Here is a 115,343-nt window from a genome sequence, read left to right as displayed (position 1 = left end):
GCGCGGGCTCACCGTGCTTCGCACCTGAAGCTGCCTATGGATACCGCAACGCCACCATCTCGCACCCGTGCCTCGCTGCGTGGTGCATTGGCCTGCGCCTCGCGCTTGTTACACGCCCACAGAGCCGAGCCCGGCTCAGATGCTGCCCGCTTCATGGTGCTCCGTGCCGCTCTGAAGACGCTCGGAGATTCATACGAGTCCGATCTCTCGATCCCGCGGCATCTCACAGACCTGCCGGAATCTCTGAGCGACGAGTTGCTCTCTCTGGCAGAGGCAAGTCTGCTCGCCCAGCGCGATGCTGAAGAACCGCTCGCCTTCCGCATGGGCAGGATGTACCAGCAGCTCATGGAATGGACCGTTGGTCCCGATCTGGAGCCGCTCCGCATCGGACGGCGTGAACGCCGCGCGGTCGGCGCGTTCTACACGCCTCTGCATCTCGTCGATCGTGTGGCCGATCTCGCGCTCGGTGCCTTGTCTGATTCCAGAGGCACACCCAGTGGCATCATCCGCGTCTGCGATCCCGCGTGCGGTTCCGGCAACTTCCTCACGCGCATGAGTGCCAAGCTCTCCGCTGCCGGCTGCGAGTTCTGTGTCGAGGGGTGCGACATCGACCCGATCGCATGCTGGATCGCGCGGTCCGCGCTCATGATGGAACGCGTCTGCCCTCAGGATGCGATCAAAGTACGGTGCGGCGACTCGCTCGTCGGCGTACTCGATGGATGCGAGCACGATCCGGAACGGGCGAGCGCGGCCGCGAACACGCCGCTCCAGTGGGCCGACCGACATGATATCGTGATCGGCAATCCACCCTTCCTCGGCCAACTCGCCCGAGGGACAGCGCGATCGCGTTCCCTTGCACAATACTTGAGGCATGCATCGAGAGGGGTTATCACGGGCTACGCCGATTCCGCCGCGGCGTTCGTCTGGAGAGCCGTCATGCTCTGCCGACCCCAGGGCATCATCGCGATCATCGTGCCCCGCTCGCTGCTCGCCTCACGCGATGCCGCGCCGCTGCGACGCTTTGTCGGGGAACACGCCAAAGTACTCGGCATCGAGCCGATCGACGATGTCGCGTTCGATGCGGGTGTGCAACCCTGCGTCCTGCTTCTCCGGCGGTGCGACACAGAAGAGAAGGTCTTGGCCGATGCGAACGCGTCCGGCATCTGGTCGATGAACGATGTCGCCACGATCGACCGACGCACGCTCGATTCCGCTCCGACTCTATCCTCGATCTGCTCCGCAACAGCCGACTTCCGCGACGCCTACTACGGGCTCGCGCCGTTCATCTTGGAAGACGAGAGCGGAGCCCTCGACGATTCACGCTTCCCTCGCCTCATCACCAGCGGCATGATCGAGCCGGGGCGAACCCTCTGGGGAATCAAACAGTGCCGCATCTTCAAGCGATTCTGGCTCCGACCGCGAATCGATCTGCACGCCCTCCAGGCCGACGAGACGATGGCCGCATGGGCTCGGAAACGACTCGTTCCAAAGATCCTCGTCGCGACGCAGACCAGAAGCATCGAGTGCGTTGCCGATGAATCAGGTCGCTGGCTCCCGGTCACGCCCGTGATCTCGGTCTATCCCAGAGAGGGCGTCCCGCTCGCGCGGATCATGCACTCACTCTGTTCGCCCCAGGCGAGTCTCACAGCGTCCATCATCGCACAAGGCACGGGCATGTCGGCGAGCGTCTTCCGATTGACCGCCCGACAGATCGGGCAGATACCCCTTATCGAGTAGCAGCACATGAAAGCGCATCTCCTCCAACTTGACATGCTCTGGGAAGACAAACTGGGGAATCGCGCCAAGGCGGGTTCTCTGATTCAACAGACATCCCTCTCTCCTTCCGATCTTGCCATTCTGCCCGAGATGTTCGACACCGGCTTCTCGTTTCACGTGAAACAGACCGCCGACACCGACGGCGAGACCTCACGCTTCCTCTCAGCCACGGCTGCCCGGCATCGCATCTACCTTCACGGCTCCCGCACCGCCATCGACGGGGCCGGGCGGGCCATGAACCTCGCGAGCGTGTACGGCCCAGACGGTGAGGCGCTCTGCGAGTACGAGAAGGTCCATCCCTTCGGGCTCGGGCCGCCGGGCGAGCGTGAGGCCGACCACTTCCCGGGCGGCTCGGAGGTCAAGACCTACGACTGGTCCACACCGGGCGGCTCGACCCTTCGTGTATGCCCCGTCATCTGCTACGACCTGCGGTTTCCGGAACTGTTCAGGAAGGGTCTGCTGCTGGGGGCCGAGGTCTTCATCGTCACCACGAACTGGCCGAGCGTGAGGGCGGGCCACCTGCGTGCGTTGCTGATCGCCAGGGCCATCGAGAACCAGGCGTATGTGCTCTGCGTGAACCGGACGGGCCGCGACCCGAGCATGGTGTATGCAGGCGGGTCGGTCGTGATCGACCCGAAGGGAGAGATCGTGGCCGAGCTGCGCGATGAAGAGGCGTGCCTCTCGGTCGAGATCGATCCCGGTGCGGTGCGGGAGTGGCGGGCGAGGTTCCCGGCGTGGCGGGATCACCGGCTGCTTACTCGTTGATGACGACCAGAGTCGCTCGAGAGAGGTATGTTGCGTGACGGGCGGTGTATGCGGGGTCGGCGACCTGCGTGAAGTAGTCGCGGGCTCGCTCGACGCCCCAGCCGCGCTCACCCGCGGATTCGATGGCCTCCCAGCGAGCCCATCTGGTGCTGGGGCTCGCGTCCATGAGGATGGCCAGATCAAGCATTGGCACCACTCGCTCGTCGAGCGCGTGGATCCCCTCGACGACGATCGTCTGGTGGCTGAGAACCACGCTGCGCTGCCCCTCGCGTTTGTGAGAGTGGAACGACCAGACCGGGATGCTGGCTTGTCCCATATCGCGGAGGGAGCGGATGTCGTCTACGAGGCGTGCGAGGTCGGCATGTTCGGGGTTGTCACGCTCCGACGGCGGTACCTTGTCGTAGTCCGGCAGGTAGGCGTCGGTCGGGATGATGCATCCCGAGAGCTTTGAGGCGAGCGTCGTCTTGCCTGACCCGACCGGCCCGGAGATTCCGATCACATGCGGATTCCGGTTGAGTGCTGAGATGAGCCGCCGGATGGCACCGGGCGCCTCGTGCATGGTGATGCGAGGGGGATGCATGGTTACTCCCAACGCAGCACGATTTTGCCGAACTGCTCGCCGGCCTCGATCCGCTCGTATGCCCTGATGCCGTCGCGGGCGTCGAAGACCTGATCGATCGCCGGGCGGAGCGCCCCGCTGTTGAAGAGGGCGACGATCTCTTTGAACTCGTGGTTGCTGCCCATGGTGGAGCCGAGGATCCTGAGTTGGTTCCAGAAGATTCTTGCGAGGTCGGTGGTTGCATCGGGTCCGCTGGTGCATCCGGGCGTGACGTACGTGCCGCCTCGCGCGAGGGACTTGATGCAGTTCAGGTGCGTGGCCTTGCCCGCGGAGTCGACCGCCATGTCGACGCCTCTCTTTTCGGTCCACTTCCGCACGTCTTTCGACCAGTCTTGTCCCTGGTCGAGTATGCAGAGCGCCGCGCCGAGTTCTCTGGCTTTGTCGAGTTTCCACTGGTGGCGGCTGGTGACTGCGATGGGACAACCCAGGTGGCGAGCGATTGCGAGCGCACTGGTTGCGACGCCGCCTCCGATGCCCGTGATGAGCACGCTCTGTCCGGGCTTGAGTCCGCCCTTGGTGATGATCATTGAGTACGCGGTGAGGGCACAGAGCCCGAAGCCCGCGGCTTGGATGGGGTTCGCCTCGCCGACATCGGCCATGTTCGCTGCGGGGATGGCGAATCGCTGGGCGTGCATGCCGTTGTGATGCTCGCCGATCAGTTCGTAGAGCGGCGCGAGTGTTGTCGCGGGGGGATCGCCGGGGCGGCTCGGCTCGGGCAGCACGGTCGCGGCGTTGACGATCACTCGCTTGCCGATCCATGCGGGATCAACTCCGGGACCCACGGCCTCGACGATGCCGCACGCGTCGCAGCCGCTGACGCGCGGATAGGTGAGGTTGAGCCCTGGGACGCCTTTGCCGACCCACAGGTCCATGTGGTTGAACGCGCTGGCGAGGGTTCGGATGTTCGCCCAATCGGGGGGCGGCGGCGGGAGATCGGGCCAGTCGGTCTGATAGCGGATGCTGGGTGCGACGGGATTGCCTTGCTTCGTGATGACGAGTGCGTGCATGCGTGAGGATATGTTCGGTGGTGCCGATCGGTTGTTCATGCCGGGAACGAAAGAGGCCCCCACGCGTTGCGTGAGGGCCTCTGGGTTGCAGATGGAACGAGGTGCGATCTCGATCAGGAGCACTGGCCGAAGATGTCGAAGAATCCGAGGAAATCCTGGATGTCGACGAAGTTGTCCGGGTTGTAGCGGTCAACATCGAAGAGGGCATCAGGGCAGGGTGTGACCTGGAACTCACAGGGGCCGTAGTCGCCGAAGAAGTCGAGGAAGTCCTGGATGTCGACGATGGTGTCCCCGTTGTAGTCGGCGGGGTCGCAGGGATCGCCGCCACCGGGCTGGCTGAGGTTGACGAACTGGTTTCCGGCGATCAGCGTGAAGTCGATGGCGCGGGCCTCACCGAGGTTCGATGAGCCGTCCGGCAGACCGCCCATGACCTGATTGGAGACGAAGCCGGAGTCGCCGTTGGTCATGAAGCCGCCGATCTTGATGTCGGACGAACCGTCCCAGCCGATCTCGGTCAGGCGGATGCGGAGTTCAACGCCCGTCGTGACCGCTGCTGCACCTGCGGCAGAGGATGACGTGACGCCTGCGATGTTGGAGTTGTCGGTTGCGACGGTGATCGCGTCGGGCGTGCCGACGGGATTGAAGGGATCGAGAAGGAGGGAGTTGCCGGCGAGACGCGGGGCGAAGTTGGTCTCGATGTCTGTGTCGCCGCCATCCTGGATGTCGATGATGGGGCCATCGAAGAGCATGGTATTTGTAGCGGCATTCAGGGAACCACGGAAGGCGCGGTAGTCGTACGGCTCATCGTTGAAGCCGAGGATGGGGCCGCCGGCGCGGAGGGTCGCTGCGTCGGCGTACTGGGTGACAGGGAAGCCGCCCATGTTGATGGCCATCCAGTAGTCGGGGGCGAAGTCTGCGTCCCACACGAGTCCGGTGCCCTCGGTGCCGGGTCCGAAGCGGTTGATCTGGTTGAAGAGAGCGGGGACGTTGTCGCTGCGCATGACGTTCTGGCCATCGGTGGCGTTGGCGTCGATGAAGAGGTGCAGCTTGTTGAAGTTGCTCTCGATGTTTCCGGTGATCAGAACGTAGAGGTCACCGTTGGCGGTATCGACGTAGCCGTAGACGCCGTTGATCTCTGAACCGACTGCGGCGTCAGCAGAGGGGATCGTGATGGGTGGGCTGCCGGTCACGCCGGTGGTGTTTGAGTTGTCGATCGTGGCGAACATGGCGGGTGCGCCGCTGTCGCCACCGGAGAGTGCGCCTCCGAGGGTGGCGTATCCGCCATTGCCGACGAAGTAGCCGGTCGCGCCGTTGAGATCGGCGAAGTGGACGTTGTTCGTGGTGCCGTTGCCGTCGAAGGTGAGGTAGTAGTCGGCACTGAACGCGGCGTCGAACGTGAGGTTGTTCATGGTGTTGAGGCGGGTGCCCGCGCCACCACCGAGGCCGTTGGCGAGGACATTCTGTCCGCCGCTGACCGCGCTCGAATCGAAGAAGAGATCGAGACCGTTGCCGTTGGACTCGACGTTGCCGGTGATCATGACATAGAGGGTGCCGCCGTTGACGACGGCGTAGACGGCGTTGATCTCTGAGCCGCCGCCGCCTGCGGGAGTTGCGGTGCCGTTGTCACCGAAGCCGGTGAAGTTGTTCTGGAGCCATCCGGCCTGGGGCGCGCCGTAGATTGAGTCCTTCGTGCCGTCGAGTGTGGGGGCGGTGCCGACGGTGGCGGGGTTGAGTGTGATGTATTGATCCCCGGCGATGGAGCCGAAGTTGATGCCGCCGGTGCCGCCGAGATTGCCGAGATTCGGCAGCCCGCCGATGACCTGGTTCGACATGAAGGTGCGGTCGCCGGAGTTGATCCAGCCGGCGAGGCGGAGGTTCGCAGCCGAGCCACCGATCGCGGAGAGGGGGATAGCGAACTCGACACCAGTGACTGCTGCGGCGGCGTCGCCTGAGGGCGGCACGTTGGAAGGGTGGTTGTCGCCGAAGCCGGTGGGAACATTCTGCACCCACTTGATGGCACCGTAGAAAGATTCGTCACCCGTGAGCTTGCCATCGACGGCGGGCTGAGCGAACGCTTGACCGGCGAGTGCTGCGAGAGCGGCCGCCGAGAGCACAGTGTGAACCTTCATACTTCAGATCTCCCTCATAACGGGTCCGAAACCGCGGCGTGCGCACGCCGCGACGGGCGAAGCCCCGTCTACGCGCGAGCGCAACGGGGCGTACCCAAACTCCTCGAATATAGAAAGGTGATCGGCGGATTGCGAGAGATTTGTCGGCGTTTCGCGGGTTCTTTTGCAACGACCTGCGTCTTTGAGATCTCGTCCACGATTCACGATTCTGATCTCACTCGTTCGTGTAGAAGCGAGCGGAAAGGGGCGGCACCCGACTATCTGGCAAATCGTGTATGAAGGGATGATCAAGTGTGGCCAACGGAGCGTCGGAACCGCCTCGATTGACGGCGATGAGCACTTGCCTCCCGTTGAGCTCGCGTTCGAACACGAGCAGATCGGGGTTGTCTGATTCGAGGAACCGTATCGTCCCATAACGGAATATGGGGCCATAGTCCGGGTGCTGTCGGATTGTGAACCACTCCTGGTATGCAGCGAGCATGTTCAGATCGGGCGCATCGTCCGGGTTGTCCGGCGTGTCGAGGTCGGGCCAGGGGATCGGCTTTCGATTGTCGGGGTCGTCGGGCCCGAAGACCCCGAGTTCATCGCCGGCGTACACCATGGGCGAACCGAGCGCGGTTGCCTGAATCGCGACGGCGAGCATCGCACGGCGGTGGGCGTCGGCAGAGGGTCTTCGGCGAGCCGCATCTCTGCCGAGTTCGACGATGGTTGCACCGTCGTCATAAGGCGCGTCTGGGCGCGAGATCATGGTGAGGAGGCGGGGCGTGTCGTGCGAGCCGAGAAGATTCATCTGCACGAGTTCGGTGTGCGGCGCGTGCGAGAAGACGCGGCTGAGGCGATCGGAGAGGGACTGGCTTGACGTTCTTGGCGCTCCAGAGACCCACTCGACGGTGGCGATCGCAAACGGATAGTTCATCTGGCTGTCAAAGGCGACGCCATCGAACCAGGGCTGGGCATCGAACCAGATCTCACCGACAAGGATTGCATCGGGATTCAAAGAGCGGACGTGCGCCCGCCAGCGTGACCAGAAGGCATTGCCGATCTCGGGAGCGACATCCAGACGCCAGCCATCGATGCCGTCGGAGGGATCGCCGTCGCCGTTGGGATCCATCCAGCGGCGGGTGATCTCGAAAATGTGATCAGAGACTTCGGGGTGGAGATCGCCATCCGGTGTCTGCGTGAACTCGGGGAGGTTCCCGTTCTGGCCTTCCCACGCCGTCCACCCGACGAGATTGCCGGCATCATTGAAACGGGCTCGGAACCAATCGGCGTATGGGGAGGAGCGGCCTCGCTCGACGACATCTTTGAATGCCCAGTGGTCGGTGCCGGTGTGGTTCCAAACGCCATCGATGATCACGCGCAGGCCACGGGCTTTGGCAGCGGGAAGCAGGGTGTGCAGGAAGTACTGGTCGGCTGTTGTCCAGTCCCAAGTGTCGAGGGACTCATGTTTCGGGGCGGGCGGGCCGAAGGTCGGGTCGATGTGTCGGAAGTCGGCGGCGTCGTATTTGTGGAGGGAGGATGAGGCAAAGACAGGGCAGAAGTAGATCGCGGTGACGCCGAGGGACTTGATGTGGTCGAGTTGCTCGTAGACGCCGAGGAGGTCGCCGCCGTAGCGCCGTGCGAAGATCGTGGATCTGCGTGAGCCGCCTCTTCGGTTGAAACTTGCGAGAGAGCGTGGATCGCCGGCACGCTGTCTCGACCAGGCGAGTTCGATCTCGTCGAGTGTGACGTCGCTGAAGTCTGACTGCCACTTGGTGCGAGCCACTGATGGCCCGCTCGGGTCGTTGTCGGAGTCGCCGTTGCGGAAACGTTCGGGGAAGATCTGGTACCAGACGGCTCCCATGGCCCAGCCGGGTGCTTCGAGGTTGTTGTCCATGGCGAGCGGCAGAGGAAGGGCTGGGGCATTGCCGATCTGGAGCGTGAGGTTGTTCGGGAAGGGTTGCGGGAGCGTATCACCTATCCAGAACCGAATCGGTCTTGCAGCGTGGTCATTGCCGCTGATTTTGATCTGGATTGTGAGGAGCGGCTCGCCCCCCGCCGTGCCGATTCGGGCAAGGTGTTCCCCGATCTCGAGCTCGTGGTTCTCCAGATCGAAGAGGCCAATGGACGGGGAGAGGGTGCGGATGGCTGGTTGGGCGTGGAGGGGGCCTGCGAGCGTGATGGTGGTGAGGAGGGCGAATCCGTGAGGGGTACGGGACGTTCTTCTCGAACGATCGCTGGTGGCTGCGTTCATGTGACCTCTGGGTGACACCGTCTTGTGCGGCGATCGGTGAAGAAGGTGGAAATCGCAAGGATCTTGACGGGAACCTGACACGGACGTTACCTTGATGTATGCGGCGCGGCAACATCTGGTTGTCGCGCTTCGGTCGATTCCGTCCGCGGACGAGGAGTCATCCATGCAAGTTGGGCACGTCGGAGCATCGTGTCGTAAGGCGTTCACGCTTATCGAGCTGCTAGTCGTGATCGCGATCGTTGCGTTGCTGATCGGCATTCTGCTTCCCGCGTTGGGCGAGGCGAGGAAAGCCGCGGCACTGACGAAGTGCCTTGCAAACACGCGTTCGATGGGGATGTCGCTGACGCACTACGCGAACGAGAACAAGGACTGGTATCCGCTGTTCCTGATGAACAGCGCGCAGCGGACGGCGTGGCGCACGAGCAAGATCCTGACGAGCCAGAACTCGTACGGCGGTGTTGCGGGGCTCTTCAGTCTCTGGCAGGTCGGCGATGCCGAGGATGAGAACGGTGTGGTGACGGGGACTGATCGGTACGGCTATCGCGGGGCGAGCGGTCCTTCGGGGGATCCGAGCTCGGCCATCTACACGGGATCGAGCCCGCCGGTGAGCACGCCGCTGATGTCGGGCTATTTGGACGGTTACGGTGCGTTGCTCTGCCCGTCGGATCGTGAGGACAGGTATTACGGCAAGACGCTGACGGCGACGAACTACTCGTCTGCGGCGGCTGTTGTTCCGAAGATGCCGAACAGCGAGCGGGATGTGGTGTCGTACAACATCTCGTATATGTACATCGCCGGCTTCAAGACGTACGAGTCGGTGATTCTGAATCCTGCGCCGCTCTGGGGGGACGACACGAACGGGCCGGACTACAGCACGAACTCGTTCTACAAGTCGGAGAGCAACCATATCCCCGCGAGAGCGCAGCCCGGGCACTACGGGAAGGTTGACAATCACAGCGACCGCGGCGGGAACTGGGTGTTCACGGATGGCCATGCCGACCTGATACGGGGGCGTATCGAGGAGATCTTCTTCGAGACCGGAGATTCGACAAACGCTCAGAGCATCAACACGATCGATCGAACGCGAAGTCAGCGTGTCCAGACGATCGATTAGCAAACGGTCCGGGACCGGCGGTTGCACGCACAGACGGGACGTTCACGCTATCCTACCGGCCCCTCGCGGTGTGCGGATCGCGGGAGGCGGGCAAGCCATCGCCCCGGTTGGTGCGTGGCGGGTAATTCGAGAGCAGCGACACGGGTGAAGATCTGACTGGCACCGTGAATCAACCGAAGAAGGGATGGCTGAGGCGGCTGCTGGCGTTCCAGGAGTCGGGCTTGGTGCTGGTGATCGTGCTGATGGCGGCGGCGCTGACGCTGCTGGGCGGCACGAAGCTGGTCCCGAAGATGGATCCGGCGACGAACACCGCGATGCTCGATCCGGAGACGGGACAGCCGATCCGCGTCGAGGTCAATCGGTTTCTTGATACGCAGAACATCGTACAGAATGCGAATACTGCATCGTACATCGCCGTGATGGCGGTGGGGATGACGGCGATCATTGCGCTGGCGGGGATTGACCTCTCGATCGGTTCGATCTATGCACTGGCCGCGTTGTGTGGCGCGTTCGCGATGCGCGAGTTGGAACGCTCGACCGGGCTCGCGGTGGCGTTGCCAGTCGGGCTGGGCGTTTGTATGTGTGTGGGTGCCATCGCGGGCATGCTGAACGGGGCGATGGTCGTGGGGCTGCGCGTGCATCCATTCATCATCACACTGGGGACAATGGCGATCTATCGCGGCGTTGCATTCGTGATGAGCGGGGGGCAGACCGTGAGCGGTTTTCCGGAGTCCGTGCAGCGAGGGTTCTTCAAGTTCACGATCGGGGGCGTGCAGCCGGTGCCGTCGCTGCTGATGGTGGTGACGACTCTGGTCGGCTGGTTTGTGATGTCGCGGACGGTTCTCGGGCGGCGTGTGTACGCGATCGGCGGGAACGAGGTCGCGGCGCGGTACGCGGGGATTCCGGTCGGCAGGGTGAAGATCATTGCCTTTACGATCGCGGGGATGCTGGCGGGACTGGCGGCGTGCATGTACGCGGGGTATTTCGGTGCCGCGACATCGGATGCCGGCACGGGGTATGAACTCCGTGTGATCGCGGCGGCGGTGATCGGCGGCGCGTCGCTCTCCGGGGGGCGGGGTTCGGCTCTCGGGGCCGCGCTCGGGGCAATCGTGATCCAGTTGATCGACAACGGGATGATCATTCTGCAGATCGATCAGAGCTACAACCAGATCGTGATGGGAGCCGCGATCGTGATCGCGGTGCTGGTCGATCAGGCGAAGAGCAACCCTTCCGCGGCGTTTGCCGTGTTCGGGCGTTTGACTAGGAAGTGATGAGCCACTCTCGGCCGGTTTCCGGCCTTCGACGGAGGTACAGCCATGTCTCGAAGTGTGATGAATGTCGTGGGCGCGGCCGCCCTGATGCTCTGTGTGCTGGGCGGGTGCAAGAAGTCCGAGGGCGGGAGCGCATCCGCTCCCGCGACTGGAGGGACGAAATCGAGTGGGAAGTCGGAGTACGTCTTCGGCGTGATCGCCAAGAGCCAAGCGAATCCCGTCTTCCAGGCGGCCAGGACCGGCGCGGAGGACGCGGCGAAGGAGCTCTCCGCGAAGCATGGGGTCAAGGTGACGGTAAACTGGCGGACGCCGAACACGGAGGATGCCCAGAAGCAGGCGCAGTTCATCGAGCAGTTGGTTGCGCAGGGTGTAAACGGGATCACTGTCTCGTGCACGGATGCCGCGATCCTGACGGGCGCGATCGATGACGCCGTGAACAAGGGCGTGTACGTCGCGACGTTCGATTCCGATGCGCCGGCCAGCAAGCGGTTTGCGTACTACGGGATCAACGACGAGGAGGCGGGCAGGGCGGTTGCACGCGAGTTGATCAAGGTGATGGGCGAGACCGGTGTGGTCGCGATCCTCGCGGGCAATCAGAGCGCGCCGAACCTGCAGACGCGGGTGAGGGGCGTGCGCGATGAGATCTCGAAGCACCCCGGCGTGACGATCAAGGACGTGTACTACCACCCGGAGACCGCTCCGGACGCCGCGGCGAAGGTGAAGGACGTTCAGATCAACAACCCTGAGATCACAGGGTGGGCGATGGTGGGGGGCTGGCCGCTCTTTACCGAGAACGCGCTGGATGGGGTCGCGGGGAAAGCAAAGGTTGTCTCCGTAGATCATCTGCCCGAGCAGTTGAACTATGTCCGGGCGGGTCAGGTTCAGGCGCTCGTCGGGCAGGATTGTTACGGGTGGGGGTACCGGACGGTGGAGATGCTCTTTGAGCGTGCGCACCTCAACAAGAGCCCTGAGAACGTCATCAACACATTCGAGCTTTCCGTGGTGACAAGCGAAAATGTCGACGAGTATGCGGGCATCTGGAATCGCTGGCTCGGCAAGAAGTGATCATTCTGATTCAAGTGCCGGGCGGGAGAGATCCCGCCCGGTTTCTTTGTCGGGAGCTCTCCGGTACGTATGGAGCATTCAGAACCCCATCCTCTGGTCACCGTTGATCGCGTCTCGAAGCGATTCGGCGTGACGCAGGCGCTCGACGATGTTTCTGCGTCCTTTCTTGCCGGGGAAGTTCATGCCCTAATGGGTGAGAACGGCGCGGGGAAGAGCACGCTCGGCAAGGTGATCGCGGGGTTGCACAGGCAGGACGGCGGAACGGTGGCGGTCGGGGGGTACATGCTGCGGCCGGGCTCGATCGACGACGCATACTCGCACGGGGTGAGGATCGTCCATCAGGAGCTCGCCCAGTGCCCGAATCTGTCTGTGGCGGAGAACCTGTGCCTGCACGACATGCCGCGCGGCGCGTTCGGCCTGGTTGACCGTCGGGCCATGAACGAGCGTGCGGCGCGATTGGTCCACATGCTCGAGCCGGGAATCGATGTGACGCGTCCGCTCGGCGAGTTGTCGCCGGGGTGGCGTCAGATCTGCCAGATCGCGGCGGCGCTTGAGCGGCGCGGAGATGGGCACGCGAGCGATCCGCGGGTGATCGTGTTCGACGAGCCGACATCGTCGCTCTCCATCGCGGAAGTCGATCGTCTGCTTCGTATCGTGCGCGACCTTGCGGCTCGCGGGCTCACGATCCTGTACGTCTCTCACCGGATGGGCGAGATCTTCGCGTGCTGCGATCGGGTGACTGTGCTCCGAGACGGGAAGTACGTCGCGACATCGAGAGTCAGCGAGATCGACGAGCCGACGCTCGTTGAGCAGATGATCGGCCGGCGTGTGACAACACCGTCTTCGAGAGCCGCGACCAACGGCCGCGGCGAGCACGGAGTGGCGACCGAGACGGGCCTGCGTGTCTCTTCGCTCTCGTCACCCGGGAAGTTGGATGGTGTATCGCTGTCGGTCCGGCCAGGAGAGATCGTCGGCGTCGGCGGGCTCGTCGGTGCGGGTCGGAGCGAGCTGCTCGACGCGATCTTCGGGCTTGATGCCGCTTCTCGTGGTGCTGTCGAGGTCGCGGGCTCTCCACTGCAACCCCACAACCCGCGTGCGTCGATCAAGGCGGGGATGGGTTACGTCCCGGAGGATCGCAAGATCCAGGGATTGTTCTTCTTGCTGGGGATTGATGAGAACATCGTTGCTCCGGTGATGGGGCTCCTGGCATCCTCGGGCGGGATTCGCAGACGCCGCGAAGAGGGCCGCCTGGTGGGGGAGCGGATGCGATCCTTCCAGGTGAAGGCCGCTTCTCCTGCTGCCCTGCCCGGCTCGCTTTCCGGCGGCAATCAGCAGAAGCTGCTGCTGGCGCGATGGATGGGGGAGCAGACAAGGGTTCTGCTGCTCGATGAGCCGACGAGAGGGATCGATGTCGGTACGAAGGCCGAGATTTACAGGTTGATCCGCGATGCGGCGGCGTCCGGCGTGGCCGTGCTGCTCGTGTCGAGCGAGATGCCGGAGCTGCTGCATCTTTCGGATCGCGTCCTTGTGATGAGCGAGGGGCGCATCACGGGAGATTTGAGCGGCGATCAGATGACACAGGCCAACATCCTGCGCCTGGCGACGATGGAATCGCACAAGTCTTTATCAGCGGCACCCTGAACGTGCTGTCGGTCAGCGTGGAGGAAAGAGGAACCGGAGAGCGTCGGGGAGGCGCTCTGCCCATGCTCCCTCGTTGTGGATCGCCCCTTCGCCGATGACGAGGACTCGGTTTTCGCTGGAGATCCCCTTCGCGCCGAGAAGCGAGTAGAGGTCTCGGGCGCATTGCACGTATGCGGCGTTGCGGGTGGCATCCGATGGATCGCGCCCGACTTCGTGTGTGCCGACAGCGACGAAGGCACGCTCAGGAAAGTTGCTCCGTTCCTCGAAGTAGCGAAGCAGGAGCCGGTCCTTCGCGAGCATCGCGGGGCTCTCGAGGAGGGCCGCGCCGAAGAGATCGGGGAGTTCCGTGGCGGCGTACAGAGAGATGACGGCTCCGAGCGAAGATCCTCCGATCACACGGTTCTGTTTGCCTGGGCGAACGCGGACGACACGCTCGACACGAGGGATGACCTCGTGTGCGAGCCACTCGACGTGGGCCTTGCCTCGGGCGGGGAGTCCGTCGTACACCTCGATCGGGACATACTCCTCGATGCGGCGCATGCCGACGCTTGGGATGCCGACGATGATGAGGGGCTCGATCTTTCCTTCGGCGATCAGGCGAGTCGCGGTTTCGTCGGCCATCCACTCGCCGGGAACGTGCGGGAGCTTCTCGAAGATGTTCTGCCCGTCGTGCATGTAGAGGATGGGATAACGGCGTGCGGCGTTCTCAGGGTCGTCATAGCCCGGCGGGAGCCAGATCAGGAGGTCTCTGCGGACCGGGATCGGGCCTCCGGCGACCTCGATCCTTCGGAGCGTGCCGCCCGCGATATCGATGGCTCTGTAGGGATCGGTACGAAGCCGGACGTCGACATCCGGCGGAGGATCACGGAACTGTTCGACGGTGATCTCGATGACGGGGCGCTCGCCGGGACGTAGAGAGGCAGCGTCGATCAGCGGGAGCTCGCGGTTCGGGATGTCCTCCATCGAGCCCGTCACCTCGACGGTCTCCCACGAACCGAGCGTGACCTTGAAGGCCAGCCGCGACCCGTCCGGAGATGGAGGGAGTTCGATCTGCCACTTGCTGTCGGATCGCGGCGTGAGGCGCCGATTCGGATCGCCGGGGTTCCATCCGTTATGGTTGGAGCCGATGTGCAGCGGACGCGATTCGCTTGCCTTGCCTGATTTGTCGGTGACGACGAGCATGAAGCCCGTGGGGAGCAACTCGGGCTCCTTCATGACCTTGGGTTGTGATTGTCCGGATGGGCGGCCGGGCGCGAGCGTCGATTGCATCGCGGCTTTGAGCTGCGCGGACCATGATGGATCAAAGGGCACGCCTTCGCTCTCTGGTCGCTCGATCCCCGTCGGGACGAAGGGGACTCCGAAGGACTCGGGGTCGGATTCTGAGGCGAACGTGGCCAGGGTGCCCGCGATGCCTGCTCCGACGATCATGCCGGGTTGTGTGTTGACGCCGATGGCGCGCCGCACCCTGGGAAGGGCGTTGCGTGCGAGATCGCGGATGAGCGCGGGGCCGTATGCGTCGAGTCCGTATTCGGCATGCCGCTCTGACGGAGAGATAGGGCCGGGAACCGAGATGATGATGGGCGCAATGATCTTGCCCGAATCTGAGAGTGTGGTCGCGGACTCGTCGGCGTTCCACTCTCCGCCCAGTGCGGGCACGAACTCGAACGCGGCCTGTCCGTCGAGCATCCACACGATCGGATGGGTACGCCCGATGTTGGCCGGGTCGCTGTGACCGGGCGGGAGCCAGACAAGGAGATCGCGGTTGCGCCCGAGGATCACGGCTTCGATGCGGCGCACGTCGCCCGTGACCTCAAGCTCGCGATAGGGAGCAACTCGGTTGAGATCTGGCTCGGGCGGGCGTCGGTCTTTCCAGTTCTCGATGATGAGTTCGATGACAGGCGGCTCGCCGGGGCGGATACTCGCAGGGGAGAGGCGAGGGAGCAGGCGGTTCTCGATCTCCTGGAGCTGGGCATCGACTTCGACCGTGTCCCAAGAGCCACGTGTGAACTTGAAGTTGAGACGAGAATCCAGAGCGGGCTTGGAACGGACGATCTGCCACTTGCCGTCCGAACGGCGTGTCAAGGCCTGGGTGGGATCGTTGGGGTTCCAACCGTTGTGATTCGAAGCGAGCAGGATCGGGGACTCGGTGGAGGCGTGCCCCGTTCTGTCGGTCACCAGCAGAACGAAGCCCTGATCGAGCGATTCGGGTTGGACGAGTTCATCCTGTGCGTGCGCGTGTTGCAGCGCGGACGCGAGCAGCAGGGAGATCAGCCATGCGAGCGAGAGGTGTGTGCGTGTCATGCTGGATCCGTTCGGGCGCGGAGGATGGGAGCGATGGTGCGTGTGCTCAGAGCGGACGGCGTTCACTGACCAGGGAATCGGGCCTGTGTGAGATCGACGCTGACGGTCTGGCCGTCGGTTGAGATCGCGGCGGCTTCGCGCCCGTCGTCGAGCATGACCCGGACGACGAGGTTCCGATTCGGACGGCTCATCGAGCCACGGGTGCCTGCGATCTCTACAGAGACCTTGTCGCCGACACGTGTTGCGGTGTAGGTCGTTCGAAGGTACTCGCCGTTTCGGTACGCGTACCCCTCGCCGGCGTCTTCATACAGCGTGCCCGTGGCCTTTCCGGCCGCATCGAGCGACACATAGAGCGTGAGCGGATCGAGCGGACGCTCGTCGACGTATTGCTCGATCGGTCCGACGGGAAGGATGGCGCCCGGGCGGACGTAGAGATCGGGCAGGTCGGCATCGGTCGCGCCATCGTGGAGGTTGAGGGGACGCCAGTTGCCGCGGGGCATCACGGGCATGCGGTCGCCGAGCGGTGTGACCTTCGCGACGACGAGCAGATCGGATCCGAGCAGGAACGAGTCATCTTCTGATCGGAGCGCGGGGTCGGCAGGATCGGCGAAGAAGGTCGGCCGCGCGACAGGCATGCCGTTGCGTGATGATTCCTCGAAGACGGTGTACAGGAAGGGGATGAGGCGATACCGACGTTCAAGAGCCATGCGGCTCGATCGTTCGACGTTCTCGTCGTATGCCCATGGCTCTTTGTCGCGGTTGCCCTTGCCGGTGTGCCCTCGAGAGAAGGGGAGGAGCGAGCCGATGCCCATCCAGCGGGCAAACTGCTGGCCGTCGCCGTTGCCGATGAAGCCGCCGATGTCGGGGCCGCTGAAGGGTTGTCCCGAGAGGCCGAGGTTGAGGATCATGGGGATGGAGTTCTCGAGGTCGTACCACTCCGCGGCGTTGTCGCCGGTCCAGGTCGCCGCGTAGCGGTGCCCGCCGATGTAGTTGGCACGGGTGAGAACAAAGGGGCGTTTGTCGGGATTCGCGGCCTCGATCCCCTGCTTGGTGCCGAGCGTCATCAGCATGCCGTAGACGTTGTGGTAGCGGGCGTGGGGGCCTTCGGAGAGGGGCCCTCCACCCCTGTGGACGTTGTCTTCGGGCATTGTCTTGGTGGGTACGTTGAAAATGGCGGGCTCGTTCATGTCGTTCCAGACACCGTCGATGCCTGTTGCCATGAAGTCTTTGTAGAGCCCGGCCCACCATTGCATGGTCTCGGGGCGTGTGTAGTCGGGGAAGACGCACTGGCCGGGCCAGACCTCGCCGAGATAGACCGAGCCGTCGGCCTTCTTCACCCAGTGATCGCCCGCGGTGCCGGAGTCGTAGACGCTGTAGCCGGGTTCGGCCTTCACGCCCGGATCGATCATCCAGATCGTGCGGTAACCCATGGCGTGGAGATCGCTGTTGGTTCGTGCGGGGTCGGGGAAGTGGGAGGAGTCAAAGGTGAAGACGCGGTAGCCGTGCATGTAGTCGATATCGAACCAGATGACATCGCACGGGATCGACCGCGAGCGGAAGCCCTCAGCGATCTCTTTGACGCGGGACTCGGGGTAGTACGAATAGCGGCACTGGTGGTAGCCGAGCGCCCAGAGGGGGGGCAATTCGATGGTGCCGATATGAGCCGCGAGTTGGATCATGACCTCGTGCGGCGTGCGGCCCTCCATGACGATCAGTGGGTACTCGGGGCCGTCGGCCGCGAACGTGATGGCGTTCGTCAGATCGATCTCGCAGCGCCATGTGGTGTCGGCGAGCACGCCGAAGGCCGAGCCGTCTTCTCGGACGGCGAGGACCCACGGATGAGACTGGTAGAGTGACTTGGTCTCTTCGCGATAGCCGTACGCGTCGGTGTTCCACGCCTCAACCACGCGCCCGTTTCGGAGGAGCGGGCCCGCATTCTCGCCGGTGCCGTAGAGACTCGTGCCGGGAGAGATCGCGATGCTCGCGACTTGACGCCCTCTGGCATCCTTGCTGAACGCCGGCTTCGCGGTGCCGTGATTAGCGATCGGCTGGCGTTGCTCTCTCAGCGCGGGGTCGGTGAAGGACATGGATGGGAGAGCGTTCTTTGCGGCTGCTTCTGATGCATCCCAACGGGTCGCGCCGGTCGGCAGCATCGCTGAAACCTGAGCGAGTGCGTGCGGGGCGAGTGTTGCCAGCGCGGCAGCGGCAAGGCATGCGGGGAGAGACCTGCGATGAAGGTGGCGTGGCAGAGGCATGTGCTGGAGTCTCCGATCGTCTGCGGTTGGTGATATGGGACGTGAGTCGAACTGATGGCATGGTGGTCTTGAGACCCGGAGGGTAGCAAGAAACGTGTTGGGCGTGGGTGACGCATGCCAAACGAGCACCTTGATCGGGTATGCATGGCTACGGGCGGCTTTCTGCCAAGATTCCCGTGAAAAGTGGTGCGTGGTGGGTTCCATCACGGGAGGTGAGTCGTCATAATCCCGATAGCCCAGACCCTCCGTGCAGGTGGGGTGGCTGTATTCGTTGGAGTTGACATGATGCCAAACGCCGACCGTATCAAGTGTGTGTCAATCCGGCCTGTCTTTGCGCTGGCTGTCGCTGCGGCGTGTGGCCTCGCATGTGCCGCCGATGATCGTCCCGTGATGCTGCACTGGTTCGAGCAGCCGTGGCGGGATCTCGAGCGTCGTGTCCCCGATTTCTTCAAGGCGGGGTACGGATCGGTGTGGCTGCCCCCTCCGGGGAAGGGCGCGAGCACGAACAGCGTCGGCTATGACGTGTTCGATCGGTTTGATCTCGGCAGGCCCGGAGCGCAGACCGCTTACGGAACCGAGAGCATGTTCCAGGTGATGGTGCGCGAACTGCAGCGAGCCAATGCCGAGGTCTATGTCGATTCGATCCTGAACCACAACTCGGGGCGGCAGACGAGCGCGTCCTTCCAGGCGGCGGGGGGGTGGCCGGGGTTCTGGATGGCGCCAGCGACGCCGCCGGTGAACAAGCAGGCGAACAGCGCGTGGGGCGATTTCCACAACAACCCCGGGAGCGCGACGTTCTATCTGCAATCTGAGAATCCTGGGGGCGCGTGGTACGACACGATTCTCGGCGACCTTGTCGCGCTCGTCGACATTGCGCAGGAGTCCAATCACTCGTTCATTCGGCATCCGGTCGAGCCGGGAAACCCGCTGAACATCCCGGCCGGCACGGTGCACAACAAGCCCGATCCGAACAACGCACGGTTCTATCCGGACCAGTCGCTGACGCCGATGACGTTCACGAATCCGGCGTTCCAAGGGCAGCCCGCGCAGAACTTCACGCTCTACCCGTACAACACCTCGGAGCCGCTCGCCGGAGACCCGTACCCGGAGAACGCCACCGGGCTCTTGATGCGTTACACGCAGTGGATGCTCGACGTTCAGGGCATCGATGGTTTCCGGCTCGACGCGGCGAAGCATGCCCCGTCCTGGTTCTGGATCCAGTACTTCGATGCCGCGGTGCACAACCGGCGCACCACACCGGACGGGCGCAAGGTCACGGCGTTCTCTTTCGGCGAGAACACGGCGGGCAACAGCTTTGTGTTCGACAACTACGTGAGGAAGCCGAACGGGCGGAATCCGCCGCGTCCCGGAGACTCGTTCGGGAACCGCGACGCGCTCGATCTCTCGGGCGCGGGTTCGTTGCGCGACCTGATCAACGCTTCGGGTTTCGGCAACTGGGGGAACGTGCTCTCGGCGCACATTGACACTGCGGACGATGGCTTTAACAACGGCACGGTGGGCGTGAACCATGTCTTCAGCCACGACAACGGCACGGTCGATGGCCCCGGGTCGCTGCCCGCGCTCCCGACGCTCAGGCAGCAGGGGCTCTTCGCGCACGCGTATGTGATCAATCGGCCCGGTATCCCGATTGTGTACTACAACGCACGAGGCGTCACACGCCCCACCGGGTCGTTCTTCCCCGACGAGGGCACGCCGATCGCGCTCGGCTATGACCCATCGAGCGGCACGATGTCGGACCTGATGACAAGACTGGTGCAGGCCCGCAACTTCGCCGGCCGTGGCCAGTTCTTCCCTCTCAACGCGAACATCAGCGATGTGCTGATCTATGAGCTGAGCTCGCCCCGATTCGCCGGAGCGTCGTATCCGGGCGGGTATGCCGCGAACATGCTCGTCGGAACCAGCGACAGCTACGCGTCGGGCAGCGCGGTGGGCAACGTGACGACGACGTTCCCCGCGGGAACGCGCCTGCAGGAGATCACCGGCAACGCCGCGAGCGCGAGTGTCGATCCGAGCGGCATCATTCCCGAGACGATCGTTGTGGGTTCCGGGGGTGTGGTGAGCATCCGTGTGCCGCACAACGTGAGCAGCGCGGGGGAGCACAACCGCGGGTACGTGATCTACGTGCCGACGCTCCCTACGGGCGTGCTTGAGTTGACACCTACCGCGAGCACGATCCCGGCGGATGCGCCGAGCACGCCTGTGCAGCGTCGCCGCCTGACGTCGGTCCCCGTGATCACGGCCGACCAGTTCACGATCCGGCTGACGACAAGCAAGACGGATCCGCTCGACACGAACTTCGACGACAACGCCCTCTTCAGGATCGATGCCGGCTATTTCGACGCGAACGGCAACGGCTCTGTCGACTTCGATCACACGACGGGTGTGGTCGCGGGATTCGAGCAGTTCCTTACCGTGAATCAGCCCCTGTTCGGCTCTGCGGCTGCCAACGGCCTGTATGAGCAGTCCATCGACGCGACGGCCCTCGCAGAGGGGATGCACTATCTCGCGGTGCGAGCGTTCCGCAAGCGGAATGCCGATGAGGCACCGTTGTTCCGTGAGTTCCGCGAGGTCTTCTATGTCGATCGCGAGCCGCCGGCGATTGAGTTCATCGATCCGCCCGCGATGCTGACGACGACCAGCCACGAGTTCCGAGTGCGGGCTCTCGACCGCACGACCAACTTCGTGTACATGCTCCTGAATGTGCCGAGCGGCACGGATCCCTTGACGCTGATCGGCCTGCCGAATCTCGCGAGCCGCCACGACAGACTTGAGCACCGCAGGACGGTTGGCGTGTTCAACACGCACGGCTTCCACACGGTGACGGCTGTCGCGACGGAAGAATCCGGGAACGCGCGGGTGCTGACCCACACTTTCTTCCTTGATAGGTGTGCCGCGGACTACAACAAGGACGGCATCTCTGACATCGCCGACTTCCTCGATTTCTTTGATGACTTCGGCCAGTGCGAGGGTCAGGCCATGCCGTGCGGCAACTACGGCAATCCCGACTTCTCGGGTGATGGCTTCATCGACATCCAGGACTTCCTCGACTTCTTCGACGCCTTCGGACAGGGTTGCACCTGAGCGAGGCGATCGAGTCTCGCGGACGACGTGAGAGATGAACGCGAAGGCCATGCGCCTTCGCGTTCTTCTTTACTTTGCCGTATGCAGAGGAGGCACGCCCTCGAACGTGATCTTCACGGGCTTGATGAGACCCTCGGCATCGAACTCCATGCGATCGATGCACACTACGCGGTGGTCACGATCGGTCTCGCCCAGCGGCCGTCGGTGGTAGACGATGTAGTACTCGTTGCTGCCCGGGACATGGATCACGCTGTGGTGCCCCGCGCCGGTTGCCACTTCGGGATCCTGCTGCAGAATCTTGCCGATGCGGTGGAACGGCCCGAGGGGTGAGTCTGCGATCGCGTACGCGACCGAATAATCGGGCCCTGTCCAGCCACCCTCCGACCACATGAAGTAGTACCTGCCATCGCGGACGAACATGAAGGGACCTTCGACGTAGCCCTCGGGGGTGACTTCGCGGAATGTCGTTCCGTCATCGAAGGGGACGAGCGACTTGAAGTCCGGCGCAAGCCGCGTGACATTGCAACGCCTCCACCCACCGTAGAACATGTAGTGCTGGCCGTCGGCGTCTCTGAACACAAACTGGTCGATCGGCTGTGCACAGTTATGGAAACGATCGACCAGCGGCTTCCCGATGTGATCCTGATATGGACCTTCGGGTCGATCGGAAACAGCGACGCCGATGCCGCCCAGTTCGTTGTCGCTCTGGATGTCGTTCGCGCTGAAGAAGAGGTAGTAACGTCCCTCGTGCTCGACCGTGGCCGGAGCCCACATGGCGCGGCGTGCCCAAGACACGCTCGCCCGTTCGAGCACCCTCTCGTGCTTCCACCAGGTGCGCAGGTCGGTCGATGAGAAGGCGTCGAAGTGGAGTTGGTTGTCGTATCGTGCGGAGTACGTCGGGAAGATCCAGTAGCGGACGCTTCCATCGGGATCGCGGAAGATCGCGGCCTCCGGGTCGGCGTACCACCCGGGAAAGACCGGGTTGCCATAGCCCGCGTCCGGTGGTTCAGCGAGATTCGCGTACACGCTGTAGGCGGGGTTGACAAGCGATGCCGCGAGAATGGTTCCCGCAGCGGCCATACGGACCGATCGGAGGGCGTGTGTGTATCTCGTCATGGCACGTCTCGTGCCATGTGCGACTCTTCAGCGACGACCGCTTCTTGCTCCGTGTTCTCTCTCATGGAAGCGAGCGCGGCTTTCAGGGTGCCGCGGTTTCGCTTGACGCTGTTCGTGGCCTTCTCGGTATCGGTCTGCGCCGCGGGCATCGGCAGTTCGCCGTGGGCGCCGACCTGATCGAAACGGACCTTGACGCGTGTAGAGACGCCTCGCTCCTGCATGGTCACGCCGTATAACTGGTCCGCGGCCTGCATGGTCTTCTTGTTGTGCGTGATCACGATGAAGCGTGAGCGATCCGTAAACTGGCGGATCATCGCACAATAGCGAGCGACGTTGCCCTCGTCCAGCGCTGCATCGACCTCGTCCAGAACGCAGAAGCACGACGGCTTCGAGCGGAAGATCGACATGAGCAGGGCGACTGCGGTCAAGGTCTTCTCGCCGCCCGAGAGCTGGTCGATGGTGCGGGGCTCTTTGCCCGGCGGCTTCGCGACGACCTCGATGCCGCTCTCCAAGAGGTCGATCTCGTCGGTGACAACCTTCTCGCCGTTGATCTCCTTGATCAGCGGCATCAATCGCACCTCGGCGCGGCCTCCGCCGAAGAGACGCCGGAACATGCCGTCCTGGCTGCCGAAGTGCTCCTGGATCGCGCCGAAGATCGCGCCGAACTGCTCCTTGCTGACGAGATTGAGTCGCTCGATGAGCTCGGAGAGGCGTTGGGACGCGAGATCAAGGTCGGCCACCTGGCGGACGAGGTTCTCGTTCTGGCCTTCGAGTTGAGTCTCTTCATCGATGGCGTCGAGGTTGACGTTGCCGAGCTTCTTGATCTCCTGGCGAAGGATCTCGATCGCTGTGATCGACTCGGGCTGATCGATGCGACGAACATCGCCCTCGGACATCATCTGGCGGTACTCGGGATACTCGCGCCCGAGATCGATAGCGAGATCTTCCTGCGTGCGATCCTCGAGGTTCTCCCGTTTCACTTCGAGCTCGCGGCGGCTGATCTCCAGCGAGTTCCAGTCACGCTCAAAGACACCGAGTCTCTGGCGGGCCTCGGCCAGTTCCCCGGCGTACTCCTGAACCGTCGCGTTGACGCGAGTGATCAACTCGTTGGCTGCGTCGGCTTCCTTCCTCATGGAGATCGCGTGTGCAGCGGACTCGGCGATCTGGCGGTCGGCCTCGGCGATCGACTGCTCGTGCTCGCCGATCCTGGAACGCGCCTGCTCAAGATGCTGAACGAGATTCCTGTGCTGACGCTCGGCGTTGTCACGTTCGAGCGAGAGGCGGCTGACCTCCCGGCGGGCCGAACCCAGCTGCTCCGAGAGCCGACCGGCATCCACCTTCGCCGATGTCAGCTGTTCAGACGAGGCATCCGCGCTGAGACGCACTCGTGCGGCCTCGCGCTCGGCGGCCTCGGCGGCCTCGGTCTGTTCGGTGTGCAGACGCGCGAGTGCCTCGGCTTTCGCGCTGAGCTCGTCCATCTCCTGCCTGGCCCGGGCGTCGCGTGCTCGGATCTGGGTGATCTCTTCTTCGAGCGACTTCCGCTCACGTGCGAGGCGTTCGGCGTCTGCGTTCAGACGCTCGAACCTCGCGCGATCGGCGACGAGTTGGCGGGATTCATTGGCGTGCGAGGCCGCGAGCTCGTTCCGACGAGCGGTGTGTGCCGCGACCTCGGCGTCGAGCCCGTGCAGGGACGCGCGTTCGGCATCGAGTTCGACCGCCACTGACGCGGCTTGCGCCTCGATGGCCGCGAGCTCGGTCTGGCGTTGGAGGAGCCCCTCGGCGACGGCCGCGACAGGTCCCGCAGTGATCCGCCCGTCGGGCTCGACGATCGTTCCGTCGAGCGTGACGAATCGAACGGTCGGCACGGACGAGAAGGGGCCGGTCGCCAGCAGCATCGCGGCGTCGATCGATGGAACGAGGTACGTCGTTGCGAGCAGGCGATCGAGCAGATTCCCGATCATCGGGATCTCTCTCGATGGCGCGATCACATCACGGAGGCGTGTGACCCTGGGCTCGAGCGAAGCCAGATCGGGCAGCGCGGGCTCGGGCACCGGCAGTGCGCTCAGGGGCAGGAATGTCACCCGACCCCGCAGAGAAGCGAGTTCATCAGGGGATGGAGCCGCGACGACAGACTCGATCACAAGCCCCTGGAGGAGTTGCCCGAGGGCGGCCTCGACGGCCGCGGCATGAGCGACATCCGTTTCAATGAGTTCGGCCAGTGGAGCGATGACAGAGGCGAATCCGAGCCCGTTCGATTTGCGTTCCAGCACATCCTTCACGGCGTCCGCGAATCCCTCGCGGGAATCGACCATCTCGCGGAGTGTTGCTCTGCGGCCATCGAGGCGCAGCGATCGTTGTTCGAGCTCGGAGACGCGCGTGGCCAGATCGCGTCGATCCGCAGAGAGGGCCTGTGCCGCCTGATCCTGCGCCTTGAGTGCGGACTCGATCTCGGCGACGCGAGTCGCGCGCGACTCGGCGGCTCGTGAGACATCCAGGGAAGCCGAGGCGACCGAGGCGTGCTCCGTGTCCGCTGCCCCGGCCTTCGATTCGAGCCGATTCAACTGCTCCGCGAGCGATTCGATCCGCTTGCCCTCGGCCTGGAGGTGCGCGAGAAGGGAGGAGCGTTCACGATCGATGCTGGACGCAGCCGCCCGCTTCTGGGCGACATCACGTTGCAGATCGCCGAGCGATTCGAGCACGGCGGCCCGTGTCTCTGCGGCCCGTGCGAGAGCACGCTCGGCCTCGGCCAGACGCTCTGAGAGTGCCGCGACCGCCTCAGACTGCTCGGCGACGGCTCGCCCGAGCGATTCGAGGTGCTGGTCCACTTCCACGATTCGCTGTGCGTCCGTGTCGGCTTGGCGCCGGGCATCGTCGAGCGCACGCGCAGTCATCTGGCGACGTTGCAGCGCGGAGTTGTGGGCGTGCTCAGTCGCGAGCAGTTCTTCCTGGATCTGCTTGTGGGCGTTCATCGCCTCGTGGCGGGCGATCTCCGCCTCCTGCTTGGCGGCCTCGGCCTGCTGCACGGAATCCATCGCGGCGTTGCGCTGCACGTCGAGGTCGGCAAGCCGGGATGTCAGCCCGTCGAGACGCTGGCGAAGATCGTCGTACACGTCGAAGGCGACCGCGAGTCGCAGCGCGTTGAACTCCGCATCGAGTTCCTTGAATCGGCGTGCCTTCGTTGCCTGACCACGGACAAGGCGCAGCCGCCGCTCGGTCGATTCGAGTTGCTCGCGCGTCAGGGCGAGGTTCGCCTGGGCTCGATCGAGTTTGCGCTGCGATTCGATGCGGCGCTGCTTGTACTTGGCGATGCCCGCTGCTTCTTCGAAGATCGTTCGGCGTTCCTGGGGCGAGGCAAGCAGCATGGCATCGACCTTGCCCTGCTCGATGATCGAGTACGCGTCCGCGCCGACGCCCGTGTCGAGAAACAGGTCGCGGATGTCGCGGAGCCGGGCCCGCTTGCTGTTGATCAGGTACTCGGAGCCGCCGTCGCGATAGAGCCGCCGTTCGACCTCGACAATGTCGGAGTCGATGGGGAGGATGCGCCGACGCATCGCGATCGGGGTCGTCTGGACATGCTGGGGATCATCGTCGTCGTCGGCGTTGCCTGCAAGATCGAGTTCAACCAGCTCGGCCTCGGGATTGATGACCGGGTTGTCGAACGTGAGCGAGACGCTCGCGAGGCCCGAGGGCTTCCGCCCGGCGGAGCCGGCGAAGATGACGTCGAGCATCTCTTTGCCGCGCAGAGACTTGCTCGAACGTTCGCCGAGCACCCACTTGACGGCGTCCACGACGTTGGACTTGCCGCAGCCGTTGGGGCCGACGATGCCAGTGATGGACTGGTCGAAGGTGAACTCGGTGCGGTCCGCGAAGGACTTGAAACCGGAAACGGTGAGTTTCACAAGGCGCATCAGGCCGCAACCTCCGTGCTGCTGACGCGAGTTGGGAGGCCGTCGGCGACGCCTCGCCGCACGGCTGACAGCGGTCCGGGTTCCACCCGGCCATCCGCCCAGCCCAGATCGCGCCCGGGCGTTCACCCGGGTCTGGTTAGGATCGGTCAGAGCATACCAATTCGATCACGGATGTCGAGTCACAGGGTGAGAGAGGGGCTTACTTCGGCCTGGCAGGGGTTGTCTGGATGGGAATTGGCCTGGGCGCGGGTGCCGGGCCGGACGGGGCGCTGTCGACCGGTCTGGTCTGGGGTGCCTCGAAGAAGACGGTCTCTGAGGCGTCGGAGGCGGTCTCTGGACGTTCCTCAACCAGGGCTCTCTGGTTGGCATCCAGCAACTGAGCCATGAGTTTGTCGCGTTCAGTGGCGAAGGCCGTGTTGATGGCACCGGCGGTCTGCAGGCCGTACAACGCGCCGACGATCTCTGAGTACGTCAGATCGAGGCCGGGCCGGGGGTCCTGAGGGGAGGGGCGACGCCCGAAGAACTCGATGAGTTCGGGGAGTTCGGTCGGCACGGTCGTCTGCACCACTCGGGTCGAGCGATAGTCCTGGTAATAGATCCGGGGATCGCTCGCGGGGGAGTCCTTCACAAGCATCAGGCGATCGGACCAGATCGACGCGAACGCCCCCTCCGTCACGACCGGGCCATCGCCGAAGACAACGACACGCGGCGCACGCTGCTGCGTCACATACACAAGGGGTTCGCCCCCTCGCACGCGGTCGAGAGCGAACTTCTCGCCAATCACGCGCCGTTCGACGCCGTGGATGGTCGTGCCCGAGAGCACGCGAGAGACTGTGGGCTCGAATGTCCCGGCGTCCGTCACGACCTTCAGCGAGGGGTTCCGCTCGGTGACTCTTGCGAGCTGGACACGCTCGGCACGGGCCGCGAGCGTCTCGTACGCCGCGACACGCACCGTGAGATCACGCTCTGAGAGGAGCCCTCGCAGGGCGAGTTCAAGGGTCGGGCCGCCCTGGACGGTCTTCAGGAGGCCGATCGCCTCGATGCGGATCGGCGTGGGGCCGGTGTTCGCGAGGCGAAGCAGGGGCTCAACCACCCTCGGATCGCCGAGCCACGCGCCCACGTTCAGTGCGGCCATTCTGGGCACGATATCCGGCTCGTCGTAGAGCTCACGCACGAACGGGAGCGATCGCTCGCCTATGGCGCGCAGACACCACATCATGGCCTCGGCCATCGCCGGCTCGTTCTTCATGACGCGGACGTAGCTCTGTGCGAAGGCGTCGAGGTTCGCCTGATCGATCGGAAGGTGCGCGATCAATTCAAGGAAGTCGGCCGGGCGTTCCGCGTACTGAGGAGGGACGGAGAGCGCGATCGAACCGGCGGAGCGGCCCCGCGCGGTCTGGCCGTGCGATCCCGGGGGGAATCGAGAGTTGATCGCCGCGACGATCGATCTCGCCCGCGAGCCCGACTCATTGTCGAGCTGGAGCTCGAGCTTCAGCGGGCTGTCAACGAATCCGCCATCAAGCACACGCCCGACGGCCTGTCCCACGCCGGTGGTCGCTGAGCCGGGATCGACGAAGGGATTGACAAAGACAGGGCCTCGTGCCGAAGCGAGTTTCTGGGTTCGGTAGCCGCCGATCACCGTCGGGTCGCCGATGCGCATGTCCGTGGTCCAGAGCATGCCGCCCTCGAGCGACGTCGCGTTCAATGCCCGGAGATACACATCGAACGTCGCGCCCTTCGGAGAACCGGGCGGGATCGCGGCATACACAGTCACGACCGCCGTGTTCGGATCGGCCAGCAGTTCGCGGGGCGACATGCCCGCGACGTTCGTGCCTGCGGTCGTGTTTCCGCCCTGGCTGATCCCGCGCAATCCAAGCTCACGCTCCATCGTGGCCGCGACGCCCGAGTCGAGCGCAAGCCCTCCCGTCCCGTTCAGGCCGACGACGAGCCCAAGCCCCGAGACAACCACGGGCTGCACGCCGTTGATGGTGACCTCAGAGCCGATGGTGCCTCGCAACGAGGCCGGAACGTTGCGAACGACCGGCGCAACGGTTCTCGCACGAGGCGGCTCCTTTTTCGAGCCGCCACACCCGCCGAGCGGCAAGACGGACGCCGCGAGAAGGGCGAGGGTGGCAAACAAGAGACTGAACCGAGCAAGCTGCGGCATGCAAAGCTCCGGGCAGGGGGACATGGAAAGCGTGAACTTTACGGGAGTTGCGGGCGAGACGTTCCGCCTGCTCGCAAGATGGGGGGTATGGACCCCAAGACGAGGAATCCGGACGAATCGCAAAGCTATCCACAATCTGAGGCCCTCGGCGACCACGCAAAGATGGGTGGCTGAACCCATTCTTGATGAAATCGTAGGGTCGGACACCGAACATCCGAATCGCGTAAGTCCAAAGATGAGCGTCATTTGTGCGCAAGTGACAGGATATTCAGGAAAGTCCTACCGGATTTTGTGGTCTGACCCCATTGCCAGCACGATCTGTAGTGGTATCCTGAGCCCCCGCTGAGTTCTGGCGGGATGACCAGACCGGCAGGGAAAGCCAGGAACAACGCCCATCGGGGACGTTTGTCGGTGTCTGCATTCGGTCGTATATTCGGGTATTGAAAGGGATTTGGAAGTGGGTGTGCTGAGCGACACGCAGATTCGGGAACGGGTTCGCATTGAGCCCTTTGCCGACGCCCAGAAGCGTCCGGGCCGGATCTCCTTCGGCGTCTCCTCATATGGATACGACGTTCGGGTCGGCACGCGCTTCAAGATCTTCACGCCGACGCCCAAGTCCGGCGACATCGCAGTCGTCGATCCGAAGTTGTTCAGCGACGACATGATGGTCGAGGTCGATGTCGGGCACAAGCCCGAAGGCCAGCAGTACGTGATCATCCCGCCCAACTCCTTCGCGCTCTGCGAAACGGTGGAGTACATCGAGATCCCGCGCGATGTGCTGGTGATCTGCGTGGGGAAGAGCACGTACGCGCGCTGCGGCTTGATTGTGAACGTGACGCCCCTGGAGCCGGAGTGGCGCGGCAAGGTGACGCTGGAGATCAGCAACACGACGCCTCTGCCGGCGCGGGTGTACGCGAACGAGGGTGTGGCGCAGTTGGTCTTCCTCGTCGCGGACCAGGTCTGCCAGACCTCGTACGCGGACAAGGGTGGGAAGTATCAGGATCAGGGTGGGTTGACGTTGCCGAAGGTGGATTGAGGGGCATTTGCCATTCGCCATTCGGCATTCGCGGAAGGCAGGCCGACTGTGAGCTTTGAGCGTGGGAGACATTCGGTCACATCGAGATCTCCGGGCGTGGCAGTTGGCCTACGCGCTGGGCTTGCAGGTGTACCGGGTCACGAGCACCTTTCCGACGACGGAGCGATATGGACTGGTTTCACAGCTTCGACGGTCGGCGATTTCCGTGCCGAGCAACATCGCGGAGGGGTTCGGCCGGGGATCGACTCACGATTACATTCGGTTCTTGAAGATGGCAAGAGCTTCTCTCTTTGAGTTGGATACGCAGCTGCAGTTTGCACGAGACCTTCAGTTGATTCCGCAGACAGAGTTTGACCGCCTGACTTCGGATTGGAACGACACAAGCAAGGTGTTGGCCGGGCTCATTCGGAGCGTCACACCGAATGCCTGATGGCGAATGCCGAATGGCGAGTTTGAAGCGAGGCGTCGCACGATGAAGATCACCCGCAAGTTCACCAAGGACGGAATGGACCCCTTCGACAGCGTGCGCTGGACGCGCCGGTCGTCGAAGATCTCGAACCCCGACGGCTCGGTCGTCTTCGAGATGAAGGATGCCGAGGTGCCGGAGACCTGGTCGCAGCTCGCGACCGACATCATGGTCTCCAAGTACTTCCGCAAGGCGGGCGTGCCGCAGATGGAGGACCCGTGCGCGATCCCCGGCGCGGGGGCGGGCGGCAGATTCAAGAAGGACAAGGACGGCAAGCTCGTCACCGGTCCCGAGCGCTCCGCGCGCCAGGTGATCCACCGGCTGGCCGGGTGCTGGCGTTACTGGGGCGAGACGCACGGGTACTTCGACGCCGCGGCTGACGCTCAGGCGTTCTACGACGAGCTCGTCTACATGATGGTGCACCAGATGTGTGCTCCCAACTCGCCCCAGTGGTTCAACACGGGGCTGAACTGGGCGTACGGCATCTCCGGCCCGGCCCAGGGACACTGCGTTGTCGATCCGAAGACGGGGGAGGTCTCGCTGGCGAGCGATGCCTACACCCACCCGCAGCCCCACGCATGCTTCATCCAGAGCGTTGAGGACGATCTCGTCAACCCCGGCGGCATCATGGACCTCTGGGTCCGTGAGGCCCGGCTGTTCAAGTACGGCTCCGGCACCGGCACCAACTTCAGCCACCTGCGCGGCGAGGGCGAACCCCTCTCCGGTGGCGGCAAGTCCAGCGGCCTGATGTCCTGGCTGAAGATCGGCGACCGTGCCGCGAGCGCGATCAAGTCCGGCGGGACGACACGCCGCGCCGCGAAGATGGTCTGCCTCGACATGGACCACCCGGACATCCAGACCTTTGTGAACTGGAAGGTCCGCGAAGAGATCAAGGTTGCCGCGCTCGTCGAGGGAATGAAGAAGCTCTCGAAGGAGCAGCAGGAGACGGCCTCCAAGATGGGGCTGAAGCTCGACTACGACTTCAACGGCGAGGCGTACCAGACGGTCAGCGGGCAGAACTCGAACAACTCCGTGCGCATCCCCGATTCGTTCTTCGAGGCGGTGGAGAGCGACGGCGAGTGGAAGACGTTCTGGCGGACGAACGGGGATCTGGCCCGGACGTTCAAGGCCCGGGAGTTGTGGAACGACATCGGGTATGCCGCGTGGCGGTGTGCCGATCCGGGCGTGCAGTTCGACACGACGATCAACGCGTGGCACACGTGCCCGAGCGCGGGGCGGATCAACGCGAGCAATCCGTGCTCGGAGTACATGTTCCTCGACAACACGGCGTGCAACCTTGCATCGCTGAACGTGCTGAAGTTCTATGACCCGGAGACGCGTAGCTTCGATATCGAGCGTTTCGAGCACGGCATCGACCTCTGGACGATCGTGCTCGAGGTGAGCGTGCTGATGGCGGCCTTCCCGAGCCGCGAGATTGCGGAACTCAGCTACAGGTACCGCACGCTGGGCCTCGGATACGCCAACCTCGGCGCGATGCTGATGCAGGCGGGCATTCCGTACGACAGCGACGAGTCGCGGGCGATCTGCGCGATGCTGTCGGCGGTGTTGACGGGTCGGAGCTACCGCCAGTCGGCGGAGATGGCGGAACTGCTCGGGGCATTCCCCGGATATGAAGCCGACAAGGAGAACATGCTCCGCGTGATGCGGAACCATCGCCTCGCGGCTCACGGCGAGCCCCGCGACAGCGATCGCTACGAGTCGCTCAGCATCACGCCCGTGCCGATCGATCACGCGCTCGTGAAGGCCGGACGCGCGGATCGCATCTCCAACGCACGGACGATCCTCGAACGGGCCACCCGCGCCTGGGATGATGCGGTCGAGTTCGGCGCCAAGCACGGGTATCGCAACGCCCAGACGACCGTCATCGCGCCCACAGGCACGATCGGCCTGCTGATGGACTGCGACACCACCGGCATCGAGCCGGACTTCGCGCTCGTCAAGTTCAAGAAGCTCGCCGGCGGCGGGTACTTCAAGATCGCCAACGAGTCCGTCAAGCCCGCACTGGATGCGCTCGGGTACACCGCGCCCCAGGTCAAGGACATCATGACCTACCTGCTCGGCACGCTCTCGCTCGAGGTGCCGATGCCGAAGGGAAGCGGTGGGGGAGCGGGCGGCACCTTCGCTGCATTCCTGAAGACCAAGGGCTTCAGCGCGGAGGAACTGGCCAAGATCGAGCAGTCGCTCCCGGGTGTCTTCGAGATCGGGCACGCCTTCGGCACGTGGGTTGTCTCCGACACTGTTCTCAAGGCCATCGGTGCTGATCCCGCCAAGGCCCGCGCCGACATGTCCTTCAATGTGCTCAAGAAGCTCGGCCTGAGCGACAAGCAGATCGACGAACTGAATCGGGTGATCTGCGGCACGCAGACCGTCGAGGGTGCTCCGCACCTCAAGAAGGACCACCTGCCCGTCTTCGACTGCGCGAACACCTGCGGCAAGACCGGCAAGCGATACATCCATCCGCACGGGCACATCCGCATGATGGCCTCGGCCCAGCCGTTCATCTCCGGCGCGATCTCAAAGACCATCAACCTGCCGAACGAGGCAACGGTCGATGACATAAAGGAGTGCTACAAGCTCTCCTGGCAGCTCGGCCTCAAGGCCAACGCGCTCTATCGCGACGGGTGCAAGCTCAGCCAGCCCCTGAACTCCACGTCGGACGCGAAGGCCGATGTCGATCTCGAGAGCGAGGTCGATGAGATGGGGGAGTCCGAGGCAAAGGAAGAGGTCGCGACGGCGACGGTGGCTGTTGCACAGGCGGTTGCGCGGGCTGATGCGCCCGCCGCCGAGGCAAAGCAGGTCGAGGTGCTGCACCGCCCGATGCGTCGGCGTCTGCCCGACACGCGGCGCTCGCTCACGCACAAGTTCAACATCGCCGGTCACGAGGGATACCTGACCGTCGGGCTCTACGACGACGGGCAGCCGGGCGAGCTCTTCATCACGATGGCCAAGGAGGGATCCACCATCGGCGGCCTGATGGACTCACTGGGCACCGCGACCAGCGTCGCGCTCCAGTACGGTGTGCCGATCCAGTCGCTGGTCAACAAGTTCACCCACCAGCGCTTCGAGCCGGCGGGCATGACCACCAATCGCGATATCCCCTTCGCCAAGTCCCTTGTGGATTACATCTTCCGCTGGATGGGTATGCAGTTCGTCGAGGGATATCGCGAGGCCAACGCTCCGAAGCGAGAGGATGGAACGGCCTCGGATGGCTCGGCCGGGCGGCTCAGAGATGATCGCGCCTGGATCACCGCCGGGCATCGCACGGAATCGAGCCGCACAACCCGCGAGTCGCACACCACGCCCGAGTCCGGCATCTCCGGGCACAAGGGCGAGGGGCGGGTCCGGGTGACGATCGAGGAGACCACGGTGATCCACACCGGGACGCTCACCGCCGCGATGGAGAACACCAGCGATGCGCCGCCGTGCGATATCTGCGGGACCATCACCGTGCGCAGCGGAACGTGCCACAAGTGCCTGAACTGCGGCAACAGCATGGGGTGCAGTTGAGAGTTGTTCACGCCGCCCGGCCCGCGCGGGCGGTTCACAGGGTGGATCGAACGCCGTTTCGATGTCGAGGAGATTCTTGAGACCTTCACTCAGTGCGAGCGACGAGAGTCGGGCTGGATGGATCCGGTCCGGAGAGCAGGAGAGGGACAGTCTTGTTCTCTGAAGCTTCGCGTCTGAACGAGCAATCGGCAATGGCCATCGGGCCTCGTGCCACGGAGCGGATTTCAGACGCGAGTCACTCGCCATCGGCATGAAGGCCGGGATCAGTCTCAGGATCGAAACGGCATGGGGTGGACGGACCCACCACCAGGACAGAGCCGCCACCCGAAAGGGAGACCTCCGCGGCCTGTCCTGAGCCTCCCAGCCCCCGGGCTTCCTCACGGATGCTCGGGGGCTTTTCATTGCTCGGCGGGGCGACGGAGGGCGGGAATTCTGGCCAGTGGGGGCCTTTTATGGTCAAGGGCCGATAGAAAAACGTCCTCAAGCCAAAATAATCTGAAAGTTCGCTTGCCAACCCCTCGATTTTGATTCCGGGAGACGTCATACTCTCTCCTGAGAGACACGTCCAGATCCGGTTGCTTCCGGGAGTCGTTTTCCCACCGGGTCGGGTCGACAAGCATCGGGACGAGAGACCCCGATCGCGAGCAGGGAGAGAAGACATGCGTTCGATTGCATCATTGTGCGCCGTTGCCGGCCTCGCTATCGCTGGCAGCGCGTCCGCCAGCGTGATCACGACGTTCAGCTACTCAGATCTGAACGGCAGCTATACACCCATCAACGCCATGACCGGCACGTTTAGCGCTGTGGCCGCGAACACCGCCTCGTTCCAGACGGGTGGCGATGTCTCCCGGACGGCTGCGCCCGGCGGCACGGCCCAGTTCGACACCGGCTTTATGTCCCTCGGCACCTCGGCCGACATGCAGATCACGCTCAGCGTCGTCAAGACCGGCCTGCTCGAAGGCACCGGTATGGGCACGATCGTCATCACCGATGTCGATGGCGACACGATCACCGCCGATATCGATGGCCTCTGGCAGTCGCCCGGCTTCGGCGTCGTCTTCTTCAGCGGCCTGATGTCGAACGTCTACTTCAACGACAATGGCGCTGCGGACGGCATGTTCAACGGTGTCAACGGCTCGTTCGACATGAACATGCCGGGCAACCCGCCCTACCTTGGCGCGTTCAGCCAGTTGTACATCCGTTTCGGTGGCGGCTTCTTCGCGAGCGGGTTCACCGGCCAGACGGTCTCTGCCGACGGCCAGATCATTCCCGCTCCGGGCGCACTGGCACTCGTCGGCGTCGCAGGTCTCATGGCTCGTCGTCGTCGTGCGTAAGCCCTGGACGAAGTATCGAAAGCACTCCTCCAGCAGCCGCGTGGGATTCCACGCGGCTGTTCTTTCATCGACGCCGAGCGCGGCCCGATCACCCTATCACCGATCTCGATCAGGCGTGAATGGATGCGCGATCGCATCTCGACCCATCGGGACATCATACCTCTCACGCGTCGTGCAGTAGGCGGCTCCACCCATTCGTCCGGCAAGGTCGAGGACATCGGCATCGATGTGATGGCGCTCGTTGATCGCATCGTCGCGAACAAAGACGCTCACAACTTGCCCGATCACGATGTTGCCGCCGCTCGGCGCACCGGGATTGGTGCGGATGATCTGAAGCGTGCGGCACTCGAAAGCGACGGGGGACTCAAGAACTCTCGACGGGCCGACAACGCTTGAGGGGACGGGTGTCAGGCCGGCGAGCTCAAACTCGCTCTCGCCGTGCGGCAGCGGTTCAGAGGCCGCGACGACCTTGTGGATGATCGATGTCGGGGCGACGTTCACCACGAACTCGCCGGTGCCGCCCTCGGCGTGCGGCTTGCAGTTTCGGAGAGTGTCCTTCTCTCTGCCGCTCGCGTCGTTCGCGGGGCAGAAGAGCAGCGTCAGGGGATTGGAACCGACGCCGCTGAAGAACGAGAATGGCGCGAGGTTGGGCTTGCCATCCGGCGACAGCGTCGAGACGACGGCAATCGGCCTCGGAACGATGGAGCCGATGAGGAGCTTGTAGCGAGTGGCGATGTCGATGTGTTCAGGCCGGATATCCACACAGGATCATTGCGTGAGAGGAGCGACCCGGCCAATCCGTCTCTCAGGCCGCCTTCGGCACGAAGACCCGCACGCAGTTGCCACCGGCAGATTCGCAGGCCTGGATCGCGCGGGTTGTGGCCGCCGCGAGTTGCTCGGGTCGGCTGAAGGGTGAATCGGTGTTCTGCTCGATGCCGACGACACCGATGCTCGCCGTGACTGCCATGCCGCCGTGCTTCGCCCAGCGTGCCCCTGTCTGTTCGAGATCGATTCTGAACTCCTCCGCGACACGCTGCGCGGGGAGACGCCCCGTGCCGATGACGACTATCCCGAACGTGAGGTCGCCTGTCCGACAGACGATGCCGCCGAGCGGCAGGAAGTGCTTGATCAACAGCGTGGCGACGCCGAGGAGCGTTTCGGTCGCGTCTGAACCCGTTCCCGTTGGACTCGTCTGCGTGACCCGTACCTGGATGACGCTGACCGCCTCGCCCTTCTGCTCGCCCGCGTCGAACGCGGCTCGCATGGCGGTCTGGAACGCTGCGGGCGTGCCGAGACCGGTGGTCGGGTCTTTCTCGTAAAGGTCCATTTTCGGGCGTGACTCGTCGTTCACCACGCGATTGGTGTCGGCACGGGTGAGCTCAACCAGCCGCTCGTTCGCCTTCTTGAGGACCTCATCGACATCGGCGACCTGTCCGGTTGAGAGTCGGAGCACCGAGCTCATCTCACGCACGCCGACGCTGATCCGATGGAGGATCTCGTCGACCTGCTCCTGCTTGAGATCGAACCACTGCTCGCCCCTGGCATAGAGGCGCCGCATGGCGTCGGTGGGGTCGGCATCGGTGAGCACGTCGTGCGCAATGTTGCCGATGGCAACGCAACGGATCATCGGGATGCAGATTGCCGGTGCGGCGGTCGGCCGCTCGTGATACCGGACAGGAAGCACGATCTGAGCCGGGAGCTTCCATCGCTCAGCGAGCATCGCGCCGACATCTGGGTGCTGAAGCTCGAACGCCGAGAGTTCGAGCGGCACAAGGTCCCGATGGTGGGATGCACTGCGTAGGACCTCGTCGTAGCGTGCGCCGAGAGCGCGGTGCATGGCAACCATGCCTACGTCCTGGAGGAGCCCTCCGAGGAACGCCTCATCGGGGTCATCAAGTCGCACGATGCCGCCAAGAACTCGGGCTGCGACCGCCGTGTAGAGACCTCGGCGCCAGTACGACGTGAAATCGAAGGTGCAACCCTCGTGGCCGTCTTCAACGGCCTTGACGAGAGAGAAGCTCAATGCGAGGGACTTGACCGGATTGAGGCCCAGCATCACGAGGGCCTTCTGGATGCTGCCGCACTTCTGGCGGAGGCCGTAGAAGCTGGAGTTCACGGTCCGAAGGATCTTGGTGGTCAGTCCCTGATCGGCCTCGACCACGCGTCCGATGTCCGCAAGCTTCACGTTCGGATCGCTCGTGAGCTCGATCACGCGGACAGCCACCGCCGGGAGCGATGGCAACGAAGGGCAACTCAGGATCTCTTCCAGCACGTCCTTGCGCATGGTCATTCTTCACTTGTTTCGGGCTGTCCAGCAGTCGCCCGATGCCCAATCCGATCGGCATGAGGGGCGGCGACCTTCACCCTTGGACACGAGTCAGGCGGATTCCCGAGTCAGGAATGCCATTTCGCCGGAGCGGATCTCGCCTCCGAGCGCGTAACGGATACACGCATCGAGGAAGCGGCGAACCCTGAGCAGCGTTATCGGACGAATAGCATCCAGCCCGTCGAGGGATGCGAAAGACCGGAGAGCCAGCACGGTCTCCTCACGCACCTGCCATGCCTCCGTTGTCACGGGCTCGTTGTGGCCTGCCATGCGCCCGAACTGGGGAAGGAAGCGATGGACGCCCTCTCCCGATGGTGCGTGGCGATACGGGGTGCCGTCGAGGTCGGGTTGATGGCCGCATTCCGTGAGCGCGGCCCACTGAAGGCGAACGACTGGGGCGTCGCCGGGATCCATGTCCCTGAGCGAGTCCTCCAAAGCGTCGAAGGTCTCCGGGTGCGGATCGAGCTCGGTCATGATGCGAGAAACGACCTCGGTCATATAGCAACCGTTCAGGAAGCCCTGAAATGAGAAACGGGGGCCTGCAAATCGTTCCTCCAGGTCCCAAGAGGCGAGCGTGGACAAGCCGCCAGAACGCTTCGGAAAGAGACGTGCCTCGGCCGCCGTCAGGCCCTCCATGCCGCCTGAGAAGTGGCTGCCTTCGCGTCGCGACCCCTTGGCGATCACGCGGAGGAGGCCGACCTGGCGGAACAGGATGAGGCACGTCTGGCTGGTCTCGGACCAGTCCCAGGTGCGAAGGCAGATGCCGCGATCGAGTACGCCCGACATTCCGGCAGCGTATCGCCCTCGCGCGGCTCGACGCTACGATCCGCCATGCACTTTTCGCTGGTCGATCGGGTCTTGGAGCAGAGCGATCATCGCATCGTCACCTTGAAACAGGTGACACGCGCGGAGGAGTATCTGCTGGACCATTTCACGACGTATCCCGTCCTGCCGGGCGTGTTCATGCTCGAATCGATGGTGCAGGCGGCTCGGATCCTCGCCTCGCGTGATGAGGATCCGGCTTCGCCCCCCTTTGTGCTCGGTCGCGTGCGGGCTCTGAAGTACGGCACATTCGTCCGTCCCGGATATGCAATCCGAGTCGAAATCGACCGGACAGTCTCATCCGTGGGGCCGAGTGCCGCAGCAGGCAACGGGGAGTTGGACTTCAAGGGAGTGGTGCGGCTTCTCGACCCCGCGGCCCCGCCCGGAGCGGACACGCTCACGGCCTGCACAGGGCGATTCTCTCTCAGACGGGTCCGGGTTTCGGCTCCGATTCTCGTTGGGCATCCCGAACCGGCTCCGATCGGCTAAACTCTGACCCTCGCTGGAGGCCTTCCGGGCCGGAGCGTGCATGGTCGCGTCGGGCGTGTCGCTCTTCGCGGGTGCATACTCGACCGGAATCAGGGAATTCGCATGACTCGTGATGATATTTATGCCAAGGTCAAGGAGATCCTCGCCGACGCCATGGGCGTTGACGAGGGAGACGTCACGCCCGAAGCCACGCTGCGTGGGGATCTTGGCGCGGAGTCGATCGACTTTCTCGACATCGTGTTCCGTCTGGAGCAGGCGTTCGGCATCAAGATCCAGCAGGGGGAACTCTTCCCGGACAGTCTGGCACAGAACGCCGACTTTGTTCAGGATGGCAAGGTCACTGCTCGCGGCATCGCCGCCATCAAAGAAAAGCTGCCCCACGTCGACCTGTCGGCGTTCGAGAGGGACCCGCAGGTCTCAAAGATCGGCGATATCTTCACGGTTGAAGCGCTCGTCCGCTTCGTTCAGAACAAGCTCGCTTCCGTTCCCGGATGAGGTGTGCGGCGTGCGATGGATGTGGATCGATCGTGTTGTTGAGCTCCAGCCGCGTCAGCGGCTGGTGTCGATCAAGCACATCTCTCTTGCCGAAGAGCACATGCACGAGCACTTCGCCGCGAGCGAGGCCAGGTCCTCGCTCCCGGTCATGCCCGGCTCGCTGATTGTCGAGGGTGTCGCCCAATCCGGCGGCATCCTGATTGGGCACGCGCTCGCATTCGAGCAGAAGATAGTTCTCGCCAAGGTCACTCGCGTCGATCTCGATCACGACGCGACCGCTGGCGACACGCTCAGATACACCATCACCATCGACCAGTTCGGGCCGCAGGGGGCTTCGACGAAGGGTGTGGTGGATCTTCTGGAAGTATGGTCCGGCAAGTCGCGAACGATCGGCCACATCGACCTGATGTTCTCCGTTCTCGAGAACAACATGGCCGGTATCGAGTTCCCGGAGGGGAACTTCGTCTTCGGCGAAGCGTTCAAGACGCTCATGCGGAACAGCGGCGTGCTGATCCCCGGCGAGTGAGTTGACGACTCATCAATCCGAACTGCCGTATCAGACTCGGGCATGCATCATCGCTCTGTCTGAGCAACGTCCTCTGATGGCTTCGGGCGGCTCACCAGGAGCACGACCAGACCGACAAACACCCCGACCGCGCTGAGAAGCCACATCGGAGGCATGTAGGCGTGGCTCGCGTTGATATTCAGCCCTCGGCAGTATCCCATGGCCAGCACATGAACCTGCAGCATCACCATCGCACCGACAGACAGCCACCAGCGTTGCAGAGGCGTCCACTGCTGGCGTGTGAGCAGATACAACCCCCCGGCGGCAAGTCCCCCGAAGCAGAAGACCATCTCGCCGCCAAACGACATGCGACCAGAAGCCGCGGCGGATTCGGTCGCGGGAATGAAGAATTCCTTGAAGTACGCGGGCCTCAGCACCGCGAGCGACATGGGGATGTGCCAGATCGCTCCAAAGACACCTGCACGGAACCATGACGATGGCTGTACACCGATCGTCGCGCCGCGTTGCCTGCGAAACTGCTGAACAAATGCCGCGAGAAAGCAGAGCGCCGCGGCCATCGAGACGCCCTTGTTGACCACAAAGACCGGCAGATTCTCAAGGTTTTTCGGCGCGAAGGCAATGTAGCGGATTGCCGAATAGATGATTGAGCACGTGAACAGCGTGACGATCCACTTCATGGGTGCCTCCCGAGTGTCAAGCAGCAGCATACCAGCCGTGCTCGCCATGAGGGAGAGATCGCAAGAAGATGGCATCTGACGCGAGAGACGATGCAGCACCTGGCGCAAGTCGGCACTGCGTGGACGTTATGGTCTGACGCTCCGCGGCGTCAGAGGTCAACCTTTCACTTACCAGTCGGCAAAATCGGGGTAGGCGGATTCGAACCGCCGACCTGCCGCCCCAGGCGGCCGCGCTCACCAAGCTGCTCGTCCAGCCAACGCCGACCCTGACCGGTCTTCAGGTATCTCTCGCGACGCGCGGCCTCGGCGCGGGTCGGAAACGACTCTCGATACACAACAACCCACGGCACGCCATGCCGTGTCGCCAGTGAATGTCCCGCATTGTGACGCCTCAGCCGTTCATCAATGTCCGCACACGAGCCGGTGTACCGACGCCCCGTGACCTGGCTCACCAGCACATACACCCAGTACATTGAATCGGGGTGACAGTACACCAATAGAACTTTTCTTGGAGGGCGTTAGGGTCTGGAAGCCCGGAATCCGGGAGTTACTGGTCGTGACGCCGTGACTGAGCTTGGCTTGGGGGCTTGAGCCCAGTTCTGGTTGCTCAATCCAACCGTCCTCCGACCCGCGAGGTCTTCCGATAAGGCGAAGTCTGCTCGTACGGAGCAAGGCCGCGTGATGGAAGCCGCAGGGCCCTTGGGAGTTCCCATCCGATCACCCGCCGATGCCTGCGAGGCGCGTGTGTCGATTGTTCCCCCCCGGAACTGGAACTCCGGGCTACCCATGTCTCGGTCGATATACTTCGGCATGGCTAGAAGGTCCTGTCATCAGCGAAAGAACAAGCCTGGGCGATTCGCCGATTGGCCGTCGGACGCCTCCACTCCGAGAGAGTTGTCGGAACAGGTGGCGTACACCGGGCATCGCAAGCACAAGGACTACACGAGTCCTGCCGGACCAGGCGCGTTCCAAGCGGATGACTACAAGTGCGACTTCTACCCACCTGAACAATGGCCGCTCCTTCAAAATGCTCTCCGCTTGGCGATCCGTTCTCGTTCTGTCGCCGAGTTCCGCGGTAGGTTTCCCAAACGAGCGTGGGTGCGCATCAATGGCGTACTGCACGAGGCACGGCAGAGCGGTTATGACAGCCACGAGTACCACGGCTTCCCCATTGATGATCCCCGCCATTACCCTCTGCCTATTTCCCGTTTGAACGAAGTACCGAATGTCGAGATTCCTCCACATCGAATCTGATCCGGTGGCTCAGCCCGCAGCAACCGACTCGCTAGAGAAGGCAACATGGTCGGCGTTGCGCATCCGGGTGGGCGCGCGCACTGTCAGCCGTGTGCTCGACAAGAAGCTCAACGATGAGCGATCGCTACTTTACGTTCCATTGTTCGCAGTGTGCGACTGGATTGTCAGCAACTGGTGGGTGTTGCTCAATGAACCGTGCAGAGGCGAGTTCGTGCCTCCGCCTGATTCAGACGAACCGAGTTTCTCTTGGACGAAGCGTCATTGCCTTCGCGCAGCGGAATCGGATCTTCTACTGCCGGCGTTGTACCTTTTTAGTGATGGACGCGGGCTGCGCGCGGAATGGCGAGCAGATACTGAAGACGCTCTGCCTCACATGCCCGCGTTCTTCGTTGACTCTGGATGGGCGGCGCTCGAAACAGAACCAACCGAGCAGACGCTTGCTCAGTTTGTGTCCAATATCCTCACCAGAGTAAATGGGATCGATGACGTTCGTGTGCGCGACGTTCGAGACACGTGGAGGGCGATCCAAGAAGCTGACATGGAAGAGAGACAGTTCTGCATAATGGCCGGTCGATTGGGTCTCAATCCGTACGACAGGGACGAAGTCTCAGATTCGCTGGCGGGCGTACTTGAACAGTTTGCAGACGCGGATGACCCGCTTGTGCAGGACATAACCACCGCTGCATCTTCAGACAGCATTGACAAGCAGTGGCGTTGGGTTGAGCGGGCGCAAAACTCACATCGCTTGAGCGGATTTCCTCCAGTGGCGCCACCCCCTCCCGAAAACGCCTTCGTGCGCGCTGACAAGTACGGATATCAGTTGGCGAGAGACTTCCGGGCGCGAGCCTCTATTTCCGTAGATCATAGGTTGGACTCGGTCGAAGACCTTGCCGAGTCCGTTCTTGGCGTCCGGCTGCAGGCAGTCGACGAGAATCATTTGAGTGGTCGAAGTGTCAAGCTCATCGCTGGCAAATCCCACGACGGCACTGCACAGTTGGTTGGGCCACGAGCGTCGCGCCCAGAGGATGACCGTTTCCGAATCGCTCGCGGACTGTTTCAAATAGCAGTCGGGAGTGCCCGCGGTCCACGACTTGTGACGGACGCATTTACTTGGAACCAACGAGCATCGCGAGCATTCGCCGCCGAACTGATCGCGCCACAGCAAGCGTTGAAGGAGCGTGCCGGTCATTGGGCGGATGGCGAGACAGTCCGAGAACTTGCGACGGAGTTCCAGGCAAGCACGATTTTGATCGAGAAGCAGCTGAAGAATGCACGCGTTCCCGTCGCGGAAGATTGATCCTCGCTGGCACGTCAGCTCGTTTTGCGATTGGCTCTGGTCCGCAGTTCAAACCAAGCCTGCTGTAGTCAGGATGACAGGACAGGATTGAACTTGTCCGTAAACACCGATGGCCCCGGCACTTGCTGGGGCCATCAGGTCTACTGAATCGGGGTAGGCGGATTCGAACCGCCGACCTCTTGACCCCCAGTCAAGCGCGCTAACCAAGCTGCGCTATACCCCGGACAAACATCAAATAGCTATTCTCGCTCGCTGTGTGCCGCTGGGGGCGGCCGAACGGGAACAGGGCGTAAGCATAGCCCGAACGCGTTGCCCTTCCAAGTGCTGCCACGACCGGCGTACGGGGCTTATTGACCCCGTGTGGGAGCCCCGATCGCCTCGATCAGCGGGCCGAGGTATTTCTCGTAATTCCGCCAGCGTGCGACAGCGGACCGATAGACCGGCAGCCGCACCTGATCGATGCTGCGGGTCATCGCGACCTTCTTCTGCGACTCGTGCCGGAGCATCCTCTCGTCCCACTTCAAGCCGAGGAACTCGCACATGCGACGTGCGTGGCCAGAGGCATCTTCGACGTGCTCCTCGTAGCGAATCTCAAGGCGTGGCATGTCGAGGACTCGCGACCAGTGATCATCGAGTCTCGCGGCGTCGCGATAGAAACGCCCGAGCCAGTCCGGCCGATCGCAGTACGGCGCGAGCGCCCCCCGGAGTTGGAACAAGCATGAGAGGCACGTATCGATCGGATCGCGCACACACTTGATCACGCGCGTGCCCGGGCATGCGAGCCCGATCAGGCCCATGTACAGCATGTTCACCGGGAGCTTGTCGATCACAAACGTCGCGTCCAGCGAGGTCTGGTTCAGCGTGCGAGCATGCGCCGCACCGGCGGCGTGCAGGACCGCGGGGTCGATGCGTGCCGGGTCGCCGATGAACGGAACGCCACCGACTCGTGTGTCCGGCCAGATCTGTCCCGTCGCGAACTGGAACGTGTTGAGTTCGCCCGCGCTCGCGACGCTCGGATGCGACGAGAGCACCTGCTGCACGAGTGTCGTTCCCGAACGCCACATCCCCACGACGAAGAGACCTCGGGAACGAGGTCGGTCCGCGAGATGCAACGCCGCGATGCGGTCGCTGCTCCACGCCATGATCGCGTCGTCGACCGCTTTGCTCACTGCGTCCGGGTCGTACCCGTTCCCGCTCTCCGATTGTCTGGCTTCAGCGAGGTCGGCCCATGCCCTGTCGTACTCTCCGGCTCCGTCGAAGATGTCCGCCCGGGCAAAGAGCATCGTGCGCCGAACCGGCAGTGGTAGCGACGGATTCTCGAGTGTGCGGGTCAGGAGGTCGATGGCCTCGGGCGACCGGCCGACCCTTCTGAGCGAGTTCGCGAGCCGATGGATGACCGCGTGGGGCGGGCCGATCTCAACCAGCGGCGAGAGCAGTTCGATCGCCTTCTCATGCCGACCGGCGATGGCGTGGGCAACGCCCCGAAGAACCGCGATCTCAACGCGCCCCGGCGCCATCCGATCAAGGGCATCGATCTGAGGCATGGCCTCGTCCGGGTGTCCCGCGTGGACGAGCGCGTAGGCCCATTCGTACATCAGGCCGGGGTTCCGATCCATCTGGGATCGAAATGGAGAAAGCAGGTCGCGGGCCTCGTTGTGGTTTCGCTGGTAGTTCAGAGCCGCTGCCGCGATCTGTGCCGCGCCGGGATGCCCTCGCCTGATCTGAAGTGCCTTGAGCGCGACCTGGAGGGCTTGCCTGGCATCTCCCGAGCGGAGACTGGCCGCCGCCGACGCGACCAGCCGGTCCGGATCTGCGGGGTGAGCGGGGTGGTTCATCGGGCTCAGAGTAGCGTGAGGGCCGGTCCGCATCCAAATAGGACCGTGCAACAGATCGGTTTCACTTGCATACGCTCGGTCGCATGGCACGAGTGCTGATCAGCGGCGGAAGGGTGATCGATCCCGCATCCGGCATGGACATGGTCCAGGATGTTGCGATCGAAGATGATCGCATCGTCGAGATCGGCGTGAAGCTCGCCAAGTCCGCCGCGGATCGCGTCATCGATGCCAAGGGCAAACTGGTTGTGCCGGGCCTGATCGATCCTCATGTACACCTGAGAGAGCCGGGGGCCGAGCACAAGGAGACCATCGATTCGGGCACGCTGGCGGCGGCGATGGGGGGGTTCACAACCGTCTGCTGCATGCCCAACACGACTCCCGCGCTCGACACGCCCGAGATGGTCACATTCGTGGATGGCCGTTCCCGCTCGACGGCCCACTGTCGCGTCTACACGGTTGCCGCGGGCACGAAGGGGCGCCGGGGCGAAGAACCCTCTGAGATCTCGCTCTTGGCCAGGGCGGGCGCGGTCGGCATCAGCGATGATGGAGACGCCATCGCGTCGGCGGGAGTGATGGCGCGTGTGCTCACGATGACCAAGCAGGTCGGGCTGGCGTTCATGCAACACTGTCAGGATCCGACACTGACCGTCGGAGCGTCGATGCACGCAGGCGAAGTATCGGTAAGACTCGGCCTGGGCGGCTGGCCCCGCATCGCCGAAGAACTGATCATTGAGCGCGACGTACGCCTCAATACCGCGATCGGCTGCCGCTACCACGTGCAGCACCTCTCGTCTTCGGGAAGCGTTGAGATCGTGAGGCGTGCACGAGCTTCGGGGCAACCCGTCACGGCCGAGGCCTCGCCCCACCACCTGCTGCTGACGCACGAGGCGGTCGGCGGCGCAGATGGTTTCGCGTACGACACGAACGCGAAGATGAATCCACCTCTCCGCGAGGCGAGCGATATCGCTGCGATCAAAGCTGGTATCGCGGACGGAACCATCACCGTTCTGGCGACAGACCACGCGCCTCACAGCGTCGAGGAGAAAGCCCGCCCGTTCGAAGAGGCCCCGTTCGGGATTGTCGGGCTAGAGACCGCGCTCCCGCTGTATGTGGAGTCGCTCGTCAAGGCCGGCGTGATCGACTGGCCCAGATTGATCGCCATGATGACGGTTGAGCCCGCGAAGCTCTGCGGGCTCGATCGCATCGGGCTCGGCACCCTCGCGATGGGTGGGCCGGCGGATGTGACGGTGATCGATCCGGAGCAGGAATGGACGATCCGGCTGGAGGATCTCGCGGGAAAGAGCCGCAACACGCCGTTCCTCGGAAGGCGAGTCGCTGCAAGAGTGGTTCTGACAATGGTCGGGGGCCAGATCCGCCACGAGCGGAGATAGACGAGCCGGATTCGCTTGCAGACATTGAAAACGCTGCTTTCGACCCCCTAGCGTTCAGTTCGGCCATTCACTCGCTATCCGGCGGCATATCGCCGGTCATACATCAGGGGAGTCCTCATGGCAATCCGCATCGGCATCAACGGTTTCGGTCGCATCGGTCGCCTCGTTTACCGTATCGCATCGGCGAACCCCGACATTGAGATCGTCGGCGTCAACGACCTTGTGCCCGCCGACAACCTCGCCTACCTCCTCAAGTACGACACCATGCACCGGCGCTTCACGATCGGCGGCAAGCCCGCCTCGATCGAGTCGACCGAGAACTCGTTCACCGTCAACGGACGCACCACGAAGACCTTCGCAGAGAAGGACCCCTCCAAGCTCCCGTGGAAGGAACTCGGTGTTCACTACGTTCTGGAATCCACGGGCCTCTTCACTGACTTCGAGAAGGCCTCGGCACACGTCGCTGCTGGCGCGAAGCGTGTCGTGATCTCCGCGCCGACCAAGAGCGAGCCGGCACAGGTGCCGACACTCGTTCTCGGTGTCAACCAGGAGTCATACGACCCCTCGAAGCACACCGTCGTGAGCAACGCGTCGTGTACGACAAACTGCCTCGCGCCCATCGCAAAGGTCATCAACGACGCATTCGGGCTCGAAGAGGGCCTGATGACCACCATCCACGCGGTTACGGCGACGCAGCCGACGCAGGACGGCCCCTCGAAGAAGGATTGGCGAGGCGGGCGCAACGGCTATCAGAACATCATCCCGGCGAGCACCGGTGCCGCGAAGGCCGTCACGCTCGCGATCCCGGCCCTCAAGGGCAAGCTCACCGGCATGTCGTTCCGCGTGCCGACGGCGGACGTGTCTGCAGTCGATCTGACCTTCCGCACCGCCAAGGACGCATCGCTGGCCGATATCAACGCCGCGATGAAGTCCGCGGCGGGCGGCGCGATGAAGGGCGTCCTCGCGTACACGGACGAAGAGGTCGTGTCGAGCGACTTCATCGGCGACCACCACTCGTCGATCTACGACGCGAAGGCAGGAATCGAGCTCAACAAGCGGTTCTTCAAGGTCGTCTCGTGGTACGACAACGAGGCGGGTTACTCGGCCCGTTGCGTGGACTTGATCAAGCTCATGGCCTCCAAGGACGGCGTGAAGTAAGATCAAGTCGTGCACACCGCTCCGCCTCCACACTTTGTAGACGATGGCAGGACGCTCCGCACGGAGCGTCTTGCTTTGCGCCCCTGGCAGGAGTCTGATCTCGAAGCGATCGTGGCCCTGAACGACGATCCCGAGATCGAACGAAACACCACATCCGTGACGCTGCCATACACGCGCGAGAAGGGGATGGAGGCGTTAGCCAAGTTCGCTCGCTCCGGGGCGGACGGCTCCGGAATCACCCGCGCATGGTGTCTCGTGGGATCAAACGAGCCCGTCGGCGGCGTCGGTCTGATGCTCAACGCCAAGGACAACAACGCCGAACTCGGCTACTCAACCAGACGCGACCATCGCAAGGCCGGATACACCACCGAGGCCTGTGCCGCGATGCTCGACTGGGCATTCGGCGACCTGGGTCTGCACCGCGTCTTCGCCAGACACTTCACGTGGAATCCCGCGAGCGAGCGCGTCATGGACAACCTCGGCATGCTCCATGAGGGCGTGCAACGCGAGCACGGAAAGAAGGGGGATCTCTACTTGGATCTCTGCTGCCACGCGATCCTGGCCAGCGAATGGGCACAGAGGCAGAGGCGATGATCGCAACGGGAGAAACACCGCCAGAGCATGACAACGGCTCTCCTCCCGGGGAATGGCCGAAGCACGGCGTCTCGTTTCGTGAGGCGATTCGCACGTGGTTGTACGTCGGTCTGCTATCGTTCGGCGGGCCCGCGGCACAGATCGCCGTGATGCACCGGGTGGTCGTCGATGAGAAACGCTGGATCGGCGAGCAACGCTTCCTTCACGCCCTCAACTTCTGCATGCTCCTGCCCGGGCCGGAGGCGATGCAGTTGGCGACTTATATCGGCTGGCTGATGCACCGCACACGCGGCGCGCTCGCTGCCGGCCTTCTCTTCATTCTTCCGGGTTTCGTCTGCATGCTCGCGCTCGGCGTGCTATACGCGAGTTCAAGCCGGTACGGGCTTGTCGAGTTGCTCTTCTACGGCGTGAAACCCGCCGTGGTGGCGATCGTGGTACAGGCCGTGATCAGGATCGGAGGACGCGCCCTGCCGAGTCCCGCGATGGTCGCAGTGGCCGGCGCATCGTTCGCCGCCCTGTTCTTCTTCCGCGTGCCCTTCCCGGCTGTGGTGATCGGCGCGATCCTCACCGGTTTGATCGGCGCTGCGATGTGGCCCGAGACCTTCAAACCCTTGTCAGGGCACAAGGGAAAGGCGATGGGCACCGACACACATCCGCTTCTGCCCGATGATGCCGTGCTGCCGGTCTCTCGATCTCCGCTCCGTGCGATGCGCGTCGCGGCTGTGTGGCTCGTCATCTGGTTTGCCCCGCTCGCCATCGCTGCCGCCTTGTTCGGTCCCCGAAGCGTGATCACGACGTCCGGTCTCTTCTTCAGCAAGGCGGCCGTGGTCACGTTCGGCGGGGCCTACGCCGTGCTTGGATATGTCGCGCAGCACGCGCCCGAGGTCGGATGGGTCACAAGGGGCGAGATGCTGGACGGGCTGGGTCTGGCGGAGACGACGCCCGGTCCACTGATCCTCGTGCTCCAGTTCGTCGGACATCTCGGGTGCTTTCGTCATCCGCCCATGGAGATCGACGGCGCGATGCTGCCGCTCACGCCGTTCTGGTCGGGGCTGGTCGGCGCGACCCTCGCGACGTGGATGACCTTCGCGCCCTGCTTCATGTGGATCTTCCTTGGAGCACCATACATGGAGCGGCTGCGCCACAACCGCCGACTTGGGTCGGCCCTCGCCTGCGTGACGGCGGCGGTCGTGGGCGTCGTCCTTGCCCTCGCACTCTGGTTCGCCACCCACGTCTTCTTCCGCGCTTCGCCAATCCCAGTTCGCTTCGGGCCCGTGCGATTCGACGTCCCAACTTGGGCCTCGTTCGACCTCTGGTCTGCGGGGCTTGCATTCCTCGCGGCGTATCTGATCTTCAGGTTGCGGTGGGGGCTGTTCGCCGTCGTCGGCACGTGCGTTCTCGCGGGAGTCGCGGTGCGGCTAGCACTGATGGTCCTTCACTGGAACCCCGACTGACGCCGCACCCTACCATTCGCCCCTTATGCCATTGACCCAACTCGAGCGTGAGATCTCAGCCGCGGTTCAGGCCCGCCGCGATGCACTCTTTGCCGACCTCAAGCACCATGTCGAGATGCCGACGGGCGGCAACAACGCCGTCGCCCTGGATGCCTCACGAACTCTCCTCCTCGATCGCCTCGCACGCATCGGCGCGACGACGACTCTTGTCCCTGGCGATCCGAAGCCCGACTGGCTGCTCGGCGCGTCCGGTGGTTATCTTCCGCCGACCGGTATCGCGTCTCGCATCGCATCCGACTCTTCGCAGCCGCGCATCCTCATCGCGGGACACCTCGACACCGTCCACGATCCCGCCGGGCCATTCCAGAAACTCACGGTCAACGCGGATGGGAAGACTGCGATAGGACCCGGTTGCGTAGACATGAAGGGCGGCATCGTGATCGCTGTTGCAGCACTCGAAGTCCTCCACGAACTCGGATTCCACGCGAACTGGTCGTTCCTCCTCAACTCCGATGAGGAGACGGGCAGTTACTACTCCGAGCGAGCGATCCGCGACGCCGCACGCAATCACGATCTCGCGCTCGCGCTCGAGCCCGCGCTGCCGGATGGCTCACTCGTGGTCGAGCGAGCGGGATCCGGACAATTCAAAGTTGAGACCTACGGAAAGTCGGCCCACGTGGGACGAGACTTCACATCCGGTGTCTCCGCGGTCACGGCTCTGGCCCGCACGCTCGTCGCGCTCTCAGAACTTCCCGAGCCCTCCCGCGGGATGATCGTGAATGTCGGTCCCATCAAGGGTGGCGAGGTTACGAACGCTGTACCCGACTTCGCACAGGCATGGGGGAACGTGCGGTTCCCGAATCCCGAGGGATGCGAGGAGCTCGCCCGAAAGGTCGACGCCCTCGCTACGCCTGAGAACGCGCCCCCCGACACACTGCCACGCATCGTCATCAAGCGTTCCTTCAACCGTCCAGCCAAGCCGCTCACGCCCGGAGTTCAGTTCCTGGCGGACTCGGCCAAAGGCGTCGCTGAGGACCTCGGCCAGAAGATGCCGTTCGGGAAAACGGCGGGTGTCTGCGACGGCAATATCCTGCAGGACGAGGGAATCCCCTGCATCGACACGCTCGGTGTTCGTGGGGGTGGGTTGCACACGCCGGATGAGTGGATCGACCTGTCGAGTCAGGTCGAGCGTTGCTCACTCCTTGCAATCCTCATCGCACGCCTATCCAGTTCCGATCGGGCTCGCTTCGGCACCGGCGTCTGACCGATCCAACAATGGCCTGTACGCGAGTGAGTCGAGCAAGACAGGCACAAAGAACGTCCGAGAACCGCGGCAGCCGCGCCCACGCGATCGTGCCGCCTGAGAGGGATCCATGACACCGGCTTCTTCAACCCCATCGCTTTCGCCCGCCGCAGACAAGATCAACAACCAGAACACCCAGGCGTCCCAGCCGGTCGGGCGTCAGTTGATGAGCTCGCCCGCGATCCGCTCGTCAGTCGATGCGATCGTTTCAGAGGTAAGGGCCAAGTCCGCTCTGATCACCGATGCAAAGGGTCCCTCGCCAGATTGTGTGAAGTCATACGACGAGATGATGGCTCGCGCCGCGGCGGTCCGAGGTCGTGGCCTGCTCTACCCCTACATCTCCTCCGGCGTCGGGAACGGAGCACTCGTCGAACTCATGGACGGCTCGGTCAAGTGGGACATGATCTGCGGCATCGGCGTCCACTTCTTCGGCCACTCGGAGCCGGATCTCATCCGCGCCGCCGTCGAGGCCGGCGTTGAGGACACACTCAAGCACGGCAACCTCCAGACATCGAACAGCGCGTTCGAGTTTGCTGAGACGCTGCTGACCGAAGCCCAGAAGAACTCGCGATTGAAGCACTGTTTCGTCTCGACCTCGGGCGCCATGGCCAACGAGAACGCGATCAAGGTCTGCTACCAGAAGCACGCCCCGGGAGCAACTCGCGTCCTCGCCTTCCAGGATTGCTTCATGGGCCGGACAGTGACGATGTCGCAGCTCGGCGACTCCGCCGCGGGACGTGTCGGCATTCCGCTTTCGACGCAGGTCGATTACATGCCCTTCTACAACCCCGTCCTCGCCGATCGCATGGGCGAGACGAGGTTCATCGACATGTGCCTCGATCATCTCAGACAATACATCGAGCGCTACCCCGGCCAGCACGCGTGCTTCATCTTTGAGCTGGTCCAGGGCGAGGGCGGCTTCAACGTCGCGCCCCGTGACTTCCACAAGGCCCTGATGGAAATGTGCAAGTCGCACAACATCGCGGTCTGGGACGACGAGATCCAGTCATTCGGGCGAACACCCCGAATGTTCGCCTACGAGCACCTCAACCTCGGCGAGTACGTCGACGTGCTCTGCGTCGGCAAGATGACCCAGGCGTGCGCAACGCTCTACACCGAGCAATACAACCCCAAGCCCGGCCTGCTCTCCGGCACCTTCACCGGCGCGACCGCCGACTTCAAAGTCGGCACCCGCGTCATCGAGAAGCTCCGTGATGGAAGCTACTACGGCCCGGACGGCCTGATCGAACGCCACCACGCAGAGTTCCGGCGTCAGATGCACGCCCTCATCGCCAAGCACCCCGACTGGTTCCCCGCGAACCCGAAAGTCAAGGAGATGGTCTCCGGCTGCGGCGGCATGATGCGATTCACGCCGTTCGGCGGCGACAAGGACAAAGTCATGAAGGCATGCCGCGCCTGCTTCGATGAGCACGTCCTGCTCTTCTACTGCGGGCACGGTCCGTACCACGTGCGGATGCTCCCCCCGCTCGGCGTCATGAAGATGGAAGACTGGCCCCGAGTCATCGAGTGCCTCGAACGCGGCCTCGCGAAGGCCGCCGCGTCCTGATTCCCTGCTCCACAGATACATCTTGGTGGCACCGCTCTCCAGAGCGGCGCGATTGATCGAAGAAACCGCACACACCCGAAAGCCAACCCGTGTTCATCATCCGACGCGCGATCCCGAACGATGTCCCGACCCTCCTCAAACTCGCGAGGATGGTCTACTTCATCAACCTCCCTCCGGACAACACCATCATCGGAGAGAAGGTCCAGTGGTCGCGTCAGTCATTCCTCCTCGCGTCCGAACTCGAAACGGGAGCCGGCAAGGTCTCCGCCGGAAAGCGGACCGACCCGAGCGCGGGCCACCACGGAACAATCTCCGCGGGGCTGCGCGCGATCACGGGCAAGGCGCCGCTCTTCATGTTCGTGCTCGAAGACACGGAGAGCGGCACACCCCTCGGCACCTGCCAGGTCGTCTCTCGAATGGGCGGCCCCGGCCATCCCAACCTGTCGTACCAGTTGACCCGCAAGGAGATGTTCTCCTCTGACCTGCAGGTGGGAACGACGCACGTCGTTGCGAAACTCCACCTCGACGAGTCTGCTCCGACGGAGGTGGGGGGGCTGATCCTCCAGCCGTCCATGCGCTCGCACAGGCAGCGCCTCGGCCGCTTTCTCTCCTACATCCGCTTCCATTTCATCGGCCTGTATCCCGAACTGTTCGCCGATCGCGTGCTCGCGGAGATGATGGCCCCGATCTCTCACGACGGGCAGAACCCCTTCTGGGAATACTTCGGACGACGGTTCATCAACCTCTCCTATCCCGAAGCCGATCGCTTCTGCCAGCACAGCAAAGAGTTCATGCTCTCGCTCCTGCCGCGCGAAGAGATCTATCTGACGCTGCTGCCCGCAGAGGCCAGGAGCGCGGTCGGTCAGGTCAGCCCGGAGACCGTCCCCGCAAGGCGCATGCTCGAGAAACTCGGCTTCAAGTACCACAACCGCATCGATCCGTTCGACGGTGGACCGCATCTCGAAGCAAAGACGTCCGACATCGAGATCGTCAAGAAGACGATGCGAACCGTCCTCGCCGACACGATCGCGCCCGATGCGTGCACCATCAGCGGCTACGCCAGCATCCTCACGAGCGATGGCGACTTCCGCGCTGTCGAGACCCCGATGTCGATCGACAAGCAGGGACGAGTCCGCATGCCGCATGACGCGGTCGAGGCGCTCAAGATCGAGCCGAAGGACTCGGTCGGCATCACACCGATCGACACGCTCCGCGCCGCCACGCCACCGAAGTCCCAGCCCGCGGCACGCAAGGGACGCACCCGATCCAAGGCCCGGTCATAAACGAGCCTCGCCTCCAAGTCTGTCGCGAAGGCATTCGCATGAAGCACCCGTCACTCACCCGCGAGCCATCAAACCTCATCGGCGGACGGTGGATTCCGGCTCCGGGCGACTCGGTCCGCTCGTTCAATCCCGCGCGTCCCGATCAGGTCGTATTCAGTTCTTCATCAAGCATCGCGCACCTGCACGAGGCCGTCGCCGCCGCGCGAGCCGCGCTCCCCGCGTGGTCATCCTGGTCTCGCGAACGCCGCTTCGCAGTGCTCCAACGTTTCAAGTCGCTCGTCACCGCACGCGCCCAGCAGATCGCCGACCTGATCTGCGACGAGACCGGCAAGGCCATGTGGGACAGCAAGGGCGAGGTCTCTGCTCTTACGAACAAAGTGGACATCACGCTCGACGCCACGCCGACCGGCGCACTCGCCCGCGTCACCGGCGTCGAGTTTGCGATGACCCTGACCAAGCAGGGCAAGTCGTGGTTCCGGCCCCACGGCGTCATGGCCGTCCTCGGCCCCTTCAACTTCCCGGCCCACCTTCCCAACGGCCACATCGTCCCCGCCCTTGCCCTCGGCAACACCATCGTCCTCAAGCCCTCCGACAAGGCCCCGGCAACCGGCCAGTTGCTGATCGAGCTCTTCCAGGAAGCGCTCGACGCCGAGAACGCGCCGCCCGGCGTTGTGAATCTCGTGCAGGGCGGCGCGGATGTCGCATCCGCTCTCTCTTCTCATAACGACATCGACGGCATCCTCTTCACCGGCTCCTGGCCAGTCGGCCGCCGCATCATGGAAGCGAACCTCGATCGCCCAGGTCGCATCCTCGCCCTCGAAATGGGCGGCAACAACGCCGCCGTCATCATGCCCGACGCCGACCTCAAGCAGGCCCTCGTCGAGTGCGTCCGCTCCGGCTTCGTGACCACCGGCCAACGCTGCACCTGCACCCGCCGCGTGATCGTCCACGAATTAATCGCACAGAAGTTCATCCCCGCATTCTGCAAGGCCGCATCCAACCTCATCATCGGCGACCCGCGCGCGTCCCACCCCGTCTTCATGGGCCCGATCATCAACGGGCAATCCCGCGACGCCGTCTTCGCCTTCCAAAGGTCACTCCAGAAAGCCGGCGCGGAGATCCTCGTCCCTTCGACGCCCATGGACACGCCCGAACGCGGCTTCTACCTCACGCCCGGCATCGCCCGCGTCGATCGATTCACCCTCGCCGGCGAATCCGACCTGCACGCCGGTCGCGATGCCGGATGCGATACCGAGGTCTTCGGCCCCTTCGTCCGCATCTGCGTCGTCAAGTCGCTCGATGAAGCCATCGAGCAGGCCAACACCACCCGCTACGGCCTCGCGGCGTCCATCTTCACGAAAGATCAATCCGCCGCCGAGCGTTTCTTGTTCGAAGCCCGCGCCGGCTGCATCAACGTCAACACAGGCACCGCGGGCGCATCCTCAAAGCTGCCATTCGGAGGCCTCGGCCTCTCCGGCAACCATCGCCCAGCGGGCGCGTTCAGCGTCGACTACTGCGCATACCCCGTCGCGGGCATGATCGAAACCGGTCCCGACGCCCCCCTCCCCAGCGGCATGACGATTGACGACAAGTGGCTGGCGTAGGGGCGTCCAGAATTATTTTCTTCGGGCGCTCAGCCGCTCCGCGTCCTTCGTAGCAATCTGTGGCGGCACGCCCCGTGGATCCTCTGCGGGCATGATCGTCGTTTCTGATCCGCTACCGCAGGAGCGATTCGATGCGCAGCACCACCTCCGCGATCCAGCACCTCTCCCTCGTGGCTTTCGGCCTCTCCCTCGACTTTGGGCACGCCCTCGCAGACCCCCTCCCCCTCACACTCATCGCCGCGAGCAATCAGCAGGCGCCCGGTTACGACACCGGCATCACCTTTACCCACTTTGACCAGCCCCGTATCACCTTGTTTGCCAGTCAGCCCACATTGACATTCTGGGCCCGTGTGGCGGGACCCGGCATCGACGCCACCAACAACGCGGTCATCTTCGGCAACCGTGGCGGCTCGCTCACCCCCATCTACGCGACCGGCTCCGTCGCCCCCTGGTACACCGCCACAACCTTCAACGCTCTCTTCAATCTCGCCACCAACTCCAGCGGCCAGATCGCCCTCGGTGCGGTCGTCGCTGACACCGGCCTCCCTCCCAACTCATCCCTTGAAGCCAAGAATGCGGGCGTCTTCGTCGAATCTTCACCCGGCACGCTCGTGCCCCTCGCACGCGAGGGCGAGCCCACCGTTCCCTTCCCGTCGATCATCTGGAACAACATGTCCGCTCCATCGATCACCGACGGCGGCACGGTCTCCTTCTGGTCCGGCACACCGGGCGTCATCTGGTCCGCGAGTGTGGGGGGTGGAGGGGGTGGGGGGGGCGCATCATCACCCGAGCCGCTCTACATCCCCGGCATCACCCTCCCCGGGCTCGTACCTTCTGAGATCATCAATCACCTGTCGCCCCACACCCTCGGCCCCGACGGACAGATCGCGTTCCACACGCAAATCACCGAAGTCGATCCTCGCTTCCCCACCCGCGCTGCGCTCTGGCTCGATCGCGATGGCAACGGCTCCGCACTCCCCCTCGCGCTTGCGGGCACACCCGCTCCCGATGGCGTCTCGCTCTACAGCCGCCCCGCATCCCGTGCCGCCATCAACATCCACGGCGATACCGTCTTCCACGCGCTGCTCGATGCCTCGGGCGTCAAGCGTCAGACGCTTATCTTCGACTCCGCGTCATCTCAGTCCATCGTTGCTCGCCAGGGCGACCCCTGCACCGCACTCCCCGGCGAAGTCACCTTCAACACGCTCTCAACCCTTCCCGCCATCAATGCCTGCGGCAGCATCGCCTTCCACGCCACCCTCGCCGGTAGCTCGACCGACCCTTCCAACAACGGCGCGATCTTCCTCAGCACTTCCGACGGCTCGCTCACCTCGCTCCTCCGTGAGGGCGACTCGATCGCGGATCTCCCCGGCTATGTCATCACCGCGCTCGCCGATCCGCTCCTCTTGGACTCAGGTGCAGTTGTCGTCATGGCTCACGCAGTTGATGCCACGGTCGCTAACTCAGGCCGCCAAGCCCTGCTGGCCGTCACACCCACGGGCGATGTCCGGCTCATCACCTCTGTCGGTCAGACCATCGACATCGCCCCCGGCGACACACGCACCATCCAGTCAATCCTCTGGTCTACAGACCCCGTCGGCGCGGGACACGCCCAGACCGACGCAGGCGGCCAGATCGCCCTCGTTCTACACCTCTCCGGCGACACCCACGCCCTCGTGACAACCATCCTCCCCTCGCCCGCCGACCTCAATGCCGACGGCCAGATTGACATCATCGATTTCCTTGATTTCATGGACGCATTCTCCTTCTGCGAGAACCAGCCGGCTCCATGCTCCGACCTCAACCTCGACCTCGACGGCAGCGGCACCATCGACATCCTCGATTTCCTGAGATTCTTCCAACTCTTCGGCGGCGGCTGCTGAATGCTTGGCCACGTCGCCTAAGCACTTGCTGACACTGCCCTTACACGCTGCCGTTCCGCCGCGACATCCCACCGCTTGACATGTCTCACTGACAGACAGTTGTCAGTGACGCGCTTCTCCACACTGCTGCTCGCTTTGACGAGCCGCCGATGTGGTTGTATCGTCTTCACCAGTCAGGCCCGCGTCCGACGCCGCCCCTGATCAACGAATCCGGATCGTGTTGATCCAGATCGTGCCCCGCGTCGGGACCCGTCGCGCCCGCACCCCTCACCCGCCCGGCAGATCCGAAAGTCAAGACCTAAGAGTCAACGGCTTCTTCGCGATCTGACGCTCGGTCCAGGGAACAAGCGGCCCCGCACGGCAGCAAAGGAGCGTGCCGCATGGCTCGCAGTTCGTCTACGTCCGCCCAGATCGAAAGCAAGTCCGAGTCCAAGAGCAAGTCCGCCAAAGGCGACGCTCAAAACGCCCATTCAAAGCCCAAGGGACCCGAGCCCATCACGGTCGATCGTGAGAAGGCCGCGGCACTCGATCGCGCCCTCCAGCAGATCGACCGCAACTTCGGCAAGGGCTCCATCATGCGCCTCGACGAAGAGGCCTACCTCAACATCCCCGGTATCTCGACCGGCGCGCTCTCCCTCGATCTCGCCCTCGGTGGCAAGGGCATCCCGCGCGGTCGCATCGTTGAGATCTTCGGCCCGGAATCATCCGGTAAGACCACGCTCGCCCTCACCGTCGCGGCCAACGCGCAGAAGAAGGGGGGCGTCGCGGCCTTCATCGACGCCGAGCACGCCCTCGACCCCTCCTGGGCCCGCAAGATCGGCGTCAACATCGACAACCTCCTCGTCTCACAGCCCGACACCGGCGAGCAGGCCCTGGAGATCTGCGAACTCCTCGTCCGCTCCAACGCAGTCGATGTGATCGTCGTGGACTCCGTCGCGGCTCTCATCCCCAAGGCCGAGATCGAGGGCGAGATGGGCGACAGCCACGTCGGCCTCCAGGCACGGCTGATGTCGCAGGCGATGCGCAAGCTCACCGGCGTGATCGCACGCTCCAACTGCACCGTCATCTTCATCAACCAGATACGCGAGAAGATCGGCGTGATGTTCGGCTCGCCCGAGACCACGCCCGGCGGCCGTGCTCTGAAGTTCTACTCCTCCGTCCGCATCGACATCCGGCGCATCAGCGCGATCAAGGATGGCGACACCAACGTCGGCAACCGCGTCCGCGCCCGCGTCGTCAAGAACAAGGTCGCGCCCCCCTTCAGAGAGTCCGAGTTCGACATCATGTTCAGCGAGGGCATCTCCGTCACCGGCGATGTGCTCGACCTGGCGATCGAGGCCGAGATCGTCCAGAAGTCCGGCGCGTGGTTCAGCCGGGGCGAGGTCCGCCTCGGTCAGGGCCGCGAGAACTCCAAGCAGTTCCTGAAGGACAACCCCGACCTGCTCGACGAGATCCGCCGCGCTCTCCTCGCGGCCAAGGTCCCGCCCCGCGTGACCACCCCCGTCGGCAACGAGGCCGTCGAGGAATCCGAGGCCGAACTCGAAGTCTGAGCCGGCGGCTCAAATGAGGCCCGAGCGCGAGCGAGGGCGTGGCCTTCGGGTGCCAAGATGCGGCACGAAGCACAAAAGGGAGCCCCGGGCGCAAGCCCGGGGTCTTTCCATTCCGCTTGTGGCTCGGCACTTGCCGATTCCCGCATGACGCGCGCCTACAACCCCGCCGCGATCAACCTCGCCTGCTTCATGTGCAACGCCTGATGAAACGCCGGGAAGCACGCCCACGTCGTCGCAGGAAGTTCCCCAAACCACGGATGCACATGCCCCACGCCGCTGCGACGGATCGGGCCGGTGTCCGCCAGCACAGACTCCAGCGCAACAATCGAACGATCGAGCGCGGCCAGCGACGCATCAGGCGCGGCATCGGGGCTCGGCTTGTAGTTCGCCGTCCGCACTTCAATCGTCCCCCGCTCGTTGCGCGCCAGCGAACCGAGCGTGATCGCGATGTCGCTATTCACCCGGGCCAGATGATCGGCAACCATCGCGAGCGAGTAGTTCGTCGAACTGCTCTCAAGCCCGGGCAGCCGTTTGATCTGCACACGCGTCGTGGCTCGATCCGCCGCCGCATCGAAGAGAGCACGCAACTCGCCCTCCTGCTCGCGAAGCATCTGGCAGGTCCGCTCCGGAGGGTTCCTACGGCACCACCGCCCGATCAACCAACGAGCAACAAACCGCTCCACCGACGGAATGCCTGTCTGCTGTGCCATGCCGCCACTTTCGTACACGCCCGCACCTCCGATTCAGCACGCAGACGACCATCTCAACATCCCCGATCCGATGCCTCAGCCGGGCGAACTCCCTACCCTCTGGCCGCATGACCACGCCAACCGATACCACAGCCAAGACCCTCAAAGACCACGTCACCGCCTACCTCAAGGAGGAGGCCAAGATCAAGCTCGGTGGCGGCACAAAGGCCATCGAACGCCAGCACGAAAAAGGCCGCCTCACCGCGCGCGAACGCGTCGAGAAGCTCATCGACCCCGGCTCCTCCTTCCAAGAGCTCGGCCTCTGGGCCGCCCACAACATGTACGCCGAGTACGGCGGCGCGCCCGCGGCAGGCGTCGTCACCGGCATCGGCTCCGTGCAAGGCCGTCTCTGCATGATCATCGCCAACGACGCGACCGTGAAGGCCGGCGCGTTCTTCCCGATGACCTGCAAGAAGATCATCCGCGCCCAGACCATCGCCCACGCGGCGCGGCTGCCCCTCATCTACCTCGTTGACTCCGCCGGCGTCTTCCTTCCCATGCAGGAGGATGTCTTCCCCGACACCGACGACTTCGGCCGCATCTTCCGCAACAACGCCGTCATCTCCGCCGATGGCATCCCCCAGATCGCCGCGATCATGGGCTATTGCGTCGCGGGCGGCGGCTACCTCCCCGTCCTCTGCGACACCCTCCTCATGACCGAGGGCTCGGGGCTGTACCTCGCCGGCCCCGCGCTCGTGAAAGCCGCGATCGGACAGCAGGTCACCGATGAGGAACTCGGCGGCGCATCCATGCACGCCTCCATCAGCGGCACCATCGACTTCAAGGAGCCCGATGACGATGCGTGCATCAGGCGGGTGCGCGAACTGGTGGGCAAGTACGGCGCGGAGTCACGGAGTCACGAGGTTGCTAAGCCACGCGTGACCGCGACGGCCCGGAGCGGCGAGGACCTCTTCACGCTCTTCACCGATAAGCCCGGCACGCAGTACGACGTCAAAGAGATCATCGGCTGCCTCGTGGACTCGCGGGCCTTTGGTGGCACCGCTCTCCAGAGCGGTGATTCATCCTCCACTCTGGAGAGTGGAGCCACCAGGAACCCCGACTTCGATGAGTACAAGGCCGATTACGGCCAGTCGCTCGTATGCGGCTATGGGAAAATCGGCGGCCACGCCTGCGGCATCGTTGCCAACCAGAAGAAGATCACCCAGCGCCAGATGCCCGGAGGCAAGGCCGGCCCCTCCAAGTTCACGAACATGCCCGGCGTCATCTACGACGACTCCGCCGACAAGGCCGCACGCTTCATCATGGACTGCAACCAGCGAAAGATCCCCATCATCTTCCTGCACGACACCACGGGCTTCATGGTCGGACGCGACTCGGAGCAGGGCGGCATCATCCGCGCCGGCGCCAAGATGGTCAACGCCATGTCCAACTGCATCGTCCCCAAGATCGTCGTCGTCCTCGGCGGCTCCTACGGCGCGGGCAACTACGCGATGTGCGGCCGGGCCTTCGACCAGTTCCTCTCCTTCGCGTGGCCGGGCGCCAAGTGCGCCGTCATGGGCGCGAACCAGGCGACCGGCGTCCTCGCCACCATCGAAGAAGCCAGCCGCAAACGCAAGGGCGAGACCATCGACGACGAGACCCACAAGCAGATCCTCGCCGCAGTCCACGCCGGGTACACCGAGCAGGCCGACATCCGCCACGCCGCCGCGCGAGGATGGGTCGATCGCATCATCGAGCCCCACAAGACCCGCGACGAACTCATCGCCGCCCTCAACGCCGCCGCTCAAGGGTGGGACTACACCAAGCCCTTCAAGACGGGGGTGTTGCAGACGTGAGCAGGTATCATCTGATGAATGTCTCTGTTTACGCAGAGTCGCCGGAGCAATTTGCGAAGTCTCACGATCGCAAGTTCGAGAAGGCAGTATCGAAGCGAATGGCAGAGCTGGCACTTATGTCTAGGGCATTCAACTGGGAGTCGAACGACCAGTCAAGGGCGGAAGCGTCTGAGTCCGTTCGCCACAAGTTCACTGAGAGGTGGGGTACCGATCGATTATTCGGCTTCTTCGCTATCTATCTGGACAACGGAGAAATTGAGGTCGATGTCCATAAGCACACAGCTCGGGCCTTTACGAAGCGAGCGCGACTGGAATACCGGGAGGTTGCTTACCGCATTTGGTCGCTCGGCACTTGCCATCCCGACGCGGACGACGCTGGCGCGTGGCTATTGGATTCGCTGAAGACATCCTTACCCAGGTACTTTCCGGGCAGGTGGGTCGACTGGGCTTCTGTCGAACTCCTGTTCAAGCACATCTCGTGGAAGGCAATGATGACGTGCACGCTACGTAACCAAACCTGACGCCGTTTGGATCCACAGGCCCAACGGGCCGCCCTAGCCAGAGCCCAGGGCACGGGAGTGCCGAAGGCACGACCAACGCCCTGGGTACACGACCACCCTCCCATCCTCTTCCTTCTTCTACCGAAGCCCTGTAGGGGCGACACAACCGATCTTTGACAATCGATACCATGCCTCTATGCCACAATCACTCGCGCAGATCTACATCCATTCCATCTTCTCCACCAAGCACCGGCTTCCGATCCTTCACGACGACGTTCGTGAATCACTGCATCGGTACGCCGCGACGGTGCTTAAGTACATCGAGTGTCCACCCGTCCTGATCAACTCCGTCGATGATCACATCCACATCCTTCATGAACTCGGGCGCACGATCTCGGTCAGCGACGCGGTTCAGGAGGTCAAGACGTCCACCTCGCGCTGGCTCAAGTCCCAGTCCGCGCGACTCTCCGACTTTGCGTGGCAATCCGGTTACGGCGCGTTCAGCGTCTCATGCTCAAGCGTTGATGCGGTCCGCGCCTACATCGCCGATCAGCGTGAGCATCATCGAACCACAACCTTCAAGGACGAGTTTCTCGCGTTCCTCGAACGGCACGACGTGGATTACGACGCTCGCTATGTGTGGGACTGATGCGCTCAATGGTGTGCCGCCCCTTCAGGGCTCGCTGAACTGAGAATGAATGGAGCGGGGCCCGCTCGTTCCCGGGGCGTAGGTCGCCGCTTCGCGGCTCCCTTGCCCCGGGCTCTGGTTGGAGCGCCCCGTTGGGGCTTCTGCTTCAGCATTCTCACATCCGCGACCGCACCGTTGGCCCACAACGAGTGACTTGAAGGCCCAACGGGCCGCTCTAGCCAGAGCCCAGGGTGAGCGTGTCGCGAAGCGACCGCGTAACCCTGGGAAACAGGTGCCGCGCAGCGGCATCCTTTGAACGCCTTTGAGTCGCAGTCGGGCGCAGCCCGATGCGACTGAAGCGTCCGCCCGAGCTGCGGCCCGCGCCCTACCAACCGCACACCCACAGACTTCGCACTCTGAGTACACTCTCTCTCGTACCACCCAGCACACTTCAACAGGACTCCTCACCATGGCAGTTTCAGGCACCAAGGGCAACAAGAAGGGCGGCCAGCGCACCAATACCACCAGCGCCAGCGGCCGGAAGACCCGCACCCCAACCACGCCCTCCGGCAAGGGCAGCCGCGTCGAGCCCTCTCACCTGACTGAGAAGGCCCGCGAGGTCCGCGCCCAGAAAGCCGCGACGCAGAAAACGGCCCCAAAGAAAGCCGCCCCCAAGAAGGCCGTCAAGAAAGCCGCGAAGAAGTAGCCAGCCATCGCATGCAACAGAGGCGATGCCGCATGAACGTCTTCGATCGAGTGCGACAGGACGAGGCGAAAGGCGACCTCGCGTCGGCAAAGAACCGTCTTTGCTCGCACGTCGTCACCACCCGCTTCGAACCTCACATCTGCGAGCAGATCGCCCGCATATGCGTCCGCATGCAGGACCCCACCGAGGCTGGTCGCTGGTACTTCCTGTGTGACTCGGTCGATGCCGAATCGGCCCCGTGCATCGAGACGTTCCGCGCGGCTCACGCGCACCGACCCGCACAGATCCTCTCGCAACTCCCGCGTGGCATCCAGCACAAACCGCTGCAGGACTGGACGCCCTCAGTCGGTGAGCGGCTCCAGAAGATCGGCTTCAAGCATCTTCCCACTCGCGGCGAACAGCCATCGCGAAGCACGTTGACAGATAACCTCTACCCGCTGGGATGCGCCATCTTCTTTCTCGTCGGGATCGCGCTCGCGTTCATCGGCCTGCGCACGGTCGTCGGTTGGCTGAAATGACCCTCATCCCTTTCCTGAGCCCGATCGCGCGATACGCTCCCGCCATGCACCACCGCATCGCCGCCTTCATCTTCGCGTGCTCCTCGACTGCCCTCATCGCGTCTGGCTCCATGTACGCCGCGTCCTCGCGGGCTCTCTCCGCCGAACACGTCGCGACCATCGCGCATCAGCCGCAACCAACACCCACGCCCGACGCCTGGTACGAGCCCGAGATCCGCGCCTTTGAGGCAGCCGACAGGGCTTCACCCCCCGACCCCGGCCAGGTGCTGTTCATCGGCAGTTCCAGCATCCGCATGTGGAAGTCGCTGGCGGAGGACATGGCGCCCGCGCCGGTGCTCAAACGCGGCTTCGGCGGCTCGACAACCCCCGACGTCCTGGCGGTCTTTGATCGCATTGTCCGCCCCTACGCCCCGAGCATCATCGTGTATTACTGCGGAGACAACGACCTTAGCGGCGACAAGCCCGACGCCGAAGCCGCGGCAGAGGGATTCCTCTCGTTCGAGCGTCTGGCACGTGAAGCGTGGCCCGATGTCGAGGTGATGTACATCGCGATCAAGCCGAGCATCGCACGCTGGCGGAACTGGGAGGCGATGCGCCGCGCCAACAGCATCGTGCGCGACCACTGCGAGCAGACACGCGGCAGCACGTTCCTCGATATCGCGACCCCGATGCTGACGCCGGAAGGAGTGCCCGATCCGTCGCTCTTTCTCGAAGATGGACTCCATCTGAACGAGAAGGGATACGCCGCATGGAAAGCCGTCATCCGCCCTGCCGTCACCGACGCATGGAGCCGGGTCCAGAAACGCCGCGACCAATGAACCGAGTCGACAAGACGTGACGCATCTGCGGCGTTCCGCTCAGCCGACATCGCCCCGAGTGCGCCTCGCAGACTCATTCTTCCACATGCGTCGTGTCTCGAACGCCGCGATGTCCGCGATCGTGGTGGTGCGGAGGAACTCCTGCTGCGCGCTCCGGTGCGATGTCCAGAACTGATGGCATGGACACGCCCTCTCCTCAGAGCACGCGCTGACGCCGAGCATGCACCGCTGCTCAACGGCGGGGTCGTCGAGTGCCTCGCAGATGTCGAACAGCGAGATCTGTGACGGCGCCCTCACGAGCGTCACGCCTCCTCCCACGCCGCGCTGCGTGCTGACAAGCCCCTTGCGAGCGAGGGCCTGCACGATCTTCGCGAGATAAGCGGGGGGGATGCCCGCGGCATCGGCGATCTCTTTCACGAGAACGGGCTTGCCGCCCGCCGCAGCAATATGCCCCATCGCGGTTGTCGCGTAACCCGTCGCCTGGCTCAGCATGGGCGCACCCTTAGGATCTGCATGCCCATATTACGGACAAAAGGAGTTCGAAGTCCACCGAAATCCGATCAAATGGCTTGATTCCCGATCCGGGGACTCATGTCCGACCCACCTGTATCACGCCTTACTTCTCTCAAATCAGGCGATTTCTACATCTTTACATGCTCTTGTGCTTGACTCCAAAGGTCTATTGACGATAAAAAGAGCAATAGATCCGGTTGTCCGCATGCAGGCGGCGTCTTCACCGGCGTTGGCCCTTGGGAGCATGACCTATGAGCGTGCAAGCGACGAGCGAGGCAGGAGCCCTGTCCGGGGCGCAGGGTGATTCGGGCGCGATGGAGAGGTTCAGTTACGACGACAGGATCGTGCGCATGTTCGTCGGCGCCACGATCCTCTGGGGCGTCGTCGCGATGCTCGTCGGCCTGATCGTCGCCTTGCAGCTGGCAGTACCTCAGCTCCTGAACAAGTCCGGGTTCGGTTGGCTCACGCTCATCGTGGACACCGAGTGGATCAGTTTCGGCCGCCTCCGCCCCCTGCACACGAACGCCGCGATCTTCGCGTTCGCGGGCAACGCGATCTTCGCGGCCATCTACTACTCGACCCAGCGTCTATGCAAGGCCCGGATGTTCAGCGACATCCTCGGTCGCCTGCACTTCTGGGGATGGCAGGCGATCATCGTCTCCGCGGCACTGACACTCCCCCTGGGCATCACCCAGTCGAAGGAGTACGCCGAACTCGAGTGGCCGATCGACCTCGCGATCGCGGTGGTCTGGGTCGGCTTCTTCGGCGTCAACTTCTTCGGAACCCTCGTCAAGCGTCGCGAACGCCATATGTACGTCGCCCTCTGGTTCTACATCGCGACCATCGTGACCGTCGCGATGCTCCATGTCTTCAACAATCTCACCCTGCCCATGGTGATCGCGGGCGCGATCAACGGCCAGAGCGTCACCGGGGCCGACATCGCCAAGTCATGGCCCGTCTACGCGGGCGTGCAGGACGCGTTCATGCAGTGGTGGTACGGCCACAACGCCGTCGCGTTCTTCCTGACGACGCCCTTCCTCGGCCTCATGTACTACTTCCTGCCGAAAGCCGCTGAGAAACCCGTCTATTCGTACCGGCTCTCGATCGTCCACTTCTGGTCGCTGGTCTTCATCTACATCTGGGCTGGACCGCACCACCTTCACTACACCGCTCTCCCCGCGTGGGCCAGCACGCTCGGCATGCTCTTCTCGCTCATGCTCTGGATGCCGTCCTGGGGCGGCATGATCAACGGACTTCTGACCCTCCGCGGCGCATGGAACAAGGTCGCCAGCGATCCGATCCTGAAGTTCTTCGTTGTCGGCATCACCTTCTACGGCATGTCCACCTTCGAGGGGCCGATGCTCTCGATCAAGAGCATCAACGCCCTGACGCATTACACGGACTGGACGATCGCGCACGTCCATGGCGGAGCTCTCGGCTGGAACGGCTTCATGACGTTCGGCATGCTCTACTGGCTCGCCCCGCGCCTCTTCCAGACGCCCCTCTGGAGCCGCAAAATGATGGCGGCCCACTTCTGGCTGGGCACCATCGGCATCGTGCTCTACGTCCTCTCGATCTACGCCGCGGGGCTCACGCAGGGCCTGATGTGGCGGGCGTTCGATGAGTCCGGCCGCCTCGCCTACCCCGACTTCGTGGAGACCGTCACCGCGCTGGTCCCGATGTACTGGGTCCGCGTCGTGGGCGGCTCGCTCTACCTCGTCGGCATGCTGATGTGCGGCCTCAACATCGGCATGACTTGGGCCAGACGCCCGAAGACATACGACGAGCCCGTGTATGAGGCGCCCGCGCTCTCAAAGGTCTACGTCGATCCGCCCCGCCCCGGATCACGACTCGAAGCGAACGTCGGGCTCGGACACAAGGCCGACACCTTCATCCAGGGCTGGTGGCACCGCGTCTGGGAACGCCGCCCGATGAAGTTCACGGTCTGGGTCTTCATCGCGGTCGCCGTCGCCTCGCTCTTCGAGATCATCCCCACCTTCCTGATCAGATCGAACGTCCCGACCATCGAGTCCGTGAAGCCGTACACACCGCTCGAACTGGCCGGGCGCGACATCTACATCGCCGAGGGTTGCTACAACTGCCACTCGCAGATGATCAGGCCGATCTGGGCAGAGACGAAGCGCTACGGCGAATACAGCAAGCCCGGCGAGTTTGTCTACGACCATCCCTTCCAGTGGGGAAGCCGACGCATCGGCCCCGATCTCGCGCGAGTCGGCGGCAAGCAGTCGCACGACTGGCAGGTGCGCCACCTCGAAGATCCGCGTCAGTTGATCCCGCAGTCGCTGATGCCCGCATACCCGCACCTGCTCAAGCAGGATCTGAACTTCGCGTCGATCCAGGCCCGCGTCGATGCAATGGCGATGCTTGGCGTCCCATACGCAGAAGCGGTCCGCCAGGGCGGTGCCGAACGACTGGCAAGAGCACAGGCAGAACGCATCGCCTCCGAACTCGAAGCACAAGGCGGATACCCCGGCCTCTCGGGGAAGAAGGTCATCGCGATGGTGGCGTATCTCCAGCGGCTCGGAACCGATATCCACGCACCCGTCGGGGGCGAAGAAGAAACCGCAACCGCCGATGCCTCCGGCAGCGGCGAAACTCCCGCGAAGGAGGAGAAGCGATGAGTCTCTCGGACATCATGGGAAACATGGATCTCTCCGTGTATCCCCAGATCGGGCTTGTGATCTTCCTCGCCGTCTTCGCGGGCGTCGTCGCCAGGATCTTCTCGAAGCGGCACGCACACGAATGGAAGCAGCACGCGTCTCTGCCGATCTCAGAGCCCGCACGCGTGACCAACGAGACGATGCACGCCTCTGAAGGGAGCGCAGAGCGATGAACTCAACCCAGAACCATGGTGCGCAGAACCCATCAGGCCAGGCATCGCTGATGGAGCACGAGTACGACGGGATCCGCGAGTACGACAATCCCACGCCGGGGTGGTGGCACGCGCTGTTCCTGGCCTCCGTCTTCTTCTCGATCTGTTACACGGCGTGGTACCACGTCAGCCCCTTGTCCTCCTCAATCTGGGACAAGTGGCGGGCCTCTGAAGTCGAAGAGTTCGCGAGGATCTTCGGCGAGATCGGAGACCTCGAGCCGGATACTCCCACAATCATCAAGATGATGAACGACGAGCGGATGATGGCCGTCGCTCAGGGGATCTTCCAGGGCAACTGCGCCGCATGCCACGCCAAAGACGGAGGCGGCATCAACGGCGTCAATCTCACCGACGATCACTACAAGATCGTCAAGACGCTCCCGGACATCTTCAACGTCATCACCCGCGGTGCCGCCAACGGCGCGATGCCCGCATGGGAGAACATGATCTCAAAGAACGAGAGGGTCATCCTCGCGTCATACGTCGCCTCACTCCGCGGCACGAAGCCCGGCACGGCTCGCCCCGCGGAAGGCGAAGTCATCCCGGCGTGGCCGACCGAGTAAACGCACATGCGCTCGGCGAAGCCCGAGCCGGAGTGAGCACATGCAGGCCTCGGGTACAGATCGGGCTGGCGGGCCTCCGGAAGTGCTCTCAACGCTCACACGCGAAGGGAAGCGCAAATGGATCTGCCCCAAGCTATCCAAGGGACGCTACCTGACAGCTCGCCGTGCCGTCGCGATCGTCCTCATCGCGATCTTCACGCTGGTCCCCTATCTCCGCATGAATGGGCGCCCGCTGGTCCTCCTCGATGTCGCGTCCAGACGCTTCACGCTCTTCGGGACGACCTTCCTCCCGAACGACACAGTCCTCCTCGCTCTCCTTCTGGTTCTCGTCTTCGTGGGGATATTCCTCGCCACCTCACTCTTCGGGCGCGTCTGGTGCGGATGGGCATGCCCCCAGACTGTCTACATGGAGTTCGTCTTCAGGCCGATCGAACGCCTCCTCAACGGAAAGCCGGGCGCAACCCGCAAGAACTGGATCGCCCGCAGCGGGTTCGCAAACCCACTGAAGTACCTGATCTACCTCCTGATCTCGATGTATCTGGCCCACACGTTCCTGGCCTACTTCGTCGGCGTCGAGAAACTCGCCGAGTGGGTCCGCCGCTCCCCGACCGAACACCCGACCTCCTTTCTCGTCATGCTCGGCGTGACCGCCGCGATGATGTTCGATTTCTCATACTTTCGCGAGCAGACCTGCATCGTCGCGTGCCCTTACGGGCGCTTCCAGAGCGTGATGCTCGACCGCGATTCGCTCATCGTCACCTACGACAGAACTCGGGGTGAGCCCCGGGGCAAGAAGCGACCCGCAAAGCCCCAGCCGACAGATCTCTCCCTCAAGGTCCTATCCAACGACGTATCATCGACAGGCGAAGAGAAGATCGGCGATTGCGTAGATTGCCATCTCTGCGTCACAACCTGCCCCACAGGCATCGACATCCGCAACGGGTTGCAGATGGAGTGCATCAACTGCGCCCAGTGCATCGACGCCTGCGATGCCGTCATGACAAAGCTCGGCCGCGCAACGGGCCTGATCCGCTACTCGTCGCAGAACGCCGTCGAGGGTTCGGCACGCCACGTCATCCGCCCTCGCGTCGTGATCTACGCGGCAATCATGACGCTCCTCGCCTCGCTCTTCGTGTACGCCCTCTCAACCAAGTCCACAGCGTCGGTGATCATCGTGCGAGGCCGCGGTGCTCCCTTCACCGAAACTGCCGGCGGCATGATCACGAATCGCGCCAGCATCAAACTGACAAACCGCACCGAGTCACCGATCGAGTTCTCGCTCTCCGTCGTCGGGATCCCGGGCGCAACCATCACCCACGAAGAATCGCTCGCCGTCGACCCGGAAAGCTCGAAGGTGGTGCCCGTAACGATCGGCGTGCCGTTCTCGGCGTTCACGCGTGGCCGGATCGAGTCAGTCATCCGCGTCTCAGGGAAGGATGGAGCGTACACCAAAGACGTTCGCTTCCTCCTCATGGGACCCGGCTCTCTCGGTCTTTCTTCGGGAGACACCACCGCCGCCCCGCGCGATCACACGCAGAGCGGCTCAGCCGACAGCGACAAGGAGAAGCACGATGCAGGCGACTGAAAACACTCCCGCCCGCCAACGGCCGCGCGGCCTGCGAGCCGTGCCCGGCGCACTCTGGCTGGTCTTCGGACTGCTCGCGATGAACTTCACGGTCGTCGGCGTCACGATCTACCTCGTCTCTCGCGACACACACTTTGCCGTCGAGCCCGACTACTACCAGCGCGCCGTCGAATGGGACGCATCCAAAGCCGAGCTGGCACGCTCGGCCGCCCTCGGCTGGAACGCAGCCCTCGACGTGCCAGACGCACGCTCGGCGTCCGGCAACCGGACCCTCACGATCCGACTCACCGATCGAGATGGACAACCGATCACCGGCGCGAACATCGATGTCGTCGCGTTCCATCACGGGTCCGCGGCCGCACGCTTCGAAGCCGTCATGGTCGAAAGAGGCGCGGGAATCTACCAGGGCGAGGTCCCGCTCCGCGATGCGGGACTTCACGAGGTGCGACTGATCGCATCCCGCGACGACGAACACTTCGTGACTTCCGTCAGGCAGGACTGGAAGCGGGCCGACTGAAAGGGTGACGAGTGCAGATCGAGATCTGGCCGCTTGTGATCGCCGTCTTCACCGCATCCGTGCTGGGAAGCATGCACTGCGCCGGCATGTGCGGCGCATTCCTCGCCATCGCGGTCACGCAGGGCGAGCGAGCGGTCTCCCCCGCGCTGCTCCAACTCGCCTACCACGGAGGCCGCCTTCTCACATACTCGGCCCTCGGAGCCGTTGCGGGCCTTCTCGGCTCCGCCGTCGACCTCGCCGGTGAGGCCGCCGGAATCGGACGAATCGCGGCTGTCGGAGCCGGAGTCATGATGATCGGCTTCGGTGCGATCGCGATCATGCGTCACTACGGCATCCGAATCGCCCCGGCTCGCGTGCCTCGCGTCCTCCAGACCGCGGTCGCACGCGGGCATCGCATGGTCATGAACAAGCCGCCGCTCGTCCGATCCGCCTCGATCGGACTGCTCACAACACTCCTCCCGTGCGGCTGGCTCTACGCGTTCGCCATCACCGCCGCCGGCACGGGCCGCGCCGATACCGGCGCGATCACCATGGCGGTCTTCTGGGTCGGCACGCTCCCGGTTCTTGTGACGCTCGGCATGGGATTATCGCGTGCTTCCGGCCTCCTCAAACGCAGAATGCCGCTCGCGACATCGCTCGCTCTCATCGCCATCGGTGCCTTCACCGCGATGGATCGCCTCGCGGTGCCCGCCATGGCTACACACGGGAAGGCCGATGCCTCGATCGAGCGACTGAGCACGCTCGCCGACGAGACGCCCGCGTGCTGCGCCGGTCCCGGAGCCGATGAAGATGAGCAGTCGGCAGTGGGGGAGAGACCATGAGCGCGATCGCAGGAAACATCGATCGCGTCACGATCGGCTCCTCGCACGTGGACGTGCTCTGCGACCACTGCGGGCTCTCCGTGCCCCGAGGCCTCGTGGAAGAGGGTGCCGCCCATCAGTTCTGTTGCCATGGGTGCCGCGCCGCCTATGAGATCATCAGCTCGTGCGATCTCCAGCGATACTACGACCTCCGCGATGCCGACCCCTCAGGCAACACACGCTCAAAGGGAACCGGCGCCCGATACGCGGAGTTCGACGACGACACCTTCAGTGCCCTGTACGTCCGTGAACTCCCCGGTGGCACGCGTGCCGTCGAGCTATTCGTCGAGGGCGTGCACTGCGCCGCGTGCGTGTGGCTCGTTGAACGCCTCCCCCGAGTTGTCCCCGGCGTCGTCGAAGCCCGCCTGGAGATGCGCCGCGCGATGGTGACACTCACGTGGGATCCGCGCCGCGTCACCCTCTCGAAGATCGCTCGCACGCTCGATCGACTCGGCTATCCGCCGCACGTCGCACGCGACAGAAACCAACGCGAATCTCGCCGTATCGAGGACCGCGCAGCGCTGATCAGAATCGGCATCGCCGGCGCGTGCGCAGGCAACGTCATGCTCCTCGCCCTCGCGCTCTACGCGGGCCTCTTCGACCGCATCGAGCCCGAGTATCTCAAGCTCTTCCGCTGGACCAGCATGCTCATCAGCGCGGTCTCTGTTCTCTGGCCGGGAAGCGTCTTCATCCGGGGTGCGATCGCCGCGCTCCGGGCAAGAGTCATCCAACTCGACGTCCCCATCGCCCTCGGCCTCGTCGCCGGTCTGATCTGGAGCGTCGTCAGCACGTTCCGCGGCATCGGCGAGGTCTACTTCGACTCGCTCAGCGTCCTCGTCTTCGCACTGCTCGTCGGCCGCTTCGTCCAGCAGCGCCAGCAGCGATGGGCCTCCGACTCGCTGGAGATGCTCTACGCCCTGACCCCCTCCTCCGCCCGAGTCTGGGAGAACGGAACAACCCGTGATGTTCCCATCGAAGCGATAAAGCCCGGCGATGTCGTTCAGGTGCTCGCGGGCGAATGCTTGCCGGTCGACGGGGTCATCATCAAAGGCCAGACCACGGTCGACCAGGCGCTCCTCACGGGTGAGAGCATGCCCATACATGTGATGTGCTGGCATGAAGTCGCCGCCGGAGCACTGAACGTCTCCTCGGAGATACTCGTGCGTGTCAGCGCCACCGGCGAGGGCACGCGCGTAGGAAAGCTGATGCGTCTGGTCGAAGACGCTGCACAGCGACGGGCTCCCATTGTCCGCCTCGCCGACGCGATAGCAGGACGCTTCGTCCTCGCGATGATCTGCCTCGCGACAATCACAGTCCTCCTCTGGTGGCCGACAGATCCGGGCAAAGCGATCGAACACGCCGCGGCTTTGCTTATCGTCACATGCCCGTGCGCCCTCGGACTCGCGACGCCCCTGGCGGTCAGCGTCGCGATCGGACGTGCCGCCCGACGCGGCATGCTCCTCAAAGGCGGAGAGTCGCTGCAGGCCCTCGATCGTCGCGGCATCCTCCTGCTGGACAAAACCGGCACGATCACCGAAGGTCGCATGCGTCTGCTCGCGTGGCACGGCGACGCCTCGGCAAAGCAACTCGTCTGCGCGATCGAGCGTTCCTCATCACACCCGATCGCCCGAGCCATCGTCGATGGAATCGGCAACACCGAACAGACCGTTGCAGACGGCGTGGTCTTCGCATCATCCGGCGCGAGCGGCACTGTCGCTGGACGCCGAGTCATCGTGGGGTCGGCACGCCACGTTCGAGCATGTGACGTCGCCGAAGAGCCAAGGATCGCCGAGATCGAGCGATCATCAACAGAAGACGGACACACCCCGGTCCTCATCGCGGTCGATGGCAAAGTCGTCGCTGTCGCGGTCATCGGCGATGCAATCCGTGCGGATGCCTCCGCCGCGATCGAGGGGCTGAGATCGCTCGGGTGGCGGATCGGCATCCTGTCCGGCGACCATCCCGGAGCCGTCGCAGCAGTCGGAAGAAAGCTCGGGATCGATCCGCAGCACATCTACGGCGGCTGCGACCCCGAGCACAAACAGCGGATCGTCGAACAACTGATCGGGGAAGAACCGGTCGTCATGGTCGGTGATGGCGTCAACGACGCCGCCGCGCTCGCCTCGGCCACGGTCGGCATCGCAGTCCACGGCGGCGCAGAAGCGAGTCTCTCCGCAGCGGATGTCTACCTCGGGTCTCCCGGCCTCATGCCGATCCTCGACCTGCTCGGGGCATCACGCCGGACCATGAAGGTCATCCGACGCAATCTCCTCTTCTCGCTCTCGTACAACATCTTCGCCGCCGCGCTGGCCATGACCGGCATCCTCAACCCTCTGATCGCCGCGATCCTGATGCCCGCCAGCTCGCTGACGGTGCTGGCCAGTTCGCTCCGGGTCAGGACCTTTGGAGACTGAACCATGTCCGTCCTCTACATCGTCATGCCGATCGCCTTCCTCCTCGCCGCTGTCGCGCTGCTCGGCTTCATCTGGGCCGCAAGGCAAGGCCAGTTCGACGATCTCGACACGCCCTCACTCCGCGTGATCCTCGACGACGACACGCCCGCCCGTAGCAGCGGAACCACCGGGCGGAACCGGCCACAGAGCCCGAACCGGGTTCGCGCAGGATTGAAGATCCGTTCCTGATCGAAAGGTCGCCGCCCATCTTCTCGCTGACGCTTCGCTCACGACGCATCTATACTGGGGGCGTCCCGACGAGTGACTCGTCGCACATGGGTCCGGTTTCCAAGAGGCGATCTCCAGATGAATAACTTTCTCTACGTCGCGTTGGCCGTCGTCGGCCTGTTCCTGATCATCTTGATCTTCGTGATCGGGCAGTTCATCAACCTCTATATCCAGGCATTGCTCTCGAACGCCCGAGTCGGGCTGCTCGAGATCATCGGGATGAAGCTCCGAAAGGTCGACATCCGCACGATCGTCTTCAGCCGCATCCGCGCCGTGAAGGCGGGCCTCGATATCCCGACCAACGCGCTCGAAACCCACTACCTCGCCGGCGGCCGCGTCCCCAACGTCATCAGCGCGATGATCGCCGCACGCAGCGCGAGGATCGAACTCCCCTGGAACATCGCGACCGCGATCGACCTCGCTGGCCGCGACATCCTCGACGCCGTGCAGACATCCGTCAATCCCAAGGTCATCGATTGCCCCGCCCAGTCCAGCCCCCGCCCGACCATCGACGCCGTCGCCAAGGACGGCATCCAGTTGAAGGCCAAGGCACGCGTCACGGTCCGCACCAACATCGCCCGTCTCGTCGGCGGTGCGACCGAAGAGACCATCATCGCCCGCGTCGGCCAGGGCATCGTCTCCACCATCGGCTCCGCGGTTGACCACAAGCAGGTGCTCGAGAATCCCGACGACATCTCCCGCAAGGTCATGGAGTCCGGCCTCGACGCGGGCACCGCCTTCGAGATCCTCTCGATCGACATCGCGGATATCGACGTCGGCGACAACATCGGCGCGAAACTCCAGCTCGACCAGGCCAACGCCGACAAGCAGCGAGCACAGGCACAGGCCGAAAGCCGCCGCGCCGCCGCCGTCGCTGAAGAGCAGGAGTTCAAGGCGATGGAGCAGAAGAACCGCGCCATCGTCGTCCTGGCAGAAGCAGAGATCCCCAAGGCCATGTCCGAGGCATTCCGCTCCGGCCACCTCGGAATCATGGACTACTACAAGATGCGCAACGTCGTCGCCGACACCGATATGCGTCAGTCCATCGCGGGCGACGGAAAGTCCAAGTCCTGACCCCCTCCGACACCGATCACGGCGATCGGGCCGTGATCGCCTCGGCAAGCCGCTGAAGCAATTCCTCCGGCTCAGCCATCCGCCCCGGACCCACCTGCCGGCACGCCTGCCACCCCTCGTCAGGACCGACGAGCGTGTACCCATCACCCCGCAGCGTCGCGGCATTCCGCTGCGTCGCCTGCTGGCTCCACATCACGCTGTTCATCGCAGGCGCGAGCAGCACCGGCGTCTTCCCCCTGTCGATCGCCGACAGGATCAGACACACCACATCCTCGGTAATCCCGCTCGCCAGTTTCGCCATCGTGTCCATCGTGCACGGGGCAACAATCGCCGCATCCGCCGACGACGCCAGCGAGATGTGCTGCGGGTCCTTCGACTCCACATGCTCCCACGCACTCGTGTACACGGGCCGGGCCGACAGCGCCTGAAACGTCAGAGGCGTCACAAATCGGGTCGCGCTCTCGGTCATCGCGACAGTCACCTGCGCCCCCGCCTGCGCGAGGCGGCTGACAAGCATCGCCGTCTTGTACGCAGCAATCCCCCCTGTGATGCCGACGAGGATGCGTCGGTCCCGGAAGACCTGCAGACCCGAGTTGTCGCCCGAACGTGTGCTCATGCGAGCGTCGCCAGCGTCACAATGGCCGGCATCATCAGAGCAGGGGCTCTTCTTCCCCAGCATCACTTCCGCCGACCGGAAGATCGTACGCGATCTTGTCCTCCAGGATCTCCTGGATCACGACCTCAAGGTCGGTGCGGCCGTCGCGCTCAACGAGGGGGCGAGCCCCATCCATCAGTTGCACGAGACGCCGCTGGATGAGCGCGGTCAGTTTGAACCGGCCGCCGCACTTGTTCACAATCAGGTCGTCCTTCAGTGCTTCGATCATCGAGACTTTCTCTCTGGCCTCAGGCAACCACAGCGTCGGGGATAGCGACTCCGACCGACCTTCGCGCCTGGGCTTGTGCGGGGTGATACACTAGGCGTACAAAGGACTCCTTGCCACGCGCCGCCTCGCGGCCACGCAAGGCCGCGGACGACGGAATTCCCGTCAGCCCGCCCCCTCAGTTCGGATCTGGTCCCCTCGCCCCACGGAATGGCCGAGGAATGTCGCTGCACAGGATGTTGAGACAATGCTCATGAGCACGTCGGGTTGGAAGGTCGGCGATCGGGTTGTCCACGCGGGCCGTCCCGAATGGGGAACCGGATCGGTCACCAGCGTCGAAGCCGCCGTCCACAACGGCCATCCCTGCCAGCGTCTGGGAATCCGCTTCGAGAGGGCCGGCCCGAAAACGATCTCAACCGCCTTCGCCGATCTCAGACACCCCGACGCCGCGCCCTCACTGGACCGTAAGCTCTCAGACGCCGCGGGCCTCGACGGCCCGGATCACCTCAAAGCCGCCCAGGTCCTCGGCGAACTCCCGGACGATGCCACAGATCCCTTCATCAGCTTCAAGGCCCGGCTGACCAACACGCTCAAGCTCTATCGCTTTACCGGAAGTGGGGGCTCCCTCCTCGACTGGGCGACCGCTCAGACCGGGCTCTCAGATCCGCTCAGCCGCTTCAGCCGCCACGAACTCGAACTGGCCTTCGACCGTTTCAAGATGAACCTGGAGCAGCATCTGAGGCGTCTGGTCCAGGATGCCCGCAAGAAAGAGCCCGAGTCCATCGCCGCTGCCATGTCCTCCGCGCCCCCCGCGGGTCAACAGGCGCTGAAGCGAGCCGACAACTGGCGTTGAGCCGGCTCAACGCGCCTCACAGCCCACCGCCGAACACCGAGCCGTTATCGCCCCGAGCCCGGGCCGCACCGCGCTCAGGTCGCCCCACGTCCACCATTCCCGGACCAACCGCTCTGGCACGCCGAACGTGCCGCAATGGCCCGCCCCTTGTTCCTTCTTCTCTCGTCCCGGGCCACACCGGGGAGAGCCAAAGAAGACACGAGGAGAAGAGCCATGAACGAGCAGGACTTCCAGGCCAAACTCGGCGAACTCATCAGCCAGATCGGCAAACTCCCCGAGACCGAGCGCCCCGCGCTCGAAGCACTCGCCAGCGAGACCAAAGACCGCCACGACAAGATGAAGAAGACGATCAACGACCTCCAGGACTCCCTCGACTACCTCCGACTCAGCATCAAGTACCTCGTCTTCGACCTCGAAGCCACACGCCGCGAGAACCAGTACCTCCGGAAACTGCTCGAGAACAAGAGCCAGCCCGGCGAACAGGACTGATCGGTCTGACCACACTATCGCGGAGAGAGCCAAGGGCGGCCGGAAAGAAACCGGTCGCCCTTGTGTGCTATGCTTGCCGTCGTCGCCGGAGAGGTGGCCGAGTGGCTGAAGGCGGCGGTTTGCTAAACCGTTATACGGGGTATCACTCCGTATCGAGGGTTCGAATCCCTCCCTCTCCGCTTTCGCTTTCGACTCGTCCTGGGGACGCTTTGCGTTCTCGGCGATAGGGCCGATTTCCCGCGGATTTCCGCGAGTTCCGTTTGGAGACCCGATCGCTCTGAGCTTCTCAGAGCACAAGATTCGGCGATCTGGCGGCCCCATTCTGAGTCGGCGATTTCGGCGATCCGCTTTGGAGTTCGATGTGATCCGAACGGGGTCGCTGGGGCGTGGTGCAACCAGCCGCCGTCTATCGCATGCCGAGGCGGGACGCCTGCAGCGTCCAGTCCAGTTCACTGGCCGCCGCCCGCAGGTCAAGCAGTGAGACCTGGGGCGACAGGGTTCCGGTCAACGCCGCCCTCAGGATCGTCGGGCTCAGATGCGTGAGTACGTGCAACTGCCTGCCCCGCGCGGGGTCCATTCCGAGCGCTCGGGCGACCTCTTCCATGGGCTTGCCCGTTCGAAGCACTTCACCGTGCATCGCGTAGGCCTGGCCGATGGCGCGGACGATGTGCGGCGAGGGCTCGGGGCGGCCCCGCGAGTCCAGCTTGCAGATGAGGTCCTGCCCCTCGGGGTGCAGCAGGACGTGGCGACCGTCGTGACGCTTGATCTGGATCTGCAACGCCAGTGTCTCGCGCTCGACCTCAGACAACTGGACACCCGTCGGCTCCTGAGTCACCTCCGGGACATAGCGGCACCGCGGCACCGGTGTGGGCGTGGGTGTGGACGATGACCTCGACCCGTCTCCGAGTGACTCTCGACACGCCCGGATGCGTCGGACGTTTAGAGTGACCCTGAGACAATCGATGCCCACCACGACCCCTTCGATCACCTCGCGGATCCAGAGATCGCGGACCTCAAGTTCGACATGGCCCAGGTGCACCCCGTGAGCCGATTCCAGGCGATCCAGCACCAGCGCACGCACGAGGGTGTCGAGCACGCCCGCGTTGACTCTGCGGACGGGGCAGGACCCACGCCCCTGTGTGCACGCCTTCATGCTCACGTAATACGGCACCCGGCGGCACCCCCCATCCGCCAGCCGCTTCATGGAGTTTGACGGGGTCATCGTCGAACCCTCGTTTGTCCGCAGCTTGCCCTTGAGCAGGTGGGTGTGGGACCAGCGCGTCGCCGGTGCTCGTTCGCGCCGGTTGATCAGCGCCTGCACCCTGTCCCATAGCTCAGGATCAATGATCGGCTCGTGGAGCCCGGGCCAGATGTCGGTCGGGCACCTGCCCTTGCCCTCGGGCAGGTTGGCCCCACGCGTGTGGACGATCTTGCCCGCGTAGGTCGCGTTCGTCAGCATGGAATGGATGTGGCCGGTGCTCCACACGAGCTTGCCGACATTCAGGCCAGTGTCGCACTGCCGGAGGCGACGATGGATCCCCTCGGCTCTGAGCGCCTCGATGACGGCGAGCGGCGAGCGGTGCTCCAGATAGAGCGCGTACACGCGACGGACGATGTCCGCCTCCTCGGGCACGATCCGGATCACGCGGTTGCCGGGGTCCGGGTCGCTCGGCACCGGCCTGCGGTATCCGAAGGGCGGCCGCCCCACCGTAAAGATCCCTCTGCGCATGGTGGCGGCGATCTTGTCCCTGATGCGTTCGCCCGTCACCTCCCTCTCGAACTGCGCAAAGGAGAGGAGCATGTTGAGCGTGAGCCGCCCCATCGACGTCGTCGTGTTGAACTGCTGGGTGACGGATACGAAGGAGACCCGATGCTCGTCAAAGACCTGCATGAGTCGTGCGAAGTCGCTGAGCGACCTGCTGAGGCGATCGACCTTGTACACCACCACAATGTCGATGCGCTGTGCCTTGATGTCGGCCAGGAGGCGTTGCAGGCCGGGCCGCTCGGTGTTGCCACCGGAGAAGCCTCCGTCGTCATAGAGGGTCGGGACAGCGACCCACCCCTGGCTGCGCTGGCTCTTGATGTAGTCCATCCCGGCCTCGCGCTGGGCATCCAGGGAGTTGAAGAGCATGTCCAGGCCTTCCTCGCTGGACTTGCGCGTGTAGATGGCACATCGGACCGAGCCAACCATATCACCCGTGCGACCGGGGACACCCATGCCGCCCGAGAGAGACGAAGAAGGGCGACTCATATCGATCCCCCCTCCTTGCCCGCAGTGGATCCGCGCGTGGTTCGCTTGCCCTTGCGGCTCACGACCCCGAAGAACTGCGGGCCTGACCAGACCACGCCGGTGATCTCTGTGGCGATGCTGGAGAGGGATCGGTAGGTCTTGCCCTGATAGACGAAGGCCTTGCCTCCCTGCACGACAGTGACCTCGTGCGTGCGACCCCGCCAGATGCGGATGAGCTTGGCTCCGGCGGGAAGAGCGGGGCTTGTCGTGCGCGGCCGCCGCACGCCCTTGGAGGGGACTGTTGGTTCATGACCGGTGGCATCGTCTTGGGCCGTGAGATTCGGAGCGTTCACCGAGAGTTCGGAGATCCGCGCATTGGCGATCGCGTCCTTGATTGCATACTTGAGCAGGCGCTCCGTCGTCCGGTCCAGACCGCCCAAGCGACGGATCTGGGCTCGAAAGGCGATGTCGCGGATCATGACGCGCCGCGGCACCACTCCACCACCGGCCTCGCCACCAGCACCAGTTGCACCGCCCCTGCGGCTTCTGCGACACCCGAGAACACGCCAGAGGTCACGGATCTCGGCAAGAGACATGGACTCAAGCCGCGCGAGATCAACCGCGTTGCGCGCGTTGCGTGCAGCCGCACGTCCCTTTGGTCTTGTCTGAATCCGTTCGCTGCTCATGCGGCCCCCTTCCGCGACAGGGGCTTCGGGGTCTTCTGCGTCCGCACCTTGGACGTGTGGTCTTGGCGCGTAACCGTTGCCGTGACGGAAGATGCGGTGAAACGGCCGCGCTTCCCACCATCAGTGGCTTCGAGGCGCACGAAGCGAGCGGCATCGCCCTTGGCCAAGATCTCACGCATCATCGCGGCGTAAAGCGTCGCGGCGGGTGTCTTGCCGCCCGGGCTGGTCCAGAGGCCTGCGGCCGCCATGCGCTCGATGAGCTCGGATGCAGAGAGTCCGAGCCGAGCTTCCTTCGCGGGCAAGGCCTGAAGCACCTGAGCCGCGGCGTCGAGCGCCGAGAGGCGCTTGGGTTTGAGCCTGGCGGTGGTCTTGGTTGCGGGCTTCGGTGCCGACGACGTGGACGCCATTGTGCCGCGCTTGCTGGCGTCCTTGGCCGTCGCGTCGGGCTTGGCGTTCAACTTGGCGAGCGCCTCAGCGCGGGCCTTGTCGTTCGCGGCCGCGTGTGGCGCGGGCCTCCTGGTGGCCTTGCTGGCGGGATTGGACTTCGTCGTGGGGGTCTTCTTGGACATGGTGGTCTCCGTCGTTGGGATGGAACCCGGCGCACGTTGCTCCGGGGAATCGCGCTGGCACCGGTCTCCCGGAGCGGCGCGTGGATGAGCGGGCCGTGGCGGTCATCTGCTCTGCACGATCGAGATCTGGAAGACCGAGCCGTCGCCGAAGCGCAGCACGATCCCGGCGTTGGTGGTCATCAATCCGGCCCGCTCGAAGGTGGTGACGCTCGCGAGGTCGTCGAGGTCGCTGACCATGTCGCGGGCGATCTCGGCCAGCGCGATGTCGTCGTCCTCGCCCTCGACCTCGTCTCTGGCGTCGAGGATGTTCTGGATGGCGTTGAGCAGGGTGTCCTGAAGGTCGGTGTCGTGCATGGTGGTGCTCCTGTCTGTGGTGGGTTGCGCGGCGTTGCGTCTGATCGCGTCGGGTCCAAAAGCAGCGAAGCCCGCAGATCGCGGGCTTCAGGTCGTCGGGTCGGTTCTGGATCGGTCTACGAGGTCGGGGTTGCGGGGCTGGGTTCGGGCCTCCTTGCCGCGTGCCTCGTCGCAGGCGTCCGACCTGCCTTGGCGGTAGCCGGTGTGCAGTCCGGATCTGTACCCGCTCTCGAAGGCGTGCCGCACGACGTCGCGGATCGCGCTGACGGGGATCTCGTGGAAGTCGAGCGCGTCGCGGCCGCGAGTCTCCAAGGTCTCCAGCAGCAGTTCCGCCTTGGCCCATTCGAGTTCCTCGTCGAGGTCGTGGCGCTTGGCCAGCGCGTCGAGCGAGGGCGTGCGGTTGAGATGGGTGTCGTGGGGGTCGTGGGGGTTCGTCATGAATCGTCTCCGTCGGTGTGTAGTGCGTTGGTCGTTGGTTCAGCGGTTCGTCGGCCTCGGGGCGTACTCGTACCCGGCGTTCACCAGCCGCTCGGCGTCGGCGAGGCAGACCACCCAGTACGCGCCCTCGCCCAGCACCACCGTCCCCGCGCTGGTGCGGTCGGCGATGCTGAAGGCGCTCTCCTCGCTGCGGACCACCACCGGTTGGTGGCGAAGCCCGAGACGCTCGTGCGCCGCCCTCGCGGCGGCCTTGAGTTGGTGGAACGGCGAGATCTGGTTCGCGTGCGTCATGGCGTTCTCCTTCGCGAGCGGCGGCAGCTCCGTGAAAGTGCCGCTCGCGTCAGAGACATCAGGGCAAGATCATCGCGCACAGGCAAGGCGATCCGGCCCATGTCGCGAGGAATCCGCGATCAGCGTCCAGAATGTGGGCAAGCAGTGGGCATGTCACGCGCAAGTGGGCGGGTGCCCGCTTGCGCGTTTAACGCCAGCGTCGCCAGACCGGGTGTTACTCGCCGGAGTAACGCCGCTTTTCGATTCAACTCGTAGGTGGCTCGTGGCCAGCGCCTTCGCGCGAGAGGAGTCGCAGCGCCATCGCCTGGGCCTGGCGGCTGAAATCGATCGATTCGCCGAGAATTCTCGCGGCCTCTTGATCCGCATGGAACCCCTTCGAGTTCTCGCTGCTGATGTAGTCAAGACGCCACATCGCCTTGCGCTGGAGTTCGTAGACGGGCCCGAGGGCCTCCTCCGACACGCCGGACGCCTTGGCTTCCATGATCGCATCGAGCATCTCGGTCATGGCGTGAGCCGTCCTCTCCATCAGATGAACCGTCCGATCCTGGATCATCTCCACTCGCGCACGCAGTTCTTCCGCTGGCACATGGTGGCATGTACGGCACGCATTGTCGATGTTCTCCATCGGGCTGCGAACGTTGTGGCTGCTGAGCTTCATCGCGCCCACTCGCTCGTATGGCATGTGGCAATCGGCGCAACTCACGCCTGATCGTGCATGGATCCCCTGGCTCCACAGCTCAAACTCCGGATGCTGGGCTTTGAAGAGCGGCGCGCCTGTCTCGGCGTGCTTGTAGTCCATGAACTTCGATCCGTCGGGGAACTTCTTTGCCTCCCAGATGGACTCGATCTGCTCGGCCTTGAGACCGTTCCCCCATGGGAACGTCAGGGTGTCCTTGGTCGCGCAGTAATACTCCACGTGACACTGGCCGCACGCGAACGATCGCATCTCCTGGCGCGTGGCCAAGGTGTTCGGGTCGTACGGCAGCGCACGGTCGCCCTTCCGCCATTTCTCCACGCTTGGCATGTGCGGGAGCGGCTCGCTGCTCTCGGCAAGGGCTTGCATGCCCAGCATGAATCCCGGTCGGGTGATGCGGACCTTCATCGTCGAGGGATCGTGGCAGTCGATGCAGCTGACCGGATGTGCTTCGCCCATGGCGAAGTGGCCCTCCGGAACCTTCCCTGGTGTAAAGCCGCCGACGGGGGGAGAGTCGAAGATCGGTTTGCCATCGGCGCCCGTGCCGTCAGGAACCTGAGTGAGCATCTCCAGCACCTCGTGATACGGCTTGGTACTGAGCGCTTCAAAGCCCTTGATGACCGCCGGCATGTCGAACGCCGAAGCCAGAGCCGAGTGGTCGGCCGGCATACCCAGAGCCTCAAGCCCGGCCTTTCGATAGAGGACCGTTGTCGAGGCGTGGCAATGGAGGCACGCACCAGCCTGCGCACGCTGGTTGACTCGCTCCGTGACAACCTGGTCGTAAAGCATGTACGCGTGGCCTCTCGCCTCGCGATAGTCGATGCTGAAGGCATAGCCGGCATACAAACGCTTGAGCCACGGGCTGGAGTCGAGCTTGCTCTGCGGCATCGCGCTCGACCCGCCGTAGAACCTGTCGCCCGCCGTCTGCTTGTACTGCTCGAAGTGGTGAGGCCAATTCATGCCCCACGGCACTGGGTCCGTGCTCGTCTCATTCAGATCAACGATCCGCAGGTACGGCGAGCGTGCATCCTGCTTGTGCTCGAACATCTGTACAAGGGTGTATGTAACGATCGCCGTGCCGCCCGCAGCAGCCGCCAGCACACCCAGCAATAGAAGCGAGATGCGCCTGCTGCTCGGTTGTCCGCCTTGACGTTGCGAAGAGCTGTCGTTCATGGTTCACCCTGAGAGAGAGCAAGTGGCGAGAGAGATCGGGACTGATCATCTGTGAGCGTGCCCGACCCCACTGTGACAGTGGACACAGTTGAGCATGTCGCCCGCGGGATTCTCGGGGAGCATGTTGTGGACGAAGTCTTCATGGCAGGAAAGGCACGCGTTCTGCGTCACTCGCCGGTTCCGCTCTTTAATACGGATCGGGTCGGGGTAGTTCCCCGTAGTGAACGCGAGTGAATGGAAGAAGCCGTTGTCGCCCTTCACGATCCACTTCCCGATAGGGTGGTGCGAGAGATGGCAGTCGTTGCAGGTGGCCACGTTCTTGTGGCTCGAGTTCTGCCACGCATCGAAGTGGTCCTGCATGACGTGACAGTTCGTACACGCTGCGGGATTATTCGAGAGATACGCCGCGCCCTTTCCATAGCCGAAGGTGAAGGCCCCCATGCCGACCAGCATACCCATCAGCACGGTCGCGACAAGCGGCAGAAAGCCGATTCGAGCGATCAGCCCACGCCGACCGTGCCTGCTCGCCGCAGACTCCGCCGACTCAGGTTCGGTCACACGCTCATTCACACCAAGTGCCTCACTCGCCATGAAAGCCAACGATGCCGGTTCAGAGTAGAGACATACACGCCAGAGTTCAAACCGCTTCGCTCACTTCCCGCTCACCAACTGGTCATCGCAGGGGTGATTGCCGCCCGCTCTCACAGAGCCCCGCAAAGCCCACCCGCGCTGCGCCAGCGTGAAAGAGGGAGCAGCCCGACCGCCATCAATGCAAACTGTGAGACCACGAATCCCAGCAGCCACATCGCGGCTGTATCCATGAATCCGTATGAGTGCAGACCCACGCCGAGCATGTTCGTGCCGAACCAGCTCCATGCCGTCACTATGCTCCCGCCCACAGCGAGCACAAAGAGCCCTCGCTTGCGGATAAATCCTCCCCATCGAGCGTGTAGGATCAGTGCCGCGTTCAGCACGACCAGGGCAGCGCCGTTCTCTTTGGGGTCCCAACCCCAGAACCGCCCCCACGACTGATCTGCCCAGATACCACCCAGCACTGTCCCTACGAAACTAAGCAGCAGGGCAAAGCACACCGTGCCATACACCATGCGAGCGAGCGTCCAGGCACGCTCTGGAGTCAGAGTCACAGTGAACACGCCGAGCAGGATCGCAGCAGCAGCGAGCGTGCCTGCAAGGAAGGTAGCGGAGTACCCGAGCGTGATCGTGATCACGTGCGTCGCAAGCCAGAAGTTGCTGTCGAGGACTGCCTGCATCATCTGCATCGTGTCCCCGTCGTTGCCTAGGTTGTGGGCAACGATCAGGGTTCCGAAGCCGATCGCTGCAGAGCCAAGTGCCGCAATGCCGATCGGGTGCCAACGCTCGATCACCATACCGAACAAGACAGCGGCCCATCCGACGAAAATCGCCGATGAGTACAGGTTAGTCACCGGCGGACGATCCTGAAGGTAGACGCGTGCAACGATCCCGATCGTGTGCACGAATAGTGCCCCCCATGCCACGCCGATACCAAGAGATCTGATCACATCGGCGAGTGGCGGCCTCGCGGTCGCCTTGGCCGGATCCTTTGCCCGAAGCAGCATCGAGAGCATGATCAGCAACGACGCCACGATATACGCGCAAGTCGCTCCGACGAACAACCCTGCACGGTTGAAACGGACCTCGAGATCCATGCGTCTCATGGTGGCTGGGATCACTCCCTCCAGCAACCCATGGTACGAGGCGACCGCGCGATTAAACCCTTGGATATCTGACTCGGCATACGCGGTCATCATCGCGATCCAGTAAGCGACCGATGGTGGCATGCGCTCGATCGCCTCCTGCTCAGAAATGTCTCCGTCGAGTGCCGCGGCTCGGGTCTCGAGGAACGCATCGTGAAAGCTCCTCCAGTCTGTCCCATCACCCAGCGGAGCAACCGTGTACGGCTCGCGCATGCGTGCATGAGCAAGGAGCGTGCTCACGGAGTGATAGGTGCGAACGAGTGCTCGCTGGTACGCATCACGTTGCTTCGGCTCGACCTCGAACGCATGCTCCGCTTCGCCCACAATCTTCGCCCAGTGCGGCTCAATCCCGCTCATGCCCAGACGACCCACTGCATCGGGCGGAAGGGCGAGCATCGCCAGCACCTCAGGGTGATCGACTCGGACGACCGGCGCATCAGCGATCGCCTCTGGCCGCGCGATCAGCCCGGCAAGGTACTCAACGGCTTCGAGAGACCAGCCCTCGGCTCGTATCGACTGCCTCCCACCCGCGACCATCATCACGTGACGAGCCGCGGTGTCGAACGGCTTGACGCGACCACCCGACGACACCGGTATTCTCGCCAAGGCATCGAGGTCATATCCCGCAAAGTTAGGCGTACGAAAGAGCCCAACAGACGCAACCACGATGCCGACGGTCGCGCCGACCATCGCAATTGGAGCCGCCCACTTCGGACGACCGGAAACCAACAAACTGCGTTCGCGCTCATGTCTACGTCGAAGAAATCCCCACAATACTGCTCCGAAGTGAATCAGCAGCCCAACGCTCACAAGCCCGCACGCGACGTATGGGAGCGTCGCTCCAGGATTCCGTACCACCTGCAGAACTGTGCCGGTCCCATCGGGCTTGTAGGATGCCTGGTAAAATGTGTCTCCACGATATCGCAGCGGGTTGTTCATCCAGATCGTCGTTTCACGATCCACTCTGCGTTTGGCATCAACCAGTCGCACATGGCTCGAGAAGTTCTTTGCGATCTCTGTTCCGACGAACTTGTCGTGTCGGAAGTCCAACAGCGTCAACGAGTATGGCTTGTATGTCCGTTTGTATCTCAGCGCGAGATCGAACGATGATTCGCCGCACTCCACACGCTGGGCCGCCAAGAGGTTTGACCAGACAAGCCATGTGCCGAGTGACTCACCGTGATGGGTCAGTCTGACGTACGCTGCAGGAGCGTCAGTCTGCGCACCATCGACGCCTCTCGCCACCGGTAGTGGTTCGGCTATCGCATCGATGCCCACGCCACGATCAGCGAGCCGATCGCCGACCGCTCTCATCAGCCGAGCGTTCGGCATCCACGCCTCTACGTGTATCTCGAAGGGAAAGCGAACATCTGAGATCGGGTTACCCGTAGCCGCTGCACGAACAAGCATCGCCTGAGGCACAGTAACGATGCGATCAAAGCTCGTATCTGAGTTGTCGATGATGGCCAACTCGGACGATCTGACATCCTCGACGTACGAAACCGTGCTCCCCTCGTCGATCGACATCAGTCCTTCGTCGGCGAGCATCGCCGTAGCGAACTCGCCTATCAGCAGCACCACCAGTCCCGCGTGCAGCACCATAACCCCCGCTCGTCGGGCCGTGAGCTTGAATCTGGAGGCGTGGGCCGCGAGGAGATTCAGCAGCAGGAGCAAGCCGATGGTTGCCCCGCCGGGAAGCGGCACGCGGAAGGGGAGTGTTCCCGCAGACGATGGGATGAAGAGGCTGGGATCGACCCATGCGATAGGAGCGCGGAAATAGGTGTGAACCGCCTCCCACACACCGACACGGACCTGCGCGAGCGTTCCAATGAAAATGATCGCCATCGACACCGCCAGCAGCATAACGGTGAGTCTCAACGACGCCAAGACCCTCACGGCGGCCCTCAGCATGCCTCTGCCCATTCCGGTGCGACGAACCTTGCTGCGAACGCGAACACCTCGCCCTTGATCACAGAAGCGACCGCCGATACGGCACTGACGCGTTCCCACCACTTCTGATTCGCTCCCCATTCAAAGATGTTGGCAACCATGGTGTACTGCTCCGCGTCTGTAAAATGTAGGAGTGACCCTGTGAACCGATCGTTGTCGAACGGATCGATCAAGTCTACAAGCGCGACTTCGTTCGTAGGCGGGAGCCGATCTGGCAGTGTCAACGGTTCACTATCGCAAAGCATGCCGCCGACATCGCCTGAGAGCCAACTGATCGCAACTTCAACCGCGTCCGAGGACTCCAGTACCTTGTTTGTCGCTAGACGCATCGTCCGCTCGCCCTGCTGGAGCCGCCAAGATGCCGGTGCATCCCAAGGCCAGCCATTGCTCCGTGAGAGCTCGGGTCCCTCCTCTGCAGGCGGCGTCACTTAGTCACCCGTCACAGGTCCAGAATCCGAATGGGTCGCAAGAGAAAAACCCAAAGAGAGCTCCCTTGCGACCAACACGCTCCGTGTTCCCTCACTTCTAGCACAACAGAAGTATGACCCATGCGAGCAGCCGGGGAGTCTCGACACGCTCGGTAGACGTACAGGTCTCGCGGCTCGCCCCTGGCCCGACATGAGCATCAGGAGACGCATGATTAGTAAAACGTCCGTACGAACATGAACCTATCGCTGCTGGTCCACATGTTCGTTCCATGTATTTCCAGAGAATTCTGAAAGACATAGATTGACTTTGGCACAGAAAGGCTGATATATGGATACGGATATCGATTTCTATGTGCGTCACCGAGGTCTTTTGCTATGGATCGCTTGGCCAACACCCCCGCAGTACGTCACCGAGAAAACTCCAGCACTTGGGCAGTCACTCCCGGGAGCAACTTCCGTGAAGCAGGAATCGCGATCATCTCTGGCATCGCGGCAACAGCTCTGATCCTCCTGCTCGGCATGGCATCTGTTTTCGGCCAAGCGCGAGCGCGCGAGAAAGCCGCCGCCGAGACCGAGCATGCAGCTCAGGCATACGAATTGCTCATAGCCGCGGGTCCAAAGCCAATGCTCCCGCTTAACGAGCTTGTCCGCGGGCGCGAGTTGTTCGCGACAACATGTGTCGCGTGCCACGGCCAGAGCGGGACCGGCGTGCCCGGTCTTGGGCTGAACTTGGTCGAGAGCGACTTTGTCGCGCTCCGGAGCGACGCCGAACTCCACGCGTACATCATCGCCGGCAGGCCGGACGCCAAGCCGATGCCGATGCCGCCGAGGGCGGGACGCCCCGACCTGACGGACGAGGACATCGTTCGGATCGTGGCTTTCATGAGAGGCCTGCAGGATCCTCGTCGCATGCCCGAGTTGCCGCCGCTGGTGCTGACGGTCGCGCCGTCGGAGGGTGACAAGGCGGCCGCGCTCGAAGCCGCGGCAGGTGACGCAGAACTCGCCGGGTACATCGCCAGCGGCAATGCGATCTTCCACACTACTTGTGTGGCGTGCCACGGCAAGGAGGGCGTCGGTGTGGCCGGCAACGGGAAGGCCCTGGCGAACAACGCCTTCGTCCAGTCACTGGACGAGGACGGTCTCTTCGAGTTCCTCAGCAAGGGACGCTCGCCGACGGACCCGCTCAACACGACCGGGATTCAGATGCCGCCCAAGGGCGGGAACCCCGCGATGTCCGAGGACGACATTCTGGACGTGATCGCGTATCTGCGGACGCTGCAGCCGTCCGCCGCCGGGAGCAAGTAGTCGCAACAGCAGCACCTCGCGGGGCGGTCGCTCGTGGCCGAGCCGGCGCACCCGCTTCTTCTGGAGTTTGCCATGAGAAGAGCAACAAACCGACTTCCGATCTCGCTCCTGTTGGCGACTGCCGCCGGAGTTCTGCTCTCCTGCCTCGCGCCCGACGCGATTGCGCAGCAGGAGGGGCGCAGGCGCCGGGGCGGCGACGCCGAGGCCAAGCCGGTCGAACTGACGCCGGCGCAGGTCGCCCAGCTCACGAAGGTCGCCAACGACCGCAAGCTGAACGTGGACGACCTGCTGGCGGCGGCGAAGACGTTCATGCCGAGCGGGCGGCACGACGAGTACGTGCTGTTCTCATCCGGCGGGCAGAGCGGGCAGGTCTTCGCGATCGGCGTGCCGAGCATGCGTCTCCTGCGCTCGATCGCGGTCTTCACGCCCGAGTCGTGGCAGGGATACGGCTTTGCCGGCGAGAACGATCACGTGATCGAGTCGCTGAAGATCAATGGGAAGGTCGTGGCCTGGGGCGACACGCACCATCCGGCTCTCTCCGAGACCAAGGGCGACTACGACGGCGAGTTCCTGTTCATCGGTGACAAGGCCAACGCGCGGGTGGCTGTGATCGATCTGCGCGACTGGGAAACAAAGCAGATCGTCAAGAACCCGCTCACGATCAGCGACCACGGCGCCGCCTTCGTGACGCCGAACACCGACTACATCATCGAGGGCGGGCAGTACGCCACCGTGCTCGGCTACGGCTACGCGCCGCCTTCCGAGTACAAGGACTCCTACCGCGGCATGGTCACGATGTGGAAGTTCGACCGGATGAAGGGCCGGATCGACGAGTCCCAGTCCTTCGCCCTGGAGCTGCCCCCGTACTGGCAGGACCTGGCGGACGCGGGCAAGAACGCCAGCGACGGGTTCTTCTTCATCAACTCGTTCAACGCGGAGATGGCGACCGGCGGCGTCGAGAAGGGCCAGCCCCCCTTCGAGGCGGGCGCCAGCAAGCGCGACATGGACTACCTCCACATCATCGACTGGAAGAAGGCCGAGGCCGCGTTCAAGGCGGGCAAGTTCGAGAAGATCAACGGGTTCCCCGTGATCAAGATCGAGACGAGCATCAGCGAGGGCATCCTGCACTTCGCGCCGGAGCCCAAGAGTCCGCACGGCGTCGACGTGACGCCGAACGGCCAGTACATGATCGTCGCGGGCAAGCTCGACCCGCACGTGACAGTGTACTCGATCGACCGGATCAAGAAGGCGATCGCGGAGAAGACCTACTCGGGCACGGACGAGTACGGCGTGCCGGTGCTCGACTTCGACGCCGTGAAAGAGGCGCAGGTCGAGTTGGGGCTCGGGCCGCTCCACACGCAGTTCGATGACAAGGGCTATGCCTACACCTCGCTCTTTCTCGACTCGGCCGTCGCGCGCTGGACGCTCGGGGGCGAGTACGACGCGCTGAACGCCGATCAGCCGTGGAAACTGGTGCAGAAGACGCCTGTCCAGTACAACATCGGCCACCTGTGTGCCGCGGAGGGCGACACGGTCAGCCCGGACGGCAACTACCTGATCTCGATGTCCAAGTGGTCGGTCGATCGCTTCCTGCCGACGGGCCCGCTGCTCCCGCAGAACTTCCAGCTCCTGGACATCGTGCAGCCGGGCACGACCATGCCAGTCATCTACGACAGCCCGATCGGCGTCGGTGAGCCCCACTACTGCCAGATGATCAAGGCCGACAAGCTCAAGACCTGGAAGGTGTATCCCGAGGTCGGCTGGAACCCGCACACCCAGCGGCTCGACCCGAACGCGCCCAAGAAGGGTTCCGAGGGCGTCGTTCGCGACGGGAACAAGGTCACGGTCAACATGACCGCGGTTCGCAGCCACTTCTTCCCCGAGCACGTCGAGATTATGGAAGGCGATGAGGTCACGTGGCGGATCACCGCCATCGAGACCGCGCAGGATGCGACGCACGGCTTCTGCATCGGCGGGTACAACGTCAACCTCTCGCTCGAGCCGGGCGAGTACGTCGAGTTCAAGTTCAAGGCCGACAAGGCCGGCACCTACCCCTTCTACTGCACCGAGTTCTGCTCGGCGCTCCACCTTGAGATGATGGGCTATCTCCACATCAAGCCCAAGGCCACCGCGCAGGCGGGCGGCAAAGCCGAATGACCCTCCTTGCCCGTCGGGGGCTCACGCCCCCGATGGGCGATTCGCACGCACGCGACGGGCCTCGCCCCGTCGCACACACGGAGTCCGGCATGTCGCGCATCCTCTCCACGCTGATCGGTCCCCGTGTCCCCGTCGAGGAGCTGCGGTCCCATCCGGTGCGCTACCTCACGCCGACGTTCATCTTCATGCTCGCACGGGTCCTGCTGCTTGTGTCGATCTTCTTCCCGTACTGGCACATGGAGCTCGAGGCGCCGCAGTATCCGGATGGGCTGTTCCTCACGGCGTACGTCAACCATCTCACCGGCGACGTGCGCGAGATCGACGGACTCAATCACTACATCGGCATGCGCCCGCTCGGCGAGGCCGCGACGTTCGAGCGTGCCGCGGCCGTGTGGTCGATCATCGCCATGTTCCTGCTCGTCGAGGGCGCCGCGTTTGTTCACAGCAAATGGGCCGTGCTGCTCGCCGTGCCCGCTGTGACATTCCCGATCGGGTTCTATGCCGATCTGGTCTACTGGATGCGAACGTTCGGACTGAACCTCGATCCCGAGGCGCCCCTCTCGAACTCGGTCAAGCCCTTTGTTCCGACCGTCATCGGCGAGGGCGGCATCGGCCAGTTCAAGACGTACGCGGCCTGGGGGACCGGCTACTGGCTCGCGGTCGGTTGTGCCGCGCTCGTCATCGTCGGCTTCTACTTCCACCGACGCGCGTATCGACCACTGGCCGTGCGTGCCGCCGTCGCCTGATACACGAGACGCAACCGACCCCTCGGACTCCGTCGGAGCGGAACCCTCCCATGACACGCCGCACCACACCAGAGATCGCACGACTGCCACGCCTCGCGTGCCTCGCAAGGGCCAGCGTGATCGTCGCCACGATGGCGGCCCCACGGGGCGTGTGGGCGTTCCACCAGCTGGCCGACCAAGCCGTCGACCACGCGGCCCCCGCTTCTCGCACGCCCGCAAACGCCGGCCCCTCGGCTCGCCACGAGCCGGGGGAGATCGGCAGACGCATCGCTGCCGCAAGCCCCGGCGATACGGTCATCGTCCCCGCTGGCATCTACCGTGAGCATCTCCTGGTCGACAAGCCAGTCGCCCTGATCGCTGAGGCGGGCGCCGTGATCGACGGTGGCGGCAGCGGAGACATCGTCGAGATCACGGCTCCCGACGTGACGATCCGCGGTTTCGTCATCCGAAACACCGGCATCGATCTCGACAAGGAGAACGCGGCGATCCGTATCACCGCCCCTCGGGCCGTCATCGAGCACAACACGCTCGAGGACATCCTCTTCGGCATCGACCTCCGCGAGGCCCCCGACAGCCGCGTCGCCTTCAACCGCGTCGGCGGCAAGCGCCTCGACATCGCCCGGCGCGGCGACGGCCTGCGGCTCTGGAGGTCGGACCGGAGCGTGATCGAGTCGAACACCATCCACGACGGTCGCGACGCGATCCTCTGGTACTCCAAGGGGATCGTGGTCAGGAACAACGTCGGTTACGACTGTCGCTACGGCCTCCACCTGATGTTCAGCGACGACGTGACGATCACCGGCAACGAGTTCTCACGCAACTCGGTCGGGATCTACCTCATGTACAGCACGGGCGTGGAGATCACTGGCAACCGGCTGATCCGAAACCGAGGCCCGAGCGGGTACGGCATCGGCCTGAAGGAGACGGACCAGTTCTCCGTTCGCGACAACGCGATCGTCGGGAATCGATCCGGGGTCTACATCGACGGCTCTCCCTTCACCGACAAGAGGCCCGGTGAGTTCACCCGCAACACCATCGCGTACAACGACGTGGGGTTCACGTTCCTCCCCTCGGCCCGGGGCAACGAGCTCACGGACAACAACTTCATCGACAACATCGACCAGGTCGCCATCGCCGGGCGCGGGTCGCTCGATGCCAACCGCTTCTGGAAGGGCGAGCGAGGGAACTTCTGGAGCGACTACACCGGCTACGACCAGAACGGCGACGGCATCGGCGACTTCGTCCACGAGTCCCAGACGCTCTTCGAGAACATGATGGACAAGGAGCCGAAACTCCGGCTCTTCCTGTTCAGCCCGGCCCAGCAGGCGATCGAGTTCGTCGGTCGCGCTCTGCCCGCCGTGCGGCCCGAGCCCAAGTTCGTCGACGAGGTGCCGCTGATGTCCCCGGTCTTGATCGACATCCCCTCGCGCGCGGGTTCCACCAACTCACACATCGGCGTGGTCGGTCTCGTGATGGGTATCGCCGGCGCCGGCGTGGTGCTCGGCGCGGGCAGATTGTGCCCGCTCGTCGCGCTGACGACGCGTCTTGCATCCCGTCGCTCGCCACGAACGACCGCTGGAGAAGCCACATGATCACCATCCGGAACGTGACCAAGAGGTTCGGACGGAACGCGGCGGTCGACGATGTCTCGCTCGAACTCGCTCCCGGCGACAGCGTCGCCGTCTGGGGTCCGAACGGCGCTGGCAAGAGCACGCTGATCCGCTGTCTCCTCGGCCTGCACAGGCACAAGGGCGTCATCACCGTCAACGGGCACGATACTCGCAAGCGCGGCAAGCTCGCCCGCGCCTCCATCGGATACGTCCCCCAGGAGATCGGCTTCTACGACGACCTGGTCGTCGGTGAGGCACTCCGGCACTTCGCCCGTCTGCGCGGCATCCGGCGAGTGGACATCGGGCAGACACTTCAAGCCGTCGGACTGAAGGGACAGCAGGGCAAGCGGGTGCGAGACCTTTCCGGCGGCATGAAGCAGCGGCTCGCCCTCGCCATCGCGCTCCTCGGCGATCCGCCCGTGCTCGTGCTCGACGAGGTCACCGCCAGTCTCGACGCGTGCGGGCGCGAGGAGTTCATGACTTTCCTGAGCCGTCTCTCCGGGTCGGGTCGGACCATGCTCTTCGCCTCCCACCGAGTGGACGAGATCGCGGCGCTCGCTCAGCGCGTGGCGATCATGGAAGCCGGACGCCTGGTCGCGGTCACGGACGTGTCGGCCTTTGCCTCGACCCACGGGGCGGGAGCGTTCGTCCACCTGATGCTCTCACCACCCAACCGGCCTCGGGCCATGGACGTGCTCGCGAGCAACGGCTTCGAGCCCCGGCTGAACGGCATCGGCATCATCGTGCCGGTCAGGACGGACCAGAAGGCCGCGCCCGTTTCGCTGCTCGCCCGCGCGAGCATCACCGTCGAGGACATGGAGATCATCACTCGCGCCGCGGCGGATGCGCACGCTTCCGCTCGCCCATGAGAGACGCCATGGCACACACCAGACCCAGCATCACCGGTATCCCGCACCCGCCGTGCACACTCGCCACGATCGCCTGGGTCGGCGTGCGAGAGCTTCGGGACGCCGTGGGCACGCGATGGTTCGCGCTCTACACGCTCGCGTTCGCCGCGCTCGGGCTTGGCGTCTCGTTCGTCTCGGCCGCCGGCTCGGGAGGCCAGGGCCTCTCCAGTTTCGGCCGCACCAGCGCCGGCCTGATCAATCTCGTGCTGCTCGTGGTCCCGCTGATGGCGCTCTCGGCCGGCGCGTCGTCGATCGCGTCGGACCGGGAGCGGGGAATGCTCGCGTATCTTCTGGCGCAGCCGGTGTCACGGACCGAGCTGCTGCTCGGGAAGTACCTTGGCCTCGCGGTCGCGTTGCTCTCGTGCATCCTGCTCGGGCTGGGCCTGTGCGGCATCGTGGTCGGCTCCAGGGGCGGCTCGCTGGACGCTTCGAGCATCATCTGGCTGGCGGGACTCTCGCTCCTGCTCGCACTCGGGATGCTCGCCACGGGCATGCTGATCTCGGTTGTCACCCGGCGCGCCTCCGTCGCAACCGGTACGGCGGTGTTCCTGTGGCTTGCGCTCGTGTTCGGCACGGACCTTGCGCTGATGGCGGGCACGCTCACGTTCCGCCTCCGCATCGAGGAGCTCTTCGCACTCAGTCTGATCAACCCGCTGCAGGTCTTCAAGATGTGGTCGCTGCACGCCATCGACTCGACCCTCGACGTGCTGGGCCCCGCCGCGCTGTATGCGGTTGAGGAGCACGGCAACGGGCTGCACGGCCTGTTCGCGCTCTGCCTGGGCCTGTGGATCCTCCTTCCGCTCGCGCTCGCCTGCGTTCTCTTCTCGCGAAAGGGCGCCTCATGAACGCCGTTCCCCTCCGCGTCCTCGCCCTGCTGGCACTCGCCCTCCCAGGCGCGTGCGGCGGGCCCCCGCTCGACGGTCCGCCGGATCTTCGAGCCGGGCGAGACGAGTGCGCCGAGTGCGGCATGATCATCATGGACGATCGGGCCTGTGCCGCCGTGCTCGTCGAGATCGCCGGACGACGCGAGCACCGGCTCTTCGACGACCTTGGCTGCCTGATCGACTTCCGCGATCAGGGCCACGCCGATATGAAGGAACTCCGCGCGTTTGCAGTCGACCACGGCGACGGCACATGGCTCGACGTGAATGACGCCCGCTTCGTTCTCGCCGACACGGCCCGTCTCATGACACCCATGGGTTCCGGCTACATCGCCTTCGCAAAGCAGAATGACGCCGACCACGCCATGACCACGATCGGAGGACGCGCCGCCGACTTCGACGGCCTCGCCGCTGCGCGACGCGCGTGGCGTGCCTCCCTCCACACCCCAGCTCAGCCCGAGGAGACCACCGATGAAGAACAGCGCGATCCGTGAGACCATCGGCTCCATCGCCGTGTCCAGACCGGAGTCCGTCTCCGTCTTTGCTCGTCACGGCCTGGACTTCTGCTGCGGCGGGCGGCGCACCCTGCAGCAGGCGTGCGAGGCCGCGGGCATGGACCCCGACGCGATCCTCGCCGAGATCCGCGATGCGACGAACCGCGTCGGGGATGGGGAAAGAGAAGACTGGCACTCGATGGGAATGACCGACCTGGCCGACCACATCGAGCGCGTGCACCACGTCCGCGCCCGCGACCTCATCGCCCGCATCGACGCGTTGTTGCCCCGTGTGCTCGGCGCCCACGGTGACGCTCACCCCGAGCTCCGCGCCGTTGCCGAGACGTTTGCGCGGTTCCGTGAGGAACTCTTCGACCACATGATCCGCGAGGAGCGTGTGCTCTTCCCGTGGCTCCGCCGGCTTCAGACGCCCGGCGCCGTCCACATCGGACCGCCATGGAGCGTCTCGCGCCCGATCTCGTGCATGCTGCACGACCACGACGATGCCGCCGCCGCGCTCGCACGCATCCGCGACGCTCTCTCGGGCTACACGACCCCCGCGGACGCGTGCGCCAGTTACGCGGCCTTGGTCACGGCGCTCCGCGAACTCGACGAGGACACAAGAGTTCATATCCACAAGGAGAACAACGCGCTCTTCCCGGCAGGAATGAGCGCCGAAGCCGAACGTCAGACAAGGGCGGGACTTGCCGATCGCCCAGCCTGCGGCGTGCAGACGTCCGTACACTCTCCAGACTGATTCGTCCTACGACCACGAAGCAGGTGCAGCAAGCCATGATCTCACAGACCATCGAATACGCGTTGCGTGCCATGGCACATCTCGCCTCGCTGGATGCCGACCGCTCGGCAAACAGCGAGACCATCGCAGAGCACACGCGGGTTCCACGCGGCTACCTCTCGAAGATTCTCCGAGACCTCGTGGTGGCGGGGCTCATCGACTCTCAACGCGGACCAAACGGTGGGTTCGTGCTCTCCCGCGATGCCGGCAAGATCTCAATCCTCGACGTGATCAACGCGGTCGACCCGATCGCCAGGATCACCCAGTGTCCGTTGGGCAACCCCGAGCACATACATTTGTGCCCGCTTCACAAGCGCCTCGACGATGCATTAGAGACCATCGAACGACAGTTCAAGGACACAAGTCTGGAAGATCTCCAGAAATCAACTCGACGCGCTTCTATCTGCCATGAACTCGGCCGTCCTTCCCAGCGCAAGAAGGACAGATGATCGCGAAAGCATCCAAGAGACCGGAGCCATGCTCGATTCCCTCATTGACCGACTGATCGTTCCAACCGGCGTCCCCGAGCCGTTCCCGGATGATCCGTTCCCTCTGCTCGTACAGTGGCTGAACGAAGCAACTGAGAGCCGGGCATACCCCGATGCCAACGCGATGTCCCTAGCAACTTCAACGCTCGACGGAAGACCATCCGTTCGAATCGTCCTTTGCAAAGCAATCGAGCCCGCGCGGCACGCACTCACCTTCTTTACCAACTACGAGAGTCGCAAGGGCATTGAACTCGCAGCGAACCCTGTAGCGTCTGTTGTCTTCTACTGGCCTCACGCCGGACGCCAGGCACGCATAGAGGGTCAGGTCGAGCGGCTGGGCGATGCCGAGAACGACGAGTACTTCAGCACCAGGCCGCTGCTCTCCCGCATCGGCGCACACGCCAGCCGACAGAGCAAACCAATCGCCTCGAGAGCCGTACTCCTCCGCGAGGCAGCGAAAGTCGCTGCGGTCTCGTGTATCGAACATGCTGTCAGGCGCCCGTCCCATTGGGGCGGCTATCGACTCCACGCCGATGCAGTGGAACTCTGGACCGCGTGTGAGGGGCGACTTCACCAACGCCTGAGATGGCGATCAACGCCAGAGCACGGATCTTGGTGCCTCGATGAACTAAGCCCGTGAGCCGCCAAGAACGCTGAACAAACGTCAGGGGTTAGTTTCGTCCCAGAAACACTTGAACTTGCACCGCCCTAGATCATCTCAACCGGCTTCAGCCCAGTCAGAGAGCATCATGCACCCGCCACCCGTCCACCACCGTCAGCCACATCATCTCGCTCTGTCGTACCTCTTGCGGAGCAGGTCTCGCTGCCTCTGAATGTACAGATGTGAAGATCGACAGTGAGAGTGTCCACCCCGACAGATCGACAGGAATACGACGATTACTCTGGACAGTTCCTGCCAAGCCGTTACTGCAGAATCGTGCCACTCTCTGTCCCGATAGGCCCCTCTTTCCTGCGCTGGCTCCGATCAAGCAACTCGTTCCGATCCACAGATCCAGCGACTGAACTGGCCACCTGAGGATCCAAGAGGACGCATCACCCGGTATCGTGTGGTCGGCCGATCGCGGGCCTATCTGCGAGCGGCATGACCACGATCGCGTTCGACGGTGCCGGGCAGACACTCGCACAGACGCCGCACCCAGTACACACATCGGCTCGGATTGTCGGCCTGCCCGCGTCGACATCGATCGCGTGCGCCACCGGGCATCGCTCCGAACAAACGGTGCAGAAAGAACCAGCGTGCGCGAGGCATGCCATCGTTTGAATCCACGCCACGCCCATTATCCGCGGCTGATCCGCCCTGAGCACCCCGGGCTCGCACGCCGTGATACACGGTGTGTCCTCGCACATGATGCACGCCGCGGCATACGGGGCGATCATGGGCGTACCCGCCGCGGCGCGGAACTTGGCCGGGGCGTAAACGATCGCACTCACCGGGCATGCGGTAATGCACTTGTTGCATCGCGTGCATCCGGAGAGGAACGAGACTTCGTCAATCGCACCTGGAGGGCGGTGGATCGGGAGGGCGAATCGGCGCCCCATCGCGCCCGAGGCGGATGGACGAGCATCGACGGGCTTGGCCTGAGTTCCGGCGGGACTCTCGCCCGCCTTCTCGTCATGGGCGTTCCCCGTAGCGGTCTGAGCGCGTCGGCCGAGAATCCGGCCTCGCAGGAGGTCACGCCGCGTGAGAAGTGGATCCTCGGGCATCGTGCATGATCCTAAGGCCGCGCATCCGCTTGCTGACCGTCGGCAATGTCGGGAAAGCCAAAGGTGGGTGCGAGTTGTTCGAACTGCGCGGCCGGTACATGGCACTGGACGCAGTTGGTGCGGGAGAGGTGGTCCGGTCGCCAGCCGTCGTATCCGTGCTCGCCGTGGCAACTGATGCAGTTTGTTCGCATGAAGGTGGTGTGCGGCATGACCGGCGGTGCCCCTCCCCACGCTCGTGTTCCGCCGTATCCGCTCGGACGGAGCCCGACGAAGAGATTGCCGATAGACAGATCGGCGGGGTCGTTGCTCGTGGGCTGGGCTTCGACATGGCACTGCGTGCAGTTAGTGAGATAGGTGTGCGAGACCATCTTCGCGACCTTGTCGCCGGCATTGAGCCCCTCGGCATGGCACGCGCGGCAAGTCTGGATGTTCAGGTCGGCGATGGCGTGTGGGATGACAGGCGGCGCACCCTCATATGCACGCAGCGACGCCCGATGCTCCATCGAGCGAACCCTCGACGCGAGCTTGTCGGCAACAGCCGTTGGGTGTGCTTTCGACTCGGGGACGATGTGCGGCGCAGGGTTGTTCAGTCGCCACGCGACCGACTCCTGACGAGAACCACCCGTCGTGCTCGGGGTGTCGCGCGGTCCCGCGACGGAGCTGAGCTGAGATGCGGTGCCCAGCCCCACAGCAGCGAGGGTCACGCATGCCGCAAGCAGCACACTGATCCATACCAGTTCAGGCGAGATCCATCGCATTGAGTGCGCGTTGAACATGGCTGCTCCTATGCCTTGCGGACGATGGTCACTGCGCACTTCTTGTAGTCGGGTTGCCTGGAGTATGGGTCGTACTCGTCGAGCGTGACAAGGTTGATCAGCTTGCCTTCGTCGAAGAAGGGGACGAACACCTCGCCGGGCTTGGGGTTGCCGCGTCCGCCGATCCAGACGGGTAAGTTAATCTCGCCGCGTCTGCTCTTGACGGTAACGATCTCGGAGTTTCGGATTCCCAACCGGCTCGCGTCATCCTTGTGCATTTCGACGTAGGCCTTGGGCATGGCGCGGTGCAGCTGCGGGATGCGGCGGGTCATGGAGCCTGAGTGCCAATGCTCGAGTACGCGCCCGGTGCAGAGCCAGAAGGGGTAGTCCGTGTCGGGCATCTCGGGCGGGAACTCGTGCGGGCGGAACCAGATGAGGGCCTTATCGTCCTTGCTGACGGAGTGATAGAACTGGAACTCCTTCCCCTTGGCGACGAAGGGATCATCGAACTCGCTGAAGCGCCAACGGGTTTCCCGCCAGGTGCCGTCGGGCTGCTGAACCACGGGCCAGCGCAAGCCGCGGGATTTCACATACTCCGAATACGGCGCGAGGTTCTTGTGCTTCTTGGTGGTGAAGGGGCGGTACTCCTCGAAGAGGCGTTCATCGACGTTGACGTCGTAGTAGTGCGGCCATTCCCAGATTGGGACTTCCTTGCCGGACTTGTCGGAGGTGTGGAAGATCCACTTCCCGTCCTTCCCCTTCATGCCCTCGATTCCCATCTCCAAGAGCTTTCGGGAAACGGCGATGAGCTGCCAGCAGTCATCGCGGGCGTCACCGGGCGGCTCGACCATCTTGAACCAGTGCTGCGTGCGGCGTTCGCTGTTGCCGTACATCCCGTTCTTCTCAACCCACATCGCGCTGGGAAGGATGAGATCGGCAAGTTCGGTCGTGGCGGTCGGATAGACGTCGGAGACGATAAGGAACTTGTCCGCGAGGTTTTTCTTCTCTCGGAAGTTCCGCTGAAGGTTCGGGAGAGTCTGGCCCGGGTTGGTGACCTGGACCCAAAGCGTGGTGATATCGCCGCCTTGGTCGGTCGGTGTGTTGAACCGCTTGAACATTTCGACGGTGTGGTAGCCGGGCTTTGCGCCGATACGGCCCTCGGGGACATTCCAGAGCTCTTCTGCTTCCTTGCGGTGCTCGGCATTGGCGACCAGTCGCCCGCCTGGGAGAAGGTGACAAAGCGTGCCGACTTCTCGCACCGTGCCGCAGGCGGACGGCTGACCTGTGAGACTCGTCGCAGCGTCGCCCGGCTTGCCGAAGTGCCCACTGAGCAGGTGGATGCCGTGTACAAGGCAGTTGATGGCCGTGCCCCGTGTGTGCTGGTTCATGCCCATGCACCAGAGGCTGTTGATGGCAAGGTCCCGCCGACCGAAGATCTCGCCGAGCATGCGGATCTTGTCGGCCGGGACACCGGAGAGCTCCTCGACCTTCTCGGGGGTGTAGGGCTCGACGGCCTTGGCGAACTCATCGAAGGTCATGGGCACGCCCAGCATGTCGGGCGGTGTCTTCTCGTCGGGCATTGCTCCGAGCTGCCGGAAGTTGCAGTGCTTCTCGACGAAGGCCTTGTCGTAGGAGTTGTTCTTGATGAGGAGGTGGGCGATTCCATTGGCGATGGCAAGGTCGCCGTGGGGCTTGAAGAGCAGGACGTGGTCTGCCAGATCGCTGGTGCGGGTCCGCCGCGTCGTAAAGTCGATGATCGTGACCTTCTCGCCGCGTGTGCGCCGATCAACAAGACGAGAGAACAGCACCGGGTGCATCTCGGCCATGTTGTTCCCCCACATGATCGCGACGTCGCACTTGTCGAGATCGTCGTAGACGCCCGGCGGCTCGTCGACGCCGAAGGTGGAGAGGAACCCGGTGACGGCGGAAGACATGCAAAGACGCGGGTTGCCATCAATCTGGTTGCTGCCGAGCCCCGCTTTCATGAACTTGTTGCCAGCAAAGCCCTCCCCAATCGTCCACTGCCCGGAGCCGTAGAGCGCGAATCCCGTCGGATTCGCCTTGATCTTGGAAGCGACAAGATCGATGGCCTCTTCCCACGAGATGGCAACCATCCTCCCATCCTTGCGCATCATCGGCGTGGTGAGGCGGTCATTGCCGTAGAGTGCCAGCCCCACGTGGTATCCCTTCACGCAGAGCAGGCCTTTGTTGACATCGGCCTTCTGATCGCCCTGGATAGCGACGACGCGACCGTTCTCAGTGCCCACCATGACATGGCAGCCTGTGCCGCAGAACCTGCAGGGTGCCTTCTGCCACTTGAGGGGGGACCCCCCCGGCTGGTTGTTCAACACATTGAGCGAAACGGCCCGAGCCGAGCCGGACGCCGCGGCTGTGGCGGCGGCCATTGCAGAGGCCTTGACGAATGTGCGACGGTCAATGGTGAGCATGGGAGTCCTCCGCGGATTGGCTTTGGGGAGCGCAATCGCAATACTCGGGGCTTGCATCGAGATGGACGAAGGTCACGTCAACCTGGACGATGCCGGGCCGTTGCCGGAGTTGGTCGAAGAGATCGTGGTCGTCACGGGCGCTGGGCGTCTCGGCGACCAGCGCGATGCGCTGACCATAGCGATCGCCCAGAGTCAGCCGCGAATCTGCGGCTAAAGCCGTCAGCGCCGACACCCCGACGGGGTCTTCTGCGAGTGTCACGACGAGTCCACTGATCGCCATTACCGATCTCCGTCGCTGTTTATTCGTCGTGTCCGCGCGGCACCCTACTGGCGTCCACTACATATCTGGATATACTACTCCATAAATGTAGCGGAGCGCACGACCCTGAGCAAGTAGCGGAGCAAGACACGTGCAGCCATCTCGAAAGCAAGACTCACCAACCGGCGGACGCGTTTCTGCCAACCGGCGAAGCACGGCCGTCTGGCTCGGTTGGTTGTTGCCGACCGGGTTCGTAGTGCTGGCAGCGGGGCTCTTTGCCGTACGACGCCATGGCCCAGTGGCTCCTGCGCCGGCAGCCGTGGTTGATCCGGGTTTACTCATCGTTGGTCCGGTGCGGATGGCGATGTCGGACCCTGCACACATTCTTGTCGATGGAGTCCCGCAGAACTGCAACGGTTGCCATCAGATCTTTGAGTCCAGTTCACCGGCGGGTGCGAACCTGAGCTATCACGCGGACATTCGGCTTCGGCACGGGCTAAACAACCGCTGCATCAACTGTCACGACCCTCAGAATCGCGAGCGTCTGACCCTTCGGGACGGTGCCACCGTCTCGATCGCGGAGACGCCGCAGTTGTGTGCGCAGTGCCACGGCACGGTCTATCGCGACTGGGAGCGGGGGACGCATGGAAAGACACTCGGCTCTTGGATAACCGGCTCTGCCGAGCTGCGACGTCTGAGCTGTAACGAATGCCACAACCCACACGCCCCAAAGTTCGAGCCCTTCGAGCCGCTGCCCGGACCCAACACGCTCCGAATGGGAACGCAGCACTCGAGTCCTTCGCACGATCACGGCGAAGAACTCAGCCCGTTGCAGCGGTGGCTCGGGAAACTGGACGATGCGAGTCCGAATGGCCCAGCCAGCAAGGGAGGCCACCAATGAGCGATATTCGCATCTGGGATGGTCCTTCCAAACCGCCTCGTGGACAAGAGCCGGAACTCACAAGGCGGAGCTTCCTCCGCACGGGTGCTGCGGCGGTGGGCGGCATGGCTGCTCTTGCGGCCGCTTTGAGCCCACTGCGCGAGATGACTTCTGACGACATACCGAGCTTCGATGAGTTCCTTCAAAAGCACTACAAGGAGTTGACGCCGGAGGAGATGGAGCTGGCTCTGGAACGCATCCGTGCGAAAGTGGAAGAGCGGTTTGCGGTGCGCCCCCATCTTCGCGACGTGAAGCCGATGGAAGGCGTCGAGTTCGTCTACGCGCTCAATCTCTCGCGTTGCATCGGGTGCCGCAAGTGCGTCCACGCGTGCGTCGCCGAGAACAACCAGTCTCGCAGCCCCGAGATCCAGTACATCCGAGTGATCGAAATGCCACGGGGAACTCTGAATCTAGAGAAAGGCAACCACCACTACGACCATCCGAAGGTGCCGGACGCAAGCCACTTCTACATGCCCGTCCAATGCCACCAATGCGCCAATCCGCCCTGCGTCAAGGTGTGCCCCGTCGAGGCGACGTGGCAGGAGTCCGACGGCATCACGGTGATCGACTACGACTGGTGCATCGGATGCCGCTACTGCGAAGCGGCGTGCCCGTACTGGGCTCGTCGGTTCAACTTCGCCAAGCCCAATCTGCCCAAAGATCAGCTCAATACGAACATGAGCTACCTCTCCAATCGCCCTCGCGAGAAAGGGGTGATGGAGAAGTGCCACTTCTGCCTGCACCGGACGCGCGAAGGACGTATGCCGGCGTGCGTGGAGATCTGTCCGACCGGCGCCCGCAAGTTCGGAAACGTCCTCGACCCACATTCCGAGGTGTCAGAGATCCTCAAGACCAAGCGTGTCTTCGTTCTCAAGGAGGAAGTAGGAACACTCCCTCGGTTCTTCTACTACTTTGACGAGAGGTACCCCAACACACTGGACCCTGAGGCCCTGGAGATCTCCGAACGCCTCAGGGCCGAAGAGGGTGAGCAGTACGGATGCCTGCCCGGCGCGGCCGGCCCTCGGAAGGACTTCGTGGAGGCAAGCAAGCCCGAGTGGTGGGATGGAGCCCGGGCATGAGAACCTATTTGACGTTTCTGATCCGTTGTTTCCGCCTGAGCTTCGTCGGCGATGCACGCTATTACGCCTGGATGTTCCTGCTCACAGTCTTCGTGCTGCTTGGTATCAATGCCTATTGCAAGCAGCTCGTGCACGGACTTGCAACCACCGGCATGACCGACCAGGTCTCTTGGGGCTTCTACATCGCCAACTTCACCTTCTTGGTGGGTATGGCGGCCGCGGCGGTGATGCTGGTCATCCCCGTGTACATCTACAAGAACCGCGAACTCCACGACCTTGTCATCTTCGGCGAGCTCTTCGCCGTCGCAGCGATAGTCATGGCGATGCTCTTCGTGACAGTGGACCTCGGACGCCCCGATCGGTTCCATCACTTGTTATTGCGATTCAACTTCCCGGTATCGATGCTCACCTGGGATGTCTTGGTGCTCAACGGATACCTGCTGCTCAACCTGCATATCTGCGGCTATCTCGTGTACTGCGCCTACCGCCGCCGCCAGCCAAGCAAGGTCTTCTACATCCCGTTCGTCTTCGTGGCCATCGCCTGGGCCATCAGCATCCACACCGTTACCGCGTTTCTCTACAGCGGGCTTGGCGGGCGCCCCTTCTGGAACTCTGCGGTCGTTGCACCACGGTTCTTGGCCTCGGCGTTCGCGGCGGGCCCCGCGTTCCTCATTCTGTTGCTCTCGGTGCTCGCGAGGTTCACGACCTACCAGGTTCCCGAGAAGGCCTTCATGACTCTCAGAAACATCGTGACGATCGCGCTCTCAATCAACATGTTTCTCCTCGGGTCGGAGGCGTTCACAGAGTTCTACACCGACTCGGCGCACGGGGCATCCGCGAAGTACCTGTTCTTTGGCCTGCACGGCCGCCATGCGTTGGTGCCCTGGATCTGGTCGGCGATCGCGCTCAACCTCCTGGCGATGCTGCTCCTTTACCTTCCCATCAGTCGCAAACTGCCGGTGCTCCAAGCCGCGTGCGCCATGCTCATCGTCGGCATCTGGATCGAGAAGGGGATGGGCATGATCGTGCCCGCGTTCATCCCCACGCCCCTCGGCGAGATCGTCGAGTACCTGCCCACGCTCAACGAGACTCTGGTCACCCTAGGCATCTGGGCTGGCGGGCTGCTCATTTACACGATCTTGGTGCGAGTGACCGTGCCGGTTCTGACCGGGCGATTGACGCATGACCAGGAGTTCTCAGCTGCGACAGACATGCGTTCGCCCGGCGTCGCAGCAACCCCGGAGGCTCACTCGTGAATCCCCACCCAACCACCGAGGAGGCGCAGCAATCGCTCCGCGATCATGTCGTGACCAAGGCGATGGATGCCCGATTGCGTCGTGGCGGCCGAATCGATCGGGCTGAGATGATGCGACTGCTCGAGGACCGCGCGGTCGTCCGGTATCCAGTGGGTGTTCGCTTTGACGCCGAGCCGCTCCAGCCCGGCGAGTTCGCGTGCCTGGAGAGTCTGGGCGAGCACCCGAGGGACGGCTTCTGCCTGTTCATCCATCCGATGTTCGAGAGTGTGGACGACCTGCTGCCGCTGCTCATTGCGTACTACATCCCGTCGGTGAACTACGGCGAGGTTGCGTCCCACGTCGAGGCGGAGCTCTTCGGAGCCACGCTCGTGGGCATCGAGGTCGAGAAATATTACGCGGTTTTGTGCTCTGTTGCGGACTCAATACCATGGAGATCGCACCCATGATCATGCTCACTCGTGGCTTAGTCTCTTCTCGTCTTGCTCTGTCGGCCGCCCTCGCTTCCTTCACGTCCATATCCGCGTTCGCGCAGGAGTCACCGAAGTCAGATGCCGCGACGCCGGTGACAGCGGGTGGCCCCAGCTCCCCAGCCGTCGCAGCGGAGACTCTCGGCGCTGCCAGACACTACCCCTTCGGGAATCTCTCGGACCCGAGCGTCCCCGCTTCTTCCTTCTTCGCGTCGTTGGTCGAGGGCAAGGTGAATCTTGACAACCGCGCGAGATATGAGTGGGCCGAGACCACCGGGCGTCGTCCCTCGAACGCGCTCACGAACCGACTCCGCCTGGGCTATGGCAGCAAACCATTCCACGGCTTGAGCTTCTATGCCGAGATGGAGAACGTCACCGCCGCCAATGACAACTGGTACTGGGTTCCAGCCACCGGGCAAGGCGATCCGACGCGCACGACCATCTCCGATCCGGAGGGCACCGAACTCAACCAGGGACTCGGTCGCTTCCAGACCGCATCGATCGGTGAGTCGGGACCGTCGCTCGACGTCCGAGTCGGACGCCAGCGGGTGAAGCTCGACGACGAACGATTCATCGGAAACGTCGGCTGGCGACAGTTCGAGCAGACCTTTGACGCCGCGTCCGTCGAATCCGACCTTGGCATCAAAGGGCTGACCGTGCAGTACGCATACGTATGGCACGTGCAGCGCATCTTCGGGCCCGATGGACCCAACTACGAGTCACAGTCGCATCTCATCCGCTCGAGCTACGCCGTCGCCCCGGAACTCCGCGTGACCCCGTTCGCCTATCTCCTCGACTTCGATACCGATGCTCCGGCCGATAGCGTGGATACATACGGCGTGCGACTCACCGGCGATCTGGGACGCGGATCGGCAGGAAAGGACGCCAACCAGTCCTACTTCGACTACGAGCTCGTGTACGCGTATCAGGTCGATGCCGGCCGCAATCCGACGGACTTCGCGGCCAAGTTCTTCGCGGCCCAGCTTCGCTTCAACAAGGCCGGCTTTGGCGCGATCCAAGCGGGGTATCAGCTGCTCGGCAGCGATGACGGCGTAACGGCCTTCCGCTTCCCTTTGGGCACCAATCACAAGTTCCAGGGGTATGCAGATCAGTTTGTCACCACGCCGCCGTTCGGTCTCCATGACGCGTACGTCGGAGTCTTCGCCGACCTACCGGGAGGCATCAAGTCAGAGTTCACCATCCACCAGTTCTGGAGCGACGAAGGCGGAGACGACCTCGGATACGAACTCGATGGAGTGCTCAGCAAGAAGCTGCGCCCGAACTGGACCGTCCTCTTCAAAGCAGCCTACTTCGATGGACACAATGGCCAGCCGGACATCGCTCGCGTCTGGCTGGAGACCACTTTCTCGTTCTAGTTCAGTGGCAAGGCCCGTTGGAACAGCACGCTTATCCACCACGCAGGATATCGATCCGAACCGCCGCGTACGCCAGCACGTAAGTCGAGGAGACGTGAATTATGCGTGAACAAGTTTCGAAGGCCGCAAGCGATGTCCCCGGCACGTTCAAGGCCTTCATCTCGCGATTCCCGGAGCTTGGAAAGGCGCACGAGAGCGTGGCACAGGCCGTCGAAAAGGCCGGCCCGCTCGACGCCAAGACGCTCGCCCTCATCAAGATCGGGATCTGCATCGGGGCGGGGCTTGAGTCCGCGCTGCGCAGTCACGTCCGGCGGGCGCTAAAGCACGGCGCGACACACGCAGAGGTCGAACAGGCGATTCTGCTCGGCATGAACACCGTCGGGTTCCCTCGCGCGGTTGCGGCATGGAGCTGGGCCAGCGAGCAGTTCGCCCGTGGCGATTGAAATAAGGTGCGCAACAGGAGCATCTTCGGAGAATCAGTGTGTCGATCATCTACTCAGCCATCACACAGAAGCACGCGCCTGTCATTGCCCACGCTGATCGCCGCCTTGCGCTCGCCCAACTCACGAACGCTAGGACGACTTACTGCCCTTCAGTTCCTCGTCCAGCACCGGCATACATCCGCGCCGCACGCCGCATGACAGATTCTCATGGGCGGACCATCCGGGACCTGAGGCTCAGCATCACCGACCGCTGCAACTTCCGATGCCTCTACTGCATGGATCCCGATGTCCGCTTTGCGCCGCGCGAGACACTGCTCACCTCCGACGAGATCGTCCGCGTCGCTCGCGTCGCCGAGCCGCTCGGCGTCCGCAAGATCCGCCTGACCGGCGGCGAGCCGACGTTGCACCCCGACCTCACCACGATCATCGCCGGCATTCGCGCCGCTACCAACGTCGAGATTGCCATGATCACGAATGCGTCGCATCTTTCACGCGAAGCACTTGGGGAATGGAAGGCTGCGGGGCTGGCACGCGTGACAATCAGCATCGACTCACTGCGAGCCGACCGCTTCGCCCGACTCACACGCTCCACATCATCGCCCGCCGACGTTCTCGCGGGCGTAGAGAACGTCATCGCCGAGGGGCTGAAGCCGCTGAAACTCAACGCCGTACTGATCCGAGGGTTCAACGACGACGAAGCAACGGATCTGGCCGACCTTGCCCGGCGCTACGACGTCGAGATGCGCTTCATCGAGTACATGCCTCTCGATTCTGCCCACGCATGGGACTCGTCAAAATGGGTCAGCGCCGCGGAGACCCGATCCGCCATCGAAGGCCGCTTTCCGCTCGTCGCGTTCGAGAGCGAAGATGCGTCGAGCACCGCCCGCACGTTTGCCTTCGCCGATGGCTCGCCCGGTCGCATCGGCTTTATCGCCCCGGTGAGCAGCCCCTTCTGCGGCGCATGCAGTCGCTTGCGACTCACCGCCGACGGCAAGCTCCGCCCGTGCCTCTTCAGTACGACCGAGTGGGACCTCCGCTCGCTCATGCGAGCCGGGGCGACCGACGAACACCTCGCAGACTTTCTCATTGACGCGACGTGGACGAAGCAGCAGGGGCACGGCATCGCGTCGCCAGAGTTCCGCCAGCCCGAGCGTCCGATGTCGGCGATCGGCGGCTAGGCAATCCCCAAGACCCTGACGCTGCCCACCATGCCCGCCGAAGCGATCCCCATCCTCGCCGCCCTGTTCCTGCTCGTCGGCGCTCTCTACGCCGCCGTCGGCCACGCGGGAGCATCGGGCTACCTCGCGGTTATGGCGATCATGAGCGTCGAAGCCACAATGATGCGCCCCACCGCGCTCTCGATCAACATCTTGGTCGCGACGATCGCCTTCGTTCAGTTCGCCCGCGCTGGGCACTTTTGTTGGTCGCTCTTCTGGCCCTTCGCCGCGGCGTCCATCCCCGCCGCATTCGTCGGCGGCATGGTCCACCTCCCCGCCCACACGCTCAAGGTCGCCATCGGCATCGTGCTTGCACTCACCGCTGTGCGGATGGCCTCCGTCGCGTGGCGGCCCCCTTCAGCGCTGCGCGAGTCGCGCCAGCCGCGTCCGGCGTTGATGCTCGCCGTCGGCGGCGGCGTGGGTTTGGTCGCGGGGCTCACGGGCACGGGCGGTGGGATCTTCCTGAGCCCCGTGCTGCTGCTCATGGGCTGGGCCGACGCCAAACGCACTGCTGCGACGGTGTCGCTGTTCATCCTCGTCAACTCCACTGCGGGCGTTGCGGGTCTGGTCGGGAGCGGCTGGTCGCCGCCGGCGCACCTGTGGCCGCTGGCCGCATGCGCCGTCTTGGGTGGCCTGATCGGCGCAACCCTTGGCAGCCGCCGAGCCACACCCCGCGCGCTGAACATCACGCTCGCCGCGGTCCTCCTGATTGCGGGCGCGAAACTGGTGCTGGTATGATCATCCACAGAACATCATCGCCAAACCGGTACTTTCCAGATCGGCACATCCTGCTTCAGACGGTCGATGAACTCGGACATCGCCGCAATCGCCTCCGCTCGGTGCGAGCTCTCGATGATCAGAACGAACGAGACCTCGCCCACTATCACGCGTCCGCGGCTGTGCAGGGCAGCGAGTGCGATCAGGCCGTGCCGCTCGGCAACATCAAGCGACAAGGCAAGCAGTCCCCGCTCAGCCATCGGGTCGTAAGTCTGGTAGTTCAGAGCCTGCAGATCGCGTTCAACCGCCGAGCCATCGGCCAAGCCGGCACACTTCTCTTCGTGCGTCGCTGGGGCTGTTGTGATGGGCTCCTTGCGGCGGACGACTCCCTCGAATCTGAGCGTTGCACCAACGAGGCCACAGAGCGGCACAGACGCGTCGACCGCGGTGTCGCGTGCGGGCGTCCAGCCGTGCGAGTCGAGGACCGCCATCTCACGGTCGGGCGTCAGAGGGCCGTCGAGAACTGCCGCCAGCACACGAGCCCGAGGTGTTGCAGGATGAAGTGCGTCCATCAGCCGCCACCAACCAGAGTGACGAGCGCGACCTCGTCGCCACCCCGGTCCACCGGGCCGGGCTTGATCGGGTCGTCTCCCTTGGCGAAGGCCTGGTTGACTGCCAGGCGACCCGTCTCCGGGGGTGGCAGGGCGAACCTGAGCGACGGGTGCTGCGCGTGCAGAGCCAGAAGCACATCGCGCACCGTCGGCGCGGGGCCTACTTCGACCGTCACGCGGTCGGTCTTGGTTACGAGCGCCGCCCCGCCGAAGATCAGCACTTCAACCTTCATACTCGCAGTGTATGGTTTAGCGGGTACCACTTCTTTAGGAGTGTGAATGGGCTTTCAAGGTCGGGATTTCGCGTTCGAGTCTCCCGCTGCGGCTGTGGCCGGGCTCATCGCGCGTGTGGCCGGCGTACACGTTGGGTCACCCCCTTCGCGAAGGACTGAGGTTGTCTGCCTGCACGCGGCCAGAGGGCGGATCCTCGCCCGGCCAACCGCCTTTGATCGCGACAGCCCCGCCTTCGACTATTCCGCGATGGATGGATATGCCGTACACGCATCTGATGTGCTCGATGCGGCTGCCAACGCGCGAATGAGGGGGCTGCCCGCAGTTACGCTGGCCGTGATGGGTGAGTCGAGGATCGGCGCCGCGCCGCCATCACTCCGACGGAATGCCAGCGCGGTTGCCCCGCACGCCGTTGCGATCCGCATCGCCACCGGCGCCGCTCTCCCGATGGGCGATTGCGACGCCGACGCGATCATCAAGCGTGAGGACGTTATCGAACATGCAGACGAATCGGGCTTGGCGAGTGGGGGCGTGCGCGCCGTAACGCTCGCGCTGGAAACGGCCGAGCGCGTCGCCCGCGGCGACCACATTCGGAGCCGCGGTGAGAACGCAAGGGCGGGTGAGGTCATCCTCGCGCCGGGGGAAGTACTCACGGCCGCGTCGCTGGGCGCGCTAGCCGCCATGGGCGGCGTCGCGCCGCAAGTCTTCGCACCCTTGCGCATCGCGTTCATCACGACCGGTGATGAACTTGTCGCTCCCGACCAGACTCCAGGTCCGTTCCAGATCCGCAACTCGAACGCCGCCGCGATCACCGCGATCCTGTCTTCGCAGGCGTGGATCGACGTCGTGCATGTGTCGCACATCAACGACGATGCCGACCTCGCCGCTGTACTTCGCGACGTAACCGCACCCGCAATCGCCGCTGAGGCCGTGTTGCTCACCGGTGGCGTGTCGATGGGGCACCGGGACCCGGTGCGTTCCGCTGTCGAGTCGATCGGCGCGGAGATCGTCTTCCACGGCCTTCCCCAGCGCCCCGGCAAGCCCATGCTCGGGGCGGTGCTTCACCCGCCCGATCGGCGAGCCGTGCCGATCATCGGCCTCCCGGGCAACCCCGTGTCGGCGATGGTCACGTGCACGCGAATCGTGCTGCCCGTTCTGGCCGCGTGTGCGGGTGCGCCCCGAACCCCAGCGGCGCTCTTGCCTCGCTTCGTTCACCTTGTCGGAGACGATGGAAAGCGAGTCGCCCTCTGGTGGCATCGCCCGTCGTCGCTGCGCACACTTGAACACTGCAACGCCGTCGCCCAACTCGAGGACACTCGCGGCTCGGGCGACATCATCTCTGCCGCTCGCAGCGATGGCTTTGTCGAACTGCCCCCGGCGACAGGCCCGTCCAACAGCGCCATGGCTGAAACGCTGGTCCCCTTCTACCCATGGCCCGCGTAACCAGCATGGGAGAGCGATTGTTGCCAATCGCTCGCCAACCCGCGAACAATCGAACAGAGAGACCCACCCATGCCTACGAACCCACCGCACGCACCAACTCCCGCTCTCTCCCACGTCACCGATGACGGCGCGGCTCGTATGGTGGATGTTGGCGACAAGCCGGTGACCCAGCGTTCAGCGACGGCTGAGGGTTTCGTCCGAGTCAGCCACGAACTCGCAGCGGCGATTGAGGCAAACGCAATCAGCAAGGGATCCGTGCTCGAGGTCTCTCGACTCGCAGGGATCCTCGCTGCCAAGCGCACGGACGAACTGATCCCGCTCTGCCATATGCTCCCGTTGGATGCAGTGGACGTATCGACTGCCTTGGAGCCAGCAACGACGACGAACACGCCGCGCCGTGTGCGCGTCGTGGCGGCCGTCAGAACGCGATCACGCACCGGCGTTGAGATGGAGGCCCTCACCGCGGTCTGCGTTGCATGCCTGACGGTGATCGATATGGGCAAGGCGATCGACAAAGCGATGGTCATCGAGGGCGTGCGCGTGCTTGAGAAGCACGGCGGTCGCTACGGGTCATACGTCGCGCCCGGTGCAACTTCCGAGACTGTTGCTGGGGGCCGGCAGTGATGCCCAACCAGCCCATCCGCGCCGCCGTGCTCACCGTTAGCGACCGCTGCTCTCGTGGCGAGGCGACCGACACGTCCGGGCCTGCCCTGTGCGCCATGCTGCACGAACGCGTGAACGCGCAGATCGTTGCGACGCGCTGCCTGCCCGATGATCGCGACCAACTTGCCGCGTGCTTTGTCGAGTGGGGCCGCCTCGATGAACGAGGCCATGCCGCCATCGATCTTGTCGTGAGCACGGGCGGAACCGGCCTCGCCCCGCGCGACGTCACACCCGAGGCTGCCAAGAGCGTCTTCGAACGCGAACACAGCGGCCTCATGGAACTCGCGCGCCTGCGCTGCATGAGCAAGACGCCACGGACGTTTCTCTCGCGTGGTGTCTCGGGCACGATCGGCCGAACGCTCATCCTTACTCTCCCCGGTTCCCTCCGCGGCGCGACCGAGAATCTCGAGGCCCTGCTCGACATCCTGCCGCACGCCATCGAGACCGTGCGCGGCGAAGTACAGGACGACGGCCGCCCCGATGCCCAGGCCGTCACGGGTAAGGTGATTCGTCATGAGCGGTAGCCATACGACCCCATCGCAGGAGTTCCTGGCCAGCATCCAACCGACCGTGCTCGTCGGCGGCAAGAGCACCCGCTTTGGCCGCGACAAGCTCCGTGAACCCATCGAATGCGATGGCGAACTGTTGGTCCAGCGCCCGATCAGCGCCCTCCGGGCCGTCTTCGGCCAACGTGTCAAACTCGTCGGGCAGTGTCATCCGAGCATGGTGTCCATGGCGGATGGGGTTATCGTCGACGACTACCCTGGGAGCGGGCCTATGGGCGGAGTTCTGTCGGCTCTGCGCAGGTGGGGCGGCCCCATCTTCGTCCTTGCGGGTGATATGCCCGCGTTTGATGCCCATTCCGTTCGCGAGATCGCCGCTCTGGCTGAAATCGATCGTGAGGCAACTGTCGTTGTCGCACGCTCAGATCGCATCCATCCCTGTGCCGGCATCTACACGCAAGCGGCTATCGGAGAGCTTTACACAAGACTCGCCTCAGGTGATTTCCGACTCGGTGACATGCTTCTGAGCGGAAACACTCGCACTGTGCCCATCGTTCCGTGTAGGCTCGTCAACCTCAACCGGCAGTATGAGTTCTTCGAGTGGAGCAGATCTGAGTCTGCTCGCATATCAACGGGGGCAAACGCCACGCTCCAAAATCGAGATTCCGAACTCCGATGATCTGGCCAACCATTCTGTGAATGATGGAGCGAGTTGGCACGGGTTTATTCACACCGCGCGCCAATGTCGGAGCATGGGCTCGTCGCATGCTGCAAACCCGTGTCAATGGCAGCTGGCTTTGGGCGTTGAAGGCGAAGGACTCCCCATAGAAGCCGACGTCCTTATGCGTGCGCCGCTATTGGTCGACGCCGGGTAGTTGATCACCCACAGTAGGTGTCCAGAAGCGATCTTGCCCTTCATCTGCGGACTCGTCTCCGCTGAGCGCGAGACGGATGAATGCCGGTGTGTCTGCTCGCAACAAGCCATCGCGGCGAACTCCACTGCCGAGATCGCATTGAGCTGTGCCTCACCATCGACCAGATCGATGCTTGGAGCGCAGGACGTGTGATCGGTCAGATGCCCTGTCACACCTTGTTCTCGCCGTCGTGCATATCACTATTTATAGCAATGGCTTGCATCCGCTTTTAGGACGGCCGCCACTGACAAATCTGCCATCCTCAACCCCACCGATCCCGACATTTCTGGACATTTTGTGAGATCCGCATCGACGATCTGCGACCCCGTAAGCACTCCCGCTGCCACCTCGGAACCTGCCATGAGCTGCCAGATTGTGCCACTTTGGGCGGGCTCCAGCGACCCAGAGCCCGGTTGAAGGGCCGGTCCTCACGCCGCTTGCTCCGGTCTCCACTCACTACCCCCCGGCCTGATTGGGCCAGGATTCGAACACTCGATTGAGTCAAGCCGGTTCGACGCCGACGCTGTCGGCGCTGCGAAGCACATCCCTCCCTCTCCGCTTACTCCGGTATCCGCTCTGAGCCCTTCTCCTGCGAGTGTCCCCGCGCCTCAACCCGGTTTCCGCGCCGCGATATCAAGACTCGTGATGTAATCGCTCGGCTTCGAGCCCGCGGGCAACGCATCCATGATCTTGCGAAACAACGGGTCCTCCCAGTTCGTCATCGCCTCGATATACGCCGGCTTCGGTGTCAGCACGATCTCACGAAGCCCCGCATCCGCCGCCTGCCGCCGCGTCTCCTCGACGAGCACCGCGCCCGCGACACATCCGATCAACGCCTCGACATCGCTCACGACTCGCTGCGGCAACGGCAGCAGCAGCGCAAGGTCCGATGCCGCCACTCGTCCGCCCGGCTTCAACACACGCGCGATCTCGCGCCACACACGCCCCTTATCCGGCGACAGATTCAGCACGCAGTTCGAGAGCACCACATCAACGCTCGCATCCGCCACCGGCAGGTGCTCGATCTCCCCGAGTCTGAACTCCACATTCGATAGCCCCGTCTGGCTCGTGTACGACGCAATGTTCCGCCTCGCCTTGCTCAGCATCTCCGGCGTCATGTCCACGCCGATCACACGCCCGCTCGCACCGACCTTCGGACCGGCAATAAAGCAGTCGAATCCCCCGCCGGAGCCCAGATCAAGCACCACCTCCCCCGGCTTGAGAGAGGCAATCGCCGTCGGGTTCCCGCACGAGAGACCCATGTTCGCGCCCTCAGGCATCGACGCGAGCTCACCCCGCGAATACCCGATCGCCGCGGCCAGCTGCCCCGGCGAAAACGTCGAAGGCCCGCAACACCCGCCGGACTGCACCGTGCCCGCGCAACACCCTCCCGTTGCA

The 115,343-nt window shown here is 63.7% G+C and carries 99 protein-coding genes, 2 tRNA genes and 1 pseudogene (2 of these 102 cut by a window edge); 65 read left to right on the top strand and 37 right to left on the bottom strand.

The genetic code is table 11. The features are described 5' to 3' along the window. The 3 genes from KF838_05845 to KF838_05835 form a co-directional block, all read left to right on the top strand. On the top strand, nucleotides 1-28 hold the end of the coding sequence (locus KF838_05845; GenBank protein ID QYK49372.1) for a hypothetical protein. The gene continues 2,924 nt to the left of window position 1, outside the view; 28 of the gene's 2,952 nt are visible here — the last part of the coding sequence; its start codon lies beyond the left edge, outside the window; it ends in the stop codon at nucleotides 26-28. A 125-nt stretch (nucleotides 29-153) separates the two neighbouring features. Then, nucleotides 154-1,737: an N-6 DNA methylase gene (locus KF838_05840; GenBank protein ID QYK49371.1), complete on the top strand. Its 1,584-nt coding sequence runs from the start codon at nucleotides 154-156 to the stop codon at nucleotides 1,735-1,737. Nucleotides 1,738-1,743: 6 nt separating this feature from the next. Continuing rightward, the gene (locus KF838_05835) at nucleotides 1,744-2,541 is read left to right on the top strand and encodes a hypothetical protein (protein QYK49370.1); all 798 of its coding nucleotides are present in this window, start codon (nucleotides 1,744-1,746) and stop codon (nucleotides 2,539-2,541) included. Here KF838_05835 and KF838_05830 read toward each other — a convergent pair. The 4 genes from KF838_05830 to KF838_05815 form a co-directional block, all read right to left on the bottom strand. Next, the gene (locus KF838_05830) at nucleotides 2,531-3,121 is read right to left on the bottom strand and encodes a hypothetical protein (GenBank protein ID QYK49369.1); all 591 of its coding nucleotides are present in this window, start codon (nucleotides 3,119-3,121) and stop codon (nucleotides 2,531-2,533) included. The two genes, KF838_05835 and KF838_05830, sit on opposite strands and share 11 nt — an antisense overlap. A 2-nt stretch (nucleotides 3,122-3,123) precedes the next feature. Then, nucleotides 3,124-4,167, bottom strand: a complete 1,044-nt coding sequence (locus tag KF838_05825; GenBank protein QYK49368.1) for a zinc-binding dehydrogenase — start codon at nucleotides 4,165-4,167, stop codon at nucleotides 3,124-3,126. 113 nt (nucleotides 4,168-4,280) lie between these two features. Continuing rightward, the gene (locus KF838_05820; GenBank protein ID QYK49367.1) at nucleotides 4,281-6,296 is read right to left on the bottom strand and encodes a hypothetical protein; all 2,016 of its coding nucleotides are present in this window, start codon (nucleotides 6,294-6,296) and stop codon (nucleotides 4,281-4,283) included. A gap of 214 nt (nucleotides 6,297-6,510) precedes the next feature. Next, the gene (locus tag KF838_05815; protein ID QYK49366.1) at nucleotides 6,511-8,529 is read right to left on the bottom strand and encodes a hypothetical protein; all 2,019 of its coding nucleotides are present in this window, start codon (nucleotides 8,527-8,529) and stop codon (nucleotides 6,511-6,513) included. Nucleotides 8,530-8,692: 163 nt separating this feature from the next. On the opposite strand from KF838_05815, the pseudogene KF838_05810 reads away from it, so the two are divergent. The 4 genes and pseudogenes from KF838_05810 (at nucleotide 8,693) to KF838_05795 (ending at nucleotide 13,620) form a co-directional block, all read left to right on the top strand. Further along, a pseudogene (locus tag KF838_05810) lies at nucleotides 8,693-8,824 on the top strand (prepilin-type N-terminal cleavage/methylation domain-containing protein). A 983-nt stretch (nucleotides 8,825-9,807) separates the two neighbouring features. Further along, nucleotides 9,808-10,914 carry an ABC transporter permease gene (locus KF838_05805; GenBank protein QYK49365.1) on the top strand — a complete coding sequence of 369 codons (1,107 nt, stop codon included), beginning with the start codon at nucleotides 9,808-9,810 and terminating at the stop codon, nucleotides 10,912-10,914. Between the two features lie 45 nt (nucleotides 10,915-10,959). Continuing rightward, nucleotides 10,960-11,979 carry a substrate-binding domain-containing protein gene (locus KF838_05800; GenBank protein QYK49364.1) on the top strand — a complete coding sequence of 340 codons (1,020 nt, stop codon included), beginning with the start codon at nucleotides 10,960-10,962 and terminating at the stop codon, nucleotides 11,977-11,979. 69 nt (nucleotides 11,980-12,048) lie between these two features. After that, nucleotides 12,049-13,620: a sugar ABC transporter ATP-binding protein gene (locus KF838_05795; protein QYK49363.1), complete on the top strand. Its 1,572-nt coding sequence runs from the start codon at nucleotides 12,049-12,051 to the stop codon at nucleotides 13,618-13,620. Between the two features lie 12 nt (nucleotides 13,621-13,632). Here the strand turns inward: KF838_05795 and KF838_05790 are convergent, their stop codons facing one another. After that, nucleotides 13,633-15,921 carry a hypothetical protein gene (locus KF838_05790; GenBank protein ID QYK49362.1) on the bottom strand — a complete coding sequence of 763 codons (2,289 nt, stop codon included), beginning with the start codon at nucleotides 15,919-15,921 and terminating at the stop codon, nucleotides 13,633-13,635. 62 nt (nucleotides 15,922-15,983) lie between these two features. After that, entirely contained in the window at nucleotides 15,984-18,176 is a 2,193-nt protein-coding gene (locus tag KF838_05785; protein QYK49361.1) for a DUF5110 domain-containing protein, read from the bottom strand. Nucleotides 18,177-18,458: 282 nt separating this feature from the next. Between KF838_05785 and KF838_05780 the strand changes: the two genes are divergently transcribed. Beyond that, nucleotides 18,459-21,278: a hypothetical protein gene (locus KF838_05780; protein ID QYK49360.1), complete on the top strand. Its 2,820-nt coding sequence runs from the start codon at nucleotides 18,459-18,461 to the stop codon at nucleotides 21,276-21,278. Nucleotides 21,279-21,347: 69 nt separating this feature from the next. Here the strand turns inward: KF838_05780 and KF838_05775 are convergent, their stop codons facing one another. The 3 genes from KF838_05775 to KF838_05765 form a co-directional block, all read right to left on the bottom strand. After that, nucleotides 21,348-22,394 carry a glycoside hydrolase family 43 protein gene (locus KF838_05775; protein ID QYK49359.1) on the bottom strand — a complete coding sequence of 349 codons (1,047 nt, stop codon included), beginning with the start codon at nucleotides 22,392-22,394 and terminating at the stop codon, nucleotides 21,348-21,350. After that, nucleotides 22,391-26,302 carry a chromosome segregation protein SMC gene (smc, locus tag KF838_05770; GenBank protein QYK49358.1) on the bottom strand — a complete coding sequence of 1,304 codons (3,912 nt, stop codon included), beginning with the start codon at nucleotides 26,300-26,302 and terminating at the stop codon, nucleotides 22,391-22,393. Before smc ends, KF838_05775 begins: the two co-directional genes overlap by 4 nt. A gap of 199 nt (nucleotides 26,303-26,501) precedes the next feature. Continuing rightward, complete coding sequence (locus KF838_05765) at nucleotides 26,502-28,469, bottom strand: flagellar basal body P-ring protein FlgI (protein QYK49357.1); 1,968 nt, start codon at nucleotides 28,467-28,469, stop codon at nucleotides 26,502-26,504. Between the two features lie 457 nt (nucleotides 28,470-28,926). On the opposite strand from KF838_05765, the gene KF838_05760 reads away from it, so the two are divergent. The 4 genes from KF838_05760 to KF838_05745 all read left to right on the top strand — a co-directional run bounded on the left by KF838_05760 (nucleotide 28,927) and on the right by KF838_05745 (nucleotide 34,833). Beyond that, entirely contained in the window at nucleotides 28,927-29,505 is a 579-nt protein-coding gene (locus KF838_05760) for a dCTP deaminase (protein QYK49356.1), read from the top strand. Between the two features lie 61 nt (nucleotides 29,506-29,566). Continuing rightward, on the top strand, nucleotides 29,567-29,935 hold the full coding sequence (locus KF838_05755) for a four helix bundle protein (GenBank protein ID QYK49355.1): 369 nt from the start codon (nucleotides 29,567-29,569) through the stop codon (nucleotides 29,933-29,935). A gap of 42 nt (nucleotides 29,936-29,977) precedes the next feature. After that, complete coding sequence (locus KF838_05750) at nucleotides 29,978-33,499, top strand: adenosylcobalamin-dependent ribonucleoside-diphosphate reductase (protein QYK49354.1); 3,522 nt, start codon at nucleotides 29,978-29,980, stop codon at nucleotides 33,497-33,499. A 659-nt stretch (nucleotides 33,500-34,158) separates the two neighbouring features. Continuing rightward, the gene (locus tag KF838_05745) at nucleotides 34,159-34,833 is read left to right on the top strand and encodes a hypothetical protein (protein QYK49353.1); all 675 of its coding nucleotides are present in this window, start codon (nucleotides 34,159-34,161) and stop codon (nucleotides 34,831-34,833) included. A gap of 96 nt (nucleotides 34,834-34,929) precedes the next feature. On the opposite strand, the gene KF838_05740 is transcribed toward KF838_05745, so the two are convergent. The 3 genes from KF838_05740 to recO all read right to left on the bottom strand — a co-directional run bounded on the left by KF838_05740 (nucleotide 34,930) and on the right by recO (nucleotide 37,945). Next, nucleotides 34,930-35,595, bottom strand: coding sequence for a flavin reductase family protein (locus KF838_05740; GenBank protein QYK49352.1), 666 nt, complete (start codon nucleotides 35,593-35,595; stop codon nucleotides 34,930-34,932). 43 nt (nucleotides 35,596-35,638) lie between these two features. Further along, complete coding sequence (locus KF838_05735; GenBank protein QYK49351.1) at nucleotides 35,639-37,123, bottom strand: HDOD domain-containing protein; 1,485 nt, start codon at nucleotides 37,121-37,123, stop codon at nucleotides 35,639-35,641. Nucleotides 37,124-37,210: 87 nt separating this feature from the next. Then, entirely contained in the window at nucleotides 37,211-37,945 is a 735-nt protein-coding gene (gene recO / locus KF838_05730) for a DNA repair protein RecO (GenBank protein QYK49350.1), read from the bottom strand. A gap of 45 nt (nucleotides 37,946-37,990) precedes the next feature. Between recO and KF838_05725 the strand changes: the two genes are divergently transcribed. The 3 genes from KF838_05725 to KF838_05715 all read left to right on the top strand — a co-directional run bounded on the left by KF838_05725 (nucleotide 37,991) and on the right by KF838_05715 (nucleotide 39,491). Beyond that, complete coding sequence (locus KF838_05725; protein QYK49349.1) at nucleotides 37,991-38,470, top strand: hypothetical protein; 480 nt, start codon at nucleotides 37,991-37,993, stop codon at nucleotides 38,468-38,470. Between the two features lie 96 nt (nucleotides 38,471-38,566). Continuing rightward, a complete protein-coding gene (locus tag KF838_05720; protein QYK49813.1) occupies nucleotides 38,567-38,965 on the top strand; it encodes an acyl carrier protein in 399 nt (132 codons plus the stop codon). A gap of 10 nt (nucleotides 38,966-38,975) precedes the next feature. Further along, nucleotides 38,976-39,491, top strand: coding sequence for a hypothetical protein (locus KF838_05715; protein QYK49348.1), 516 nt, complete (start codon nucleotides 38,976-38,978; stop codon nucleotides 39,489-39,491). A gap of 47 nt (nucleotides 39,492-39,538) precedes the next feature. Here KF838_05715 and KF838_05710 read toward each other — a convergent pair whose 3' ends face one another. Continuing rightward, the gene (locus KF838_05710; GenBank protein ID QYK49347.1) at nucleotides 39,539-40,168 is read right to left on the bottom strand and encodes a hypothetical protein; all 630 of its coding nucleotides are present in this window, start codon (nucleotides 40,166-40,168) and stop codon (nucleotides 39,539-39,541) included. A gap of 164 nt (nucleotides 40,169-40,332) precedes the next feature. Then, complete coding sequence (locus tag KF838_05705; protein QYK49346.1) at nucleotides 40,333-40,641, bottom strand: GIY-YIG nuclease family protein; 309 nt, start codon at nucleotides 40,639-40,641, stop codon at nucleotides 40,333-40,335. Nucleotides 40,642-41,393: 752 nt separating this feature from the next. On the opposite strand from KF838_05705, the gene KF838_05700 reads away from it, so the two are divergent. After that, nucleotides 41,394-42,719 (top strand): hypothetical protein, encoded by a 1,326-nt coding sequence (locus KF838_05700; GenBank protein QYK49345.1) that lies wholly within the window; start codon nucleotides 41,394-41,396, stop codon nucleotides 42,717-42,719. A 148-nt stretch (nucleotides 42,720-42,867) separates the two neighbouring features. On the opposite strand, the gene KF838_05695 is transcribed toward KF838_05700, so the two are convergent. Both KF838_05695 and KF838_05690 read right to left on the bottom strand, forming a co-directional pair. Further along, nucleotides 42,868-42,942 (bottom strand) — tRNA-Pro (locus KF838_05695). A gap of 124 nt (nucleotides 42,943-43,066) precedes the next feature. Then, nucleotides 43,067-44,554, bottom strand: coding sequence for a sulfotransferase (locus tag KF838_05690; protein ID QYK49344.1), 1,488 nt, complete (start codon nucleotides 44,552-44,554; stop codon nucleotides 43,067-43,069). An 83-nt stretch (nucleotides 44,555-44,637) separates the two neighbouring features. Here KF838_05690 and KF838_05685 point away from each other — a divergent pair, with 83 nt between their 5' ends. The 10 genes from KF838_05685 (at nucleotide 44,638) to recA (ending at nucleotide 58,341) form a co-directional block, all read left to right on the top strand. Further along, nucleotides 44,638-45,945: a dihydroorotase gene (locus tag KF838_05685; protein QYK49343.1), complete on the top strand. Its 1,308-nt coding sequence runs from the start codon at nucleotides 44,638-44,640 to the stop codon at nucleotides 45,943-45,945. A 117-nt stretch (nucleotides 45,946-46,062) separates the two neighbouring features. Then, nucleotides 46,063-47,103 carry a type I glyceraldehyde-3-phosphate dehydrogenase gene (gene gap / locus KF838_05680; protein QYK49342.1) on the top strand — a complete coding sequence of 347 codons (1,041 nt, stop codon included), beginning with the start codon at nucleotides 46,063-46,065 and terminating at the stop codon, nucleotides 47,101-47,103. A gap of 9 nt (nucleotides 47,104-47,112) precedes the next feature. Then, a complete protein-coding gene (locus KF838_05675; GenBank protein ID QYK49341.1) occupies nucleotides 47,113-47,697 on the top strand; it encodes a GNAT family N-acetyltransferase in 585 nt (194 codons plus the stop codon). Next, nucleotides 47,673-49,151 (top strand): chromate efflux transporter, encoded by a 1,479-nt coding sequence (gene chrA / locus KF838_05670; GenBank protein QYK49340.1) that lies wholly within the window; start codon nucleotides 47,673-47,675, stop codon nucleotides 49,149-49,151. Before KF838_05675 ends, chrA begins: the two co-directional genes overlap by 25 nt. Before the next feature lie 25 nt (nucleotides 49,152-49,176). Further along, entirely contained in the window at nucleotides 49,177-50,415 is a 1,239-nt protein-coding gene (locus tag KF838_05665; GenBank protein ID QYK49339.1) for a M20/M25/M40 family metallo-hydrolase, read from the top strand. Between the two features lie 109 nt (nucleotides 50,416-50,524). Next, nucleotides 50,525-52,021 (top strand): aminotransferase class III-fold pyridoxal phosphate-dependent enzyme, encoded by a 1,497-nt coding sequence (locus KF838_05660; GenBank protein QYK49338.1) that lies wholly within the window; start codon nucleotides 50,525-50,527, stop codon nucleotides 52,019-52,021. An 89-nt stretch (nucleotides 52,022-52,110) separates the two neighbouring features. Further along, on the top strand, nucleotides 52,111-53,304 hold the full coding sequence (locus KF838_05655; GenBank protein ID QYK49337.1) for an arginine N-succinyltransferase: 1,194 nt from the start codon (nucleotides 52,111-52,113) through the stop codon (nucleotides 53,302-53,304). Between the two features lie 38 nt (nucleotides 53,305-53,342). Further along, complete coding sequence (locus KF838_05650) at nucleotides 53,343-54,908, top strand: aldehyde dehydrogenase family protein (GenBank protein ID QYK49336.1); 1,566 nt, start codon at nucleotides 53,343-53,345, stop codon at nucleotides 54,906-54,908. 131 nt (nucleotides 54,909-55,039) lie between these two features. Then, nucleotides 55,040-56,791, top strand: coding sequence for a hypothetical protein (locus tag KF838_05645; GenBank protein ID QYK49335.1), 1,752 nt, complete (start codon nucleotides 55,040-55,042; stop codon nucleotides 56,789-56,791). A 380-nt stretch (nucleotides 56,792-57,171) separates the two neighbouring features. Further along, nucleotides 57,172-58,341 carry a recombinase RecA gene (gene recA, locus KF838_05640; protein QYK49334.1) on the top strand — a complete coding sequence of 390 codons (1,170 nt, stop codon included), beginning with the start codon at nucleotides 57,172-57,174 and terminating at the stop codon, nucleotides 58,339-58,341. A gap of 155 nt (nucleotides 58,342-58,496) precedes the next feature. Here recA and KF838_05635 read toward each other — a convergent pair whose 3' ends face one another. Continuing rightward, a complete protein-coding gene (locus KF838_05635) occupies nucleotides 58,497-59,051 on the bottom strand; it encodes a DinB family protein (GenBank protein ID QYK49333.1) in 555 nt (184 codons plus the stop codon). Nucleotides 59,052-59,158: 107 nt separating this feature from the next. On the opposite strand from KF838_05635, the gene KF838_05630 reads away from it, so the two are divergent. From KF838_05630 to KF838_05610, 5 genes are all read left to right on the top strand, one after another. Then, entirely contained in the window at nucleotides 59,159-60,886 is a 1,728-nt protein-coding gene (locus tag KF838_05630) for an acyl-CoA carboxylase subunit beta (GenBank protein ID QYK49332.1), read from the top strand. Nucleotides 60,887-61,582: 696 nt separating this feature from the next. Continuing rightward, nucleotides 61,583-62,035 carry an IS200/IS605 family transposase gene (gene tnpA / locus KF838_05625; protein QYK49331.1) on the top strand — a complete coding sequence of 151 codons (453 nt, stop codon included), beginning with the start codon at nucleotides 61,583-61,585 and terminating at the stop codon, nucleotides 62,033-62,035. Between the two features lie 448 nt (nucleotides 62,036-62,483). After that, nucleotides 62,484-62,720, top strand: a complete 237-nt coding sequence (locus KF838_05620) for a hypothetical protein (GenBank protein QYK49330.1) — start codon at nucleotides 62,484-62,486, stop codon at nucleotides 62,718-62,720. 11 nt (nucleotides 62,721-62,731) lie between these two features. Beyond that, nucleotides 62,732-63,238: a hypothetical protein gene (locus tag KF838_05615; protein QYK49329.1), complete on the top strand. Its 507-nt coding sequence runs from the start codon at nucleotides 62,732-62,734 to the stop codon at nucleotides 63,236-63,238. Nucleotides 63,239-63,282: 44 nt separating this feature from the next. Beyond that, the gene (locus KF838_05610) at nucleotides 63,283-64,056 is read left to right on the top strand and encodes a hypothetical protein (protein QYK49328.1); all 774 of its coding nucleotides are present in this window, start codon (nucleotides 63,283-63,285) and stop codon (nucleotides 64,054-64,056) included. Between the two features lie 39 nt (nucleotides 64,057-64,095). On the opposite strand, the gene KF838_05605 is transcribed toward KF838_05610, so the two are convergent. Then, complete coding sequence (locus KF838_05605) at nucleotides 64,096-64,548, bottom strand: Rrf2 family transcriptional regulator (GenBank protein ID QYK49327.1); 453 nt, start codon at nucleotides 64,546-64,548, stop codon at nucleotides 64,096-64,098. A 272-nt stretch (nucleotides 64,549-64,820) separates the two neighbouring features. Between KF838_05605 and ccoN the strand changes: the two genes are divergently transcribed. The 9 genes from ccoN to floA all read left to right on the top strand — a co-directional run bounded on the left by ccoN (nucleotide 64,821) and on the right by floA (nucleotide 74,742). Continuing rightward, nucleotides 64,821-67,211, top strand: a complete 2,391-nt coding sequence (gene ccoN, locus KF838_05600) for a cytochrome-c oxidase, cbb3-type subunit I (protein ID QYK49326.1) — start codon at nucleotides 64,821-64,823, stop codon at nucleotides 67,209-67,211. Then, a complete protein-coding gene (locus KF838_05595) occupies nucleotides 67,208-67,423 on the top strand; it encodes a hypothetical protein (GenBank protein ID QYK49325.1) in 216 nt (71 codons plus the stop codon). The genes ccoN and KF838_05595 overlap by 4 nt, the downstream gene beginning before the upstream one ends. Further along, the gene (locus tag KF838_05590) at nucleotides 67,420-68,025 is read left to right on the top strand and encodes a c-type cytochrome (protein QYK49324.1); all 606 of its coding nucleotides are present in this window, start codon (nucleotides 67,420-67,422) and stop codon (nucleotides 68,023-68,025) included. Before KF838_05595 ends, KF838_05590 begins: the two co-directional genes overlap by 4 nt. A 40-nt stretch (nucleotides 68,026-68,065) precedes the next feature. Next, a complete protein-coding gene (gene ccoG / locus KF838_05585; protein ID QYK49323.1) occupies nucleotides 68,066-69,610 on the top strand; it encodes a cytochrome c oxidase accessory protein CcoG in 1,545 nt (514 codons plus the stop codon). Then, nucleotides 69,597-70,127, top strand: coding sequence for a FixH family protein (locus KF838_05580; protein ID QYK49322.1), 531 nt, complete (start codon nucleotides 69,597-69,599; stop codon nucleotides 70,125-70,127). The genes ccoG and KF838_05580 overlap by 14 nt, the downstream gene beginning before the upstream one ends. 11 nt (nucleotides 70,128-70,138) lie before the next feature. Beyond that, the gene (locus KF838_05575; GenBank protein QYK49321.1) at nucleotides 70,139-70,948 is read left to right on the top strand and encodes a sulfite exporter TauE/SafE family protein; all 810 of its coding nucleotides are present in this window, start codon (nucleotides 70,139-70,141) and stop codon (nucleotides 70,946-70,948) included. Beyond that, nucleotides 70,945-73,401: a heavy metal translocating P-type ATPase gene (locus KF838_05570; GenBank protein QYK49320.1), complete on the top strand. Its 2,457-nt coding sequence runs from the start codon at nucleotides 70,945-70,947 to the stop codon at nucleotides 73,399-73,401. Before KF838_05575 ends, KF838_05570 begins: the two co-directional genes overlap by 4 nt. Nucleotides 73,402-73,404: 3 nt before the next feature. After that, complete coding sequence (gene ccoS, locus KF838_05565; protein ID QYK49319.1) at nucleotides 73,405-73,629, top strand: cbb3-type cytochrome oxidase assembly protein CcoS; 225 nt, start codon at nucleotides 73,405-73,407, stop codon at nucleotides 73,627-73,629. A 117-nt stretch (nucleotides 73,630-73,746) separates the two neighbouring features. Continuing rightward, nucleotides 73,747-74,742 carry a flotillin-like protein FloA gene (gene floA / locus KF838_05560; GenBank protein QYK49318.1) on the top strand — a complete coding sequence of 332 codons (996 nt, stop codon included), beginning with the start codon at nucleotides 73,747-73,749 and terminating at the stop codon, nucleotides 74,740-74,742. Nucleotides 74,743-74,758: 16 nt separating this feature from the next. Here the strand turns inward: floA and KF838_05555 are convergent, their stop codons facing one another. Together KF838_05555 and KF838_05550 are read right to left on the bottom strand one after the other, a co-directional pair. Next, nucleotides 74,759-75,358, bottom strand: a complete 600-nt coding sequence (locus KF838_05555) for a phosphopantothenoylcysteine decarboxylase (GenBank protein QYK49317.1) — start codon at nucleotides 75,356-75,358, stop codon at nucleotides 74,759-74,761. A 34-nt stretch (nucleotides 75,359-75,392) separates the two neighbouring features. Continuing rightward, nucleotides 75,393-75,626, bottom strand: a complete 234-nt coding sequence (locus KF838_05550) for a DNA-directed RNA polymerase subunit omega (GenBank protein ID QYK49316.1) — start codon at nucleotides 75,624-75,626, stop codon at nucleotides 75,393-75,395. A 250-nt stretch (nucleotides 75,627-75,876) separates the two neighbouring features. Between KF838_05550 and KF838_05545 the strand changes: the two genes are divergently transcribed. From KF838_05545 to KF838_05535, 3 genes are all read left to right on the top strand, one after another. Beyond that, entirely contained in the window at nucleotides 75,877-76,476 is a 600-nt protein-coding gene (locus KF838_05545; GenBank protein QYK49315.1) for a DUF3553 domain-containing protein, read from the top strand. Nucleotides 76,477-76,689: 213 nt separating this feature from the next. Next, nucleotides 76,690-76,965: a hypothetical protein gene (locus KF838_05540; GenBank protein QYK49314.1), complete on the top strand. Its 276-nt coding sequence runs from the start codon at nucleotides 76,690-76,692 to the stop codon at nucleotides 76,963-76,965. An 87-nt stretch (nucleotides 76,966-77,052) separates the two neighbouring features. Then, nucleotides 77,053-77,144, top strand: a tRNA-Ser gene (locus KF838_05535). 227 nt (nucleotides 77,145-77,371) lie between these two features. On the opposite strand, the gene KF838_05530 is transcribed toward KF838_05535, so the two are convergent. The 10 genes from KF838_05530 to KF838_05485 form a co-directional block, all read right to left on the bottom strand. Further along, nucleotides 77,372-79,216 (bottom strand): recombinase family protein, encoded by a 1,845-nt coding sequence (locus KF838_05530; protein ID QYK49313.1) that lies wholly within the window; start codon nucleotides 79,214-79,216, stop codon nucleotides 77,372-77,374. Next, the gene (locus KF838_05525; GenBank protein ID QYK49312.1) at nucleotides 79,213-79,881 is read right to left on the bottom strand and encodes a DUF2924 domain-containing protein; all 669 of its coding nucleotides are present in this window, start codon (nucleotides 79,879-79,881) and stop codon (nucleotides 79,213-79,215) included. The genes KF838_05530 and KF838_05525 overlap by 4 nt, the downstream gene beginning before the upstream one ends. Then, entirely contained in the window at nucleotides 79,878-80,450 is a 573-nt protein-coding gene (locus KF838_05520; protein QYK49311.1) for a winged helix-turn-helix domain-containing protein, read from the bottom strand. The genes KF838_05525 and KF838_05520 overlap by 4 nt, the downstream gene beginning before the upstream one ends. Before the next feature lie 102 nt (nucleotides 80,451-80,552). Then, nucleotides 80,553-80,804 (bottom strand): hypothetical protein, encoded by a 252-nt coding sequence (locus KF838_05515; GenBank protein ID QYK49310.1) that lies wholly within the window; start codon nucleotides 80,802-80,804, stop codon nucleotides 80,553-80,555. Between the two features lie 87 nt (nucleotides 80,805-80,891). Further along, complete coding sequence (locus KF838_05510) at nucleotides 80,892-81,242, bottom strand: hypothetical protein (protein QYK49309.1); 351 nt, start codon at nucleotides 81,240-81,242, stop codon at nucleotides 80,892-80,894. Nucleotides 81,243-81,281: 39 nt separating this feature from the next. After that, entirely contained in the window at nucleotides 81,282-81,533 is a 252-nt protein-coding gene (locus tag KF838_05505) for a hypothetical protein (protein ID QYK49308.1), read from the bottom strand. A 244-nt stretch (nucleotides 81,534-81,777) separates the two neighbouring features. Further along, a complete protein-coding gene (locus KF838_05500) occupies nucleotides 81,778-83,400 on the bottom strand; it encodes an ammonia-forming cytochrome c nitrite reductase subunit c552 (GenBank protein QYK49307.1) in 1,623 nt (540 codons plus the stop codon). A 45-nt stretch (nucleotides 83,401-83,445) separates the two neighbouring features. Continuing rightward, the gene (gene nrfH / locus KF838_05495) at nucleotides 83,446-83,991 is read right to left on the bottom strand and encodes a cytochrome c nitrite reductase small subunit (protein QYK49306.1); all 546 of its coding nucleotides are present in this window, start codon (nucleotides 83,989-83,991) and stop codon (nucleotides 83,446-83,448) included. A gap of 110 nt (nucleotides 83,992-84,101) precedes the next feature. Further along, nucleotides 84,102-87,047, bottom strand: a complete 2,946-nt coding sequence (gene ccsA / locus KF838_05490) for a cytochrome c biogenesis protein CcsA (protein QYK49305.1) — start codon at nucleotides 87,045-87,047, stop codon at nucleotides 84,102-84,104. Continuing rightward, nucleotides 87,041-87,415, bottom strand: coding sequence for a hypothetical protein (locus tag KF838_05485; GenBank protein QYK49304.1), 375 nt, complete (start codon nucleotides 87,413-87,415; stop codon nucleotides 87,041-87,043). Before KF838_05485 ends, ccsA begins: the two co-directional genes overlap by 7 nt. A gap of 618 nt (nucleotides 87,416-88,033) precedes the next feature. On the opposite strand from KF838_05485, the gene KF838_05480 reads away from it, so the two are divergent. From KF838_05480 to pdxH, 10 genes are all read left to right on the top strand, one after another. Further along, complete coding sequence (locus KF838_05480) at nucleotides 88,034-88,819, top strand: c-type cytochrome (GenBank protein ID QYK49303.1); 786 nt, start codon at nucleotides 88,034-88,036, stop codon at nucleotides 88,817-88,819. A gap of 72 nt (nucleotides 88,820-88,891) precedes the next feature. Next, complete coding sequence (nosZ, locus tag KF838_05475; protein ID QYK49302.1) at nucleotides 88,892-90,976, top strand: Sec-dependent nitrous-oxide reductase; 2,085 nt, start codon at nucleotides 88,892-88,894, stop codon at nucleotides 90,974-90,976. Nucleotides 90,977-91,065: 89 nt separating this feature from the next. Further along, complete coding sequence (locus KF838_05470; GenBank protein QYK49301.1) at nucleotides 91,066-91,722, top strand: hypothetical protein; 657 nt, start codon at nucleotides 91,066-91,068, stop codon at nucleotides 91,720-91,722. Between the two features lie 50 nt (nucleotides 91,723-91,772). Next, nucleotides 91,773-93,314 (top strand): nitrous oxide reductase family maturation protein NosD, encoded by a 1,542-nt coding sequence (locus KF838_05465; GenBank protein ID QYK49300.1) that lies wholly within the window; start codon nucleotides 91,773-91,775, stop codon nucleotides 93,312-93,314. Further along, nucleotides 93,311-94,201 carry an ABC transporter ATP-binding protein gene (locus KF838_05460; protein QYK49299.1) on the top strand — a complete coding sequence of 297 codons (891 nt, stop codon included), beginning with the start codon at nucleotides 93,311-93,313 and terminating at the stop codon, nucleotides 94,199-94,201. Before KF838_05465 ends, KF838_05460 begins: the two co-directional genes overlap by 4 nt. Before the next feature lie 8 nt (nucleotides 94,202-94,209). Then, nucleotides 94,210-95,085 (top strand): ABC transporter permease subunit, encoded by an 876-nt coding sequence (locus tag KF838_05455; GenBank protein ID QYK49298.1) that lies wholly within the window; start codon nucleotides 94,210-94,212, stop codon nucleotides 95,083-95,085. Continuing rightward, entirely contained in the window at nucleotides 95,082-95,615 is a 534-nt protein-coding gene (locus KF838_05450) for a nitrous oxide reductase accessory protein NosL (protein ID QYK49297.1), read from the top strand. The genes KF838_05455 and KF838_05450 overlap by 4 nt, the downstream gene beginning before the upstream one ends. Next, nucleotides 95,593-96,372 carry a DUF542 domain-containing protein gene (locus KF838_05445; GenBank protein ID QYK49296.1) on the top strand — a complete coding sequence of 260 codons (780 nt, stop codon included), beginning with the start codon at nucleotides 95,593-95,595 and terminating at the stop codon, nucleotides 96,370-96,372. The genes KF838_05450 and KF838_05445 overlap by 23 nt, the downstream gene beginning before the upstream one ends. Before the next feature lie 35 nt (nucleotides 96,373-96,407). Beyond that, entirely contained in the window at nucleotides 96,408-96,860 is a 453-nt protein-coding gene (locus KF838_05440; protein ID QYK49295.1) for an Rrf2 family transcriptional regulator, read from the top strand. A 28-nt stretch (nucleotides 96,861-96,888) separates the two neighbouring features. Further along, nucleotides 96,889-97,539 carry a pyridoxamine 5'-phosphate oxidase gene (gene pdxH / locus KF838_05435; protein ID QYK49294.1) on the top strand — a complete coding sequence of 217 codons (651 nt, stop codon included), beginning with the start codon at nucleotides 96,889-96,891 and terminating at the stop codon, nucleotides 97,537-97,539. A gap of 413 nt (nucleotides 97,540-97,952) precedes the next feature. Here the strand turns inward: pdxH and KF838_05430 are convergent, their stop codons facing one another. From KF838_05430 to KF838_05415, 4 genes are read right to left on the bottom strand one after another with little or no spacing between them, the layout of a single operon-like run. Further along, the gene (locus KF838_05430; protein QYK49293.1) at nucleotides 97,953-98,624 is read right to left on the bottom strand and encodes a 4Fe-4S binding protein; all 672 of its coding nucleotides are present in this window, start codon (nucleotides 98,622-98,624) and stop codon (nucleotides 97,953-97,955) included. An 11-nt stretch (nucleotides 98,625-98,635) separates the two neighbouring features. Continuing rightward, nucleotides 98,636-99,400, bottom strand: coding sequence for a nitrate reductase cytochrome c-type subunit (locus KF838_05425; protein ID QYK49292.1), 765 nt, complete (start codon nucleotides 99,398-99,400; stop codon nucleotides 98,636-98,638). An 8-nt stretch (nucleotides 99,401-99,408) separates the two neighbouring features. Next, nucleotides 99,409-101,826, bottom strand: a complete 2,418-nt coding sequence (locus KF838_05420) for a molybdopterin-dependent oxidoreductase (protein ID QYK49291.1) — start codon at nucleotides 101,824-101,826, stop codon at nucleotides 99,409-99,411. Next, complete coding sequence (locus KF838_05415) at nucleotides 101,813-102,106, bottom strand: hypothetical protein (GenBank protein QYK49290.1); 294 nt, start codon at nucleotides 102,104-102,106, stop codon at nucleotides 101,813-101,815. The genes KF838_05420 and KF838_05415 overlap by 14 nt, the downstream gene beginning before the upstream one ends. Nucleotides 102,107-102,449: 343 nt before the next feature. Here KF838_05415 and KF838_05410 point away from each other — a divergent pair, with 343 nt between their 5' ends. The 8 genes from KF838_05410 to KF838_05375 all read left to right on the top strand — a co-directional run bounded on the left by KF838_05410 (nucleotide 102,450) and on the right by KF838_05375 (nucleotide 109,601). Next, nucleotides 102,450-102,986, top strand: coding sequence for a hypothetical protein (locus KF838_05410; protein QYK49289.1), 537 nt, complete (start codon nucleotides 102,450-102,452; stop codon nucleotides 102,984-102,986). Next, nucleotides 102,983-104,104 (top strand): 4Fe-4S dicluster domain-containing protein, encoded by a 1,122-nt coding sequence (locus KF838_05405; protein ID QYK49288.1) that lies wholly within the window; start codon nucleotides 102,983-102,985, stop codon nucleotides 104,102-104,104. The genes KF838_05410 and KF838_05405 overlap by 4 nt, the downstream gene beginning before the upstream one ends. Then, on the top strand, nucleotides 104,101-105,360 hold the full coding sequence (gene nrfD, locus KF838_05400) for a polysulfide reductase NrfD (protein ID QYK49287.1): 1,260 nt from the start codon (nucleotides 104,101-104,103) through the stop codon (nucleotides 105,358-105,360). Before KF838_05405 ends, nrfD begins: the two co-directional genes overlap by 4 nt. Continuing rightward, the gene (locus tag KF838_05395) at nucleotides 105,357-105,806 is read left to right on the top strand and encodes a hypothetical protein (protein ID QYK49286.1); all 450 of its coding nucleotides are present in this window, start codon (nucleotides 105,357-105,359) and stop codon (nucleotides 105,804-105,806) included. The genes nrfD and KF838_05395 overlap by 4 nt, the downstream gene beginning before the upstream one ends. After that, complete coding sequence (locus tag KF838_05390; GenBank protein ID QYK49285.1) at nucleotides 105,803-107,203, top strand: hypothetical protein; 1,401 nt, start codon at nucleotides 105,803-105,805, stop codon at nucleotides 107,201-107,203. The genes KF838_05395 and KF838_05390 overlap by 4 nt, the downstream gene beginning before the upstream one ends. A 101-nt stretch (nucleotides 107,204-107,304) precedes the next feature. Further along, nucleotides 107,305-107,646, top strand: a complete 342-nt coding sequence (locus tag KF838_05385; protein ID QYK49284.1) for a carboxymuconolactone decarboxylase family protein — start codon at nucleotides 107,305-107,307, stop codon at nucleotides 107,644-107,646. Between the two features lie 38 nt (nucleotides 107,647-107,684). Then, nucleotides 107,685-108,824 (top strand): GTP 3',8-cyclase MoaA, encoded by a 1,140-nt coding sequence (gene moaA, locus KF838_05380; protein ID QYK49283.1) that lies wholly within the window; start codon nucleotides 107,685-107,687, stop codon nucleotides 108,822-108,824. A 30-nt stretch (nucleotides 108,825-108,854) separates the two neighbouring features. Next, nucleotides 108,855-109,601 (top strand): sulfite exporter TauE/SafE family protein, encoded by a 747-nt coding sequence (locus KF838_05375; protein ID QYK49282.1) that lies wholly within the window; start codon nucleotides 108,855-108,857, stop codon nucleotides 109,599-109,601. Between the two features lie 14 nt (nucleotides 109,602-109,615). Here KF838_05375 and KF838_05370 read toward each other — a convergent pair whose 3' ends face one another. Both KF838_05370 and KF838_05365 read right to left on the bottom strand, forming a co-directional pair. Further along, nucleotides 109,616-110,152 (bottom strand): molybdenum cofactor biosynthesis protein MoaE, encoded by a 537-nt coding sequence (locus KF838_05370; GenBank protein QYK49281.1) that lies wholly within the window; start codon nucleotides 110,150-110,152, stop codon nucleotides 109,616-109,618. Beyond that, nucleotides 110,152-110,424 (bottom strand): MoaD/ThiS family protein, encoded by a 273-nt coding sequence (locus KF838_05365; GenBank protein ID QYK49280.1) that lies wholly within the window; start codon nucleotides 110,422-110,424, stop codon nucleotides 110,152-110,154. The genes KF838_05370 and KF838_05365 overlap by 1 nt, the downstream gene beginning before the upstream one ends. A 46-nt stretch (nucleotides 110,425-110,470) precedes the next feature. Between KF838_05365 and KF838_05360 the strand changes: the two genes are divergently transcribed. The 4 genes from KF838_05360 (at nucleotide 110,471) to KF838_05345 (ending at nucleotide 113,710) form a co-directional block, all read left to right on the top strand. Next, a complete protein-coding gene (locus tag KF838_05360) occupies nucleotides 110,471-111,865 on the top strand; it encodes a molybdopterin molybdotransferase MoeA (GenBank protein ID QYK49279.1) in 1,395 nt (464 codons plus the stop codon). A 69-nt stretch (nucleotides 111,866-111,934) separates the two neighbouring features. Continuing rightward, on the top strand, nucleotides 111,935-112,489 hold the full coding sequence (moaC, locus tag KF838_05355) for a cyclic pyranopterin monophosphate synthase MoaC (protein ID QYK49278.1): 555 nt from the start codon (nucleotides 111,935-111,937) through the stop codon (nucleotides 112,487-112,489). Next, on the top strand, nucleotides 112,489-113,052 hold the full coding sequence (locus tag KF838_05350; GenBank protein QYK49277.1) for a MogA/MoaB family molybdenum cofactor biosynthesis protein: 564 nt from the start codon (nucleotides 112,489-112,491) through the stop codon (nucleotides 113,050-113,052). Before moaC ends, KF838_05350 begins: the two co-directional genes overlap by 1 nt. A 46-nt stretch (nucleotides 113,053-113,098) precedes the next feature. Continuing rightward, nucleotides 113,099-113,710 (top strand): molybdenum cofactor guanylyltransferase, encoded by a 612-nt coding sequence (locus KF838_05345; protein QYK49276.1) that lies wholly within the window; start codon nucleotides 113,099-113,101, stop codon nucleotides 113,708-113,710. A gap of 843 nt (nucleotides 113,711-114,553) precedes the next feature. Here the strand turns inward: KF838_05345 and arsM are convergent. Beyond that, on the bottom strand, nucleotides 114,554-115,343 hold the 3' portion of the coding sequence (gene arsM / locus KF838_05340) for an arsenite methyltransferase (protein ID QYK49275.1). The gene runs 152 nt beyond the window's last position; only the last 790 of its 942 coding nucleotides appear in the window; the start codon falls outside the window, past its right edge; the stop codon is at nucleotides 114,554-114,556.

It is taken from the genome of Phycisphaeraceae bacterium (assembly GCA_019454185.1).
Lineage (GTDB): Bacteria > Planctomycetota > Phycisphaerae > Phycisphaerales > UBA1924 > JAHBWV01.
Note: the sequence above shows the minus strand (reverse complement) of the source record. Positions and strands in the feature narration are given on the sequence as shown.

Bases quoted from the DNA above. Each gene is read 5' to 3' on its own strand.
- KF838_05840 (QYK49371.1), top strand. From the start codon at position 154: ATGGTGCTCCGTGCCGCTCTGAAGACGCTCGGAGATTCATACGAGTCC.
- KF838_05835 (QYK49370.1), top strand. From the start codon at position 1,744: ATGAAAGCGCATCTCCTCCAACTTGACATGCTCTGGGAAGACAAACTG.
- KF838_05830 (QYK49369.1), bottom strand. From the start codon at position 3,121: ATGCATCCCCCTCGCATCACCATGCACGAGGCGCCCGGTGCCATCCGG.
- KF838_05825 (QYK49368.1), bottom strand. From the start codon at position 4,167: ATGCACGCACTCGTCATCACGAAGCAAGGCAATCCCGTCGCACCCAGC.
- KF838_05820 (QYK49367.1), bottom strand. From the start codon at position 6,296: ATGAAGGTTCACACTGTGCTCTCGGCGGCCGCTCTCGCAGCACTCGCC.
- KF838_05815 (QYK49366.1), bottom strand. From the start codon at position 8,529: ATGAACGCAGCCACCAGCGATCGTTCGAGAAGAACGTCCCGTACCCCT.
- KF838_05800 (QYK49364.1), top strand. From the start codon at position 10,960: ATGTCTCGAAGTGTGATGAATGTCGTGGGCGCGGCCGCCCTGATGCTC.
- KF838_05795 (QYK49363.1), top strand. From the start codon at position 12,049: ATGGAGCATTCAGAACCCCATCCTCTGGTCACCGTTGATCGCGTCTCG.
- KF838_05790 (QYK49362.1), bottom strand. From the start codon at position 15,921: ATGACACGCACACACCTCTCGCTCGCATGGCTGATCTCCCTGCTGCTC.
- KF838_05785 (QYK49361.1), bottom strand. From the start codon at position 18,176: ATGCCTCTGCCACGCCACCTTCATCGCAGGTCTCTCCCCGCATGCCTT.
- KF838_05780 (QYK49360.1), top strand. From the start codon at position 18,459: ATGATGCCAAACGCCGACCGTATCAAGTGTGTGTCAATCCGGCCTGTC.
- KF838_05775 (QYK49359.1), bottom strand. From the start codon at position 22,394: ATGACGAGATACACACACGCCCTCCGATCGGTCCGTATGGCCGCTGCG.
- smc (QYK49358.1), bottom strand. From the start codon at position 26,302: ATGCGCCTTGTGAAACTCACCGTTTCCGGTTTCAAGTCCTTCGCGGAC.
- KF838_05765 (QYK49357.1), bottom strand. From the start codon at position 28,469: ATGCCGCAGCTTGCTCGGTTCAGTCTCTTGTTTGCCACCCTCGCCCTT.
- KF838_05750 (QYK49354.1), top strand. From the start codon at position 29,978: ATGAAGATCACCCGCAAGTTCACCAAGGACGGAATGGACCCCTTCGAC.
- KF838_05745 (QYK49353.1), top strand. From the start codon at position 34,159: ATGCGTTCGATTGCATCATTGTGCGCCGTTGCCGGCCTCGCTATCGCT.
- KF838_05735 (QYK49351.1), bottom strand. From the start codon at position 37,123: ATGACCATGCGCAAGGACGTGCTGGAAGAGATCCTGAGTTGCCCTTCG.
- recO (QYK49350.1), bottom strand. From the start codon at position 37,945: ATGTCGGGCGTACTCGATCGCGGCATCTGCCTTCGCACCTGGGACTGG.
- KF838_05725 (QYK49349.1), top strand. From the start codon at position 37,991: ATGCACTTTTCGCTGGTCGATCGGGTCTTGGAGCAGAGCGATCATCGC.
- KF838_05710 (QYK49347.1), bottom strand. From the start codon at position 40,168: ATGAAGTGGATCGTCACGCTGTTCACGTGCTCAATCATCTATTCGGCA.
- KF838_05705 (QYK49346.1), bottom strand. From the start codon at position 40,641: ATGTACTGGGTGTATGTGCTGGTGAGCCAGGTCACGGGGCGTCGGTAC.
- KF838_05700 (QYK49345.1), top strand. From the start codon at position 41,394: ATGTCGAGATTCCTCCACATCGAATCTGATCCGGTGGCTCAGCCCGCA.
- KF838_05690 (QYK49344.1), bottom strand. From the start codon at position 44,554: ATGAACCACCCCGCTCACCCCGCAGATCCGGACCGGCTGGTCGCGTCG.
- KF838_05685 (QYK49343.1), top strand. From the start codon at position 44,638: ATGGCACGAGTGCTGATCAGCGGCGGAAGGGTGATCGATCCCGCATCC.
- gap (QYK49342.1), top strand. From the start codon at position 46,063: ATGGCAATCCGCATCGGCATCAACGGTTTCGGTCGCATCGGTCGCCTC.
- chrA (QYK49340.1), top strand. From the start codon at position 47,673: ATGGGCACAGAGGCAGAGGCGATGATCGCAACGGGAGAAACACCGCCA.
- KF838_05665 (QYK49339.1), top strand. From the start codon at position 49,177: ATGCCATTGACCCAACTCGAGCGTGAGATCTCAGCCGCGGTTCAGGCC.
- KF838_05660 (QYK49338.1), top strand. From the start codon at position 50,525: ATGACACCGGCTTCTTCAACCCCATCGCTTTCGCCCGCCGCAGACAAG.
- KF838_05650 (QYK49336.1), top strand. From the start codon at position 53,343: ATGAAGCACCCGTCACTCACCCGCGAGCCATCAAACCTCATCGGCGGA.
- KF838_05645 (QYK49335.1), top strand. From the start codon at position 55,040: ATGCGCAGCACCACCTCCGCGATCCAGCACCTCTCCCTCGTGGCTTTC.
- recA (QYK49334.1), top strand. From the start codon at position 57,172: ATGGCTCGCAGTTCGTCTACGTCCGCCCAGATCGAAAGCAAGTCCGAG.
- KF838_05635 (QYK49333.1), bottom strand. From the start codon at position 59,051: ATGGCACAGCAGACAGGCATTCCGTCGGTGGAGCGGTTTGTTGCTCGT.
- KF838_05630 (QYK49332.1), top strand. From the start codon at position 59,159: ATGACCACGCCAACCGATACCACAGCCAAGACCCTCAAAGACCACGTC.
- tnpA (QYK49331.1), top strand. From the start codon at position 61,583: ATGCCACAATCACTCGCGCAGATCTACATCCATTCCATCTTCTCCACC.
- KF838_05620 (QYK49330.1), top strand. From the start codon at position 62,484: ATGGCAGTTTCAGGCACCAAGGGCAACAAGAAGGGCGGCCAGCGCACC.
- KF838_05615 (QYK49329.1), top strand. From the start codon at position 62,732: ATGCAACAGAGGCGATGCCGCATGAACGTCTTCGATCGAGTGCGACAG.
- KF838_05610 (QYK49328.1), top strand. From the start codon at position 63,283: ATGCACCACCGCATCGCCGCCTTCATCTTCGCGTGCTCCTCGACTGCC.
- KF838_05605 (QYK49327.1), bottom strand. From the start codon at position 64,548: ATGCTGAGCCAGGCGACGGGTTACGCGACAACCGCGATGGGGCATATT.
- ccoN (QYK49326.1), top strand. From the start codon at position 64,821: ATGAGCGTGCAAGCGACGAGCGAGGCAGGAGCCCTGTCCGGGGCGCAG.
- KF838_05595 (QYK49325.1), top strand. From the start codon at position 67,208: ATGAGTCTCTCGGACATCATGGGAAACATGGATCTCTCCGTGTATCCC.
- KF838_05590 (QYK49324.1), top strand. From the start codon at position 67,420: ATGAACTCAACCCAGAACCATGGTGCGCAGAACCCATCAGGCCAGGCA.
- ccoG (QYK49323.1), top strand. From the start codon at position 68,066: ATGCAGGCCTCGGGTACAGATCGGGCTGGCGGGCCTCCGGAAGTGCTC.
- KF838_05580 (QYK49322.1), top strand. From the start codon at position 69,597: ATGCAGGCGACTGAAAACACTCCCGCCCGCCAACGGCCGCGCGGCCTG.
- KF838_05570 (QYK49320.1), top strand. From the start codon at position 70,945: ATGAGCGCGATCGCAGGAAACATCGATCGCGTCACGATCGGCTCCTCG.
- ccoS (QYK49319.1), top strand. From the start codon at position 73,405: ATGTCCGTCCTCTACATCGTCATGCCGATCGCCTTCCTCCTCGCCGCT.
- floA (QYK49318.1), top strand. From the start codon at position 73,747: ATGAATAACTTTCTCTACGTCGCGTTGGCCGTCGTCGGCCTGTTCCTG.
- KF838_05555 (QYK49317.1), bottom strand. From the start codon at position 75,358: ATGAGCACACGTTCGGGCGACAACTCGGGTCTGCAGGTCTTCCGGGAC.
- KF838_05550 (QYK49316.1), bottom strand. From the start codon at position 75,626: ATGATCGAAGCACTGAAGGACGACCTGATTGTGAACAAGTGCGGCGGC.
- KF838_05545 (QYK49315.1), top strand. From the start codon at position 75,877: ATGAGCACGTCGGGTTGGAAGGTCGGCGATCGGGTTGTCCACGCGGGC.
- KF838_05540 (QYK49314.1), top strand. From the start codon at position 76,690: ATGAACGAGCAGGACTTCCAGGCCAAACTCGGCGAACTCATCAGCCAG.
- KF838_05530 (QYK49313.1), bottom strand. From the start codon at position 79,216: ATGAGTCGCCCTTCTTCGTCTCTCTCGGGCGGCATGGGTGTCCCCGGT.
- KF838_05525 (QYK49312.1), bottom strand. From the start codon at position 79,881: ATGAGCAGCGAACGGATTCAGACAAGACCAAAGGGACGTGCGGCTGCA.
- KF838_05520 (QYK49311.1), bottom strand. From the start codon at position 80,450: ATGTCCAAGAAGACCCCCACGACGAAGTCCAATCCCGCCAGCAAGGCC.
- KF838_05515 (QYK49310.1), bottom strand. From the start codon at position 80,804: ATGCACGACACCGACCTTCAGGACACCCTGCTCAACGCCATCCAGAAC.
- KF838_05510 (QYK49309.1), bottom strand. From the start codon at position 81,242: ATGACGAACCCCCACGACCCCCACGACACCCATCTCAACCGCACGCCC.
- KF838_05505 (QYK49308.1), bottom strand. From the start codon at position 81,533: ATGACGCACGCGAACCAGATCTCGCCGTTCCACCAACTCAAGGCCGCC.
- KF838_05500 (QYK49307.1), bottom strand. From the start codon at position 83,400: ATGAACGACAGCTCTTCGCAACGTCAAGGCGGACAACCGAGCAGCAGG.
- nrfH (QYK49306.1), bottom strand. From the start codon at position 83,991: ATGGCGAGTGAGGCACTTGGTGTGAATGAGCGTGTGACCGAACCTGAG.
- ccsA (QYK49305.1), bottom strand. From the start codon at position 87,047: ATGCTGAGGGCCGCCGTGAGGGTCTTGGCGTCGTTGAGACTCACCGTT.
- KF838_05485 (QYK49304.1), bottom strand. From the start codon at position 87,415: ATGCGTCTAGCGACAAACAAGGTACTGGAGTCCTCGGACGCGGTTGAA.
- KF838_05480 (QYK49303.1), top strand. From the start codon at position 88,034: ATGGCATCTGTTTTCGGCCAAGCGCGAGCGCGCGAGAAAGCCGCCGCC.
- nosZ (QYK49302.1), top strand. From the start codon at position 88,892: ATGAGAAGAGCAACAAACCGACTTCCGATCTCGCTCCTGTTGGCGACT.
- KF838_05470 (QYK49301.1), top strand. From the start codon at position 91,066: ATGTCGCGCATCCTCTCCACGCTGATCGGTCCCCGTGTCCCCGTCGAG.
- KF838_05465 (QYK49300.1), top strand. From the start codon at position 91,773: ATGACACGCCGCACCACACCAGAGATCGCACGACTGCCACGCCTCGCG.
- KF838_05460 (QYK49299.1), top strand. From the start codon at position 93,311: ATGATCACCATCCGGAACGTGACCAAGAGGTTCGGACGGAACGCGGCG.
- KF838_05455 (QYK49298.1), top strand. From the start codon at position 94,210: ATGGCACACACCAGACCCAGCATCACCGGTATCCCGCACCCGCCGTGC.
- KF838_05450 (QYK49297.1), top strand. From the start codon at position 95,082: ATGAACGCCGTTCCCCTCCGCGTCCTCGCCCTGCTGGCACTCGCCCTC.
- KF838_05445 (QYK49296.1), top strand. From the start codon at position 95,593: ATGAAGAACAGCGCGATCCGTGAGACCATCGGCTCCATCGCCGTGTCC.
- KF838_05440 (QYK49295.1), top strand. From the start codon at position 96,408: ATGATCTCACAGACCATCGAATACGCGTTGCGTGCCATGGCACATCTC.
- pdxH (QYK49294.1), top strand. From the start codon at position 96,889: ATGCTCGATTCCCTCATTGACCGACTGATCGTTCCAACCGGCGTCCCC.
- KF838_05430 (QYK49293.1), bottom strand. From the start codon at position 98,624: ATGCCCGAGGATCCACTTCTCACGCGGCGTGACCTCCTGCGAGGCCGG.
- KF838_05425 (QYK49292.1), bottom strand. From the start codon at position 99,400: ATGTTCAACGCGCACTCAATGCGATGGATCTCGCCTGAACTGGTATGG.
- KF838_05420 (QYK49291.1), bottom strand. From the start codon at position 101,826: ATGCTCACCATTGACCGTCGCACATTCGTCAAGGCCTCTGCAATGGCC.
- KF838_05415 (QYK49290.1), bottom strand. From the start codon at position 102,106: ATGGCGATCAGTGGACTCGTCGTGACACTCGCAGAAGACCCCGTCGGG.
- KF838_05410 (QYK49289.1), top strand. From the start codon at position 102,450: ATGTCGGACCCTGCACACATTCTTGTCGATGGAGTCCCGCAGAACTGC.
- KF838_05405 (QYK49288.1), top strand. From the start codon at position 102,983: ATGAGCGATATTCGCATCTGGGATGGTCCTTCCAAACCGCCTCGTGGA.
- nrfD (QYK49287.1), top strand. From the start codon at position 104,101: ATGAGAACCTATTTGACGTTTCTGATCCGTTGTTTCCGCCTGAGCTTC.
- KF838_05390 (QYK49285.1), top strand. From the start codon at position 105,803: ATGATCATGCTCACTCGTGGCTTAGTCTCTTCTCGTCTTGCTCTGTCG.
- KF838_05385 (QYK49284.1), top strand. From the start codon at position 107,305: ATGCGTGAACAAGTTTCGAAGGCCGCAAGCGATGTCCCCGGCACGTTC.
- KF838_05375 (QYK49282.1), top strand. From the start codon at position 108,855: ATGCCCGCCGAAGCGATCCCCATCCTCGCCGCCCTGTTCCTGCTCGTC.
- KF838_05370 (QYK49281.1), bottom strand. From the start codon at position 110,152: ATGGACGCACTTCATCCTGCAACACCTCGGGCTCGTGTGCTGGCGGCA.
- KF838_05365 (QYK49280.1), bottom strand. From the start codon at position 110,424: ATGAAGGTTGAAGTGCTGATCTTCGGCGGGGCGGCGCTCGTAACCAAG.
- KF838_05360 (QYK49279.1), top strand. From the start codon at position 110,471: ATGGGCTTTCAAGGTCGGGATTTCGCGTTCGAGTCTCCCGCTGCGGCT.
- moaC (QYK49278.1), top strand. From the start codon at position 111,935: ATGCCTACGAACCCACCGCACGCACCAACTCCCGCTCTCTCCCACGTC.
- KF838_05350 (QYK49277.1), top strand. From the start codon at position 112,489: ATGCCCAACCAGCCCATCCGCGCCGCCGTGCTCACCGTTAGCGACCGC.